The 83,346-nt window shown below is 33.3% G+C and carries 86 protein-coding genes, 4 tRNA genes and 1 riboswitch (1 of these 91 cut by a window edge); of the genes, 36 read left to right on the top strand and 54 right to left on the bottom strand.

The features are described from left to right. From ACWA1F_RS22795 to ACWA1F_RS22805, 3 genes are all read right to left on the bottom strand, one after another. Nucleotides 1–298 carry the beginning of a phospho-sugar mutase gene (locus ACWA1F_RS22795; RefSeq protein WP_456897199.1) on the bottom strand. It extends 1,430 nt beyond the left edge of the window, so 298 of the gene's 1,728 nt are visible here — the first part of the coding sequence; the start codon lies at nt 296–298; the stop codon falls past the left edge of the window. Between the two features lie 124 nt (nt 299–422). Continuing rightward, a complete protein-coding gene (locus ACWA1F_RS22800; protein ID WP_202006064.1) occupies nt 423–1,379 on the bottom strand; it encodes a glycosyltransferase family 2 protein in 957 nt (318 codons plus the stop codon). Between the two features lie 8 nt (nt 1,380–1,387). After that, a complete protein-coding gene (locus tag ACWA1F_RS22805) occupies nt 1,388–1,918 on the bottom strand; it encodes a DUF4199 domain-containing protein (RefSeq protein ID WP_306159056.1) in 531 nt (176 codons plus the stop codon). A gap of 249 nt (nt 1,919–2,167) precedes the next feature. Here ACWA1F_RS22805 and ACWA1F_RS22810 point away from each other — a divergent pair, with 249 nt between their 5' ends. After that, the gene (locus tag ACWA1F_RS22810) at nt 2,168–2,422 is read left to right on the top strand and encodes a type B 50S ribosomal protein L31 (RefSeq protein ID WP_007804523.1); all 255 of its coding nucleotides are present in this window, start codon (nt 2,168–2,170) and stop codon (nt 2,420–2,422) included. A gap of 301 nt (nt 2,423–2,723) precedes the next feature. Next, nucleotides 2,724–3,899, top strand: a complete 1,176-nt coding sequence (locus tag ACWA1F_RS22815) for a GlmU family protein (RefSeq protein WP_456897202.1) — start codon at nt 2,724–2,726, stop codon at nt 3,897–3,899. A 159-nt stretch (nt 3,900–4,058) separates the two neighbouring features. Here ACWA1F_RS22815 and ACWA1F_RS22820 read toward each other — a convergent pair whose 3' ends face one another. Next, nucleotides 4,059–4,502 carry a PepSY-like domain-containing protein gene (locus ACWA1F_RS22820; protein ID WP_456897204.1) on the bottom strand — a complete coding sequence of 148 codons (444 nt, stop codon included), beginning with the start codon at nt 4,500–4,502 and terminating at the stop codon, nt 4,059–4,061. A 244-nt stretch (nt 4,503–4,746) separates the two neighbouring features. Here ACWA1F_RS22820 and ACWA1F_RS22825 point away from each other — a divergent pair, with 244 nt between their 5' ends. Further along, complete coding sequence (locus ACWA1F_RS22825) at nt 4,747–6,381, top strand: ABC-F family ATP-binding cassette domain-containing protein (RefSeq protein ID WP_306159050.1); 1,635 nt, start codon at nt 4,747–4,749, stop codon at nt 6,379–6,381. A 91-nt stretch (nt 6,382–6,472) separates the two neighbouring features. Here the strand turns inward: ACWA1F_RS22825 and ACWA1F_RS22830 are convergent, their stop codons facing one another. Continuing rightward, entirely contained in the window at nt 6,473–6,757 is a 285-nt protein-coding gene (locus ACWA1F_RS22830; protein ID WP_125722681.1) for a GNAT family N-acetyltransferase, read from the bottom strand. A gap of 298 nt (nt 6,758–7,055) precedes the next feature. On the opposite strand from ACWA1F_RS22830, the gene ACWA1F_RS22835 reads away from it, so the two are divergent. Then, nucleotides 7,056–7,715, top strand: coding sequence for an alpha/beta hydrolase family protein (locus ACWA1F_RS22835; protein WP_456897206.1), 660 nt, complete (start codon nt 7,056–7,058; stop codon nt 7,713–7,715). Nucleotides 7,716–8,032: 317 nt separating this feature from the next. On the opposite strand, the gene ACWA1F_RS22840 is transcribed toward ACWA1F_RS22835, so the two are convergent. After that, the gene (locus tag ACWA1F_RS22840) at nt 8,033–8,548 is read right to left on the bottom strand and encodes a DUF2892 domain-containing protein (protein ID WP_276172333.1); all 516 of its coding nucleotides are present in this window, start codon (nt 8,546–8,548) and stop codon (nt 8,033–8,035) included. A 169-nt stretch (nt 8,549–8,717) separates the two neighbouring features. Between ACWA1F_RS22840 and rpmH the strand changes: the two genes are divergently transcribed. Both rpmH and carB read left to right on the top strand, forming a co-directional pair. Then, a complete protein-coding gene (gene rpmH / locus ACWA1F_RS22845) occupies nt 8,718–8,879 on the top strand; it encodes a 50S ribosomal protein L34 (RefSeq protein WP_008464848.1) in 162 nt (53 codons plus the stop codon). 147 nt (nt 8,880–9,026) lie between these two features. Then, nucleotides 9,027–11,882, top strand: coding sequence for a carbamoyl-phosphate synthase large subunit (carB, locus tag ACWA1F_RS22850; RefSeq protein WP_456897212.1), 2,856 nt, complete (start codon nt 9,027–9,029; stop codon nt 11,880–11,882). Nucleotides 11,883–12,292: 410 nt separating this feature from the next. On the opposite strand, the gene ACWA1F_RS22855 is transcribed toward carB, so the two are convergent. The 4 genes from ACWA1F_RS22855 to ACWA1F_RS22870 are packed head-to-tail and all read right to left on the bottom strand — an operon-like array spanning nt 12,293 to nt 14,335. Then, a complete protein-coding gene (locus tag ACWA1F_RS22855) occupies nt 12,293–12,832 on the bottom strand; it encodes a DUF4252 domain-containing protein (RefSeq protein WP_456897214.1) in 540 nt (179 codons plus the stop codon). 2 nt (nt 12,833–12,834) lie between these two features. Further along, nucleotides 12,835–13,362: a DUF4252 domain-containing protein gene (locus ACWA1F_RS22860; RefSeq protein ID WP_306159003.1), complete on the bottom strand. Its 528-nt coding sequence runs from the start codon at nt 13,360–13,362 to the stop codon at nt 12,835–12,837. A 15-nt stretch (nt 13,363–13,377) separates the two neighbouring features. Continuing rightward, entirely contained in the window at nt 13,378–13,839 is a 462-nt protein-coding gene (locus ACWA1F_RS22865; RefSeq protein ID WP_456897216.1) for a hypothetical protein, read from the bottom strand. Continuing rightward, nucleotides 13,826–14,335: an RNA polymerase sigma factor gene (locus ACWA1F_RS22870; RefSeq protein WP_456897218.1), complete on the bottom strand. Its 510-nt coding sequence runs from the start codon at nt 14,333–14,335 to the stop codon at nt 13,826–13,828. The genes ACWA1F_RS22865 and ACWA1F_RS22870 overlap by 14 nt, the downstream gene beginning before the upstream one ends. Before the next feature lie 382 nt (nt 14,336–14,717). Here ACWA1F_RS22870 and ACWA1F_RS22875 point away from each other — a divergent pair, with 382 nt between their 5' ends. Then, complete coding sequence (locus tag ACWA1F_RS22875; RefSeq protein WP_456897220.1) at nt 14,718–16,181, top strand: S41 family peptidase; 1,464 nt, start codon at nt 14,718–14,720, stop codon at nt 16,179–16,181. 149 nt (nt 16,182–16,330) lie between these two features. On the opposite strand, the gene ACWA1F_RS22880 is transcribed toward ACWA1F_RS22875, so the two are convergent. The 7 genes from ACWA1F_RS22880 to ACWA1F_RS22910 all read right to left on the bottom strand — a co-directional run bounded on the left by ACWA1F_RS22880 (nt 16,331) and on the right by ACWA1F_RS22910 (nt 23,726). After that, nucleotides 16,331–17,365, bottom strand: coding sequence for a YncE family protein (locus tag ACWA1F_RS22880; protein WP_456897222.1), 1,035 nt, complete (start codon nt 17,363–17,365; stop codon nt 16,331–16,333). 3 nt (nt 17,366–17,368) lie between these two features. Continuing rightward, nucleotides 17,369–19,222, bottom strand: a complete 1,854-nt coding sequence (locus ACWA1F_RS22885; protein WP_456897224.1) for a TonB-dependent receptor plug domain-containing protein — start codon at nt 19,220–19,222, stop codon at nt 17,369–17,371. A 27-nt stretch (nt 19,223–19,249) separates the two neighbouring features. Further along, nucleotides 19,250–19,453: riboswitch (cobalamin riboswitch) on the bottom strand. A 65-nt stretch (nt 19,454–19,518) separates the two neighbouring features. Continuing rightward, on the bottom strand, nt 19,519–20,052 hold the full coding sequence (cobC, locus tag ACWA1F_RS22890) for an alpha-ribazole phosphatase (RefSeq protein WP_456897226.1): 534 nt from the start codon (nt 20,050–20,052) through the stop codon (nt 19,519–19,521). Beyond that, nucleotides 20,037–20,834: an adenosylcobinamide-GDP ribazoletransferase gene (locus ACWA1F_RS22895; RefSeq protein ID WP_456897228.1), complete on the bottom strand. Its 798-nt coding sequence runs from the start codon at nt 20,832–20,834 to the stop codon at nt 20,037–20,039. The genes cobC and ACWA1F_RS22895 overlap by 16 nt, the downstream gene beginning before the upstream one ends. 161 nt (nt 20,835–20,995) lie before the next feature. Further along, on the bottom strand, nt 20,996–22,675 hold the full coding sequence (gene cobT, locus ACWA1F_RS22900) for a nicotinate-nucleotide--dimethylbenzimidazole phosphoribosyltransferase (RefSeq protein WP_456897230.1): 1,680 nt from the start codon (nt 22,673–22,675) through the stop codon (nt 20,996–20,998). Nucleotides 22,676–22,736: 61 nt separating this feature from the next. Continuing rightward, nucleotides 22,737–23,261, bottom strand: coding sequence for a bifunctional adenosylcobinamide kinase/adenosylcobinamide-phosphate guanylyltransferase (gene cobU, locus ACWA1F_RS22905; RefSeq protein ID WP_456897232.1), 525 nt, complete (start codon nt 23,259–23,261; stop codon nt 22,737–22,739). Nucleotides 23,262–23,360: 99 nt separating this feature from the next. Next, nucleotides 23,361–23,726 (bottom strand): DUF5522 domain-containing protein, encoded by a 366-nt coding sequence (locus ACWA1F_RS22910; protein ID WP_456897234.1) that lies wholly within the window; start codon nt 23,724–23,726, stop codon nt 23,361–23,363. Between the two features lie 94 nt (nt 23,727–23,820). On the opposite strand from ACWA1F_RS22910, the gene ACWA1F_RS22915 reads away from it, so the two are divergent. From ACWA1F_RS22915 to ACWA1F_RS22925, 3 genes are all read left to right on the top strand, one after another. Beyond that, nucleotides 23,821–24,963, top strand: coding sequence for an ABC transporter substrate-binding protein (locus ACWA1F_RS22915; RefSeq protein WP_456897236.1), 1,143 nt, complete (start codon nt 23,821–23,823; stop codon nt 24,961–24,963). A 2-nt stretch (nt 24,964–24,965) separates the two neighbouring features. Then, entirely contained in the window at nt 24,966–25,991 is a 1,026-nt protein-coding gene (locus tag ACWA1F_RS22920; RefSeq protein WP_456897238.1) for an iron chelate uptake ABC transporter family permease subunit, read from the top strand. Between the two features lie 112 nt (nt 25,992–26,103). Beyond that, nucleotides 26,104–26,880, top strand: coding sequence for an ABC transporter ATP-binding protein (locus ACWA1F_RS22925; protein WP_456897239.1), 777 nt, complete (start codon nt 26,104–26,106; stop codon nt 26,878–26,880). 109 nt (nt 26,881–26,989) lie between these two features. Here ACWA1F_RS22925 and ACWA1F_RS22930 read toward each other — a convergent pair whose 3' ends face one another. From ACWA1F_RS22930 to ACWA1F_RS22940, 3 genes are all read right to left on the bottom strand, one after another. After that, nucleotides 26,990–27,445, bottom strand: coding sequence for a tRNA (cytidine(34)-2'-O)-methyltransferase (locus ACWA1F_RS22930; RefSeq protein WP_456897241.1), 456 nt, complete (start codon nt 27,443–27,445; stop codon nt 26,990–26,992). Between the two features lie 75 nt (nt 27,446–27,520). Beyond that, nucleotides 27,521–28,093: a pseudouridine synthase gene (locus ACWA1F_RS22935; protein ID WP_456897243.1), complete on the bottom strand. Its 573-nt coding sequence runs from the start codon at nt 28,091–28,093 to the stop codon at nt 27,521–27,523. A 44-nt stretch (nt 28,094–28,137) separates the two neighbouring features. After that, nucleotides 28,138–28,347: a hypothetical protein gene (locus tag ACWA1F_RS22940; protein WP_456897245.1), complete on the bottom strand. Its 210-nt coding sequence runs from the start codon at nt 28,345–28,347 to the stop codon at nt 28,138–28,140. Nucleotides 28,348–28,499: 152 nt separating this feature from the next. Between ACWA1F_RS22940 and ACWA1F_RS22945 the strand changes: the two genes are divergently transcribed. The 3 genes from ACWA1F_RS22945 (at nt 28,500) to ACWA1F_RS22955 (ending at nt 33,526) form a co-directional block, all read left to right on the top strand. After that, complete coding sequence (locus ACWA1F_RS22945; RefSeq protein WP_456897247.1) at nt 28,500–28,874, top strand: hypothetical protein; 375 nt, start codon at nt 28,500–28,502, stop codon at nt 28,872–28,874. Nucleotides 28,875–29,029: 155 nt separating this feature from the next. Next, nucleotides 29,030–29,782: an SDR family NAD(P)-dependent oxidoreductase gene (locus ACWA1F_RS22950; protein WP_306158966.1), complete on the top strand. Its 753-nt coding sequence runs from the start codon at nt 29,030–29,032 to the stop codon at nt 29,780–29,782. 300 nt (nt 29,783–30,082) lie between these two features. Further along, nucleotides 30,083–33,526: a choice-of-anchor J domain-containing protein gene (locus ACWA1F_RS22955; RefSeq protein WP_456897249.1), complete on the top strand. Its 3,444-nt coding sequence runs from the start codon at nt 30,083–30,085 to the stop codon at nt 33,524–33,526. 48 nt (nt 33,527–33,574) lie between these two features. Here ACWA1F_RS22955 and ACWA1F_RS22960 read toward each other — a convergent pair whose 3' ends face one another. From ACWA1F_RS22960 to ACWA1F_RS22980, 5 genes are read right to left on the bottom strand one after another with little or no spacing between them, the layout of a single operon-like run. Then, nucleotides 33,575–34,084 carry a MepB family protein gene (locus tag ACWA1F_RS22960; protein WP_456897251.1) on the bottom strand — a complete coding sequence of 170 codons (510 nt, stop codon included), beginning with the start codon at nt 34,082–34,084 and terminating at the stop codon, nt 33,575–33,577. Nucleotides 34,085–34,128: 44 nt separating this feature from the next. Further along, nucleotides 34,129–35,838, bottom strand: coding sequence for a hypothetical protein (locus ACWA1F_RS22965; protein WP_456897253.1), 1,710 nt, complete (start codon nt 35,836–35,838; stop codon nt 34,129–34,131). Then, a complete protein-coding gene (locus ACWA1F_RS22970) occupies nt 35,835–36,386 on the bottom strand; it encodes an RNA polymerase sigma factor (RefSeq protein ID WP_095929537.1) in 552 nt (183 codons plus the stop codon). The genes ACWA1F_RS22965 and ACWA1F_RS22970 overlap by 4 nt, the downstream gene beginning before the upstream one ends. A gap of 51 nt (nt 36,387–36,437) precedes the next feature. Further along, the gene (locus tag ACWA1F_RS22975) at nt 36,438–36,839 is read right to left on the bottom strand and encodes a hypothetical protein (protein WP_456897255.1); all 402 of its coding nucleotides are present in this window, start codon (nt 36,837–36,839) and stop codon (nt 36,438–36,440) included. Nucleotides 36,840–36,846: 7 nt separating this feature from the next. Continuing rightward, nucleotides 36,847–37,722, bottom strand: coding sequence for a protease complex subunit PrcB family protein (locus ACWA1F_RS22980; RefSeq protein WP_456897257.1), 876 nt, complete (start codon nt 37,720–37,722; stop codon nt 36,847–36,849). A gap of 187 nt (nt 37,723–37,909) precedes the next feature. Between ACWA1F_RS22980 and ACWA1F_RS22985 the strand changes: the two genes are divergently transcribed. The 5 genes from ACWA1F_RS22985 to ACWA1F_RS23005 all read left to right on the top strand — a co-directional run bounded on the left by ACWA1F_RS22985 (nt 37,910) and on the right by ACWA1F_RS23005 (nt 41,853). After that, nucleotides 37,910–39,283, top strand: coding sequence for a DNA recombination protein RmuC (locus tag ACWA1F_RS22985; protein WP_456897259.1), 1,374 nt, complete (start codon nt 37,910–37,912; stop codon nt 39,281–39,283). 564 nt (nt 39,284–39,847) lie between these two features. Next, nucleotides 39,848–40,396 carry an acyl-CoA thioesterase gene (locus ACWA1F_RS22990; protein WP_456897261.1) on the top strand — a complete coding sequence of 183 codons (549 nt, stop codon included), beginning with the start codon at nt 39,848–39,850 and terminating at the stop codon, nt 40,394–40,396. 40 nt (nt 40,397–40,436) lie between these two features. Further along, complete coding sequence (locus ACWA1F_RS22995; protein ID WP_456897263.1) at nt 40,437–40,832, top strand: VOC family protein; 396 nt, start codon at nt 40,437–40,439, stop codon at nt 40,830–40,832. 7 nt (nt 40,833–40,839) lie between these two features. Further along, entirely contained in the window at nt 40,840–41,049 is a 210-nt protein-coding gene (locus ACWA1F_RS23000) for a hypothetical protein (RefSeq protein WP_456897265.1), read from the top strand. A gap of 237 nt (nt 41,050–41,286) precedes the next feature. Continuing rightward, the gene (locus tag ACWA1F_RS23005) at nt 41,287–41,853 is read left to right on the top strand and encodes a YceI family protein (protein WP_456897267.1); all 567 of its coding nucleotides are present in this window, start codon (nt 41,287–41,289) and stop codon (nt 41,851–41,853) included. A gap of 151 nt (nt 41,854–42,004) precedes the next feature. Here the strand turns inward: ACWA1F_RS23005 and ACWA1F_RS23010 are convergent, their stop codons facing one another. Further along, nucleotides 42,005–42,916: a TIGR01777 family oxidoreductase gene (locus ACWA1F_RS23010; RefSeq protein WP_456897269.1), complete on the bottom strand. Its 912-nt coding sequence runs from the start codon at nt 42,914–42,916 to the stop codon at nt 42,005–42,007. A 98-nt stretch (nt 42,917–43,014) separates the two neighbouring features. On the opposite strand from ACWA1F_RS23010, the gene ACWA1F_RS23015 reads away from it, so the two are divergent. Both ACWA1F_RS23015 and ACWA1F_RS23020 read left to right on the top strand, forming a co-directional pair. Then, the gene (locus ACWA1F_RS23015) at nt 43,015–43,674 is read left to right on the top strand and encodes a TetR family transcriptional regulator C-terminal domain-containing protein (RefSeq protein WP_456897271.1); all 660 of its coding nucleotides are present in this window, start codon (nt 43,015–43,017) and stop codon (nt 43,672–43,674) included. Continuing rightward, entirely contained in the window at nt 43,674–44,978 is a 1,305-nt protein-coding gene (locus ACWA1F_RS23020; RefSeq protein ID WP_456897273.1) for an ABC1 kinase family protein, read from the top strand. Before ACWA1F_RS23015 ends, ACWA1F_RS23020 begins: the two co-directional genes overlap by 1 nt. Nucleotides 44,979–45,207: 229 nt before the next feature. Here the strand turns inward: ACWA1F_RS23020 and ACWA1F_RS23025 are convergent, their stop codons facing one another. The 8 genes from ACWA1F_RS23025 to ACWA1F_RS23060 all read right to left on the bottom strand — a co-directional run bounded on the left by ACWA1F_RS23025 (nt 45,208) and on the right by ACWA1F_RS23060 (nt 52,509). After that, complete coding sequence (locus tag ACWA1F_RS23025; protein ID WP_456897275.1) at nt 45,208–46,503, bottom strand: cryptochrome/photolyase family protein; 1,296 nt, start codon at nt 46,501–46,503, stop codon at nt 45,208–45,210. A 275-nt stretch (nt 46,504–46,778) separates the two neighbouring features. Beyond that, on the bottom strand, nt 46,779–47,252 hold the full coding sequence (locus ACWA1F_RS23030; protein ID WP_456897277.1) for an SRPBCC family protein: 474 nt from the start codon (nt 47,250–47,252) through the stop codon (nt 46,779–46,781). Nucleotides 47,253–47,512: 260 nt separating this feature from the next. Beyond that, complete coding sequence (locus ACWA1F_RS23035) at nt 47,513–47,953, bottom strand: sterol desaturase family protein (RefSeq protein WP_456897279.1); 441 nt, start codon at nt 47,951–47,953, stop codon at nt 47,513–47,515. Nucleotides 47,954–48,282: 329 nt separating this feature from the next. Then, the gene (locus tag ACWA1F_RS23040; protein ID WP_456897281.1) at nt 48,283–49,122 is read right to left on the bottom strand and encodes a phytoene/squalene synthase family protein; all 840 of its coding nucleotides are present in this window, start codon (nt 49,120–49,122) and stop codon (nt 48,283–48,285) included. 3 nt (nt 49,123–49,125) lie between these two features. Continuing rightward, on the bottom strand, nt 49,126–50,592 hold the full coding sequence (locus ACWA1F_RS23045; protein WP_456897283.1) for a phytoene desaturase family protein: 1,467 nt from the start codon (nt 50,590–50,592) through the stop codon (nt 49,126–49,128). Nucleotides 50,593–50,632: 40 nt separating this feature from the next. Then, nucleotides 50,633–51,532 carry a MerR family transcriptional regulator gene (locus ACWA1F_RS23050; protein WP_456897285.1) on the bottom strand — a complete coding sequence of 300 codons (900 nt, stop codon included), beginning with the start codon at nt 51,530–51,532 and terminating at the stop codon, nt 50,633–50,635. A 219-nt stretch (nt 51,533–51,751) separates the two neighbouring features. Continuing rightward, entirely contained in the window at nt 51,752–52,252 is a 501-nt protein-coding gene (locus ACWA1F_RS23055; protein WP_456897287.1) for a tetratricopeptide repeat protein, read from the bottom strand. Nucleotides 52,253–52,436: 184 nt separating this feature from the next. Then, nucleotides 52,437–52,509: transfer RNA gene (locus tag ACWA1F_RS23060), tRNA-Lys, on the bottom strand. 266 nt (nt 52,510–52,775) lie between these two features. On the opposite strand from ACWA1F_RS23060, the gene ACWA1F_RS23065 reads away from it, so the two are divergent. The 4 genes from ACWA1F_RS23065 to ACWA1F_RS23080 all read left to right on the top strand — a co-directional run bounded on the left by ACWA1F_RS23065 (nt 52,776) and on the right by ACWA1F_RS23080 (nt 55,768). After that, entirely contained in the window at nt 52,776–53,147 is a 372-nt protein-coding gene (locus ACWA1F_RS23065) for a hypothetical protein (RefSeq protein ID WP_456897289.1), read from the top strand. A 442-nt stretch (nt 53,148–53,589) separates the two neighbouring features. Next, on the top strand, nt 53,590–53,952 hold the full coding sequence (locus ACWA1F_RS23070) for a hypothetical protein (RefSeq protein WP_456897291.1): 363 nt from the start codon (nt 53,590–53,592) through the stop codon (nt 53,950–53,952). Between the two features lie 125 nt (nt 53,953–54,077). Then, nucleotides 54,078–55,118 (top strand): HTH domain-containing protein, encoded by a 1,041-nt coding sequence (locus tag ACWA1F_RS23075; protein WP_456897293.1) that lies wholly within the window; start codon nt 54,078–54,080, stop codon nt 55,116–55,118. A 143-nt stretch (nt 55,119–55,261) separates the two neighbouring features. Next, nucleotides 55,262–55,768 carry an SMI1/KNR4 family protein gene (locus tag ACWA1F_RS23080; RefSeq protein WP_456897295.1) on the top strand — a complete coding sequence of 169 codons (507 nt, stop codon included), beginning with the start codon at nt 55,262–55,264 and terminating at the stop codon, nt 55,766–55,768. A gap of 226 nt (nt 55,769–55,994) precedes the next feature. Here ACWA1F_RS23080 and ACWA1F_RS23085 read toward each other — a convergent pair. The 3 genes from ACWA1F_RS23085 to ACWA1F_RS23095 form a co-directional block, all read right to left on the bottom strand. Then, a tRNA-Leu gene (locus ACWA1F_RS23085) sits at nt 55,995–56,077 on the bottom strand. A 44-nt stretch (nt 56,078–56,121) separates the two neighbouring features. Next, nucleotides 56,122–56,194, bottom strand: a tRNA-Lys gene (locus tag ACWA1F_RS23090). A gap of 40 nt (nt 56,195–56,234) precedes the next feature. Further along, nucleotides 56,235–56,307, bottom strand: a tRNA-Lys gene (locus tag ACWA1F_RS23095). 126 nt (nt 56,308–56,433) lie between these two features. Between ACWA1F_RS23095 and ACWA1F_RS23100 the strand changes: the two genes are divergently transcribed. Beyond that, nucleotides 56,434–56,952, top strand: coding sequence for a shikimate kinase (locus ACWA1F_RS23100; RefSeq protein ID WP_456897297.1), 519 nt, complete (start codon nt 56,434–56,436; stop codon nt 56,950–56,952). On the opposite strand, the gene ACWA1F_RS23105 is transcribed toward ACWA1F_RS23100, so the two are convergent. Beyond that, entirely contained in the window at nt 56,944–57,444 is a 501-nt protein-coding gene (locus tag ACWA1F_RS23105) for a phosphoribosyltransferase domain-containing protein (RefSeq protein WP_456897299.1), read from the bottom strand. The genes ACWA1F_RS23100 and ACWA1F_RS23105 overlap by 9 nt on opposite strands. 158 nt (nt 57,445–57,602) lie before the next feature. After that, on the bottom strand, nt 57,603–57,995 hold the full coding sequence (locus ACWA1F_RS23110) for an RNA-binding S4 domain-containing protein (RefSeq protein ID WP_306161362.1): 393 nt from the start codon (nt 57,993–57,995) through the stop codon (nt 57,603–57,605). A 79-nt stretch (nt 57,996–58,074) separates the two neighbouring features. Between ACWA1F_RS23110 and ACWA1F_RS23115 the strand changes: the two genes are divergently transcribed. Then, the gene (locus ACWA1F_RS23115; RefSeq protein ID WP_456897302.1) at nt 58,075–59,265 is read left to right on the top strand and encodes an FKBP-type peptidyl-prolyl cis-trans isomerase; all 1,191 of its coding nucleotides are present in this window, start codon (nt 58,075–58,077) and stop codon (nt 59,263–59,265) included. A 198-nt stretch (nt 59,266–59,463) separates the two neighbouring features. On the opposite strand, the gene ACWA1F_RS23120 is transcribed toward ACWA1F_RS23115, so the two are convergent. The 3 genes from ACWA1F_RS23120 to ACWA1F_RS23130 form a co-directional block, all read right to left on the bottom strand. Then, nucleotides 59,464–60,417, bottom strand: a complete 954-nt coding sequence (locus tag ACWA1F_RS23120) for a transketolase family protein (protein ID WP_306161358.1) — start codon at nt 60,415–60,417, stop codon at nt 59,464–59,466. Between the two features lie 87 nt (nt 60,418–60,504). Further along, nucleotides 60,505–61,356: a transketolase gene (locus tag ACWA1F_RS23125; RefSeq protein ID WP_456897304.1), complete on the bottom strand. Its 852-nt coding sequence runs from the start codon at nt 61,354–61,356 to the stop codon at nt 60,505–60,507. Between the two features lie 242 nt (nt 61,357–61,598). After that, a complete protein-coding gene (locus ACWA1F_RS23130; RefSeq protein ID WP_456897306.1) occupies nt 61,599–61,901 on the bottom strand; it encodes a hypothetical protein in 303 nt (100 codons plus the stop codon). 427 nt (nt 61,902–62,328) lie between these two features. On the opposite strand from ACWA1F_RS23130, the gene tgt reads away from it, so the two are divergent. The 10 genes from tgt to ACWA1F_RS23180 all read left to right on the top strand — a co-directional run bounded on the left by tgt (nt 62,329) and on the right by ACWA1F_RS23180 (nt 72,609). After that, nucleotides 62,329–63,459: a tRNA guanosine(34) transglycosylase Tgt gene (gene tgt / locus ACWA1F_RS23135; protein ID WP_026727521.1), complete on the top strand. Its 1,131-nt coding sequence runs from the start codon at nt 62,329–62,331 to the stop codon at nt 63,457–63,459. An 84-nt stretch (nt 63,460–63,543) separates the two neighbouring features. Then, complete coding sequence (locus ACWA1F_RS23140; protein ID WP_456897308.1) at nt 63,544–64,632, top strand: LptF/LptG family permease; 1,089 nt, start codon at nt 63,544–63,546, stop codon at nt 64,630–64,632. Continuing rightward, on the top strand, nt 64,619–65,509 hold the full coding sequence (locus ACWA1F_RS23145; protein WP_456897310.1) for a DMT family transporter: 891 nt from the start codon (nt 64,619–64,621) through the stop codon (nt 65,507–65,509). The genes ACWA1F_RS23140 and ACWA1F_RS23145 overlap by 14 nt, the downstream gene beginning before the upstream one ends. Before the next feature lie 112 nt (nt 65,510–65,621). Then, the gene (locus tag ACWA1F_RS23150) at nt 65,622–66,575 is read left to right on the top strand and encodes an acetyl-CoA carboxylase carboxyltransferase subunit alpha (protein ID WP_306161348.1); all 954 of its coding nucleotides are present in this window, start codon (nt 65,622–65,624) and stop codon (nt 66,573–66,575) included. A gap of 140 nt (nt 66,576–66,715) precedes the next feature. After that, nucleotides 66,716–68,260 (top strand): replicative DNA helicase, encoded by a 1,545-nt coding sequence (gene dnaB / locus ACWA1F_RS23155; protein ID WP_456897313.1) that lies wholly within the window; start codon nt 66,716–66,718, stop codon nt 68,258–68,260. Between the two features lie 134 nt (nt 68,261–68,394). Beyond that, a complete protein-coding gene (locus tag ACWA1F_RS23160) occupies nt 68,395–68,745 on the top strand; it encodes a hypothetical protein (protein ID WP_456897315.1) in 351 nt (116 codons plus the stop codon). Between the two features lie 21 nt (nt 68,746–68,766). Beyond that, nucleotides 68,767–69,405 carry a hypothetical protein gene (locus tag ACWA1F_RS23165; RefSeq protein WP_456897317.1) on the top strand — a complete coding sequence of 213 codons (639 nt, stop codon included), beginning with the start codon at nt 68,767–68,769 and terminating at the stop codon, nt 69,403–69,405. Between the two features lie 80 nt (nt 69,406–69,485). Continuing rightward, the gene (locus tag ACWA1F_RS23170; RefSeq protein ID WP_456897319.1) at nt 69,486–70,220 is read left to right on the top strand and encodes a sensor histidine kinase; all 735 of its coding nucleotides are present in this window, start codon (nt 69,486–69,488) and stop codon (nt 70,218–70,220) included. A gap of 115 nt (nt 70,221–70,335) precedes the next feature. Further along, nucleotides 70,336–71,001 (top strand): response regulator, encoded by a 666-nt coding sequence (locus ACWA1F_RS23175; RefSeq protein ID WP_456897320.1) that lies wholly within the window; start codon nt 70,336–70,338, stop codon nt 70,999–71,001. Nucleotides 71,002–71,349: 348 nt separating this feature from the next. Continuing rightward, entirely contained in the window at nt 71,350–72,609 is a 1,260-nt protein-coding gene (locus ACWA1F_RS23180; protein WP_456897322.1) for an asparagine synthetase B, read from the top strand. Here ACWA1F_RS23180 and ACWA1F_RS23185 read toward each other — a convergent pair whose 3' ends face one another. The 12 genes from ACWA1F_RS23185 to ACWA1F_RS23240 all read right to left on the bottom strand — a co-directional run. Next, entirely contained in the window at nt 72,610–73,413 is an 804-nt protein-coding gene (locus ACWA1F_RS23185) for an endonuclease/exonuclease/phosphatase family protein (RefSeq protein WP_456897324.1), read from the bottom strand. Nucleotides 73,414–73,481: 68 nt separating this feature from the next. Further along, a complete protein-coding gene (locus ACWA1F_RS23190; protein WP_164515346.1) occupies nt 73,482–73,649 on the bottom strand; it encodes a hypothetical protein in 168 nt (55 codons plus the stop codon). A gap of 144 nt (nt 73,650–73,793) precedes the next feature. Then, nucleotides 73,794–74,462, bottom strand: a complete 669-nt coding sequence (locus tag ACWA1F_RS23195; protein WP_456897326.1) for a DNA-binding transcriptional response regulator — start codon at nt 74,460–74,462, stop codon at nt 73,794–73,796. 8 nt (nt 74,463–74,470) lie between these two features. Next, nucleotides 74,471–76,255 (bottom strand): hypothetical protein, encoded by a 1,785-nt coding sequence (locus tag ACWA1F_RS23200; RefSeq protein WP_456897328.1) that lies wholly within the window; start codon nt 76,253–76,255, stop codon nt 74,471–74,473. Then, nucleotides 76,252–78,066, bottom strand: coding sequence for a tetratricopeptide repeat-containing sensor histidine kinase (locus ACWA1F_RS23205; protein ID WP_456897330.1), 1,815 nt, complete (start codon nt 78,064–78,066; stop codon nt 76,252–76,254). The genes ACWA1F_RS23200 and ACWA1F_RS23205 overlap by 4 nt, the downstream gene beginning before the upstream one ends. Before the next feature lie 78 nt (nt 78,067–78,144). After that, nucleotides 78,145–78,579, bottom strand: a complete 435-nt coding sequence (locus tag ACWA1F_RS23210) for a carboxymuconolactone decarboxylase family protein (RefSeq protein WP_456897332.1) — start codon at nt 78,577–78,579, stop codon at nt 78,145–78,147. A gap of 168 nt (nt 78,580–78,747) precedes the next feature. Continuing rightward, the gene (locus ACWA1F_RS23215; RefSeq protein ID WP_456897334.1) at nt 78,748–79,320 is read right to left on the bottom strand and encodes a Crp/Fnr family transcriptional regulator; all 573 of its coding nucleotides are present in this window, start codon (nt 79,318–79,320) and stop codon (nt 78,748–78,750) included. A 135-nt stretch (nt 79,321–79,455) separates the two neighbouring features. Further along, nucleotides 79,456–79,800, bottom strand: a complete 345-nt coding sequence (gene rplT, locus ACWA1F_RS23220) for a 50S ribosomal protein L20 (RefSeq protein WP_035649542.1) — start codon at nt 79,798–79,800, stop codon at nt 79,456–79,458. A gap of 100 nt (nt 79,801–79,900) precedes the next feature. Continuing rightward, nucleotides 79,901–80,098, bottom strand: coding sequence for a 50S ribosomal protein L35 (gene rpmI / locus ACWA1F_RS23225; RefSeq protein WP_026727505.1), 198 nt, complete (start codon nt 80,096–80,098; stop codon nt 79,901–79,903). 100 nt (nt 80,099–80,198) lie between these two features. After that, a complete protein-coding gene (gene infC, locus ACWA1F_RS23230; protein ID WP_111286002.1) occupies nt 80,199–80,753 on the bottom strand; it encodes a translation initiation factor IF-3 in 555 nt (184 codons plus the stop codon). A gap of 16 nt (nt 80,754–80,769) precedes the next feature. Beyond that, nucleotides 80,770–82,716 (bottom strand): threonine--tRNA ligase, encoded by a 1,947-nt coding sequence (gene thrS, locus ACWA1F_RS23235; protein ID WP_306161314.1) that lies wholly within the window; start codon nt 82,714–82,716, stop codon nt 80,770–80,772. A gap of 308 nt (nt 82,717–83,024) precedes the next feature. After that, a partial coding sequence (locus ACWA1F_RS23240; protein WP_456897337.1) for a hypothetical protein occupies nt 83,025–83,346 on the bottom strand: 322 nt, incomplete at its 5' end.

Below are 83,346 nucleotides of genomic sequence, written 5' to 3' on the forward strand. Positions count from 1 at the left end.
TGTGACGGCAATCGTAAGCAATAGCAACTTTTAAAGTTTCGTTTGGAAAAACTTGGTGCAAGTAATCAGATAATCCCTGAGTATTTTTTCCAAGCGTATATTTATTGATTCTGTTGTTTCCAATACCCATAACACCACGCATACCGCCAGTTCCGAATTCTAAGTTTTTGTAAAAACTCTCTTCCAGTTCTTTTGGTGAAGTGGTCATTAATTCCTTAACCGCAGCTTGCGTCTCTTGGTCAAATGTTGGCGTTAGCCATTCGTTTACAGCGTTTAATATATTAGGTGCTATATTCATTTAAATTTCGTTTTATGTTTATTCTAAAAATAATTTTTTATCAAGGACTGCAGGTGCTGTATGCAATAATTTTGTGCCTTAATTAAAAAAATAGAAAAAAATATAATGTTCAGGTTGATGTGTTTTAGAAATTAACCTCTCTCGCTACTTTATAACGTGCTTCGTTGCTTTTGGTTCTTAGAATTATTTCTCCCAAGAAACCGGCTAAAAATAATTGAGTTCCAAGAATCATAGTCGTTAAAGCAATATAAAACCACGGATTGTTGGTAACTAGACTGTATTTCATTCCAGTATACATATGGTACAGTTTAGAAACTCCAATGTATCCTGCAGCCAAAAAACCGATGATAAACATTAAAGAACCCATAGCGCCAAATAAGTGCATCGGCCTTTTTCCGAATCGTGATAAAAACCAGATGGTAATTAAATCAAGGAAACCGTTTATAAAACGTTCCATTCCGAATTTTGTTTCACCATATTTTCTGGCTTGGTGAATTACTACTTTTTCGCCAATTTTTCCGAATCCTGCATTTTTTGCCAAAACAGGAATGTAGCGGTGCATTTCTCCAGAAACTTCGATGTTTTTTACCACCACATTTTTGTATGCTTTTAATCCGCAGTTAAAATCATTTAACTCAACGCCAGAGGTTTTTCTAGCTGCCCAGTTAAATAATTTTGAAGGAAGATTTTTTGCCACCACAGAATCGTAACGTTTCTTTTTCCAGCCCGAAACCAAATCAAATTTCTGAGCTGTAATCATTTCGTACAATTCAGGAATTTCGTCTGGACTGTCTTGTAAGTCAGCATCCATAGTAATGATAACATCACCTTTAGCTTTTGCAAAACCAGCATGTAACGCTTGAGATTTTCCGAAGTTTTTCATAAAACGAATCCCTTTTACATTTGGGTTTTCGTTAGAAAAGCCTTCAATAATCTGCCAAGAATTATCTGTACTACCATCATCTACAAAAATGATTTCATAAGAGTAATTGTTAGACTGCATCACTTTAATGATCCAAGTATAAAGTTCTTTAAGTGATTCCTCCTCGTTTAGAAGCGGTATAAGTATAGATAAATTCATTTATATTTTTATTCTTGTGTAGATTTGCTTTTAAAAAATGCTGCGAAAATTAATCCGAAAATAGCACTGACAACAATTGCGAAAACAGATCCTTTTAGTAATTCGAAAGTAGAATATGGATTGCTTTCTTTCATTTTAGCAATAGTTTCGTTAATTGCTGAGGCTGGTGTGCCAAATTTCTGCAGCATGCCAACAGTATATTTGATCATAATTTCGCTCAAAGTATCTTTTGCGCCTGGATCAATAACATTAAATAATACGATGTTGAAAGTTGTAGATATTAAAATACCAATTACTGCAGCTATAAAATAAGTAGTAAAAGCATCTTTAAAAGGAAAAACGCCGTTTAATTCTTTCTTGGTTTTAGAAAGTAAGATAATACTAATTGTAAGGCTTATTACGATTGTAAGTATTCCCATCCACCAAGCTGTAAATAAGTTTAAATCAACAGCATAGATTGTAGCGGTAACCAAAGCCGATGCAATTCCGATAATTACACCATAAGTAACTCCATTCTTTTTTATAACTTCATTAATCATATTTCGATATGTTTAAAATTAATCCACAAATATAGTAATTCCCACTATAAACGGATATAAAAAAAGCTTTTCGAAATAAACTAAAAAAAAGTAAGCTAACTGTTTGTTTATTAAAAAAGAATTGTAAATTTGCACACTCAAAAATAATTAAATTTTTAAACAAAAAAGAGTAGTGCTTGTTTATACCTTTTTCTAACCATGAAAAAGCTTCAAAATAAAAATGCTCTAAAACAATAAATAAAAGAAAAGATGAAAAAAGGAGTTCACCCAGAAAATTACAGATTAGTTGCATTTAAAGACATGTCTAATGATGACGTTTTTATCACTAAATCTACTGCAGATACAAAAGAAACAATTGAAGTTGACGGAGTTGAGTATCCAGTTGTAAAAATGGAGATTTCTAGAACATCTCACCCTTTTTATACTGGTAAATCTAAACTTATCGATACTGCAGGACGTATTGATAAATTCAAAACTAAATACGCTAAACACGCTAAAAAATAATAGCTGTTTTAAATTATACAGAAAGCCTTCCAATTTGGGAGGCTTTTTTTATTGTTGATTTTAACCGCAAAGAGCACTAAGATTTACGGCAAAGTTCGCAAAGGTTTTTATTATAAGCTTTGCGAACTTTGCGTTTTGCCATTGCGTTCTTTGCGGTTAAATCTTCGTCCAAAGTTATTTTTATATTAAAAATATACTGTTTTTTCAGAATAGGATAATACGCGACAAATACTACAATTAAAATATTTGTAACTTTGACCCTAGGTAACCAAACTAATTTTTAATAAACACTCAATTATTTATGAACTACATTCTTTTCGACGGTCCCGTTCGGAATGCTTTATTACCCTTTACTTTTACTAGACCTGTAGCTGATATTTTAGTCGGAATTATGACCATTCGCCAAAAATGGGAAAAATATTTAGGTTCGACTATAACGACTATCACCGAGGAATATTTGTCGGAAAAATTTCCAATGGTCGAAATGGAAGAAAACGTAATGATCAATGCAGCGTATTTGCCAAATGATACTCTTGCAGAGATGGTTTCTAATTTGACAGAAAATCAGGCAATCTTTAAAGGTGAAGATGTAATTGCTTTTTTTACAAGCGAAAACCAAGAAGAAGTCGATTTTGATTCTTATGAAATTATTCCATACAACGAAGATTGTATAACTATTGAACATACTTGGGACATTTTCTCAAAAAATGATGCTGCTATTCGTCAGGATTTTAAATTTCTTACGGAAGATCGCACATCGCAACCAATTCCTAAAAGCGTTAACGTAATTTCTCCAGAAAACATTTTTATAGAAGAAGGAGCAAAATTAGAGTTTGTAACTTTAAATGCTTCAACTGGGCCTATATATATAGGTAAAAATGCCGAAATTATGGAAGGAACTGCAATTCGAGGACCTTTTGCTCTATGCGAAAATGCTATGGTTAAAATGTCGGCAAAAGTGTATGGTGCAACGACTGTTGGACCTGGTTCTAGAATAGGCGGCGAGGTTAAAAACTCGGTTCTTTTTGCAAATTCAAATAAAGGGCATGAAGGCTTTTTAGGCGATTCTGTTTTGGGTGAATGGTGTAATATTGGAGCAGATTCTAATAACTCAAACCTAAAAAATAATTACGAAGAAGTAAAACTTTGGAGTTATGAAACAGAAGGTTTTGCCAAAACTGGACTTCAGTTTTGCGGTTTAATGATGGGAGATCACAGTAAATGCGGTATTAATACAATGTTTAATACTGGAACTGTAGTAGGAGTAAGCGCTAATATTTTCGGATCTGGTTTTCCGCGTAACTTTGTGCCAAGTTTTTCTTGGGGCGGCGCGGCAGGTTTCACTACTTATGTAACTAAAAAAGCTTTTGAAACAGCGCGTTTGGTTTTGTCAAGACGAAATATAGATTTTGATGCAACAGAACAAGCAATCTTAGAACACGTTTTTGAAGAAACTAAAAAGTGGAGAAAAGATTAATTAGATAATTAGTCAATTTGATAATTAGATAATTTTTCTAAGCATTTTTTGATAGTTAAACCAGACAGGTTTTAAAAACCTGTCTGGTTTTGTTGTGTTTAAAGTTTTGAGGATTTTCCAATTATCTAATTTTCTAATTGTCGCATTTCCTAATTTGCCTTATCTGTCGATTTTAACGAAATTTTCTTTTAAATTGAATTTTAACTCTAAACCATTAGTAAGTTTTGTTTCATAACCAGAACTTCCAATTTCTATTTTAGTTACTTTTTCTTTTGGAAAATTGGTTTTGATGTAAGAAGCGATTTTTTTAGGAACGATAGATTTCGGAATAGTAGAATTTTTGCCATCAACTTCTTTCCAGTTTCCTTTCTTGTCGAATTCGATCTCAATTTCGTTGTTAAATTTAACTTGGTATTCTGTAGAAAGAATTTCTTTGTCTTCTAGAATATAAGTCGGCTTTTTCGAACCAAAATGAGTCTTTAAAAAAGCTTGTGCATTTGCAGGTAAAGCCTCTTTTTTTATTACTGTTTTTTGCGCATTTGCAGAAAGTCCAAATATTAACCCTGCAATCAAGTAAATAGTCAGTTTTAATTTCGTTTTCATATTTTGCTGATTTTTAAAATTATAGTACAAGATAAGGTTAAATTTTTTAAATTTTTCAAAACCATTTGAGTTTCGTTTATTACAATTGAGGCATTATTTAAATTAGCAATTATCTAATTGAGACATTCTCAAAATTATCTAATTATCTCATTGGCACATTCTCTAATTAAATATATCTTTGCAGCACGAAAAAAATGGGTAGTCAGATAAACGATTAACCGATTAAACAAATTAACAAAGACAAATGATTACAGTTAACGATATTTCGGTTCAGTTTGGTGGAACTACACTTTTTAGCGATGTCTCTTTTGCTATTAATGAAAATGATAAAATTGCCCTTATGGGTAAAAATGGTGCAGGAAAATCTACGCTTTTGAAGATAATCGCTGGAGCAAACAAACCTTCTACAGGAAGCATTTCTGCTCCAAAAGAAGCTGTAATTGCATACTTGCCTCAGCATTTGCTTACTGAAGATGGTGCAACTGTAATGGAAGAAGCATCAAAGGCTTTCAGTGAGATTTTTACAATGAAAGCTGAGATTGACCAAATCAATGAGCAACTGACAGTTCGTACCGATTATGAAAGTGACGAATATATGAAGCTGATTGAAAGAGTTTCTGACTTAAGCGAGAAATTCTATGCTATTGAAGAAGTAAATTACGAAGCTGAAGTTGAAAAGATTTTAGTTGGTTTAGGTTTTGAGAGAGAAGATTTTACGCGTCAGACTTCTGAGTTTTCGGGAGGATGGAGAATGCGTATCGAGCTTGCTAAAATCTTATTAAGAAAACCAGATTTAATTTTGCTAGATGAGCCAACCAACCACATGGATATCGAAAGTATTCAATGGCTAGAGGATTTTCTTTTAAATCAAGCAAAAGCAGTTGTGGTAATTTCTCACGATAGAGCGTTTGTAGATAATATTACGAATCGTACAATCGAAGTAACGATGGGAAGAATCTACGATTATAAAGCAAAATATTCTCATTATTTAGAATTAAGAAAAGACCGTAGAATTCATCAGCAGAAAGCATACGACGAACAGCAAAAAATGATCGCTGACAATAGAGCTTTTATCGACCGTTTCAAAGGGACTTTCTCTAAAACAGATGCGGTTCAATCTCGTGTAAAAATGTTGGAAAAATTGGAGATTGTTCAAGTTGATGAAGTAGACACTTCTGCTTTACGATTGAAATTCCCTCCTGCGGCGCGTTCTGGACAATATCCTGTTATTGTAAAGGACATGTCTAAGGCGTACGGAGATCATGTTGTGTTTAAAGACGCAAACATCGTAATCGAGCGAGGACAGAAAGTGGCTTTTGTTGGAAAGAATGGTGAAGGAAAATCGACTATGATTAAAGCGATTATGAAAGAAATCGGCGTGGATTCTGGAAGCGTTGAAATTGGTCATAATGCACAAATTGGATATTTTGCTCAAAATCAAGCTGCATTGCTAGATGAAAATGCAACGATTTTTGAAACAATTGATGGTATTGCAGTTGGAGATATTAGAACGCAAATCAAAAATATCTTAGGAGCTTTCATGTTCCAAGGAGATGATATTACTAAAAAAGTAAAAGTGCTTTCTGGAGGAGAAAAAACGCGTCTAGCGATGATTAAATTATTGCTGGAGCCAGTTAACTTATTGATTCTGGATGAGCCTTCAAATCACCTTGATATGAAGACTAAAGATATTATTAAAGATGCTTTAAGGGATTTTGACGGAACTTTAATTTTGGTTTCTCACGATCGTGATTTCCTTGACGGATTAGCTACTAAAGTTTTCGAATTCGGAAACAAAAGAGTAAAAGAGCATTTTGAAGATGTTGCAGGTTTCTTAGCACATAAAAAAATGGATTCTATGAGAGAGATCGAAAAATAGATCCTAAGTTATATATAGTAAAAGCACAAGAATTACCTTGTGCTTTTTTTATTTCTTAATAATTATTAAGATTCCGTATTATCGGCGATTTTTAGATTCTGATTCCTGGAGGAAGTAATTCTTTGTATCTAGGATTTTTTTTGAAAAAAGAAACAATTTTCGGGTGGATAGGAACTACTCTGTAATTTTTTTCAGAACTTAATTCTAAAATATTTTTTAGCAAAGTGTTGATTGCTTCTTCGTTCTCGTAAGAATCGGGCTTGTTGATTTTGGTTAAAAAGATCTTTTTTTCTTGAAATGAATACTCAACTGCTAACATTCCTTCAGGGATGACAGTTTCGAATTGGCGTGCAAATGTGTTGTCTTTGATTTCCATAGTTACAGATGTTTCCATAGTAATTTCTTGTTAGGTTATTGGTAAATAGTGAATTTGGGATTCAAAACATTTTTTGAAAGAAAACTCTTTATAAGTTTTATAAGCAATAAATATTTCGAAATGCAAAGGTAATCATTTGATTTTCAATATTAAATAAAATTTTAAAGAAGGATTGCGATTCGTTTCTTTTTTTTGAAATCGATTACATAAATTAGGCTTGAATTTTGATTAAGATTACAGTAAAAAAGCTAATTTTAGTTTTGGAAAAATAATTGTAATCGTAATCTCTTTTGGTGCTATGAGTAAAATTCCAGTTTATTTTATGCCAGGTTTGGCGGCAAGTTCATCTATTTTTGAAAGAATAAAATTGGATGAGACTATTTTTGAAATGCATCTTTTAGAATGGGAAATCCCAAAATCAAAAGAATCGCTATCAGATTATGCGCTTAGAATTAGTGCAACCATAAAACACGAAAATCCAGTTTTAATTGGGGTTTCTTTTGGTGGGATTCTGGTTCAGGAAATTTCTAAACATATAAAAACAAGAAAAGTAATTATTATATCGAGTGTTAGAAGTAATCTGGAATTCCCAAGAAGAATGAAAATAGGGAAGAGAACGAAAGCTTATAAACTCATCCCGATGCAGTTAATTCTTAATATTGAGAAGTTAGCTAAGTTTTCTTTTGGCGAAAAAGTCAATAAGAGAATTAAATTATATGAGAAATTTTTATCGGTTCGTGATCTAGGTTATCTGCAATGGGCGGTAGAAAGCGTGATTTTATGGGATAGAGATAAAATTGATGAAAGCGTGATTCACATTCACGGCGATCAAGATGAAGTTTTTCCAATAAAATATATTGATAAATGTATTCTGGTAAAAGGAGGAACGCATATCATGATATTAAATAAGTATAAATGGCTTAATGAGAATTTGCCTTCGATAATCTTAGAAGATTAAAATATGAAAATTCCAATTTTTGAAATTCCAAATTCCAAAGGTTACGCGAAGTTAAACCCGACAGGTTTTTAAAACCTATCGGGTTTCTAATTTAGCTTTGACAACATAAAGTAACCACAAGATTGTCTTCCTGAGCGGAGTCGAAGGGCGCGCAAAGTGGAGACATGCCGAATGGATTCAGCATACGATCCTTCGACTCCGCTCAGGAAGACAAACGTGAAGAATCTAAAATCTAAACTCTACAATCTAAAATAAAAAAATCCCAAATTCACAATTGGAATTTGGGATTTAAAATATTTTGAAATTTTAAAAAATCGTTAGATTTTTTTCATTTGTTCTTTCATCATCGTGATTTGCTCTTTCAGCATTCCTTGTTTGTCTAATTTCTTAGCTTCATTCAATAAATTAGTTGCCTCAAGCTTTCTTCTGCGTGACATTGCAACTCCGGCAAGGTTTAATTTAGCTACAGCTAAATCCATATCCATTGATAGTCCAAGTTCGATTGCTTTTTTGAAATGTTTCTCTGCTTGGTTGATATTGGTTTGAGATAACATGATGCCTTGTAAATAATTTAAGTATCCTTGTTGTTTTCTTACTAATGCACCTTCAGGATTTTTGATATATGATAACCATTTATTAGCGCCTTCAAAGTCTTGTTTTCTTAATTTAAGGAAAGCTAAAAGGATAAATTCGTTTTTAAAATAAAGAAAAATTGGAATCGCAGTCAATAATATAAGAAAAATTCCATTTCCGATATTACTTTCTGTAAATTGCCAAATGCCCGCCACCACTAGAAGTCCGGCCAAAATAAGTTTAATATTTTTGTGAAACATAATTGTTGTAAATTTGTGATTGCAAATATAGTAAAATGAATTAAAAATATTTTTATAAAAGTGCTTGCCAGAAAAAAAAAGCTTTGTATATTTGCACTCGGTTTTTGAATAACGATATCCAAAGCCAAAATAAAGAGTTAATAGATACCATTTTTAAAGATACAAAGCAATGAGCAAAAGAACATTTCAACCATCGAAAAGAAAAAGAAGAAATAAGCACGGATTTATGGACAGAATGGCTTCTGCGAATGGAAGAAAAGTTCTAGCGCGTAGAAGAGCAAAAGGAAGACATAAATTAACTGTTTCTAGCGAGCCTAGACACAAAAAATAATGTTTGTATAAACATACATAAGGCGATTACTTTTTTAGTATCGCCTTTTTTTATACCTTGTCGGTAATAATTTTCCCAACATTCTAGTTTAGAATAGACTACGAATGTTTTTTAGAAGACTTTTTATAACTACACAATACATACAAAATGCCTAAAGACACATCAATTAAATCCGTTTTAATAATAGGTTCAGGACCTATTGTTATTGGTCAAGCTTGCGAATTCGATTATGCAGGATCTCAATCTGCACGTTCGATTCGTGAAGAAGGGATTGAAGTTATCTTGATTAACTCAAATCCAGCGACGATTATGACCGACCCATCTATGGCCGATCATATTTATTTGAAACCATTAACTACAAAATCGATTATTGAAATTCTTAAGGAGCATCCACAAATTGACGCTGTTTTACCAACAATGGGAGGGCAAACGGCTTTAAACTTGTGTTTGGAAGCTGAAGAAAAAGGAATCTGGCAAGATTTCGGAGTAAGATTGATCGGTGTTGATGTTAACGCAATCAATATTACAGAAGACAGAGAGCAGTTTAAACAGCTTTTAGAAAAAATTAAAGTACCAACTGCACCGGCAAAAACAGCTACTTCTTACTTAGAAGGAAAAGAAATCGCTCAAGAATTTGGTTTCCCGCTTGTAATTCGCCCTTCGTTTACACTTGGAGGAACTGGAGCAGCTGTGGTTTACAAAAAAGAAGATTTTGATGAGCTTTTAACAAGAGGTCTTGAAGCTTCTCCAATTCACGAAGTTTTAATTGATAAAGCTTTGATGGGATGGAAAGAATACGAATTAGAGCTTTTAAGAGATAAAAATGACAATGTTGTAATTATCTGTTCTATCGAAAACATGGACCCAATGGGAATCCACACTGGAGATTCGATTACAGTTGCGCCAGCGATGACATTATCAGATACAACTTTCCAAAAATTACGTGACTATGCTATCTTAATGATGAGAAGCATCGGAAACTTTGCGGGAGGATGTAACGTACAATTTGCAGTTTCACCAGACGAAAAAGAAGATATCGTTGCTATCGAAATTAACCCTCGTGTATCTCGTTCTTCTGCTTTAGCATCAAAAGCGACTGGATATCCAATTGCTAAAATCGCTTCGAAATTAGCTTTAGGATATAACTTAGATGAATTGCAAAACCAAATTACAAAATCTACTTCGGCTCTTTTTGAACCGACTCTAGATTATGTAATCGTGAAAATACCACGTTGGAACTTTGATAAATTTGAAGGTTCAGACAGAACTTTAGGTCTTCAGATGAAATCTGTAGGTGAGGTTATGGGAATCGGACGTTCTTTTCAAGAAGCGCTTCATAAAGCAACTCAATCTTTAGAGATTAAGAGAAATGGTTTAGGAGCTGACGGAAAAGGATACAAAGATTACGAATTGATTATCGACAAACTGACTCATGCAAGCTGGGATCGTGTTTTCGTAATCTACGATGCAATCGCAATGGGAATTCCGTTGAGTACTATTAACGAAATTACAAGAATCGATATGTGGTTCTTGAAACAATACGAAGAGCTTTACACTTTAGAAAAAGAAATTTCAAACTATAAAGTTTCTGATCTTCCAAAAGAATTGTTGCTAGAAGCGAAACAAAAAGGTTTTGCTGACAGACAATTGGCGCACATGATGAATTGCTTAGAAAGTGAAGTTCACACTTTACGTATGGAGCAAAAAATTAACCGTGTATTCAAATTGGTTGATACTTGTGCGGCTGAGTTTAAAGCGCAGACTCCTTATTACTACTCTACTTTTGAAGCTGAAATCGAAAAAGCAAACGGAGAGCGTTTTGTAGACAACGAAAGTATCGTTACAGAGAAAAAGAAAGTAATTGTTTTAGGTTCTGGACCAAACAGAATCGGACAAGGAATCGAATTTGATTACTCTTGTGTACACGGAGTTTTGGCTGCAAAAGAATGCGGATATGAAACTATAATGATTAACTGTAATCCTGAAACGGTTTCTACAGACTTTGATACAGCTGATAAATTATACTTCGAACCAGTTTTCTGGGAACACATTTATGATATTATTCAGCACGAAAAACCAGAAGGTGTAATCGTTCAGTTAGGTGGACAGACAGCTTTGAAATTGGCTGATAAATTGTCTAAATACGGAGTAAAAATCATCGGAACTAGTTTTGACGCGCTTGACTTAGCAGAAGACAGAGGACGTTTCTCTGACTTATTGACTGAATTGCACATTCCTTTCCCTAGATTCGGAATCGCTGAAACGGCTGATGAAGCTTCAAAATTAGCAGATACTTTAGATTTCCCACTTTTAATTCGTCCTTCTTATGTACTAGGAGGTCAGGGAATGAAAATTGTAATCAACAAAAAAGAATTAGAAGAGCACGTAATCGACTTGTTGAAAGCTATTCCAGGAAACAAATTATTACTGGATCACTACTTAGCAGGAGCAATCGAAGCAGAAGCTGATGCAATCTGTGATGCTGATGGAAATGTTTACATCATCGGAATTATGGAGCACATCGAACCTTGTGGAGTTCACTCTGGAGATAGTAACGCGACATTGCCTCCTTTCAACTTAGGAGAATTTGTGATGCAGCAAATTAAAGATCATACGCATAAAATTGCAAGAGCTTTAAAAACTGTAGGTTTAATCAATATCCAGTTTGCGATTAAAGATGATACCGTTTACATTATCGAGGCAAATCCAAGAGCTTCTAGAACGGTTCCGTTTATCGCGAAAGCTTACGGAGAGCCTTACGTAAACTACGCTACAAAAGTAATGTTAGGTCATAATAAAGTAACTGACTTTGATTTCAACCCGCAATTAAACGGTTATGCAATCAAACAGCCAGTTTTCTCTTTCAGCAAATTCCCGAACGTAAACAAAGCGTTAGGGCCAGAAATGAAATCGACAGGAGAAAGCATCTTGTTTATTGATGACTTAAAAGACGATCAATTCTACGAATTGTACTCTAGAAGAAAAATGTATTTGAGTAAATAATCTCAGATCCTATTATAAAAGAAAAGCAGCAGTCTAATAGTAGACTGCTCCTTTTCTTTTATACTGTTGTTCCGTAGGAACATTTCATCGGTAGAAAATTATGTTTTATCATTGTTTACGTTCCGTAGGAGCGTTTGATTTAGATATCGTTTTAATAATTGACATACAAACGTTCCTGCGGAACGTAAATGTGTCTGATTTCTATTTTTTTACCAATGAGACATTCCTAATGGAATGATAACGAATTAAAGTTCTTTTCCTGCAAGGTTTCCAAAACCTTGCAGGTATTTATTTTGAGTTTTATATTTTATACGCTGTGTATAATGTAAACCTACAAGGTTTTATAGTTTCATCTGAAAAAGAAAAGCCCCAATAATGGAGCTTTCTTAAATTATAAAAAGTAAGAGTAATTATTTTTTAAGCAGTTGCTCTAAAGGTTTCAACTGCTCCATGTCGATTTTAGATTTCTGTAAAACCGACATTAAAGTCATAATGTTATTCGGGTTCATATCTTGACCTAAAACTCGAACTACAGCAAATCCATTTTCTTTTTTATTGGCAAAAATGATAAACTCTTTAATATTATCGTCGCTTCCAACATAGCTTACAGAAGCACCTTCTTTACCAGAACCAAATTTCATTAATTCCTGATATTTAGGATCTTTTAATATGGCTTTTACTTTATTTCTTTCTGTTTCAAACTCTGTCTGATTAGTTTCATTGGCTTTAAAAGCGATAATATTCATTTTTTCAAAAGAATTAACCGCTTCAGTCTGTTCTGCTGACAGTTTAGTTTTTTCAAGATTTAAAATGCTTGGCGAAATATCTAAAGCAATGAAATCTTTTTTCTCCGAATTCTCAACAAAATACTTTTGCAGTGTTGGTTCAGAATTACAGCTCCCTAAAGTTAGAAGAGCTGTAAGTGCTAGTATGAAGATTTTTGTTTTCATTTTTATTTTTTGCTTTTAGAAGCTTTTTTTAAGTCAGTACCTCCTGGAAGCTGCATTTTATCTGTTAGAACTGAGATTTCGTTTAAATCAAAATTACCAGTTAAAGATAGCAAAACAGTTTCGTCGTTTTTGGCACCGTCAACATACATTAAAAGTTCTCTTATCTGCGTGTCTGTAGCTCCAGATTTAACCATTATTCTAACATTTTTCCCGCTGTCATTTACGCGCATTAACTCTTCTAGACCGGCAGTTTTTACATATTTGTCGGCAGTAGCTTTCATATCGGCTTCGACTTTTGGGTTTTTAGTGGTAAACACTTTTAAGTAATCCAATTTTTTGATTAGAGCAATATATTGCTGTGTTTCTTTATCAGAAGCATCAACTTTTACTTTACTCATTAAATCAAACATTTTTTTGTTTACAATTACTGAGGTTACATCGTCTTGACCATCAAATTTGTCAAAAGCACCTTGTGCGTAAAAAGTTGTGGTAACGAATGCGAATACTAAAGTTATGATGAAATTTTTCATTTTGATTGAATTTAATTACTGTTTGAAAATTTTGTTTTTTGATTGTTCATATTCTTTAATGTACTGTACACTTTCAATACCTACATTAACATTGTTTGATAATAAAGCTAAAGCCTTTTGAGTTGCTTTTAAAGCTTCTTCGGGATTATCGTAAGTTCCTAATTCTGTTTGCGAAGCCACTGCAGTTGTATTGTTTTGTTCGCTCATAAAAAAGTAAGTTCCGATACCCAGTAAAAGAACAGCTGATGCCGCAATCGATAACCACGCTACATTACGTTTCTTAGATTGTAGTGGAATTTCATACGTTGATTTCTGTTCTTTTGCTTGAGAGAAATAGCCAAACATAGGTTTGTACTGCTCCAAATGCTGCGCAACATCTGGCGAAGAAAAATATTTTTTTAATTGATTTTCTTCGGCAATAGAAGTTTCTCCCTGAAAGTATTTTGCTAATAAATCTTCTATTTTATTTAGTTCCATAAAGGTGTGTATTTGTCATTGATTCTCTAATTTTTTTTCTTGCTCTCGAAAGCGCCACTCGTATTGCGGTTTCGTTCATGTTTACGATTTTGGCTATTTCTTCAAATTCATATTGCTCTACATCTCGAAGCTGAATTAATAGTTGCATTTGTTCGGGCATCTCATTTATAATTTTTTCGACCCATTCTAGAGTATTTTCATCTTCTAGTTTTTTATCCAATTGCGGCTGCCGATCGGTAAAGTTGTTATGAACAATTTGCAGGTTACTGGCTCTTTTCGATTTTAACTGATCCAGACAATAATTTTTGGTCATCGTCATGGCTAAAGCTTCGACACTATTATAACTTTCCAGATTATCTTTTTTGTTCCATAATTTTACCATTACTTCCTGAGTGGCATCTTCGGCCTCTTCAGTACTGGTAAGCAATCTTTTTGCCAGACGAAAAACTTTGTCTTTAAAAGGATTTACTAATTCTATAAATACAACTTGGTTCATTAATTGGATGGTTAATCGTTAGCTTATATATTCAAGACGAGGCACAATTATATTTGTTACAACAAAAGCGCAAAGTTTTTTTAAACCATTTAAGTTATATAAGTTCATTTTAGAATAATTAATTTATCTTATATACTTTAATTCTCTTAGCTCAAGACGAGTGGCAATTATATTTGTTACCGCAAATGCGCAAAGTTTTTTTAATCATAGTAAGTTATAAGCTTATTTTTAAAATAGCTTAAATTATCTGATATTACTTATATGGTTTAATTGTCTTAGTGACTCTGCGCTTTTTTATGTAAAAAAAATACTGCTTTAATGATAAAGCTAAAACTAAAGATACTACTTTTACGTTTATTCAGAATATAGAAACCTACACGATATGAAAACAACTTTCAAGAGCATTCTTTTACTCTTTTTGTTCGCTTTTTCTTTGCAGTCTTGTGAAGATCAGGACGATATTGCTGCTCCAGCAGATACACAAATTAATAATTTTATCTGGAGAGGATTAAATGAAGTTTATTTATGGCAGGGCGATGTGCCAAATCTAGCCGATGGACGAAATCTGCAACCCGATTTTAATCAATTTTTAAAGGGGTATTCTAAACCTGAAGACTTGTTTGAAGATTTATTGTACAAGCCAGAAAGTAAATATCCAAATGACGCCATTGACCGTTTCAGCTGGATTGTTGACGATTATACTGTTCTAGAACAGGAATTAAGCGGTGTTACAAAAAATAATGGTGTCGATTTCAGATTGAGCCGTGTTGCTGCAGGTTCAAATGATGTGGTAGGTTATGTGCGCTACATTATACCAAATTCTGATGCTTCTACAAAAGCAATTAAACGTGGAGACTTGTTTACAAGTGTGAATGGCGTAAAATTGACTGTTTCAAATTATCAGGAACTATTATTAAACTCAGATAATTATACGCTAAACTTGGCAGATTATAATGGAAGCGGATACGTTTTGAATGGAAAATCGGTTGCGTTGACTAAAACTGTTTTAGAAGAAAATCCTATTTTGATTAATAAAGTGATTACTTCTGGAAGCCATAAAATTGGTTATTTAATGTATAATGGATTTTACCCAGGTTATGATGATAAATTAAATCAAGCATTTGGTGAGTTGAAAGCTCAGGGTGTAACAGATTTAGTTTTAGATCTTCGATATAATGGAGGAGGAGCTATTACTTCTTCAATTAGGCTTTCTAGTATGATTACTGGTCAGTTTGATGATCAGGTTTTTGCTAAAACGCAGTTTAATACAAAGCTGATGAAAGAATTTACAGCTGAAGATTTAGAAGATTTGAATTATAGATTTGTAAATAATATTGACGGTAAAGCGTTGAACAGTTTAAATTTAAATACAGTTTATATTATTACGACGGAAAGTACTGCTTCTGCGAGCGAATTGGTTATTAACGGATTGAAACCTTATATTAATGTAGTTCAGATTGGAGAAACGACTACAGGTAAAAACGTAGGTTCGTATACCATTTATGATTCTGAGACACTTTTTTCTAAAAAAGGAATCAATCCAAATCATAAGTACGCAATGCAGCCTTTGGTTTTAAAAATTTCTAATTCTGTAGGTTTTGGAGATTATACTCAAGGTTTACAGCCTACATATCAGCAAACAGAATATATAGATACTTTTGGTGTTTTAGGAGAAACCTCTGAACCTTTGCTTAGTCTGGCTATTTCAAAAATTACAGGATCTGCTGCAAAAAGAATTTTTACTTCTGGACCAGAGCTTCCTTATTTAACAGATTCAAAAATCATTAATGGATTAAGACACGGAATGTATTTTCAAACCGCTCCTCCAGTAAAAGGGTTAAAATAAAATTCCAAATTCCAAATTCCAAAAATTGGATGGATTTGAAAATTGGGATTTGGAATTTAAATATTGGAATTTTAAAAAGAAAATAGAAAAGGCTTTCATCACTGAAAGCCTTTTCCATAAAAAAACAAAAACTAATTCTAAGGATAAAATTAATCGTTAAAGTAGAACCCGTTTGCACCTACACCAACAGTTAATTCTTTTTGCAGAACTCCGGATAAGTTGTAGATAAAAGCTTTACTATCTTTATTGAATGCTGCATCAGCAATATAAATGCGGTTGTTTTCTACTGCAAAACCGTAAATATTAGTAGCTGGTGAATTTATAATTGCTGTTGTAGAAGGAGTTGTTGCATTGATGTCCATAGCATATACAGCACTTCCTGCAGTATAATAAATTTTGTTGTTTTCAATATCCATACCGCGCGTTCCAGCTAAACTCTCAGGAAATGGTATTCTAGAGACAGATTTATCTGATATTTTTACTTTTACAATTTCTCCTAATCCAGTGAAAGGAGCTTTTAGAATAAATAATGTGCCGTTTTCTTCTTCGATAGAATCACCACTAAGACCAATTTCTACAGTTTCTATTGCTTTTGTAGCAATATTTACAATTAGCAATTTAGTGCTGCTGTTAGGTTCTGTAATGTATAATTTACCATCTTCTAAGATTAATCTGTTTGCAGTTGCATTTAGTTCAATTTTAGATTCTACGGTATTAGTAGCTAAATTAATTACAGCAACATAGTCATCAGTGTCTCCAGTTTCTGGATTTATATAAGAATATGTGTTTGCATTCGTTACATACGCTTTTCCATCTTTTACAACTCCATATCTTGGATTTGCAAGACCAGAATCAATTTTTGCGATTAATTTAAATGTGTAACGATTTACAACAGTGATTACGTTCGATCCTCCAGCAATAATGTAAGCTCTGTCTCCACTAAAAAAGATATTTTGTACAAATTTTCCAAGTACATCAGATCCGTTTTCTGCTTTATAAGCATCTTTTGTAAAAATACTGAAATCATTACTAGAGAACGATACAGTTCCAGCATCTGTAGATCCTTCATTTAAAATGAAAAAACCATTGTCGTAAGCACCTTTCGGAGAATCGTCATCATCGCTTGAACAAGAAGCGAATAACGAAATGCTTAACGCTATTAAAAGTAATTTACTAAATTTCATATATTAAAATTTTAAGGTTAAATACACATTGAAATTGCGACCTGGCATTGGTCTGTTTTCTAAACTTTCATAATCTTTATTCAAAAGATTTAAAACCTGAAAACCTACTTTAAAAGAATCTAAAAACTTCAGATCATAATCGATTCCGATATTTGAAATCGTATAATCATTAATAATTTCATCAGGATTATTGTCGGCTCTTGTATAAACAAATCCGTTATAAAGAATTTGATAGTAAGCGCTTATTTTATTTCGAGAATAAGATAATGCTCCTGTGGCTTTATGAAACGGAACAAAAAAGATCTGATTTTTTGTCTCCTCATCTTGGGAAACTGTGTAAGCATACGTTGCATTTACGGCAAAAATGTTTTTGCCATAGCTTTTTTTCCATCCCAATAGCGTCTCGGTTCCGTAGCTGTTTACTTTATCTTGATTTTGTGGAGTCCAAATACCGCCTGAACCAGGAACCCATTGCAGCATATCGGTAATTTTCATGTAATAGAAATTCTGTGTCCAAGTCAGATTTTTAAATGTAAAGACATTGCCAATTTCTCCTTGATAAGAACTTTCGGGTTTTAAATCTGGATTTCCTCCTTGATCCCAATACAAATCATTGTAAGTCGGAATTCTGAAATTTCTAGAAATATTTAGTTTTAAATTGTACCAGTTGTTGAATTTATATGAAGAACCAATATTGAATAAAACAGGCGATTTGTAATTGCTAGTAAATTCTTTTCTAACGCCGAATTCGTTCTTCCAGTCAGCACCAATATCTTGTCTGATTAATAAAGCAGCCGAACTTATTTCTCGAATATGGCTTCCAAAACTGGTTCCGTAACCGTTTGTTCTGCTGTAATCAGCAATTGCGTTTATATGTGTTGATTTGAATAAATGATAATCGACATCCAACTTTGTGATCAAGTTTTCAGTTTTTCCGTAGGTAAAATATTTTGAAGCGTTATCTGCAAAATATTGGTAATTTTCGAAAATATAAGCTGTTTTGAAATTGGTTTTCAGTTTTCCGAAATTTCCATCATACTCCAATAAGTTTCGATTGAAACCATTTACATACTTACTTTTTGTTTCAGATTCTGTCACCAAAGAAGTATTACGATCCGTGTTTGAAGTCTGACTGTAAAATTTTAAAATATGATTTTCGTTGAATTTATATCCAGCATTGGCGCTTACTGTAATAATATCATATTGCCCGTTTTGGTTCCAGCGCTGTTCTCCTCTCCAAGTATATCGATTTAAATATTTGTAATCGTTTGTAGAGCTGTTTTTCGAAAGTCCGATTTGAGCACTCCATTTTTTATTAGAAATAGAAGTTTTATAATTAATCCCAATCGTATTAAAACTGCCGTAATCCAGTCTTAAATTATTCTCAAAACGATTAAAAAACAACAAATCATTATTTAAATGCACAGTTCCTCCAACGGCACCGCTTCCGTAAATCACACTTCCGCCACCAGCTTTTACACTTATCGAATTATAATCGGAACCTGAAATCGTATTAAAATCGGTACTTCCGTTCATTTGGGAATTAATATTTATTCCGTTCCAAATGACAGCTGTCTGAGAAGAAGTTGTTCCTCTGAAAGAAACTGTAGAAAGCATTCCGCGTCCGTATTCTTTAAAATATAAAGTCGAATTAAAGTTTAATAAATCGGTTAAAAGCGCTTCATTTTTGTTGATTATAGAATCATTTAATTTTAAAACAGACTGTGAAGCGGAGTAGGTTTTTAAATTTTTGTCTGAAACAAAAACTTCTTTAAGACTGGTAATAGAATCGCTCTGCGCCGAAATAATCTGGCACATTACAAATACACAAAAAGTAAAAAGTCTTTTTAAAGTCATAACTTCTACACTCTTTTTCCCGAGAGCTCGATAATTGTTACAAAGGCAGGTCTCCTGGCTTGCGTCTTGCTGTTTACCTTCCCATTCGCCTCGGCGGACAGTGGTTTGTAGTTAACAGCAAGCATTCGTTTGAACTTAGCTTACAGTTGCGGGTACAGCTCAAGAATTTACTTGATTCCCTTTTAATGTGTTTTTAAAAATTAGAACACAACCTTAATTTGCTGCAAAGATAAAGTTAAAAATATTGATTATTCAAATTTCTTTTGCGTTTCATGAAAAATTATAAATAATTTGCTCTAAAAATCAATTTTTATAACTTCTCCGAAATCCACTTTATTATTAAAGGCCTCTTTTAGCGGAAGCGAAGTTTGATGACATAAAATACTTCTGATGATTCCGGCGTGTGCAACAATGATGACAGGCTGATCTATTTTTGAGATTTTTTCAGATAAAAATTCTCCAACTCTTTTGTGCAATTCAACAAAAGATTCCCCGTTGGAAACTTTGATGTTTACAAAATCTTCCATCCACGGATTGAGTTGTTCGGGCGGAATTTCATTCCAAGTTTTCAATTCCCAATCTCCAAAATTCATTTCTTTTAAACGTTCGTCTTCTTGATAAGAAATGGTTTTAATATTGTTTTGAATGTGTTTAGCTAAAACCACACAACGCTTTAACGGACTAGTAAAAATAGCTGCTTCTGAAGGTAATTCTGAAATAATTCTATTAAAAATCTCATCAAACGGTTCAGCAATATCCACATCAGATTGTCCATAACAAATACCTTTTTCACAAATGGTTTCGGTGTGGCGAACTAAATAAATTTCCATAAAAATAAAATACTTAAGTAAAAGACCACTTCACAAACCTGCTGTGTGGCGCCAAGACAATCTCCAGTATATCCGTCGATCCATTTTTGAAAATATCGTGCAAGAAAATATCTTGTTATAAAAACGGGGATTATGGCTAAAAGGAATTTTAAATTAAAAGTGGAAAACACAATCAGTGGAATTAAACCAAAAAAGAAAGAACCAAAAACTTCTTTCCAAGTATATTGTTTGGCAATGGGTTTGCTTTTGCTCGAAGCATCTTCTCGAGAATATTCATGTGTAAAAATAATACTGATTGCCGCGAGACGACTCAAAGAATGAGCAGAAATAAATAAAAGGAAAATTTTTAAAACTGCTTCAGAATCGTAAACTTGAAATAGCAGAATAGATTCTGAAAGCAATTTGAATTTTAATAAAAAAAGTAAAACCAACCCGATTGCTCCATAAGCGCCAATGGAGCTGTCTTTCATAATAATCAAAATTTTTTCTTTGGTCCATCCTCCTCCAAAACCGTCACAGACATCTGCAAAACCGTCTTCGTGAAAAGCGCCTGTTGTCAGAACAGAAGCAATGATTGCTAATATTACGGCTGTTTCTGTAGAAAGAAAAAAGGCAAATACAGAATAAACAAAAAATGAAATACTACCAACAATCCATCCAATAAAAGGAAAATATCTTGTGGCTTTATTTAAATAATCTGGATGATGTGTAATGTTTTTTGGGCATGGAATTCTGGTGTAAAACATTAAACAGGTAAAGAAAATATGTAGTTCTTTTTTCATTTGATTATGATTAATTTCAATCAGTTTTGTCATTCTGAGGAACGAAGAATCGCACTAGGAACTCCACAAAGTGTAGCTTCAATCTTTGTCGATATGCGCGTGCGATTCTTCGTTCCTCAGAATGACAAAATTGCGAATAAATCTTGTTTAAGGAAAATATTTTATTTCCTACTAATCCCCGCGCTTTCAAAACTAGCCATTTCATTCAAAAAAGCCTCAGCCGATTTCAAAATAGGAAAAGCAACAGCGCATCCTGTGCCTTCTCCCAAACGTAAATCTAAATTTAAAATTGGTTTTGCTTCTAAATAATGTAATAATTGCGAATGTGCTTTTTCGGCAGAGCAGTGGCAAAAAACAGCGTTTTGCCTGATGTTCGGATTCATTTTATAAGCAATTAAATAAGCAACCGTACAAATAAAACCATCAACCAGAATCAACATTTTATTTTCAAAAGCTTCAAGCATACCGCCAGCCATTTGAAGAATTTCAAAACCTCCAAAAAAAGAAAGTTGAGATAGTATTTCGGCTTGACCAGAATAATTATCAATTGCTTTTTTGAGTAAATTTTGTTTCAGAATCAGTTTTTCGTTTTCAACTCCAGTTCCCTTTCCGATGCATTCTTCAATAGGAAAACCAGTTAAAAGGCTCATTAAAACAGAAGCGGTTGAAGTATTTCCAATTCCCATTTCTCCAAAGCCAATACAATTAGAGCCCGATTTTGCAATATTTTCGACAATCGATTTTCCTTTCTCGAAACACAATTGAACTTCAGCTTCGCTCATTGCAGGGACATGCAGAAAAGACTGCGTTCCTTTAGCAATTTTGGCATCGATTAATTTGGCATTTGTTGGGAAATCATAATTCACTCCAGCATCTACAATGGATAATTCGATGTTGTTTTGTTTGCAGAATACGTTTATGGCAGCGCCGCCTTCTAGAAAATTAGTCACCATTTGCCGCGTAACATCTTGTGGGTAGTCGCTTACGCCATGATTTGCAATTCCGTGATCAGCAGCAAAAACGACAATATTTGGCTTGGTAATTTTCGGATTCAAAGTTTCAAAAACCGATGCCATCTGAAAAGCCAAAGATTCTAAAGTGCCCAAAGAACCAACAGGTTTAGTTTTAGAATCTATTTTTTCTTGTAAAAGAGAATGAAAATCAGATTTATTCTGGATTTTGTTTTCTGATTTTAAATCCAAATCCGGAATAGCTATTGAATGAATTTCTTTAATTTCAGAACAAATAGGAGCTTCCGATTTTTGTTTCCAATGCAATTGCTGTAACATTGGTTGATTGTTATAATTAGTAGCTGGTTTTCCAATGCAGAAATAACCAAGCGGTTCTATATTTTCGGGTAAATCGAGGATTTTTTTAAACTGATAATAATTTAAAATCGAAACCCAGCCCATTCCGTAACCTTGTTCTGTAAGCGAAAGCCAGATATTCTGCGCCGCACAAACCGAACTAAATTTCACTGCTTCGTTGCTGCCAATAGTTCCAATTGTAAACTGATTTAAAACAGAACGGTCATAAGCAATTATAAGTCCGATTGGTGCTTCTTCGATTGCTTCTAGTTTCAGCGATCTGTAAAGTTCTTTTTGTTCTGGATTGTCGGTTAGTTCCTCCGCTTTTTTATTGTAATCTAAAAAGAGCTTTTTAATAGACGTTTTAACCTCATCCGATTTGATAAGATAATATCTTGTAGCATCAGTCAGTCCGACCGACGGAGCCCAATGTCCAGCTTGCAGTGCTTTCTGAATTACTTCGTCGGGCACTTCATCGGCAGTAAAATGTCGGGTGTCGCGGCGTGATTTTAAGATATCGTCTAGGTTGCTCATTTTAAATTCCAAAATTAAAAACATTCTAGTAAAGGTAAGGCTTAGCTTTGGAATTTGGAATTTAAAATTTGGAATTTTCTCCCTTTATTTTAACCGGAATTCCGGAAACCATCAACACAACCTGATCGGCGTTTGCGGCAATAAATTGATTCATCCAACCTTGAAGTTCAACAAATTTTCTTCCAATATGAGTTTCTGCATGAACACCCATTCCGATTTCATTTGTTACGATAATGATATTCGCATTTTCGTGTTTAGCAATTTCAAGGAATTCTTTTTTGGCTTCTTCTAAACTTAAAGCCACATCGTTTTTAGTGTCAACAAAAAAATTAGTCAGCCAAAGCGTTACGCAATCAATCAAGGCCGTTTTTCCAGAAAAATCAATTTCGCTTAAAAATTTCTCTTTTTCAATATTAGTCCAATGCTCGTCTCTTTCTTGCTGATGGCGATCAATTCGATTTTGAAAATCAGCGTCCCATTTTCTGGCAGTTGCAACATATAAAGGAGAATTAGAAAGTTCTAAAGCCAGTTTCTGAGCATAACTGCTTTTTCCAGAACGTTCGCCGCCGGTGATTAAGTAAATCATTTTGATTAATTATAAGTTTTGAATTATGAATTATGAGTTCTGCCAAGTTATAAATTAATTATCAAGGCCAACTCATAATTCATAATTTATAATTCATAATTACTTGTAAGGACAATGTCGGCAGTTATTTCCGCAGCAAGTTCCTCTTTTTAGATGAAACCAAGCTTTAAAAACATAATTGCCATTTTCAATATAATAATCGATTCCTTCAATTAAATTATCAGATTTAGGCAAAAACATAGCCTTATTATTAAGAGCCTTTTTGGGAGTTACAGTTTCGACATAAGCATCGATTTTATCTTCGCAAGCTTCCTTAAAGCAGGCGGGACAAAGACAATCGCCTCCGTCTGAAAGATTGAAAATAGGTGGGAAATCATTACACCAGCACTTATTTTCGGGTGAAGTGTCGCCGCAGGAAAAAGCAGTTTCACAACTGGAGCAGATTTTTGTTTTTGGTACATTCATCAAATAAAAGGCTATTTGTTTAAATTTGTAGGAATAAAGGTAAACAAAAAAAATAGAAATTGATTTACCTTTGTGACCACACAAAACATAAAACATGAAATATTTTTTCCATAAATTACAAGTCGTTTTTTTACTTTTTATTGTAATCAGCTGTAAAAAAAATGAAACGCAAGATACTGTAAAATCTATCGCTGCCAAAGAAAGTATCGAATTTGCATCGGGACTTTCCATTGTAAAAAACGAAGGTTATTCGATTGTGAAAGTTAGCAATCCATGGCCAAATGCTAAGGGAAAATTCACTTATATTTTAGAAGAAAAAGAGGCGCAAATTCCAGACAGTTTAAAAAAATATCCTTCTATAAAAGTTCCTCTAGAAACCATTGTGGTAACTTCAACAACCAATATTCCTTTTTTAGAAATGCTGGAAGTGGAGAATAAATTGGTCGGATTTCCGCATACTGATTATATTTCTTCTGAAAAAACCAGAGTATTAATTGATAAAGGTTCTGTGAAAAATGTTGGACAAAATGAAAAATTAAATATTGAACAATTGATAGAATTGTCACCCAATTTGATTGTTACTTTTGGTATTGATAACAATAATCCGATGCTGGATAATCTTAAAAAAAGCGGATTGAATGTGCTAATTCAAGGCGATTGGATGGAACAATCTCCGCTTGGAAAAGCTGAATGGATTAAACTTTACGGCGCTTTGTTTGGAAAAGAAGCTAAAGCGAAAGAGCTGTTTGATAAAATAGTAGACAGTTACAATCAAGCAAAAAAACTGGTTCATGAGAAACCTGCAACTTCAAAAGTTTTATATGGTACGATGTACGAAGATGTATGGTATGTTGCAAAAGGAAACAGCTGGGTTGCGCAGTTTATGAAAGATGCGAAATCTAATTATTTATGGGCTGATCTAGAGGGGACAGGAAGCGAAGGTTTGTCTTTTGAAAAAGTTTTGGACAAAGCAAAAGAGGCCAATGTATGGATTGCTTCGGGCTCTTTTAGAAGTTTGGACGAATTGCAAAAAGCAAATCCGCATTATGCTGAATTTGATGCTTTTAAAAATAAAAGTGTTTACAATTTTGAAGGAAAATTGGGAGCAACTGGAGGAACGGTTTATTATGAATTGGCGCCAAGCCGACCAGATTTGGTTTTGAAAGATTATATTAAGATTTTCCATCCTGATTTATTGACGAGCTACGAATTTACTTTTGCTTCTAAACTGAATTAATTTTGGTAAGTAAAACTCGAAATACCATTTTATTTGCCGTTTTGGCATTAAGTCTTTTAGTAATGTTTTTTGCCAGCATTAGTTTAGGATCGGTTACCATTCCGCTAAAAGATGTTTTTGCTAGTTTAACGGGAGGGCATGCGGCAAAATCAACTTGGGAATATATTATTATCAATTACCGTTTGCCAAAAGCGATCACTGCCGTTTTAGTCGGAACGGGACTTTCAATGAGCGGACTTTTGATGCAGACTTTATTTCGTAATCCGCTTGCGGGGCCTTATGTTTTAGGATTGAGTTCTGGCGCAAGTCTAGGCGTTGCTTTTGTGATTTTAGGAGCAGGATTTCTGCCTTCTTTTTTAAGCGTAATTGCATTGTCTTCTTACGGAATTGTTTTGGCATCAACATTAGGAAGCACATTAGTTCTTTTTCTAGTTTTAGTCGTTTCGCAACGTTTACGCGATACAATGGCAATTTTAATTGTCGGATTGATGTTTGGAAGTTTTACAACCGCCATTGTTAGTGTTTTGACTTATTTTAGCACCGCAGAACAGCTGCAGAAATTTACTTTCTGGTCTATGGGAAATCTCGGAAACCTTTCTTGGACTACTATTATAGTTTTGACATTCTGTGTTGGAATCGGATTGCTATTAAGTGCCAAAAGTATCAAACCTTTAAACGCATTGCTTCTTGGCGAAAACTATGCGAAAAGCATGGGATTAAATTTTAAACAGGCAAGGCTAATAATCATTTTCGCAACCAGCATTTTATCTGGAGCCATTACCGCATTTGCAGGACCAATTGCATTTGTTGGTTTAGCAGTTCCCCATATTGCAAAACTGACTTTTCAGACTAGTAATCATACCATATTATTCTGGAGCACTTTATTTTTCGGATCTATCATAATGCTGTTTTGTGATATTGTTTCGCAAATGCCAGGCTTTGATGTAACACTTCCAATAAATGCGGTCACTTCTATAATTGGCGCACCGGTTGTGGTTTGGCTTTTAGTTAGAAAAAGAAATATTTAATAAATTATTTGCCACAGATTACACAGATTAGCACAGATTTTTTAATCATTTTAATCCTTTAATCTATAGCAGAAGAAAAAACTTAGAACCTCAGTAACTTAGTACCTTAAAAATGAAAAACATCTTAACCACTTCAAATTTAAATATTGGATATAAATCCAAGAAAGGTGTTACGACTATTGCTGAGAATCTAAATCTAAATTTAGCTTCGGGGAAATTAATTACTTTAATAGGAGCAAACGGAATTGGAAAGTCAACGTTGCTGAGAACCATTACGGGAATTCAGAAACCTTTATCGGGAAATGTTTATTTGAATGAAAGAAAGATTTCTGATTATCAGCCTTTAGAATTGGCGCAGAATCTGAGTTTAGTTTTAACTGAAAAACTGCCGCCAAGTAATCTTTCTGTTTTCGAATTGGTCGCTTTAGGCCGCCAGCCGTATACTAATTGGGTAGATAAATTATCTGACGAAGATATTACGAAAGTTCAGGATGCAATGAGGCTAACTCAAATCGAACATTTGGCTTCAAAAAAGCATTTTCAGATTAGTGACGGACAATTACAGAAAGCTCTCATTGCACGAGCTTTGGCACAGGATACGCCATTAATCATTCTAGACGAACCCACAACACATCTTGATTTACTCCATAAAGTTTCGTTATTCAAACTATTGAAGAAACTGACTCAGGAAACACAAAAATGCATTTTATTTTCAACTCACGATATTGATTTAGCCATTCAGTTAAGCGACGAAATGATCATAATGACACCAGAAAATATTGTACAAGATCAACCTTGCAATTTAATTTCGAATGGAAGTTTCAGCAATTTATTCAAAGACGAATATATTTTTTTTGATGCTGAAAAAGGGAAGTTTATTGTGAGTTAGGAATTTTTTGTTGGCCTGCAAGGTTTTCGAAACCTTGTAGGTCTGAATTGCATTTACGAATTTTTAAACACCTACAAGGTTTCTAAAACCTTGCAGGAGTTCGAAACAGTTATTTCTTCAATCCAATTTGTCTTTTCGCTTCACCAATTACAAACGCAACCGAATTGGCAATATTAAAACTGCGAATAAGTTGTGACATCGGAATCGTTAAATGATTTTCGAATCTCTCCATAAACTCCTTGCTCAAGCCCACACTTTCTTTCCCAAAAACCAGCCAGTCGCCGTCTTGAAATTCGTTTTCCAAATAGGACTTTTCAGAGTGCGAACTCATTAAAAATACACGAGAATGATCTGGAATCTGTGCGATCCATTCTTCTACATTTTGATATTCGGTAACATCAAGATGCACCCAATAATCCAATCCCGAACGTTTCAGGTTTTTGTCGTTAATTACAAATCCGAACGGATGGACTAAATGAAGTCGGCTTTCTGTACCAACGCACAATCTTCCGATATTTCCGGTATTATTTGGTATTTCTGGTTCTACAAGAACTACGTTTAACATCTTTTTGAGTTATGAATTATGAATTATGAGTTATGAATTGAAATTATCTAATTATCAAATTGACACATTATCTAATTAATTATCTAATTCAAAATCGGAAACTTCACGCACTTCACCTGCTTTTAGGTTTTGCAAATATACGTTTCCTATTCGAACACGAACGAGACGCAACGTCGGAAAACCAACTGCAGCGGTCATTTTTCGCACTTGGCGAAATTTGCCTTCGCGAACTGTAATAGAAGCCCAAGAAGTCGGTCCGTGACGTTCGTCTCTGATTTTTTTTGCCCTAGGACCAAAATCAGGAATCTCGGTTACCATAGAAGCTTTACAGCGTTTGGTTTTGTATTTTCCGCCGTCAAGGCCAATTTCGACACCATTTTGCAATTTTTCAATGGCTTCGGGAGTAATTATGCCATCAACCTGAACATAATATTCTTTGTCTACTTTTTTGCTGCGAACCAATTCGCTCATATTGCCATCAGTCGTCAGCAAAAGCAAACCTTCAGAATCTTCATCTAAGCGACCGATTGCCATAGTTCCTTCAGGAAAATCATATAGTTCGCCCAAAAGCTTTTTCTTTCTTTTTAATTCATAAATAAATTGGCTTAAATAGCCGTAAGGTTTAAAAAGAATGAAGTGTCGGTGCATTTTTAATTTTTTTGCAAAGATAGTTCCTTTATTAAAATTAAATCCTATTGCGGTGTTTGTGATTTCATTTTTTTCAGCCATTGGTACACAAACCAAATTGCAGTGAAGCCAAATACAATAAATAATATGTTATAATAATCTTGAAAAAAGTCATGGAAATAACTTCCTATAAAAAGATATGCAGAAGCCATACAAAGTTTGATTAAGATAAATTCGGCGTTAGACCAGCTGGTTTTGATCGTAAAGAAATTCATAAGTCAGGATTTAGTTTAATTGTAAAATGTTGTAAATAAAGATAGTAAAATAAAAAGCAGATGGCAATTATAAAAGAAAAGCACTCTTAAGTCATAATTTTTTCAAAGTAAGAATTCGTAATATTATAAATTAAATTTAAAATGAAATTGTTATGGAAACGAATAATTTAGGAACCAAAAAGATAAACGGAACGCAGAAAAATATTGACGAATCTAAAGGAAAAAACGTTTCGCACGATGATGAATTAAAAGATGCAAAATTGAACAGAGAATTGATAACAGATAGAGACGGCGATAAAAAGATTGTCGAAAGAGCTAGAAATGAAAATGAAGATATTCATAAAGCTGTGCATCAAACCAATCCGGATAATCCAAATTCGAATCGTGGAGTAAAAACAGATGAAGAGGCTGAGAAAACCGTAGAGAATAAAGATCGCAACTCTGATATTACTGCAAACCGATATCCAAACTCGCATCCCGATAATCATAAGGATCGCGGGAATATGAAATTGGATGAAGACGAATAAGACAATACGAAATTTTCAGCAAAATCGAGTCAATTTAGTGTCAAATAACATAACATTAGCGGTAAGCGTTAATGTTATTGTAAACTCTTTTTAAAGCTTCGGTATCCCTTGAGTTCTTCGTAAATTAGAGGAATCAATTTAAAATATATAATAAAATGGCACTTTTAGAAAATAAAGTAGCTTTTGTATCTGGTGGAGGTTCAGGAATCGGTCGCGCAGTTGCAGAAGCGTACGCTCGAGAAGGAGCAAAAGTTGTAGTATCTGATATAAATGTAGAGCACGGTGAAGAAACCGTAAATAAAATAAAAGAAAAGGGCGGAGAAGCTTTTTTTGTAAAAGGAGATTCGTCGAGTGCCAGTGACAACAAACATATGGTTGAGGTTACGGTTTCAAAATACGGCCGCTTGGATATTGCCTGCAACAATGCAGGAATGGGAGGACCAGCAAAACCAACTGGAGAATACGAACCAGAAGCTTGGGATAAAGTTATTGCGCTAAACTTAAATGGCGTTTTTTATGCCTGCCGTTACCAATTGGAACAAATGGAGAAAAACGGAGGAGGAAGCATTGTAAATATCGCTTCGATTCACGGACAAGTTGCTGCTCCACTGAGTCCAGCGTATACAGCTTCTAAACATGCTGTTGTTGGTTTAACAAAAAATATAGCAGTAGAATATGCACAGAAAAATATTCGATGCAATGCGGTTGGACCAGGTTATATTGAAACAGCGCTTTTAAAAGATAATTTAAATAAAGAAATGATGCAGGCCGTGGCAGCAAAATCTGCAATGAACCGTTTAGGAACAGCAGAAGAAATTGCTGAATTGGTTACATTTTTAAGTTCTGAAAAATCTTCTTTCACCACAGGAAGTTATATTATAGCCGATGGAGGTTATACAGCAGTTTAGTATTTATTAGAGTAAATAACATAAACAATTGGAAAAGCAGTAAGCGCAAGTTTGCTGCTTTTTTTAGTTTAAAATCCTGCTGTATTTGTAGGAAGTACAGTGTTTGCTAGTGTTTTTTGGTTTTGAATAATGTTTTGTAATAGCTGTTTTTTGTTGATTTTATTTTATTATCTTTAATAATGTGTTAAGCTTTATTGAATTATATTGATAAATAAGTAAACGTTAAATTTATGGTTTTGTAATATTGGCTTAACTTTAAAGACTCTAAATTTGACTTCTAAAAACTCTATTTTTTAACGTATGAAAAAACTTTACCTTTCGCACCATCTTTTGGCTCTTTTATGTTTTTTTAGTTGCATTTCTGGGAATCTTTTTGCTCAGACAATGCCAGCGGCTCAGTCTTTACCTTATAAACAAAAATTTGAAGGATTAGTAGATAATCCTACTACTTATCCTGATGGTATTCAAGGTTGGAATGCTAGTACACCTTCAAGTTCAAGCTTAACAACGCCTTCAAATTTTACCACTACCGTAACATCTGATAAACCATTAACAGCAGGTGGTTCAGCTAGTTCTAATGGAGGAAATATTTATAATTATAATCAAAAAATCGGTTTTTTAAATGCTGGAAGCTTCCTTGATCAAACAATAGCTCTTGCTGTAAATACAAGTGAAAATACAAAAGTGCGAGTACAATATGATGTAATGGTAGTTCGTAATCCATATGTTGCAGGAACTACTACTAACCGTATTAATGAGATGGCTTTGCAATATCGAGTTGGTGAGACAGGGAATTTTATAACCTTGAATGAAACGTTATTTCAAAATAACACAACTACACGTACAAGTGAAACCGCTGGAGTTCCGATGCAAACGAAGCATTTTTCTTTAACATTGCCGACAGAATGTGATGATAAACCTATTGTTCAAATTCGTTGGATAACAAGACAAGTTTCTGGATCAGGCGCTCGTCCAGCTTTTGCGATTGCTGATATTGATGTTAGAAGTGATAATGTTGCTCCAATTTCTGATGCAGGTTATCCTAAAGTGGCTAATATCTTGTCTGCTGGTTTTGATTTTGTTAATAAAATAAATGAAGGAGGAAAAACATATTATGTGTTAGTACCTGTCGGAAGTGCTGAACCAACAATTGCACAAATAAAAGCAGGGCAGGATGCAACAGGAAATGCTGCTTTACAATCTGGTTTTTTCAATATCACAGATCCAGCATTAGAATACTCAAAAAGTTTTACTGCTTTAGATCTAAATACAACGTATTCTGTTTTTTCTATATCAGAAGATCTTTATGATAATACGCAAACAGTTGTAAGTAAAGTTGACGCAACAACTTTAAGTGTTGCAAGTCCAGAAATATCTACAACAATTGCTTCTTTAGATTTAGGAATTGCAGAATTTAATTATGCTTCAAATACTTTAAGTTATCAAGTTCAGGCTTCAAACCTTACTGATAATATGGTTTTAACTTCTTCTGCAAATTTTACTATTTCTAAAGATAATATTGCATTTGCATCTTCAATAACATTTGTTCCTTCAGAATTTGCTTCAAATGCAACTCCAACAGTATATGTAAAATTTACACCAGATGCAGTTTCTGCTTTTAGCGGACAAATAACACATGAAACAAACAGGGCAGTAACAAAAAAAGTTACTTTGACTGGATATGGAATTAATGCTTACGAGCAAGATTTTAATGATCCTAATGTTTTAACTAACAGTGGTTGGAAACAATACGATGAAGCAGGTCCTTTAAATAAATGGGCTTATACTAATGTCGTGAGAAATGTGAATTCTGGAGCTGGAGCAGTTTTAGTTAATGGATATTCAGATGCTGGAGCTAGTAAAGATTGGTTGATTTCGCCTAAATTACGTTTAAATAATTTTGGAGAATTTCCATTATTATCTTTTTATTCTCGCAAATTCTATGCAGGACCATCTCTTAAACTAATGGTTTCTACTAACTATGATGGAGTTAGCGATCCAAATACTGCTATATGGACAGAAATTGATGGTAAATTCCCAACAACTACAGGAACTTATGTACAATCACAATATATAAAATTGACAGACTATAAAACAGATCATACTTATTTGGCTTGGGTTTATGAGACAACAAAAGGAGGTACAAACTTTGCCTCTGAATGGTCGTTTGATGATTTTGTTGTAAAAGACGAGACAGGTTATGTAGATTTAAATCCTGTTTTAGATTTTGGTGTAATTAATGAAAATACACTGTCAGATGCTCAGTCTTTTAATTTTAAAGCAGAAGGTTACGGAGACATTACAATTACAGCTCCAGCATCATACAAAATTTCAGCAGATAATATTTCGTTTACATCAAGTATCGTAATAACTTCTACAGATGCTTCAGCAGGTAAAACACTTTATGCTAAGTTTGCGCCAATTGTAAAACAATTTAAGATATCTGGTTCTTTAACAGTAACGGGAACATCATTAAGCAAACAAGTTGGATTTCTTACAGGTTCTTCTTTGCCAAAATCAGAAACTTTTGATGTTGTTACTTATAATTTAGAGTTTTTTGGTTCTGATAATCCTAGTAATGGACCATCAGATAATGCGTTGCAAATTGAAAACGTTGCAAAAGTGATGAATAAACTAGATGCTGACGTATATGTTGTTCAGGAAGTTTCTAGTGATACAGCAATAGATGATTTAATTCAGAAATTGAATATAAATGGGAAGACGTTCGATAAAACTATTTCGCCAATTTGGTCATATTCATGGGATCCAAATTCAGACCCAAATTTTCCACCTCAAAAGCTAGTAGTTATTTATAATACTCAAACTGCTACAGTGAAAAAAACTCGAGTAATGTTTGACGAATTTTATACTGAATTAGTTGCAGGAACTAAAACTTTAGCCAATTATCCATTACCGGCAAGTAATCCGCCAGTTCACCCGAGTTCAGGATTTTTCTCTTCAGGACGTTTACCTTATATTGTAACTTTAGAAACGAATGTTAATGGAGTTAAAAGTGAAGTTAAGGTTATAGATGTTCATGCTCGTGCAAATAGTGGAACTGATATGACAACATATACAAGACGTAAGTACGATATCGAAGTTTTTAAAGACAGTTTGGATACACATTATCCAAATGATAATTTAATTATCCTGGGGGATTACAACGATGATGTAAAAAAATCTGTTTTCGGAACTAACAATCCTTCAACTTATGAGAACTTTGTTACAGATACTAGCAATTATAAAGCACTGACTTTAGAGATAAGTCAAGCAGGTGCTTTTAGCTTTTTGACTTCGGGTGGATTCTTAGATCATATTATGATTTCTAATGAATTATTTGATCAATATATAAACGAGTCAACAACCGTTTATGATCCAAGAAATGACATTGCAAATTACACGACAACAACATCAGATCATGGACCTGTAATTGCTCGTTTTGACTTAAAGCAAGACGTGCTTTCTACGCCTGATTTTGGAAAAAACAAATATTTCGTAAAAGCATATCCAAATCCTGCTACAGATGTTTTGAATTTTGATATCAAAACAACGCAAGGAAGAGATTTAAAAATTAGATTATACGATTTTAACGGACGTGCGATTGGAAACTCAATTAGCGTTAAAAATGAATCTGAAGTAAGTACAGCCGTTGTTGCGGTTAATAATCTGGTTTCTGGAGTTTATTTCTACACCGTAATCGAAAATAATAAAGTGATTTTTAAAGATAAAGTCATTAAGAAATAAAAGAATTACTATAAAGCACAAAAGGCAGTCATTTTACGACTGCCTTTTTTATGCAAATATTTTTTTGAATTCTTTTAAATCAATATTGCTTTGATCGGTAAAGTTATAGAAATGCTCTAATTGCCATTTCTGCGTTTTCTGTGCCTGTTTGCTTGTAGTTTCATTCCAAGGCGGATAAACTCTTGTAGCTCGAATTCCTTCTTTATTTGGAGTAGAAAAAATGCCTTTTTCTAATAGTATTTTCTTCGGAAAAATAAATTGTCCCCAATTCTCCTCTTTTCGAACATTCACTATTACAAAATCAATATTATCAGTAAAATCAAAAGGTTCAATAATTCCAGTTTTATTTCGTTTCCATAACGTCACAAACTGGCCTGTTTTGGTTGGCGTAATTTTCGCTTCACGATAACAAATATTTTTGCTGTTTAGCACAAAACGAAAAGCGCTGTATTCTTCACTTTCCGATTCTTTTTGCAAAGAAGTAAGCTGTAATTCGACTTTGTCAAAAATGATTTCTTTGCTTAATAATAAATCAGCCGATGCAGTGGTGCTATTCATAAAACGAATTCTAAAGTTTTTCTGAAAAGTACTGCAAATTTATTTTAGAAATTAAAATTCAAACCAAAATTTAATCCCCATTGAAACTGGTTGAAAGACTGGCTGTTTAACGGATTGATATAATAATTTACCGCAGGTTCTACAAACACATTCGTTTTCTTGTACACGCGATACTGAACTGTACTGCTCAAAGTTGAACCGTAAACATAATCGTTGGCATCAATGTTTTGACCAATACTATGTCCGTCTAGGGCAACATTATTAGAAATCAATTTACCGACAAAACCTCCCGTATTCAAATTAATGCTCGCTCTGTTTTTATTAAAAACAGCATAAGAAACCTCCAATGGCATTTCTATATATCTCAAACTTTGATCCAGATTTCCGCTTTGTACATTGTCGCTTTTCAAAGCCTCTTTTGTACTATTCGAAACAAAAAGATATTCTGAACTATTTCCTACCGGAGCAGCATCACTCACCATAGAAGAAGCGCCAGGAACAAAAAGAGCATTGTTTTTGGCATTTACATAAGAAACATTGGCAACGCTTTGACCTAATTCGTTAAATTTCAGCCCCGAGCTTACAGCCCATTTTTTATTAATGTTATATTTTGTTTTAACACCGTAAGTGCTAGATTGTTTAGAATCGTTTACGTTTCCTAAAGTTTTTTCGTTGTTGGTGTTTTCAGAACTAGCGACACCGGCAAAAACAGCAAGATTCCATCTTTCTTTTGGATCAATTTTTTTATCCTTTTTCTCTTTCTTGTCTTTCTCCACTTCTGGAGTTGAAATTCCTTTTTCTAAATTCTGAAGTTCTGCAAGCTGCGCCGAATCAACTTTCGTTAAAGCATTACTGTTAAACTTCGAATTATCTTTAAAGCCGTCGTTCAAGTTATTCTTTAAATTGTTTTTCAAATTATCTTTAGAATCGCCTTTAAATGCTAACTCTGCAGAAGTATTTTCATAGACAGCTTTAGCTTTGGCTGTATTTTGTTTCGAAATATTGGCGTTTACATCTGAAGCTGAAGTATTAAAAGCAACATTTAAGTTGTTTTTAGTATTCAATTTTTCCTCAAAAATGGAGTTCGAAAGCTGTTTTTCTGTTTTCGAATTAAATTGGTTTGTTTTGCCAAATGCTACTCTTTCTTCAGAAACTCCTTTATAAGAAGATCTGTTAGAAGATTTAGCACTGTTTTCTAAAACAGATTTTTTAGAAGATTTCACAGAAGCTTTTTCTTCGGATGAAACAGAATTCTGAAATGCAATAGATTCGTTCGGAACATTAGCAGTACTTGGCGCACTGTATTTAGAATCTTTTTTATTGTTTTTGTTTGTGGAATTGGAATGTGCTACAGAAGTTTCTTCAACTTGGATTCCTGATCCTGTATTGAATTGATTTTTTATAGCAGAATTTTCGTTTAAAGAATCAGCTGTTTTGCTGCTATTTCTATTTTGATCTAGATTTTTGTTGTTAGCATCATCATTTGTCTTTTTGTCAAGAACAACACTATTTGTACTATTCTCTAAACCGCCGTTGTTAAGATTGATATTCTCAGGCGAAGCAGTAAAATGTAAAATTGTAGGCAGAAGCAACCCTAATAATAAGCATGCAGCAGCCGACCACCAAAGAACAACTCTCTTCTTCTTTTTAGGTTTGTCTAGTTTTTCTTCAATCTGACCCCATAATTCCGGTGGCGGAACAGTGGAAAAGTCTTCCATTGATGAAAAAATATCTTCTATTTTATGCTTCTTCATGCTGTTTTAAAATTTTTTATGCTCAAAATTCGCTTTTGTAATATATGTTTGGCGCGATTTAAATTTGATTTTGATGTTCCTTCGGAGATTTTTAATAGTTCGGCGATTTCCCGGTGTTTCATTTTTTCAAATACATACAAGTTAAAAACCGTCCGATATTGATCTGGTAAATCCCGAATGTACTCTAGCAGTTTTTCCTGTTCTATCGGTATCGCTTCGAGTTCCTCTTCTTCGACAAAATCGGTGTCGGGATCAAAAACATCTAAAAAGAAACTCTCTTTTTTCTTTTTATTTAAAGTTTCGATGAGTTTGTTTATAAAAATCCGTTTCAGCCAGCCCTCAAAACTTCCTTCAAACTTATACTGGCTTATTTTCTGAAAGGCAATTACAAAAGCTTCCTGAAAAACATCCTTCGCGTCATCTTCGTTCTTCATATACTTCAAACAGATACCATACAAAACAGGAGAGAACAGCTGATAAATTTTCAGCTGTCCCTCCCTGTCATTTTTCATGCACAGTTTGATGTATTTTTCTAACTCGTCTTTCAAGAAATGGTTCAAATTTGATTTTGCAAAAATAGTTTTAAATAGCTTACAAAACTATCTTTTAAAAATAGTTCGACTACCTTCTTGATTGTTGCTTACAATTGTTAGGTTTTGATTGTCAAGGTTTTCTATCACGTAAGTTTTGCCTTCAAACGTAATTAGGTCATGTTCTGATTGGTCAAAATATCCCTTTCCTTTTTCAATCTGATAAGCGCTATTTCTTATCTCTACATTGTTTTTATAGGTAATAACCCTTCCATTTTCAGTAAAGACAATTTTCTTGGTAAATCCAATTGTTTTTGGCGTTGCCACATAAGGATTAGTAGAACCTCCTATAGATTTTTCCCAAATCCAAGTATTTACTATAGATCCTGCTGCAGCCTCTTTAGAAGTGTTTACAGGCATCATCGATGTTAAAAGAAAACAGACAGTAAAAGACAATAAAAGTTTCTTCATGATGGTATTATTTTAAACTTGTAATTTTTTCCTGAATCGCTTTTTTGAAAAGTTTGATGTCGGCACTTTGATCTTGCGTATCATTATTATCGATAAAAACTTTTGTTACGCTTGCTCCTTGGCGCAGCTCAAAATAAATTCCGCCTTGATCTGCAGCATCTGGAGAACCGTACGTTTTAGTTTGGCCTTTTAAAGCTAAAATTTCAGCAGGAACACTTTTTAGGAATAAAGTATATTCACCTTTTTTAATTGTCGGAGTGTATTTGTACTGATTAAAATCATATTGTCCCGCTGCAACATTTAAGAATTTTAAAGTATTGTAGTCATTAATCTGGAAGAATTTTTGGCAGTCGCCACCAGTACAATTGCTGTTAAAGCTTCCGATAACAATGTTGTCTGAAGTTTCTGTTGTTTTATTAAAAATCATTCCTTTTGATGTTTTCGGAATCAAAACAAAATCATACGGATAAGTAGGAACTTGTGTTACGTTTTCGCCTGTAGCAGGAGCTTTTTCGTGGTAGTTCACTACAATTTCGCAATTGTTTTCTACAATAGAACTAATTACGATATCATAACCGCTTGTAGGTTTAGCGCCAGCAAAAATTCCAACTAAATATTGTTTGGTAAAATCAATGTTAGGATCACTTGCAACAGGACAGCTGTTAGCATGTTTTGAAAAGAACTCATCCATTTTTTCCTGAGAAGCAATAACTGCTACAGCAGGATTATTTGGCATATTTTTTACACTATAGTTACATGCGAAAGGAAAACCAGTAAAATTTACAACAGTATTGGCACCACAATCTACATAGTTATTTCCATCATTAAGAGAACAGGCGCTGAATCCGAAGGCTACAAACAAGCCAAGCATTAATTTTTTCATAATTATTTAAATAGGTTTATATCTTGTAGATAGCCGTTTAAAAGAATGGTTGCGTTGAGGTGCAATTTTTTTTGAAAAAAAATAAAATGTTGGTTTAGTTTGGATTAAAAATGAATTAGTGAAATTTCTGTTTTTAAAACTAAGTACTACGTATTATTGCGTACTTTTACGTAAAATAAACTTAGTTATGTCTGATTATATACCGTTTTTATTAGGTTTTGTTGTAGCGCTTTTTATTGGCATCTACGTAGGCAGAATGCTTTCTAGATCCAAATTTCAGTCTGAAAAAGCCATTTCAGAAGAGCGATTGAATGCGTTAAACGGTCAATTGCAGATGCAGAAAGAGCAGTTTGAAAACGAAAAAAATAATTTGCAAAAACAATTGCAGCTAAATAATGTTGAGAAAGAAAACATTCGAACAGAAAAAGACAGTCTGGCGATTCAGCTTTCTAAAAAAGAAGTTGATTTTGAAAATTTATGGGAACGCCATAAAGAACAGAAAAACGAAATCAGCGAACTTCAAGAAAAATTTACCAAAGAGTTTGAAAATCTGGCCAATAAAATCTTAGAAGAAAAATCGGCTAAGTTTACCGAACAAAATACCGTTAATATGAAAAATATCCTGACGCCTCTGCAGGATAAAATTCTGGTATTTGAACAAAAAGTAGAACAAACTCACAAAGAAAGTATTGATTACCATGCTGCTCTTCGTCAGCAGATTATTGGTTTAAGCGAAATGAACGCGCAAATGAGCAAAGAAACCTTAAACCTGACCAAAGCCTTAAAAGGTGACAGCAAAATGCAGGGAAATTGGGGCGAATTGGTTTTGGAACGTGTTTTAGAAAAATCGGGATTAGAAAAAGGAAGAGAATACGAAGTACAGCAGAGTTTTACCAACGCAGAAGGAAACCGCGTTTTTCCAGACGTTATTATAAATCTTCCAGACGGTAAGAAAATGATTGTCGATTCTAAAGTTTCGCTTGCAGCTTATGAAAAATGGGTCAATGAAGAATCAGAACTTTTAAAAATAGAATTCCTTAAAGAACATGTCATTTCCATCAAAAGACATGTGGACCAATTGGGCAGTAAAAATTATCATGATTTATATCAAATGGAAAGTCCAGATTTTGTCCTGCTTTTCATTCCGATGGAACCCGCTTTTGCCATTGCGTTAAACGAAGATCCGTCCTTATATACAAAAGCCTTTGACCGAAATATTGTGATTGTAACCCCAAGCACGCTTTTAGCAACTTTACGAACAATAGACAGCATGTGGACCAATCAAAAACAGCAGGAAAACGCCTTAGAGATAGCAAGACAAGCAGGCGCGTTATACGATAAATTTGAAGGTTTTGTATCTGATTTAGTTCGAATTGGAAATAAAATAAAAGACACCAAAACAGAATACGAAAGCGCGATGAACAAATTGGTAGAAGGAAAAGGAAACCTGATTTCGAGCGTAGAAAGGCTGAAAAAAATGGGAGCAAAAGCCAAGAAATCACTTCCCGATGCCATTATTGCAAGAGCAGTGAATACAGATGAAAATGAATTGCTGAATTAAAAAAATAAACCATATAAGTCATATAAGTTCATTTAATGCAATGTCTGACTAAGCGACGAAGGGCATATGAGAAGGAGATGCAACAAAGGGCTTCGACTCCGCTCAGCCTGACAGAATTGATTAATGCAATTGTCTCCCTGAGCGGAGTCGAAGGGCATCTCATGTCACTTAAACTGAAAAAAAATTAAATGAATAATTTTAAACACATAGGAACATAGAAATTAAGATTGGTGAAAAAGGCGTTTCACTTGCATAAATACACATAGCGCTGTGTTTAAAAAAATAAACCATATAAGGCATATAAGTTCACTTAATCCAAAACTTACTTTTTCTTATATGACTTATATGGTGAGAATAAACACATAGTTCTATGTGTTAGAAACTAGTTTCTTTCTTTTACTCTTTTCAAAAGAATCAAAATCTATGTTTCTATGTGTTTAAAAAAAATATACAGCTAATCAAAAAACAAAAAAACAAACCATATAAGTTTATTCAGTTCAAAACTTAAAAATATCTTATATAACTTATATGGTTTAAAATAAAAAAAACACCAAAAACAAAAACATGAGTACAGATTTTAAGCCCGTTTCTTCATCAAAAGTGAGCATATCAGAATTAATGCTTCCTTCGCATACTAACTTTAGCGGAAAAATTCACGGAGGATATATTTTACAATTATTAGATCAGATTGCATTTGCATCGGCGTCAAAATTCAGCGGCAATTACTGCGTGACTGCTTCTGTAGATACCGTAAACTTTCTAAAACCCATTGAAGTTGGAGAATTGGTAACCATGAAAGCTTCTGTAAATTATGTCGGAAGAAGTTCTATGGTAGTCGGAATTCGCGTTGAAGCAGAAAATATTCAGACAGGTGTTGTCAAACATTGTAATTCGTCTTATTTTACAATGGTTGCCAAAGACAAAGAAGGAAAAAGCGTTCAAGTTCCAGGATTGATTTTGTCTAATTTGCAAGAAATACGCCGTTTTAGAAAAGCAATAAAACATATCGAAGTTAGAAAAGAAGTCGAAGAACACGAAAAATTGGCCAACATCAATTCGATAGAAGATTTGGCGAGCCTAGAAAAATACAATGTTCTTTTAGAAATCAGCTAAATTTTCTTATATTTATTTCACACATTAAATACTAGAAAATATGGTCAAGTTTGGATATACAATATTATACGTTGAAAATGTTGAAGAATCTATTTCGTTTTATGAAAACGCATTTGGATTTTCGAGAAAATTCGTCTCACCAGAAAATGATTATGGCGAATTAATTACGGGAGAAACAACACTTTCTTTTGCTTCTAAAAAACTAGCGGCAAAAAATCTGCCTGATGGTTTTATCGAAAGTAGTTTAGAAGATAAACCTTTTGCTATAGAAATTGGTTTTATAACAGAAAATGTACCCGAAGTTCTGCAGAAAGCCACTTCTTTTGGTGCCATAATGGTTTCAGAACCGATTGAAAAACCGTGGGGACAGATTGTCGCGTACGCAAGAGATTTAAACGGATTTTTAATTGAGATTTGTACAGAAGTAAAAGGGTAATTTTTGAATGAACTATATAAAAGGAAAACCTTATCTTTTATTTTTAGCGCTAGCTGTCCTTCTGTTGAGTTTTGGCTTTTATAAAGGAGATGAAATCTTAGATATTAATATTCAGGATACTTATTTTATCATTTCGTGGAAACATTTCATGATTCTTGTGTCATTGTTTTTGTTTTTTATCTATGGAATTTACTCTATGGTAAAAAGAAGATTTTAAAAACATTTCACATCTGACAATTCTCATTTTACAAGAGAAAAACATTCACAAATATTTAGCATAAGTTCCAAAACTTTGCGTGCAAAAATTCCGTAACTTTAAGTGTAATTATTGGGTTACGGAATTTTTTCACTGAGTATTGCCGTTCAATTTTTCAGATTAATTTAGAATCTGATTTCCTTTTTTTTTCTTAGTCAGAATAAATTGAATGACATAATTGTTTAAATGCAGACGATTATGAAAACAACTACTTTATTATTTTTACTTTTTACCGCCTTTACTGTCATTGCCCAAGACAAATTTTTTACGAGTACAGGGACAATAAACTTTGAAGCGTCTGTTCCGCTGTACGAAGAAGTGACCGCTGTAAATAGACAAGTTGCCATACTTTTAGAGCCTAAAACCAGTACTTTTATCTGTACTGTTGTAATCAAAGATTTTCGTTTTAAATTGAATCTTATGCAAGAGCATTTCAATGACAATTACATGGAAAGCAATCGTTATCCTAAAGCCGTATTTAAAGGAAAGATTGAAAAATTTGATTTGAAAGATATTAATGAAACCGAAAAGCAATATCAGATAAAAGGAAAATTGAATTTAAGAGGCAAGTCAAAAGAGATTATCGTAAATGCTTTGATTAAAAGAGTTCCAGAAGGCATTCAGGTTATCTCCGATTTTCCTATTGCGGTATCCGATTTTAATATTCGCATTCCGAATTCTATTGCATCAAAAATTGCTCAAACGGCTAATACAGAACTGACGGGAATAGTACGCAGCGATGAAACCATGCTGACTTTAAAATAAATTTATTTTTCGGGTTGCGTAAATGGAACGCAGATGACACGGATTTGCTGCCGCAAAGACGCAGATTTACACTGATTTTATTTTAAAAAAATCCGTTTTTATCCGCGCTTTCGCGATAGCGAATCCGTGTCATCTGCGTTTCATGAAGAAGCTATTTTATACAGCTAATTAAAGTTTTTTCTAAATCGGTAGATTGAAATTCAAAACCTGTTTTCTGAATTTTCTCTGACGAAACACGTTGTCCCGTCAAGACTGCAATACTCATTTCACCAAGTAAAATCTTTAATACAAACGGCGGAACTTTAGGCAGCCATATCGTATAATCGTACAGTTTAGCCATAATTTTAGAAAAGCGGGAATTGGTCGTATTGTCGGTTACACAAGCATTGTAAGCACCTTCTAGTTTGGTATCTACAATGCTTTTTAAATAAATCTGGCACAAATCTTCAATATGGATCCAAGGCAAGTATTGTTTGCCAGAACCCAGAACAGCACCAAAACCAGATTTAAAGGTCGGAATCATTTTTTTTAAGAAACCTTCGTTTTTGCCTAAAACGATACCCGTTCTAACTTTGACCGTTCTAATGTTTAACGAACCAATTTTATCAGTGGCCTCTTCCCATTTTTGGCAAGTTATGCCAAGGAAATCATTTGCTGGAGGCGTATTCTCGGTACAGATTTTATGACTCGTAACTGCGCCATAAATTCCGATTCCAGAAGCAGAAACAAACGCTTCTAGTTTTTTATTATTCATTTCTAAAATCGAATAAATCATTTCTACAGGACGTACACGGCTTTCTATAATGGCTTTTTTACGTCTTTTGGTCCATCTTTTTTCGACAATTCCTTCGCCTGCAAGATGAATAATATAATCGGCATTGAGAATCGCATTTTTGTCAATATAATTTTTCTTTATATCCCATTTATAGTAAGTCACTCTTGGAGTGTCTTCTCTATTAGAACGACTCAAAATCGATACTGAAAACCCAGCTTCGATCAGTACATCTGTCAAATGTTTTCCGATGAAACCGGTGCCGCCTGTTAATAGAACATTTTGAGCCATAATAGTTTATAATATATTTAACAGTATATACTGTTTAAGGATTAGTAAAGGTACTTAAACAATGTTTACCTTTATGGCAAATTCTAAATTTTAATAAAATGGCGACTAAAAAAAAGGTAATTACCAAAGATGATATCGTTTCAAAATATATGGATGAAGTTCTAGAAAAAGGACAAAAACCAAAATCGGTTTATCATTTTGCCAAAGAAAATGATTTTACTGAAGCTGAGTTTTATACTTTCTTCGGAACATTAGAAGGTTTAGAAAAAGAAATATTCCGACTGTTTTTTGAAAACACAGTGAATCTTCTTCATAAAAATGAAGAATATCAGGGATACGATATGAAGAATAAAATGCTAAGTTTTTATTTTACTTTCTTCGAAATCCTGACTGCCAATAGAAGTTATGTTTTGCAATCGCTTAAAATAGATAAAAACCCAATCAAAAATTTAGTTCAGTTAACTACGCTTCGAAATAGTTTTAAAGAGTATGTTGCTGAAATTTTAACCGATGATTACAGATTGGAGCAAGAAAGATTTCAAAAATTTCAAGAAAAAGCCATTCAAGAATCTTCTTGGTTGCAATTAATGCTGACAATTAAATTCTGGATGGAAGACGAATCTTCTGCTTTTGAGAAAACCGATATTTTTATCGAAAAGTCTGTTAATGCTTCATTCGAACTTATGAATGTTGCGCCAATGAATCATCTGATTGATTTTGGAAAATTTTTGTTTAAAGAAAAAGTACACAGCAGATAATGAAAACAATTGATTATATCCCAACTTCAAAAATTGAAAGAGCGGGAAAATTGGTTCAAACTGGAGCTAAAATTGGCGTAAACTATGTAAAGCATTATGCCGAAAAAATAGTTAATCCCGATCTGACACGCGATAAATTAAACGAAAACAACGCCGAAGATATTTACGACGGACTAAAAAGCCTTAAAGGAAGCGCCTTAAAAGTGGCTCAAATGCTGAGCATGGACAAGAACTTTTTGCCTCAGGCTTATGTAGAGAAATTTTCTTTGTCACAATTTTCTGTTCCGCCACTTTCTGCTCCATTGGTTTTAAAAACCTTTAAAAACAATTTTGGAAAAACGCCTTATGAAATTTTTGACGAGTTCAACCCAAATTCGGTAAACGCTGCTAGTATTGGTCAGGTGCATTTGGCAAAGAAAAACGACAAAAAACTGGCCGTTAAAATTCAATATCCTGGCGTTGCTAATAGTATTTCGTCAGATTTGGCTTTGGTAAAACCCATTGCGATTAGAATGTTTAATCTTCAAGGAAAAGATTCTGATAAATATTTTAAAGAAGTTGAAGACAAACTGATTGAGGAAACGAACTATTTGCTGGAATTGAAACAAAGTCAAGAAGTGGTTGATGCTTGCGGTAAAATAGAAAATATTAAATTTCCGAATTACTATCCAGAGTTTTCATCAGAGAAAATCATAACCATGGATTGGATGACGGGAATTCACCTTTCTGAATTCACAGCCCAAAATACCGATCAGGAAGTGGGAGATAAAATAGGGCAGGCGCTTTGGGATTTTTACATGTACCAAATTCATGTTTTACGAAAAGTGCATGCAGATCCGCATCCAGGGAATTTTTTGGTCGACGATCAGAACCAATTGATTGCTTTGGATTTTGGCTGTATGAAACAGATTCCAGAAGATTTTTATGTTCCGTATTTCGAATTAATTAATAAAAATGTAATTACAGACGAAAAACTTTTCAACGAAAAATTATTCGAATTAGAAATTCTGCGTCAAGATGATACGCCTGCAGAAATTGAATATTTTACCGAAATGTTTCATGATTTATTATGGCTTTTCACAAAACCTTTCCAAAACGAAACCTTCGATTTTGCTGATGAAAAATTCTTTAACGCTATTGCCGAATTAGGAAAACGTTTCTCAGAAGATACCAACCTCAAAAAAATGAACGGAAATCGTGGCTCTAAGCACTTTATTTACATGAACCGTACTTTCTTTGGTTTGTATAATTTAATGTTTGATTTGAAGGCGAAGATTGTGGTGGATCATTATTTGAAATACTAAAGTTAGAAAATCCCAATATTAAAAAATCCAAATTCCAATTATACTAGAAATTCGAATTTGGATTTTTTTATTTCATTTCAAATTGCATCTAGCTTGTCTTCCTGAGCGGAGTCGAAGGACGGCATACTGCATCCATTCTGTGTGTCCTCACTTTGCGGTCCTTCGACTCCGCTCAGGAAGACATACGTCGAGCTAAAAAAACTGACAGGTTTCCTTGGAATTTGGAATTTTACTTAACGATTCCCTTCTTATAAGTTGCAATCGCGCGATCTCTGGCAAAAGCATGGTCGACCATTGGTTCGTTGTAACCCAAATCAAACTCTGGAATCCATTTTCGGATGTATTCTCCTTTTTCGTCAAATTTCTTTTGCTGGATTTCGGGATTGAAAACTCTGAAATACGGCGCGGCGTCGCAGCCTGTTCCCGCTGCCCATTGCCAGTTGCCAACGTTGGATGCCAATTCGAAATCTAACAATTTTTCGGCAAAATAAGCTTCGCCCCATTGCCAATTGATGAGTAAATGTTTGCATAAAAAACTTGCGACAACCATGCGAACGCGATTGTGCATATATCCCGTTTCGTTGAGCTGGCGCATTCCGGCATCGACCATTGGGTATCCAGTTGTTCCAGAACACCAGCGTTTGAAATCTTCTTCGTTATTGCGCCATTGGATTCCGTCGTAATTGGATTTAAAATTATGATTAACGCAATTTGGGAAACTAAACAGAATTTGAATAAAGAATTCCCTCCATATTAATTCGCTTAAAAAAGTCTGGTTTTTACGGTTGGCCCAATTTACGAGTTTTCGAATGCTGACCGTTCCAAAACGTAAATGCGCAGAAAGATAAGAAGTGCTGTCTAAGGCAGGAAAATCTCTGGTTTCTTTATAATTTGCAATTTGAGTTAAATTATAAGGCTGTACTTTTATGGTGCTTCTTTCAAAACCAATTGCGTCTAATTTTGGAAATTGGAATTTGTTTTTTGCAAAGTTCGATTGAAATGGAACAGAATCATATTCAGGTGCAGAACCAGAAAGATGGTATTTTTCTAGCCATTTATTTTTATAAGGTGTATAAACGGTATAAGGAAGTCCGTCTGCTTTTGTGATTTCTTTTTCTTCGAAAATTACATGATCTTTATAAGAGTAAGATTCTATATTGTTTTCTTTTAATAAAGCTGTGATTGCAGTATCACGTTTGATGGCAAACGGTTCATAATCTTTGTTGAAGAAAGCCGATTGAATGTCAAATTCTTCAATGAGTGATTTCCAGACTTCTGTTGTTTTTCCTTTTTTGATTAAAATCGAAGAATCTAGTTTTTGTAATTCGGAGTTTATTTTTTCGAGTGTATCGTAAATAAAAGTTACTCTGGCGTCGTTTTTTGGAAGGTGTTCTAAAATTTCATCATCGAAAATGAATAAAGGAATAACAGGAAAATCGGATTGTAAAGCGTGAAATAATCCTGTGTTGTCTTCTAGACGCAAATCACGTCTAAACCAGAAAAGGGTAACTTTTTGTTTTGTCATTGTTTGTTTTTTTTAGCCACGAATTCACGAATTTTTTTTGATATGTTTTGTGTTTTTTTTGCCACGAATTACACGAATTTCGCTAATTTTTTTGATATGCTTTGTGTATTTTTTGCCACAGATTAAAAGGATTAGAAAGGATTTTTTCTTTTTGTTTTTTTTGCCACGAATTCACGAATTTTTCTAATCTAAAGATAAAGAATCAGTGTAATTCGTTTTAAAATACACCCAGCATATCAAAAAAAAATTCGTGAATTCGTGGCTATAAAATTTGGCTAATAAACTTTTTTAGAATTAAATAATTCTTCGATTTTGTTGTGTCTGTATTCGAATATGCTCTTGAGTTTGTTTTGTACGACTAGTTTGTTCATGATTCTGCCTAAAATGCCAAATGGTAAGGCGTAATGAACAATGTCGGTCATTTTGGTTCCGCCGTCTGGAGTGGGTTCAAAAAAGTGTTTGTGATGCCAGAGTTTGTAAGGTCCGAATTGTTGAATGTCTACGAAATACTCATTTTCTTGGCAAGCTGTAATTTCGGTAACCCAAGACATTTTAATTCCGAAAAGCGGTTTTAAAGTGTAGGTAATGATCTGTCCCTGATACATACGCTTACCGTCGTAATCTTGAATTTGGAAATTCATGTTATCCAAAGTGATCGTCTGAAGGTTTTTTGGACTCGAAAAGAAATCCCAACATTCTTCTATGCTGGCGTTTATATGCTGTACAGTTACTATTTTGTATAATTTCATAAACTTTATAAATTCCAAATTTTTAAATCCCAAATCCCAAATTGTTTAGTTTGTCTGGGTCGAATAAAACAAAAAGTTAAACACATAGAACCACGTGTATTTATTCTCACCATATAAGTCATATAAGAAAATCAAGTTTTGAATTAAATGAACTTATATGACTTATATGGTTTTTAAATATAGACTATGCAAGTGAAACGCCTTTTTCGTTATCTTTATTTCTATGTTTCTATGTGTTTAAAAATTGCGCCCAAATAATGCTACATTTTATAATATTTAAAAGGCACGAACAGCATTCCGAAACATTCTCCTTTTTCTTTTTGAAGGTGTTTGTGATGGATTTTGTGTGCTTTTCGGAGTCCGATGAGGTATTTATTTTTGGTGGTTTTAAACCATTTAAAACGCTGATGAATCAAGACATCGTGAATTAGGAAATAACAGGCTCCATAAAGCGTGATTCCACAGGCGACAAAAAACAGATAATTGAATCCGCCTTGAACGCCAAAATAAAACAGCACAATACTCGGAATGGCAAAAATGACAAAGAAAATATCATTACGCTCGAAGGTGTTTTCGTATTTAGGCTGGTGATGATCGGCGTGAAAATACCACATAAAACCATGCATGACGTATTTGTGTGTTAGCCAAGTAACACATTCCATGAAAAGAAAAACGCCTAAAAAGATTAAAAAGGAAATCATTTTTTTATTGTTGATGTTATTATTTTGTTCAATGTTTTTTGTCAATCCGACGAAGGAGGAATCACACTAGTGATTCGACAAAGATTGCGGAGCTTCTTGCGTTCCCTTCGACTCCGCTCAGGGTGACAAAGCTGTATGTTTAATTTTTTTATAAATTTATTTTATTGACTCTTTTCGTGTTTTTTGTCATTTTGACGAAGGAGGAATCGCACTAGTGATTCGACAAAGATTTTTATATTTATTGCGGAGCTTCTAGTGAGATTTCTCCTTTCAGTCGAAATGACAAATAGTCTTTGTGTCTTTGAGCCTTTGTAGCTTTGAACCTCTTTTTAAACCATTTTTAATTTATAAGTTACAAAACTCTGCGCCAAAAGCCCCGCTTTGGTGTAATTAGAAACTCTTATTCTAGAATTTCCAATTTCATAATAAGGCGTGTTTTTTAATTTTGTGAGCAGTTTTCTATAATAAACATACGCTGTGTAAACCCCGAATTTAGCTTCAATCGGAAGTTTTACAATTCCCTGATACGCAATTCTAAAATCTTCTTCGATTTCTTTGATAATCTGGTTTTTAGAATCTTCGTTGAAATTGTTCAGGTTTATGCCAGGGAAATAAGCTCGGTTTAAGATGGTATTGTCGTCTTTTAAATCTCTCAAGAAATTTACTTTCTGAAAAGCAGACCCTAAACGCATGGCTTCGTTTTTTAGTTGTTCGTATTTATGTTCTTTGCCAGAAACAAAAACTTTGAGACACATTAATCCGACAACATCGGCAGAACCGTAGATGTAATCAATATATTCAGTTTGCGTCTGGTAATTTGATTTTATGAGATCCATTTTCATGCTTTTTAGAAATGCTTGAACCAGATCGTCCGTAATATTGTATTCTTTTACGGTATGTTGGAAAGAATTCAAAATTGGATTTAAGCTAATGCCAAGTTCCATGGCTTTATAATATTCTTTTTCGAAATCTTCTATAAGATATTCTTTTTCATAATCGTGAAATGAATCTACGATTTCGTCAGCAAAACGGACAAACCCGTAAATGCTGTAAATGGCATCGCGAATGCTTGGTGAAAGCATTTTGACAGCAAGCGAAAATGAGGTACTGTAATTTTTGGTTACCAGTTTGCTGCATTTGAAAGAAACGGCGTCGAATAGTGATTTCATTTTTTAAGATCTAAAAGATTTTTGAATTAATTCAGCTGCTAGTTTTCCTGAAATTAAAGCAGGCGGAACACCTGGGCCAGGAACAGTTAATTGCCCTGTAAAATATAGATTCTTGACTTTTTTGCTCTTTAATTTTGGTCTTAAAAAAGCCGTTTGCAATAGCGTATTGGCCATTCCGTAAGCATTTCCTTTGTAAGCATTATAATCAGTTACAAAGTCATTTTTACAGAATGATCTCTTAAAGATAATGTTATTTTTTATTTTTTGCTGTGTAAGTTGCTCAAAACGAGCGATTATCTTTTCGAAATAGGCTTCTCTAAGTTCTTCAGTATCTTCAATTCCGGGTGCAAGCGGAATTAAGAAAAACCCAGATTCCATTCCTTCTGGTGCAGCAGTTGCATCTGTTTTGGACGGAAAATTGGCATAAAATAATGGAGCCTCAGGCCATTTTGGATTGTCGTAAATATCGGCAGCATGCTGATTGAAATCGACATCGAAAAATAAGGCATGATGCGAAATGTTTTCGATTTTTTTATTGAAACCAATAAAAAATAGGAGAGAAGAAGGTGCAAAAACTCTGCTTTCCCAATATTTTTGAGAATACATTCGGTGTTCTTTTTCCAATAAACTTTCAGAATGCTGATAGTCGGCACCGCTTAAAACGATATCTGCTTTTATGATTTCGCCATTTATTACAATTCCGGTTGCGGTTTTGTTTTCAACGATTATTTTTTCAATTGGAGAATTGGTTTTGATGGTAACGCCTAATTCTACTGCCAGTTTTTCGATTGCTCGAATGACATCAAACATTCCCGTTTTCGGATGCCAAGTTCCTAAGCCGAAATCGGCATAATTCATGAAATTATAAAAAGAAGGCGTTTTGTCTGGTTTTGCTCCGAGAAATAAAACGGGAAATTCTAGAATTTGAATTAACCTTTCATTCTTAAAATTTTTTCGAATATCAGAGCTGACATTCTTAAAAAACTGATCGAGTTTTAACGCCGTTTCTTTTGTAATCAATTCAAGAGGAGAAATCCCAGGGCGATATACTAAATCTTTGATAGCAATGTCATAATTGCTTTTGGCTTGATCGATAAAGTTTTGCAGTTTTTGACCGCTTCCTTTTTCAATTGCTTCAAAAGTGTATTTTATTTCTTCAAGATTATCAAAAATGCTGACGAAATCATTAATTCCAAAATAAACCCGATAAGCTGGATTTAGTTTTATGAGTTCGTAGTAATCGGAAGGTTTTCTGTTGAAGTCATTAAAAAAACGTTCAAAAACATCAGGCATCCAATACCAGCTTGGTCCCATGTCAAACGTAAAACCGTCTTCTTTAAATTGTCTTGCACGTCCGCCAATGGTGCTGTTTTTTTCGTAAATAGTAACCGTGTTACCTTGCTGGGCAAGGTAACACGCGGCCGCCAAAGAAGAGAAGCCAGAACCAATTATTTGAATAGTTTTTCTCATTTGTTTAACAAATATAAGAAAAACTTAAACAAAAAATAAATTAAAGCATGTTAATAGTTTCTTCCATGGAGTCAAAAACACGGATTCTGTCTGTAAGGACTTTTGGGTCTATAGATTCTGTCATTTTGCCCATAAGCCAGATTTCATTGTTTTGCTGCAATAATTTCTGTCCCATAGATTTAACATATTGATTGATTACACTTCTGTCTGGCTGAACTGTCATAAAAGAAATGAAAACAATGTTTTCAAAATGTTTTGTTAGATCCTGAAGGTTTTCTATAGGCATGCTTTCTCCTAAATAAATGGTTTTGTAGCCTTTATCTAAGATTTCGTATTGCAGGTATAATAATCCAATCTGGTGAATTTCATTTAGCGGAAGCGATAAAACAAAAATACGATCCGTTTTTGTAGGCTTTCTAATTTGCAGGCTTTCTGTGTAAATCAATATTTTCTGTTTGATCAAATGACTCATAAAATGTTCATTTGCAGGAGTGATGGTTTCAGACTGCCATAATAATCCCAGCTCTTTTAAAAGAGGCAAAAAATGATCTTTAAAAACTTCTTTAAACGTTTTTTCTGTAATAAGCCAATCGAACGTATTGAAGAATAATTCTTGGTCAAAATTCATCATTGCCATTTTAAAAGAGGTAATGGCGTAGTTTTGAGAGTTTTTCTTCGAAATTATTTCGCGTACCAGTTGTGGTATTTTTTCTTCAGGATAAGTTGCAATTTTAGAAATCTTATAGCCGTATTCGTGCAGTAACGTAATATTTAAAAGTTTCTGCAGGTTTTGAAGATTGTAAAATCTAATATTAGTATCGGTTCGCATAGGTTCAAGAATATTGTATCTTTTTTCCCAAATGCGTATGGTATGCGCTTTAATTCCAGATAAGTTCTCAAGATCTTTAATACTGAAAACAGTTTTAATATTGTTTATCATTATTCGCGATTAAGTCAACAAATGTAAAATAAAATCTTATATGCGACCTTAAAACTACATTAAAAAGATAGAGAATTAGAGGTTTAGGTATTCAGAATATATTTTTTACCTAAAATCAGGTAATTATTTCTTAAGAAATATATTACTTTGATAAAAAACAAAACAGCCAGCAGATTTAAAATCTAGACTGGCTGTTCTGAAAATGTTCGATTTTTATGTTTATTTGCAGAAAGTGGCTTTGTTTTTTATAGCGCTCTGACTTCCTAATTCGATTGCTTTACTGAAATCTTTACAGCAATTTTTTTTGTCGCCAATTTTATTGTAAGCCAAACCTCTTAAATTATAAGCAATATAATCTTTTGGGTTTAAACCCAGTGAAGCGGTGCAATCGTCAATAGTGCCTTGGTAGTTTTGCAATTTGTAATTAACATTGGCTCTGCCGGTAAAAGCATCGGCATTCATGCTGTCTAATTCAATTGTTTTGCTAAAGTCGGCTTGAGCTCCTTTCAGGTCGTTTAATTTGAGTTTTGCCACACCGCGATTCTGGTACGCTTCGACAAATTTAGAATTCATATTGATCGCTTTGGTGTAATCGGCAATTGCACCTTTGGTGTTTCCAGCTTCGGCTTTTTTCATGGCTTTGTCAAAATAGCCTGTTGCAGATTGTGCCCATGAAGAGCATGCGATCATCATAAATGATGCTAATAGTAGGTTTTTCATAATACTAATTTGGGATTAGTGGTTTAATTATTCGTCTACGAATTTAGGAAAGTTTTTATTTTATGAGGGAATTTTCTTTTTTAAATAATGATTAAAAAGGAAAATACTTAAAAGGTTAGGGGGCAAGATTTGAATTCTCTGTAAAAACAAAAAAGGCCAAGTAAAATAATTACTTGACCTTTTGTGACCCGACTGGGGCTCGAACCCAGGACCCCATCATTAAAAGTGATGTGCTCTACCGACTGAGCTATCGAGTCGTCATTTCTTCAATGAGGGTGCAAATATAAGGACTTATTTTAGGTTCACAAGCCTTTTTTGAAAGGAATTTAAAATTAATTTTTGATAAAGTTGTAAAGTCTTATTTTGCAGTTGAATAGCGTTGCTTTTTTTCTTGAGGTTGACTTTGTAGGATTTGAATCTTTGTAATGATAGATATTTTATATATTAGCCAAGAAATGAATCTGCTTCAAAATATAGAGCAAATATGATCTTTAATGCATTTTTTAAAATATTCTGACCCTTTATGAAAAATATATTTTTAGTTTTCTTTTTTGTTTTCAGTTCACAGTGTTTTTCTCAAGTAAATTCGACAGCCGAAAAACCTTCTCAAGAAGAAATAAAAGATTTTATAATTAAAGAAACTAAAGAAGGAGGGAAGTTAGATTTTTTTTCATCAATCAAAGGGAAAGAGTATAATGCCTCGCAAGTAAAAGCAGGTCTATTTATGACAAATATTGAAATTGCTTTGTATAAATGGGGGAAAGCAAATTTTGATCTTGGTGTTGAAAATGTAGAATCTGCTTTAAAAATTTTTGAAGAGTTTAAAGGAAAGGCTTTAAATATTAGAGAAAAAGATTTGATTCCGATGGGCTACAGAAATGATTTGGCAAAATAAAATCGTCGAACTGAAATTTTTTATAAACAGTAAATTTTTATAAGTAAAAAAAAGAAGCCTGAGAATTATTAAAACTCTCAGGCTTTTTTTTAAGTGACCTTGACGGTGCAGAATTCGAACCATTTAATTGAAGAATTGAAAATTTTAAATGATGTTTAATTTTACTATTTTGAATTTAATATCACTTATTGATTATAATCGCGTGCCTGATTTCATCTAGGAACTGTCCACCAAAAGTCACATTCATGTTAGTACGAAAAGTATTTAATAAATAAAAGCTCGTTGATTGTTTATGAAATAAAAATCCTATTTTTGAGAATAAATAATACTTACAATTTTCAGACATAGCGAACTAATTTAGGTTAGATAAGTCAGACATCGTTAGACATATATTCGAGTTGTGCGCAATGCCCGAGAACACCCAGAGACTTCAATATTTATCATGAGAAAAAAGATAATTAAAATTATAATTGGGCTGTTTATTTTGTCCAGTGCATATTTTACTATGCGGTATTTCCAATTGCAAAAAGCCGAAGAAAAGTTTTCGAAGATTATTGTTGGGACTTTTAAAGCGTCAAATCCAAATTTCATTATTGACTTTTTGGAATATCACCAATTTAGAATTCAAGGAAGGACAGACGAAAAATTCTATGGAGACGGAAATTGGCATGTCAATGGGAACGGAGAATTAGAACTAACTTTTGAGAATGGTGAATCTTTATTTCTGCAAGTTAAAATAAAAGATAGTTCATTAATTGGAATAAATGAAAACAAATCATTCTATAAAATCCGAACAGAGAACTAGCCAATATTATTATCACTTTTTCAATAGCAAAATTAAATGTAAGGCACAGCGCACAACCGCGGGTAAAAGCAATTGCTGAACATTGAAATCAACCGGAACTTTTTCTTCACGAAAAATATCTTAACTTGCCGAAAGAACACAGTTCGCTTTTATCAGCAACTTCTTCTGCCCGCAAAACGTTACCTGCAATTATAAAACACATTATGGCTAAAACAACATTTTGGGACATTATTATTTCTACTTTAGAGAAAGAACAAAAACCATTAAGTCCGAAAGAGATTTGGAAAAAAGCTAATGACCATAAATTATTAGGCGATTTTACAACTACGGGAAAAACTCCTTGGGCGACTATTGGTGCATATTGTTATACTGATATTCAAAGAGCTGGTGAGTCTTCAACAATTATACAGACAAATGAAAGACCTGCAGAATTTTATTTAAGAAGGCATGTTGAAAAACTTGATTTAGATAAAATTTCAAAGGAAAAAGATAAAGAAGAAATAAAAATTGAAAAGGAAATTTCTAAAAAATATAAAGAAAGAGATTTACATTGTCTACTTTCCGCTTTTGCATTTACAAACCAGCATTTTAAAGCAAATACGAAAACAATTTTTCACGAAAACTCAAATAAAGGAGTAAAAGGACAAAATGAATGGTTACATCCAGATATAGTTGGTGTATATTTTCCTTATCAAGACTACAAACCTGAAACATTAGAAATCCAAAATCATCTGAATATTAGTTCAATAAAATTATTTTCTTTTGAACTCAAAATCAATTTAAATTTCAGCAATCTTAGACAGTATTATTTCCAAGCTGTATCTAATTCAAGTTGGGCAAATGAAGGATATTTGGTAATATTAAGTATTGATGATGACCCTGCGTTACTTGATGAAATAAGGCGACTGAATAATGCTTTTGGAATTGGAATTGTTAAGCTTAACGCTGAAAATGTTTATGAAAGTGAAATACTATTCCCTTCGAAAATTAATGATATAATTGATTGGGATACAGTAAATCGTCTTGTAGTTGAAAATAAAAACTTTAGCGATTTTTTAAAATCAATCACTGAAGATTGTAAACTAGGCAAAATTAAAAGTGAGTATGATAAAATTCTCGATATTGATGAATTAGCTAAATTCATTATTGACAAAGGAATATCATAACTGCAGGTAACAGCCGTTTGACGAGATTAGGGTTTTAGGTTTAATAGAAAAGTTGGTTTTGTATTTGGAAAATTTGTGTATAACCCCACAGATATACGAGTTAGCGGTTATTATTTTACTTCAAAACAGAAATAGAAACTAAAATGAAAAAAATATCTAAATTGATTTTAGCTTTGAATAGCTTAAAAAGTAGAAATTATTTTTTTATTAAAGAGGATATACAAAATATAAAGCCTGAAAAAACATTAAATCTGAAATTTCCTAATGATATTAGTGAGTTTTACACAACCTATAATGGAGGTTTTATCCCAGATTCTTTAATATCAGAAAAGAAAATTTATGATGCTAGATTTTATGATCAAATTGAATGGGAAAGCAATTCATTTCTTAGTCTTGAAGATATTGTTTATTACTACAATTTAGATGAAGAAAACTCAATAAACTTTAAACGCCAAGAGAGCTTAAACTCAAAAAGGTTAATCCCTTTTTTTAGAACCAAAGAACAAGAATTTTTAGTTTTTACAGAGAGTTCAGTTATACTTTGGGCTAAAGAAATGGGAAATAATCAAATTTCATGGATTAATGTATACCCAAATTTCGAAAATCTTCTGAATGAATATATTAAAAATGAGGGTAAAATTAATTTATAAAGAAATAAAAACAACTGCTAACAGATTTAGACAATAGGCTGGGATTTAAACCTTGATTTTAGAACACGAAAGAGAATCGTAGAACTTAACAGATCCGTGACGGTGTTCGAACCGAAATCTGCCGTAAACATTGACGTTGCAAAAAAAAAATAAAAATTTGATAATCATTTTCGAACCAAAAAAAGCCTGCAAAATATATACTTTGCAGGCTTTTCAATTTTTAAAGTGACCATGGAGGGATTTGAACCCTCACGCCCTTGCGAGCACCACCCCCTCAAGATGGCGAGTCTACCGTTTCTCCACATGGCCTTAAAAGAAAAAAGGTCGAGTAAAATAAATTACCCGACCTTTTGTGACCCGACTGGGGCTCGAACCCAGGACCCCATCATTAAAAGTGATGTGCTCTACCGACTGAGCTATCGAGTCATTGCTTTCAAGAAATTTAATTTGTTAATCACAAAATTTGTGACCCGACTGGGGCTCGAACCCAGGACCCCATCATTAAAAGTGATGTGCTCTACCGACTGAGCTATCGAGTCATTTAATTTCTTGAATGCGGGTGCAAATATAAGGAGTTTTTTTTGAAGTTTCCAAGCTATTTTATCATAAATTTGTCTTTTTTTTGGAAAAGTTTCCAATTGCTTAGTTTATAAGGTTTTATTAATATGAAAAAAATTGTGTTGTTAGGTTATATGGGCTGCGGAAAGTCGACTATAGCCCAAAATTTGTCAAAAATTACAAATATTCCGTTCTTAGATTTAGATAAATGTATCGAAGAAAGGGCAAATTTATCCATAAATGAGATTTTTGAGAAGCACGGAGAAGTGTATTTTCGAAAATTAGAACACGAAATGTTCGTCGAATTGCTGCAGTCTTCAGAAAATAATATTATCGGTTTAGGCGGAGGAACTCCGTGTTATGCCAATAATCATGAATTGCTAAAAGGCGATGATGTTACATCTATATATTTAAAAGCATCAATTGATACCTTATATGATAGATTGGTGCATAACAAAAGTAAGCGCCCTTTGATTGCCAATATGAATGAGGAAGAAATGAAAGAGTTTATCGCGAAACATTTATTCGACAGAAGTTTTTATTACAATCAGGCAAAACATAAAATTTCGGTTGATGGCCAATCTGTCGAAGAAACGGTTCAGGATATTTTGAAAATCTTAGCTTAAAGAAGCATAATCGCCGTTTTCTGAATTGAAAACTACTTGAACATGCTCTAATAAAGATGTAGAAAGCGAAATGCCTTTGAAATCTGCTTTTACAGGGTATTTTTTATGGTTTCGGTCAACAAGTACTGCTGTTTTGAATTTTTTAAGCGGAACGTCTAAGAAATGACGAACAGCATAGATTAATGTGGTTCCTGAGTTTAAAACATCGTCAACCAGAACCAATCCTTTATTTTTATATTCTTCAGCACTTAATGAAGTGTGTATCGCTTCTTGCGGATTTTGTTTGTTTATTTTGACTTCGCAGATGGAAACCTTTAAGGTAGAAATGCTGCTAAGTGCCGAAGCTATTTTTTCGGCAAAAACAAATCCGTTAGAAGCAATTCCCGCAATAACCACTTCTTCTTCGTCTACAAAAGTCTCGTAAATTTGGTAAGCGATACGTTTTATTTTATGGTCGATTTCTTGATTTGTTAAGATAATATTGCTGCTCATGATTTTATTTTTTGCTAAGATAATTATTTTAAATTCCAAATCTTAAATTCCAAATTCCAATTGCTTGAATTCAAAATTTAGCGATGTAGTTTTGGAATTTGGAATCTATTTTTTAGGTTTTGTGAGTTTTTTGGAATTTGGAATTTAAGATTTGGAATTTAAATCTCATCATCTTCCTCATCAATAAAATCGTCTCCATAATCGTCAATGTCTCTTCGGTCTTTTTTAGTCGGGCGTCCTGCACCAGTTCTTCTAGAATGTTCTTTAGATAGTTTTAACATCTCCAAATGTGCAAAAGCTTCTGGCGGAGTTTCATTTTTTTGATAAATGTCTACCAATTTTGCTCCGACACGATTTTGTGGAATGTCTAAAACCGTTATGATTTGTGTAATTTGATCTTTTCTAAAAGTAATCTTGTCTGTTGGAAATACCTCTTTTGATGGTTTTGCAACTTGCCCATTTACAGTGATCTGGTTCTTTTTACAAGCTTCTGTAACCATGTTTCTAGTCTTGTAATATCGAACGCACCATAAGTATTTATCTATTCTCATAATTTTTCTAAAATAGAAGTTAAATTCTTTACAAAAATAAATCAATATTGTATCTTGCGCACCTAAAAAAATGCTAATAATGAATAAATTTAAATATTATTTTGTTTTGTTACTTGCTGGTCTTGCCATCGTTTCTTGTAATAAAAAGGATGACGATGATCCAGTAGTTGTTCCGCTTAGGGATTATCAAGAGCAATTTAATACTGATAATGCAGATATTGAAGAATATTTGAAAACCAATTATATAACAGTGTCTGCTAATATGGATGTTATTTTTACGAAAATAACAGATCCAGCAACGCAGCCTTCTATAATGTCTTATTTAGATAGTCCTACTTTACCAAGACTGATTTTAAGAGAGGTGCCATACGTACACGGTATAACTTATAAAATGTATTATTTGGTTTTGAGAGAAGGTGTAGGAACTTCTCCTATGAATACAGATGGGGTAGTTACTGCCTACAAAGGGGAGTATTTAAAGCGTGTTGATGCAACTGCTTCAGAACCTACTCATTTAACAACAACACTTTTTGAAGAAGTAATTTATCCTAAGACTTCTTTAGATTTATTTCAGACAATATTAGGTTGGAGCGAATTATTCCCGCAATTTAAAACAGGAACAACTACCTATAATGAAGACGGATCTGCAAATTACCAAGATTTTGGAGCTGGGGTTTTGTTTATTCCTTCTGGTTTAGGGTATTACGCAGGTAGTTCTAGTGGAGGTACAATTCCGGCATATTCTCCTTTAATTTTTACAATCAAATTATACGATTACAAGAGATTGGATCATGAAAATAATGGTTATTCTTCAGCTGGAGAATTAGTTTTGAATCCAGATGGTATTTTTGATTATCAGGAAGATTTGAATGGAGATGGATATGTTCGCGATTACAGAAATACAACATTATATCCTAATCCGCCTGCTAATCCAGACGATTCTGATGGAGATTTAATTCCAGACTTCTTAGATCATGATGATGATGGAGACGGTTATTTAACGCGTTTTGAAATTACAAAACCTACTGGAGCTCCAGTTACAGGAATTAGTTTGTATTATCCTTATGATCCAATTGGAGACAATCCAGCTACACCAAATGTTGATGAAACAGAGACTTGGGGTGTTCCTAGAAGACCAACAGGAGATCTTACAGATCCTACAAAACCGGAGTCTATAACAAATCCTCGCTTGTTTGTTCCTGAGGATTATACAGCGCCAGGGCGTTTAAGAATTCATCTTGATAAAACATATCCTTATCAAAAGAATTAAAAAATAGTTTAATATAGAAAAAGCCTCGAAATTTAGATTTCGAGGCTTTTTTTAGCTGTAATTTTCCATGTTTTAGATCCTGTCTTGCAGTTTTATATTTTAGTCTAAAAGAAAAGATAGGATGTGTAAAAGTCTAAAAAAAGCCATAAAAAACCTCGAAATCTAAATTTCGAGGTTTTATATGAGAAGAAATGAAAATTATTTTCTTTTAATAACTCTTTCTACAGCTTCAACAATTGCTTGATTGTTTAATTTGTATTTTTCCATTAATTGCTCTGGAGTTCCAGATTCTCCAAAACTATCTTTTACAGCCACAAATTCTTGCGGAGTTGGATTGTTTAAAGCTAATACGCCAGAAACACTTTCTCCAAGACCTCCAAGGTAGTTGTGTTCTTCTGCAGTAACTACACATCTTGTTTTTGCAACAGATTTTAAGATAGCTTCTTCATCAAGTGGCTTAATAGTGTGAATGTTGATTACTTCGGCAGAAATTCCTTTTGCTTCAAGAGCTTCAGCAGCAATAAGAGCTTCCCAAACTAAGTGTCCTGTTGCAATGATGGTAACATCTGTTCCTTCATTTAACATAATTGCTTTTCCAATTACGAATGGTTCGTCAGCAGGAGTAAAGTTAGCTACAACTGGACGTCCGAAACGTAAATATGCTGGACCGTGGTGATCTGCTAATGCTAATGTTGCAGCTTTAGTCTGGTTGTAATCGCAAGTATTGATTACAGTCATTCCTGGCAACATTTTCATTAAACCAATATCTTCTAATATTTGGTGTGTAGCTCCGTCTTCTCCTAAAGTTAAACCAGCATGAGAAGCACAGATTTTTACATTTTTATCTGAGTAAGCAACAGATTGACGAATTTGATCGTAAACTCTTCCTGTAGAGAAGTTAGCAAAAGTTCCTGTAAAAGGAATTTTTCCTCCAATTGTTAAACCTGCAGCGATTCCGATCATGTTTGCTTCAGCGATTCCGATTTGGAAAAAACGCTCTGGGTGATTTTTCTTGAATTCATCAAATTTTAATGATCCAATTAAGTCAGCACATAATGCAACAACATTTTCGTTTTTCTGACCTAATTCCGTCATTCCCGCTCCAAAACCAGAACGAGTATCTTTACTTCCTGTATTTGTATATTTTTTCATTGTTTATCTTTTGAGGTTCTAAGTTTTTCAGCTGTTAAGGTTCTACGTTTTTCACTGAACACTTTTTACTGAATACTGAACACTTTTTTAATAGTCTACTTGGTCTTTAGAATAATTTTGAGCTAATGCAGCTGCCAATTGGTCGTCGTTTGGAGCTTTACCGTGCCAAGCGTGTGTGTGCATCATGAAATCTACACCGTTACCCATTTCTGTGTGCAATAAAATACAAACTGGTTTTCCTTTTCCAGTTCTTGATTTTGCATCAGTTAAACCAGCGATAATAGCATCGATATTATTTCCTTCTGTGATTTCTAAAACATCCCAGTCAAAAGCTTCAAATTTTGCGCGAAGGCTTCCCATTGCCAAAACTTCGTCAGTTGTTCCGTCAATTTGTTTTCCGTTTACGTCAACTGTAGCAATAAGGTTGTCTACTTTTTTAGCAGAAGCATACATGATAGCTTCCCAGTTTTGACCTTCTTGCAATTCTCCGTCTCCGTGTAAAGTAAAAACTAAATGTTTGTCTCCGTTTAATTTTTTAGCTTGAGCAGCTCCCAAAGCTACAGATAAACCTTGTCCTAATGAACCAGATGCCATACGAACTCCAGGTAAACCTTCGTGAGTTGTTGGGTGTCCTTGTAAACGAGAATTTAATAATCTAAAAGTAGCCAATTCTGAAATTGGAAAATAACCGCTACGCGCTAGAACGCTATAGAATACTGGAGAAATGTGACCATTTGAAAGGAAAAAGATATCCTCTCCAATTCCGTCCATATCAAAACCTTCTTTGCGGTCCATTATATTTTGATATAGTGTAACCAAAAATTCAGTACAACCTAAAGAACCACCTGGGTGTCCAGAGTTTACAGCATGTACCATTCTAAGAATATCTCTTCTTACTTGGATCGTTAAATCGCTTAATTGTTGTGTGTTAGGCTTCATTTTATATGTAAAAGTTAAACTGAAGCAAAAGTAAACGTTATTTTGTGGGCAGGCAAATGATTTTTTGCTTTAGTTTTACAGCAATTGTTAAAATTTGCTCTTTTTTTTACATTATCTAAAAAAATATAACGACTGTTTTTCTTTTTGATTTTTTATAAGTGTATTTTTTACAATTTTTATTTAATTCATAAAAAAATCTTGCGCTTTGCAAGATTTTAAGTTGGAGAGAAAGCAAAAGATTGTTACTCAGTATCACCTTCGCTATAAAAATTATTTTCTTCATCTTCTGAGCCTATATCTTCCATTTCATCGTCTAGTTCAGCGCCTGGAATATCCAAATCATTTCCGATTTTGTCGCTGTTTTGCTTCCATTCGTGATTGTTCTGATTAATGATACGCTCTCCTGAAATCTCTTCGGCATTGATATCTTCCAGTTTGTTATCTTGATTGTAAATATCTTCGTTTGCTGGATAATCCATGTTCTCAAGATTTTTTTCAATCTGTTCGTCTTTGATTTGGTCTCGTTTTTCTTCAGCATTTATCATGATTTCTAAAATTTTAATTGTTGAATTGTTTATTGTTTTAAAGTTACAAAATCATCGTGTTACGATATTATATTTTAAATGATGGAAATTGCAGTTTTTACATTTAATTGTTACAAAGACGTTTGCGTTAGGGATAGAAGCGGCATCTCCCGATTTAGAAAAACAAGGCTTTTTAGCCGTAGTTTTTGTTAATCGGGAATATAGCGGATAGCCCGACCGAAGGGAACGCCCAAATTCTAGGTTTAAGATTTAAAGTTTGTTTAATCATTATCTAATTTTCTAATTGTCCAATTGTCTAATTTGCCAAATTCCAGGTTTCAGATTTCAAGTTTGTTAATCATTATCTAATTTTCTAATTCACAAATTATCTAATTCTTTAAATTAGATTATCTTTGCCGTCCCGAACAATAGGGAGAAAAACGAATTTATGAAGTTTGATTTATTACAAAAAGATCCGCAGTCTAAAGCTAGAGCGGGTAGTATTACTACAGATCACGGCGTAATTGAAACGCCTATTTTTATGCCTGTTGGAACTGTTGCTTCTGTAAAAGGAGTGCATCAGCGTGAGCTAAAAGAAGAAATCAATCCAGATATTATTCTTGGAAATACCTACCATTTATATTTACGTCCGCAGACCGAAATTCTTGAAAAAGCAGGAGGATTGCACAAATTCATGAATTGGGATCGTAATATTTTGACCGATTCTGGAGGATATCAGGTATATTCTCTTTCGTCAAATAGAAAAATTAAGGAAGAAGGAGTTAAGTTTAAATCTCATATTGACGGTTCTTACCACTTTTTTACACCAGAAAATGTGATGGAAATTCAGCGTACCATTGGTGCCGACATTATCATGGCATTTGATGAGTGTACACCTTATCCTTGCGACTATCGTTATGCACAGCGTTCGATGCACATGACGCACCGCTGGTTAGATCGTTGTATTAATCATTTGGAAAAAGTTCCTTATAAATACGGTTACGAGCAAACGTTTTTCCCGATTGTTCAAGGAAGCACTTATAAAGATTTGCGTCGCCAGTCGGCTGAATATATTGCCAATGCTGGACAGCAAGGAAATGCAATTGGCGGACTTTCTGTTGGTGAACCAGCTGAAGAAATGTATGCTATGACTGAAGTAGTGTGCGAAATTCTTCCAGAAGATAAACCTCGTTACTTAATGGGGGTTGGAACTCCGATAAATATTTTAGAAAATATCGCCTTAGGTATTGATATGTTTGACTGTGTTATGCCAACGCGTAATGCAAGAAACGGAATGCTTTTTACAGCTAACGGAACGATAAATATCAAGAATAAAAAGTGGGAAGCCGATTTTTCTCCAATCGATGAAATGGGACATACTTTTGTAGATACAGAATATTCTAAAGCTTATTTGCGCCATTTGTTTGCTGCTAACGAATATTTGGGAAAACAAATTGCGACGATTCATAATCTTGGTTTTTATATGTGGTTGGTTCGTGAAGCTAGAAAACATATCTTAGCCGGAGATTTTAGACCATGGAAAGAAATGATGGTTAAAAATATGAGCCAACGATTATAAGTTTAAAAGTTTCAAGTTTCAAGTTTCAAGTTCTCTTCTGAACGTGAAACTTGAAACCTGAAACAAAATAAACAACAAAAAAATATGCTGTCGATAATAGATAAATACATTTTAAAAAGATACCTCGGAACTTTTTCTGTGATGCTTCTTTTATTTGCGCCAATCGGAATCGTAATTGACGTTTCTGAGAAGGTAAATAAAATGCTTGAAAATAAAATTCCGTTTCCAGATATTGCGTTCTATTATTACAATTTCACGATTTACTTTATAAACTCATTATTCCCGATATTTTTGTTTTTGTCGGTAATTTGGTTTACTTCAAAACTGGCTAATAATACAGAGATTATTGCGATTTTAAGTTCTGGGATTTCCTATACGCGTTTTTTGCGTCCTTATATTATAGGTGCAACAATCGTTTCTATTTTCGTTTTACTAATGGGATTCTTTATTGTTCCAGCAGCAAGTGAGGGCTACAATAATTTTAGGTATACGTATCTGAAAGGAAATGGTAAACAGCTCATGCGTGGTGAAAACACTAACGTTTTCAGACAGATAAATGATAATGATTTTATTTTCGTAAACAGTTTTAACGAAGAAACTAAAACAGCTTTTAATTTTTCTTTAGAACATTTCGAAAAAGAAAAATTAACCTATAAAATTACAGCAAGTCGCATTAAATGGGATCCGAAAAAGAAGGTTTACGTTTTATACGATTACACTAAAAGAACTGTCGGAGAATTGAATGATGTAATTGAAAAATTTCCGGAGAGAAATGTTGCTTTTAAATTTGAATTGGCCGATTTAACGCCAGTGGTTTATATTGCCGAAACACTGACTTTGGGTAAATTAATTGATTTTATAGAAAAAGAAAGAAAAAGAGGTTCTGGAAATATCAATACCTATCTGGTTGTTCTTTATAAAAAATATAGTATACCAGTTTCTGCCTTTATCTTAACGATTATTGCGGTTTCGGTTTCTTCTATGAAACGCCGAGGCGGAATGGGAATGAACCTTGCGATTGGAATTGCAATTGCATTTTCATTTGTATTCTTCGATAAAATCTTTGGTACACTTGCCGAAAAATCTACATTTTCACCTTTATTAGCTGTCTGGTTCCCAAATATTGTTTTCGGAATTTTAGCAGTTTACTTATTACGCAATGCGAGACGATAATTTAAAAAGTTATTTAAATCTTCACTTAATTGTTTTTATCTGGGGTTTTACGGCTATTCTAGGCGCTTTAATTACTATTGATGCCGATAATTTGGTTTGGTACAGAATGCTGATTGCCATGATTTTTCTTGGCGGATTTATAGCTTTCAAAAAACAGTCTTTTCAGGTTCCTATAAAAGAGTTTTTTAAATTGATTTTTGTTGGATTATTGATTGCGCTTCATTGGATTTTCTTCTTTAAAGCAATTCATGTTTCCAATGTTTCCATTACACTTTCGATATTTTCGTTAGGGGCATTTTTTGCTTCTTTATTAGAACCTTTGTTTTACGGGAGAAAAGTGCTTTGGTACGAAGTTTTCTTCGGACTTATAATTATTGCAGGTTTAGGATTGATTCTGCAGGTAGAAATAAAATATCTGACAGGAGTTTATTATGCTTTGGCAGCAATTATTTTGGGCGTTTTATTTACGTTAATGAACGGGAAATTAATCTCAGACCACGAACCTTCTGTGATTACTTTTTATGAGTTTGGAGCGGGCGTTTTTTTCATCACAATTTATTTTTTATTTCAAGGAAAATTTACAGCCGATTTCTTCGAATTGTCTTTAAATAACTGGATTTTATTATTGGTTTTAGCTTCCATCTGTACAGCTTATGCTTTTACGGCTTCAGTAAAAGTAATGCAGCGATTGACGCCTTATACTGTAATGCTAACCACTAATTTGGAGCCGGTTTACGGAATAGTTTTGGCTTATTTTATCTTGGGAGGAAAAGAAAAAATGAGTGTCGAATTTTACATTGGAGCGGTTATAATTATCATAACTGTTATTCTGAATGGTGTGTTTAAACATTATCAGAACAAGAAAGAAAACTTGTAATAGTTTCCTTATTTTTAAAATGCATTTTTATACTTTAAATAACAATTAACTTCGCCAATGATATAATATTTTTATATTTGCGGTTCGATTTACAAACAAAATTCAAAAATCCATGGAATATTTAGATTTTGAGCTTCCAATTAAAGAACTTGAAGACCAGTTAGAAAAGTGCGTTATTATTGGGAAAGAATCTGACGTTGACGTGACCCCAACGTGCAAGGAAATCAACAAGAAATTAGAACAGACTAAGAAAGATATATATAAAAACCTTACGGCTTGGCAGAGGGTACAATTGTCAAGACACCCAAATAGACCTTATACTTTAGACTATATCAAAGCAATCTGCGGAGAGACTTTCTTAGAACTTCATGGAGACAGAAGTTTTAAAGATGATAAAGCAATGGTTGGTGGTCTTGGTAAAATAAACGGACAGTCGTTTATGATTATCGGTCAGCAAAAAGGTTATAATACAAAAACGCGCCAGTACCGTAACTTTGGTATGGCAAACCCAGAGGGATACCGTAAAGCTTTGCGTTTAATGAAAATGGCAGAAAAATTCGGAATTCCGGTTCTTACTTTAGTAGATACTCCAGGTGCATACCCTGGACTTGAAGCTGAAGAAAGAGGACAAGGAGAAGCAATTGCTAGAAACATTTTTGAAATGGTTCGTCTGCAAGTGCCAATTATTACGATTATCGTAGGTGAAGGTGCTTCTGGTGGAGCTTTAGGAATTGGTGTTGGAGATCGTGTTTATATGTTAGAAAACACTTGGTACTCTGTAATTTCTCCAGAATCTTGCTCTTCTATTTTATGGAAAAGCTGGGAGTATAAAGAGCGTGCAGCAGAAGCTTTAAAATTAACTTCTTCTGACATGAAAAAACAAAAATTAGTTGATGATGTAATCCCAGAACCACTAGGCGGAGCGCACTATGACAGAGAAACTACTTTTAAAACAGTAGCAGAATACATCACTAAAGGATATAATGAATTAAAAGACTTATCAACAGCCGACTTAATTGCCCAGAGAATGGACAAATACAGTAATATGGGCGAGTTTAAAGAGTAAATTCATATCAAATGATTAAAAATCCGAAGCCCTGCGGTTTCGGATTTTTTTTTGGTTATCAACAGGAAAACTTATTTATCAACAAAAAACTAGTTATAACTCGATAGCAGATTTTTTTTAAATTTTGCTACTTTCGCTATATGGAAAATTTCAAGAATTTAAACCCGGTTAAGGTCGACAAAACCACCATTATTAACTTAGAAAAAGGAAAGTTGCCGCCGCAAGCCATTGATTTAGAAGAGGCTGTGTTGGGGGCAATGATGATTGATAAAAAAGGGGTTGACGATGTAATTGATATTTTGCAGCCAGACGCTTTTTACAAAGACGCTCACAAACATATTTTTGAAGCGATTTTACAGCTTTTTACCGAAACGCAGCCAATTGATATCTTAACAGTTTCGACTCAGTTAAAGAAAAATGGAAAGTTGGATATAGCGGGTGGAGATTTTTATTTAATTCAGCTGACTCAGAAAATTGCTTCTTCGGCGCATATCGAATTTCACTCGCGTATCATTCTTCAAAAATTTATTCAAAGAAGTTTGATTCGAATTTCATCTGAAATTATTGAAGAGTCGTATGATGAAAGTGCAGACGTTTTTGATTTATTGGATAAAGCCGAATCTAAATTATACGAAGTTACCCAAGGAAACATCAAACGTAGTTCTGAAACCGCACAAAGTTTGGTTTTACAAGCTAAAAAGAAAATTGAAGAGATTTCTAAAAAAGAAGGATTAAGTGGTGTAGAAACTGGTTTTCATAATCTGGATAAGCTAACATCTGGATGGCAGCCTTCGGATTTAATTATTATTGCGGCAAGACCTGCGATGGGAAAAACGGCATTTGTCCTTTCTATGGCTAGAAATATTGCGATTCAATATGGTCACGGAGTAGCTTTGTTCTCTCTAGAGATGGCATCTGTTCAGTTAATTACAAGGCTTATTTCTTCTGAAACAGGATTGTCATCAGAAAAATTGCGTACAGGTAAATTAGAGGCTCACGAATGGACCATGTTGAGTACTAAAGTAAAAGATTTAGAAAAAGCGCCTTTGTTTATTGATGATACGCCTTCACTTTCTATTTTCGATTTAAGAGCAAAATGCCGTCGTTTGGCGTCGCAGCATGGTATTAAAATTATTATTATCGATTACCTCCAGTTGATGACTGCGGGAGGAAATGCAAAAGGAGGAGGAAATCGTGAGCAGGAGATTTCGACAATTTCCCGAAACTTAAAAGCATTGGCAAAAGAGCTTAACGTTCCGGTTATTGCACTTTCTCAGTTGTCGCGTGCCGTTGAGACGCGTGGATCTAGTAAACGTCCTTTGCTTTCGGATCTTCGTGAATCTGGAGCAATTGAGCAGGATGCCGATATCGTTTCGTTCTTATACCGTCCAGAATATTACAAAATTGAAGAATGGGATGATGAAGAAGCCTCGCCAACTGCGGGTCAGGCTGAAATTATGATTGCAAAACACCGTAACGGTGGTATTGAAAACATTCGTTTGAAATTTTTGGGACACTTAGGGAAATTTGATAATCTTGATGAATTTACAGGAGGTTACGATGACTTGCCATCAAAAATGAATCATGATGATAATCAATATATAACTAAAAATTTGCCATCTGCTAACGAAGCTTTCGGAAGTAATTTAAATGACGATGATGACGATAGCGATGTACCATTCTAAAAAATTAAAAAGCCTTATTATTAAGGCTTTTTTTATGTTTTAACGTTAATCTTCTAATAAAAATCAGTAGTTTAGCTAAACCAATTATAAACTATCAATTTTTTTTAATTATTAACCAATAACAAATTTAAATTATGAATGAAGAAACTTTTCCAGGACCTATTCAGATTCCTGTAGCAACTGCAAATGAGTGGGAAAAAAGATTTCAAGGCGATACCACAATTGAAGATGCAAGTAAAAAAGTAAAAGCTTATTTGATTCCAAGAAAAAGTCTTGAAAAAGTATTAGAGCTTGGTACGGAAGCAGTTTGGGCTTATATCGGTATTAACGATGATAAACAGAAAACGTTACTTTTTAACGGAGCCAAATTTGATGACAAAACTGGTAAATGGGTTAATGTTTACGGTATTGCTGATAAGGACGATAATTGTGAAGGCGGTGAAGAAGTTGTATACGATGGTTCACGTCCAAGTCCTCCTTTTTAATTTTTTAGACAATAAAATAAAATGATTGATTTTTTAATATATTCAGGTTATTTGATTTTATTAATTGATCTAATATTATATTCATTTAGCTTTTTCCGAAAGGAAAAAGCTAATGTTTTTTTAGTTTCTTACTTGGCATTCATTTTTTTTATACAGATTTCAATGGAGATTTTGTATTCTCTTAAAATGAATAATTTGTTTCTGGTCAATAGTTTCTTTATAGGCCAAATGATATTGTTGAGTTTGTTTTATTATTCCATTTTAAATGTTAAAGCTCAAAAGCAATTTGTGAAGATTTGGCTTGTCGTAGCTCTTCTTGCTCTGACAATACAGTTTGTTAATTCGCCAAAAGAGTTTTTAAAATTTAATCTGTTTGAAATTACATTGACCTCTCTGTCGATTGTTGTTTTTGCATTGTTGCATTTCTATAATATGCTTACTGAAAATAAAACGTATTATTATGTAAATATGGGTATAATTCTATATTTATTGTCAAGTACAGTATTGTTTATTATTGGTAATCTGACTTCAGTTTTAAATACCGAAGTGAAATATTTGAGTTGGCAGTTAAATGCATTTTTGAATGTAGTCTATTACCTTTTTATTCTTTATGAATGGAAAGTGAGCTTTTCGAAAAGAAGTTTAAAAACTAGTTTGTAATTATATAACATACATAAAAAGATATGAATGCAAGCCATATTCCTGAGAAAGAGCTCGTGGCCATAATATTATATATTTCTTTGTTTTTTATAATTGTTGCAGTAGCATTAATTATATTCTTTTATTTTTCTAGAAAAAAAATCATTCAGAAGGAACTTGAGAAAATAGATTTAATACTTCGTTATCAAAAAGAGCAATTGCACGCTATTATTGTAACGCAAGAAGAAGAGCGCAAAAGAATAGCGCAAGACCTTCATGATGATATTAGCTCAAAATTAAATATTGTTTCTTTAAACACACATTTGCTTTCAGCACCGAATCTAACAGAAAGTGAAACGGCTGAGATTACTGAAAACATAATCAATTTAACCAACAAAGCATTAGATAATTCTAGAAAAATTGCCCACAATTTGCTACCGCCAGTTTTCGAAAAATTTGGTTTGCATGCAGGCATTGAAGAGCTGTGTGACGAGTTTGAATCTAGTAAATCGGTTAAAACCCATTATAAAAATGAAATTGATTTTGATGATAAAGACATAGATCGTCATTTGCATGTTTTTAGAATTCTCCAAGAACTTATGAATAATTCGCTTCGTCATGGAAAGGCGACACAGATATGGATTTCTTTTGCTAATATAAACGGTATAAATACTTGTGATTACCTGGATAATGGTGTTGGTTTTGATGGTTCTAATGCGGAAAATCAAAAAGGTTTAGGAATGAAAAATATTGATAGCCGTATATCATTTTTGGAAGGAACGATAGAAATTAAGTCTGAAATCAATAACGGAATTGCTGTAAACTTTACATTCTAAGTTAAATTTGTGTGTTTTGGTAGGTTTTTAGGCAATAAAATAAGGTATTTAGACTTTTTCTAAATCATATTTTGTAATTTCGATAAACCAAATTTAACGACCAAAACCAAATAGGATGAATGCTGTTATTAAAATTGCTCTAGTCGATGATGAAATTTTGTTTCGAAAAGGAATTTCTTTTTTATTACAGAGAGAAGAAAATATCGACATTATTTTCGAAGCTTCCAATGGAGATGAACTTATTTCTCTATTAGAAGAAAGAGAAATTAAGCCAGATATTATAATAATGGACCTAAAGATGCCGGTCTTAAATGGTGTCGAGGCCACTAAAATTATAAAAAAGCTATATCCTGATATTAAAATTATTGCACTAACGAGTTACGATACCAAATCGTTTATTGCAAATATGATTCAAGTTGGCGCCGTAGCCTACTTAATTAAAAACACCACTCCAAAAGATTTAATTCATACGATCAACGAAGTAGCTAAAAAAGGATTCTATTATAACGAGAATGTTTTAAAAACAATTCAAGAAACAATAGTTTCTCCTAAAAATGCAAGAGGCGGTTTAGAAACCAATTTCCTTTCGCCTCGTGAGATCGAAATTCTCCAATTAATTTGCCAGCAGAAAACTACCGCAGAAATTGCAGAACATCTTTTCTTAAGTCCGAGAACTATAGAAGGACACCGGAACAACTTATTGCTTAAAACAGAATCGCGAAATATTGCTGGTTTAGTTGTTTATGCTATCCAAAATGAATTGGCAGTTTTGACAATCTAAAAAAAATTAGGCTGTCAAAAACTGAATTGACAAAACATAATATAATATGATTGTTATTACTAGGACACATAAACCTATTTTCTGAATTATATTCAGACCCTTTTGCTGGTTGTTACTTTCATTAAACTTCATAATGGTTATTTTTTACAGCGATTAGTTTTGTGAACCTGGGATAGCAAATGTATAGAGAAAATTCTTCCAAAGTATAGGTGTTTTTACCTGTTTTTCAATTGATGTAAATCTTGTTTTTTCAAGTCTTTTTTATTTAACATTCTATTAGGTCAGAAAAGACATTGAGTGTTCTTTTTTTGTTGCAGCCTTTTATATCTTTACTAAAATAATTTTCTAATGAGTAAGAGTTTATTCTACATTTTTATACTATTAGTTACGTTTAATGCAAAGGCGTCGTTTATCTTACTTCCGATGGACGAAACAACGCAGCAAAATCATTTAAAGGCATACGGAATTACTTATTGGTGTTTGAGCAGAGATTATAAAGCAAGCTGGCTCTTAAACTACCGTGGAGGTTCTTTTTTATTGCCTGATGCTGATGAAATTAGAAAAGAATGTAAAATAAGAGGAGTTAGTTTTGAAGTAATTTCAGATAGTGAACAGGCATCGATTTTAAATGATATTTCGAGTCCTTCTCAAAATATGGAATCGGTTATTTTAGAAAAAGCTCCAAAAATTGCTGTGTATACGCCAAAAGGGAAACAGCCTTGGGACGATGCTGTAACTTTGGTTCTGACTTATGCCGAAATTCCTTTTACTCCAATTTATGATGAAGAAGTTCTGAGCGATCAGTTATTAATGTACGATTGGCTTCACTTGCATCATGAAGATTTTACTGGACAATATGGAAAATTTTACGCCGCTTACAAAAATACACCTTGGTATATTGATCAAAAAAAAGATGCTGAAGCTTTAGCTGCAAAGTTAGGGTATGCAAAAGTGTCTGAAGAAAAAGGTGCGGTAGCAAAAAAAATTAGAGATTTTGTAATTGGTGGCGGTTTTATGTTTGCCATGTGTTCTGCAACTGACAGTTTTGATATTGCACTTGCTGCCGATGGAGTGGATATTTGTGAAACGATGTTTGATGGAGATCCAAGCGAGTCTAATTATCAGTCAAAATTAAATTATAACAATTCTTTTGCCTTTAAAAACTTTACTCTAGAGAGAAGACCTGAAGTTTATGAGTTTTCAGATATTGATATGACCACAAAAAGGCGAATAGTAATGGATAAGGATTATTTTACTTTAATGGAATTTTCTGCAAAATGGGATCCGATTCCGAGTATGTTGTGCCAGAATCATACGCAATTGGTAAAAGGATTTATGGGACAGACAACTTCATTTGATACTTCTTTGATAAAATCGAATATCTTGATTATGGGTACCTGCGAGTTAAACGGAGAATCGAGATATATCCATGGCGAAAAAGGGAAGGGAATGTTTACTTTTTTTGGAGGACATGATCCAGAAGACTTTCAGCATCAAGTTGGTGATCCGCCAACAGTTTTAGATTTGCATCCAAACTCGCCAGGTTACAGATTGATATTAAATAATGTTTTGTTTCCTGCTGCCAGAAAAAAGAAGCTTAAAACGTAATTAGTTTAAAGAAAATTCAAACCAGATCGGAATATGGTCGGATACTTTTCTTGCGTTTTGAAGTGAATCAAAATCTTCATACGTTTTGATAATTCCAGAATTGCTGACTTTTAGTGTGGATGCGTTATAAAAAATATTGTCAAATTCAGATGCCAAGCAAATGTTGTTTTTGCATTTGTGCTTAAGAGTAGTTTTTTGATTTTTTAATACAGGCGAATATCCCATTTTTTTTAACGGATTAAAAACAGTGTGTTTTTCTGGACAGTTAAAATCACCTAAGAAAACGAGATTTAAATCAGGATACTCGTTTGGTAAAAACTTGAAATATTTGATTTCGGTTTCGGGCTGCTTTTTTTGTGTTATCGCATGAAAATTGACAAGTGTGAACGTCTTTTTATTAATTTCAAACGTTGCAAAATAGGGTTCTCGATCAATTTCTAGATTATATTTTTTCTCAAGCCAAGGTTTGTTTTTTAATTTGGCTTTGTGAGTCTTCCAAATAAAAGCATAACGCTCTGTTTTGTAACTGCTACTAGAAGTAGGATTACTTATACTATAATCCCATTTGTTTCCTTTTTGGTTAAGTAAAGTGACAAGTTTAGCAACGGTTTGAGCTCCTCCATTTCCGGCAACAACTTCCTGAATTGCAATTATATCGTAATTAGAAATTGTTTTGGCAATATAGTTTAAATGGAAATCAGATTTTGATTTGCCAAGGTTTTCTATATTCCAAGAGGCAACTTTGGTCTGCGAAAAAGAAAAAAATGTAAATAATAATAAGACGAGGCTAAGAGTATTTTTCATGTAAAATGTAAAGAAACTAAGATATGAATCTTCTCTTCTTGCAATAATTAAGCCTTTCTTAAAATTAATTAATGTTTTTTGTATCGATTTTTTAGCGCAGTTCCGATAATTATAATTTGCAATACTAATAAAGCTGGAATAAAAATTATTTTCCAGTCAATTTCCAGCCAGCCTGTTCTTTCAGAAACAATGGCAAAACTTATCGATAAAAAAAGGCAAAGTAACATTGTTTTCATTATAATTTTATTTTGGGTAGTATTAATTTTAGACAAGATAATACTTGCTTTACTTCTTGGTTTCATTAGTCAGTTAATAGATACTCACAAATTTAGCAGAATCAAAAGTGTAATCCTTACGGAAACCCGTAAAGCCCATAAAAATTACACCAATCCGAAATCTTTTGCAATGGCAATCAAATGCACATTATTGTTTGCTTTAAAGTAAATTTTAAGCTTATTGATTCTTTTTTCGATGCTGCTTGTTCCGTTTGGCGTTATAGATAAATCTTTAAACTCCTTAGAAATACTTTCTAAAATATATCCTTGAGATAAAAGTTTTAAAATAGAAATATCGTACGATTCAATTTCAATAAGCGCTTTATCGTTAAAACTAAAAGACAGATCTGAAGAAAGAATTTTTTCTTCGTTATTAAAGGCGCTTTTAATAGCATTTCTTAACTCAGAAATACTGTTTCTTCCTTTTGTAACATAGGCGTTAATTCCTAAATCGTTAAATAAAGATTTAATTCTGTAGCTTTTGTCTTCTATAGAAAAAACAATTTTTTTAATATTTGGCTGTACTTTATTGATGGCTTCAATAAGTTCGTCGCCGCTATTTAAATTTACTTTTCTATGATCAGACTTAAAAGACAAATCTGTAATCACTAAATCGTAAGGTTCTTTATCAGCCAATGCCTTTTTTACTTTGAGCAAACCCTCGTCACAATATTTTACATGATGAATTACGGGAACTTGTAATTCTTCAAGTACTTGAACAACTGCAATGCTGATACTGTCTAGATCTTCGGCAACTAAAACTTTTTTAAACATATATGGTCTTATATTGGAAATTTGAAACTTATTTTAAAACCGCTCTCGGAATATGTGCCAAAATTAAGTGTTCCTTTTATTGTTTTAATACGGTTTTCCACATTTTGTAGTCTTTTTTCTAAAACAATATGTTTTGAGCTGATTTCGTTGCCATTATCACTATATGTTATCGAGATATTTTTTTCTTCTTTTTTAAATGTTATACTTGCTAACGAAGCATTATTTAGTGTTTTCATCTGGTCAAAAATTTCCTGAAGAACACGATAAACAGTAATTTTTTTCACTCGTTCGATTTTACACCACGAAAAACTATGCAAACCATTTATTATTATGTTTAGGTTTTGGTTGGTATATCCAGAAATCATTTGTTTAAGCGCCTTTTCAAAATTTTCATCGGTAACTATTTCGCTATTTTCTCGAGAAATATTTCTAGTTTTTAAATAGATATTGTTTAAATGAGATAGAAGTTTTTCTTTGTTTTCTTCTTTTTCAAGATTGTAATTTTCTGTAAACAACAAAATTTTATCAATGTCTTTTTCGAGTTCAAACTGCAATTTTTCAGAAATACGAATTTCATTCTTGAAAACTTCATTGTTTCTTTCTTTTTTTCCTTTAATTGTTATGTAAAAAAAGATAAATATTAAGCTTGTAGCACTAATAAAAATTACTACATAAGAGATATAACTTCTGTTTTTTTGTCTTTGTAATTGTAATTCTTCTTCAACTTTTTGATTTTTGAGTTCTAAGTTTTCCTCTTTATCTTTTTTTGAATCGTATATTAAATTAGCAAACTGATTTTCTGTTTTTTTTCTGCCAATAATAAGACTATCAAGTTTTCTTATATAAACTTTCCAGTATTTTTTTGAATTTTCGGCTTTATCTGCTTCAATTAAATTGGCTAACATATTTATCTCATTTGAAGCCGATTTTGCTTTTTTTGCGTGATAATATGCTTTTTCTGCGTTAAGCTTTTTTAGTTTTGGATCGTAATATTTTGAGTAATATAGATAAAAAGCAAAATAGTTGGCAATTAGTTCATAATCATCATTGCAGTGAAGAACTAATTCCAAGCTTTCATTTAAGTATTTGAAGGTTTTTTCTTTATGATTTCCAAGACGTAAATAAGAAAGTCCGAGATGGTAAAAAATGGCAGAACGCACCAGGTTTGTGTTTGCTGGTGTAATTTTATCTTCAATTTTATATCTGGATATAGGCTCTAATAAATTTATTGCCTCTTCATGTTTTCCTTGTTGCATGTAAACAAATGCAATTTCAGATATTATTCTTGATTTTCTAAATGTCGAGATTGCAGCTTTTAATGCTTTTCTATGATAAACTAATGCCTTTTCGTGATCATAAGTATAGGCATAACTGTTAGCCATAAATGTATAAGCATTAATGGCATGTTTTTTATTAGATGTTTTTTCTAAGTAAGGAAATACTTTTGTAAGCATCGATTCTGCTCTGTAATAATCAGCATGTCGTAGCAAGATTTCAACCATATAGATTGTTGCATCAACATAGTCATCTACATGGTCGTCTATAGGATTACATAACAATTGTGTTTTATTAAAATAAAAATAGGCACTGTCACTTTTTTCAGAATTCCAGAGGAAGGTTGCTTTTTCCAATGTTTTTTTTATTTCAGAAGAGCGATAGGCTTGAATGTTATTTTTTTGTTGTTTTTCTGCTTCAGAAAACTGTACAAAAAAAATGGCAGCCAAAATGATACCAAAAATTGACAAAGAAAAAAGAATATTTTTTTTTAAAAAGCCAAGCAAGTTTTTAATCATGATACAGGAAATTTAATTAAAACTTTAAAGCCTTTTCCATATTCGGAATGAATTTGAACGTCACCTTTAATGGCGTGAATTTGATTTTCAATATTATGTAAGCCATTTTTTAAAACCATTTTGTTTGCATCAATCCCTTTTCCATTATCGGTATAATTGATGGTAATATTATTATTCATTTCTTTAAAAGTTATGGCAACTAAAGTGGCATCACTATGTTTTTTCATATTCACAAGCAATTCCTGTATGGACCTGTAAACAGATGTTTTTTTAGTTTTGTCAAGTTGATCCCACGAAATCTCATTTAAACCATTAATCAAAAGGTTTAAAGTAGAAGTATTAAATCCGGAAATCATCTCTTTGAGGGAAAATGTGAATTTTTGGTTGCTTAAAACCGGGTTGTTTTCCTTTGATATATCTCTTGTTCTGGAATATATATCATCCAGTTTTTTAAATAAATGATTTCTATTTTCTCCGATAGAAAGGTTTCTATTCTCAGCAAATACCATTGTATGGTAAATATCATTAGCTAATTCATCATGTAATTTTTTTGAAATTCGAGTTTCGCTTTTATAGGTTGCCTCAATTTTTTGACGATTTGTTTTTGCAATCAAATAGAAATAAACAAATGCAATCAGGCATAATGCAAATAGAATAATAATATACGAAATAATATTTTTGCTTTCCTGTTTCTCTAATTCAAGTTCGTTTTTAATTTTTTGAGTCTTTAACTTTAAATTTTCCTCTTTTTCTGTTTTAGAATCATATTTCATTTTTGCAAACTGATTTTTAGCTTCTTGTCTTTCTATATAAATGCTATCTGCTATATTTATATAACCAAGTGCATTTTTTTTAGATTCAATATCCGAACTATTATTTTCTGTAATAAACTGCAAAGCAAGTAAGCGATCATCTGTATTGCCAGATAATGTATAATTTTTGTAACTTAATTTGGCGTACATCATCGATAGTGCCTTATTGTTACGATAATATTCCGCAAGATTATAATATGTTTTGCCTAAGCCATCTTCATACTTTGCCTCAGTCTTTATTTGTATACTTTTTTTGAAAAAAGCCAAAGCTTTCTCATTCTTGAGTTTGAAATAACAAATGCCAATATAATCCAGTATTTTTGAATAATATATTGGATTTTGCTGTACAATTTTTTCGTTACTTATTGATGAAAATAATTGAAGTGCTTTATTGTACTGATGTTGTTTAATATAAATTGCGGCTATATTATTTTTTGCTTCGAGTTTGTTTATCCTGTCGGTATTTAAAGTAAAAGCTTTAGAATAGTAGTAAATTGCAGTTGGATAATCGTAAGTGTAATAATAGTTTCTACCTAAAACACTATAAATATTCCATACATAATTAGGATCTTTTACTTTATTTAAATATGGAATTGTTTCATTTGCAGTAGCAGTGCTTCCGATATAATCTTGATGGTCTTGTTGAATTTCGGACATATAATACATGCAATAAACATACTTTTTTGCATCTCTGTTCAGATTGCATTTTGTTCTGACTTTATTGTAGAAATAAAATGCGCTATCGAACTCTTTATTCTTGTAGAAAGAATCAGCTGCATGTATCGCCTTTTCAATCTCGGCATTGTCATTTGTAATTTTCGCCGTATTCTTTTTTTTGTTTTCACAGGCAAAAAAAAACATAAAAACTAGAAGTATATATAGTGAAAATTGTATTCTTTTTGGTATCATGCGCCAAAAATAAAAAAACTGAGTTCCTGTGAAAGCGTATAAATACCTGTTTTTTGTAAAAAATATATTTTTTATTTTTTGGTTATTCATTTACAACAATATACAAACAACCCCTCTGGGCGAGGGGATGTTAAAGTTTGAAAATGTTGTAAAGCTTATCCTTATAAATTATTCTGCACGCATACCAGTTGTAATTGCAAGTCTATTCCATGAATTTATAGTGATGATAGCAAGAATGATTTCAGCAAGGTATTTTTCATCAAATAATTGCGCTGCATTTTGGTAAACTTCATCCGAAACATGATTGGCTATAGAAGTAACTTGTTCTGTTAAAGCTAAGATTGCTTTTTCTTCTTCACTGTAGACATCAGCTTCACGCCATGCGCTAATAAGATAAATTCTTTGCTCAGAAATTCCATATTTTCTAGCATCAGCAGTATGCATGTTAATACAGTATGCACAGCCATTAATTTGGGATGCACGTATTTTAATTAGTTCTTTATGTTCAGGAGTTAAAGAGGTTGACGAAATATATTTTTCTAAATTCATTAAAGCCTGATAAGCTTCTGGAGCAACTTGCGGAATAACAATTCTTGATTTCATTTTTATTTGTTTTAAAAGTTCATTACAAAGGTCAGTAATGTATACTTTCAAAAACTTGAACTACTTCAAGAAATTATTTAAGCTGCTAAGTTTATAAGTCTTTCTAAAAAAAAATATAGGTTTCAACAACTTAGTAGCTTAGCGGCTTAGAGCCTTAGTATATTAGAACTAAACTTTCCCAGCTCTAATTTTACTCATAAATTCTGCTGAAAAATCTAAGTAGGAGGCAAGCATATATTGAGGAACGCGCTGTACAAAATCTGGCTGCTGATTTTTGAAATGATAATATCTTTCCTCTGCAGACATGGTAAACAAGAATTTAATCCGCATTTGCGCTGCGCCAAAAGCCTTTTGAGCAACAATTCTAAAATACTTTTCAAGTTTAGGAATTTGAATTAAAACAGAATCTAAAACCGATTTTTCAATAGCAATTACCTCACTGCTCTCAACAGCCTGTATATAAAAATGAGAAGGAATTTGATTAAGGTAGCTTAAATAATCAGTTATCCACCAATTCTCGATTCCAAATTGAAGCGTTTGTTCACCACCTTTAGAGTTGATGATATATTGTCGCATACATCCTTTTACAACAAAATACATTGTATTGCATATTTGTCCTTCTTGTAAAACATGTTCTTTTTTCTTGATTTGTGAAAGACTAAGGCAAGACTCTAAAACGTCAATCTCTGAAGGTTCTAGATTGACGAACTTTTGAATATGATGGATGAGTGCGTTTTGCATTTATTAAAAATTACTTTTAGTAAATTTAATTTATTATTTGCAGACTAAGTTGCAGTAAAAACAAAAACCCATCCGACGCGTCGGATGGGTTTTCTATAATAAGTAAGTAATCTTAAATTGAGTTTATAAAACGTTTTATTTTACTTTATTAAGAATAGCTTTGAAAGCTTCTGGGTGGTTCATAGCTAAATCTGCAAGAACTTTACGGTTCAATTCGATTCCGTTAGCTTTAACTTTCCCCATGAATTGAGAATAAGACATTCCTTCTAATCTAGCTCCAGCGTTGATACGTTGAATCCATAATGAACGGAAATTTCTTTTGTTTTGTTTTCTATCGCGGTAAGCGTAGCACATTGCTTTCTCTACTGCATTCTTAGCAACTGTCCAAACGTTTTTACGTCTTCCAAAGAAACCTTTGGCTTGCTTCATTATTTTTTTTCTTCTTGCTCTTTTAGCAACTGAATTTACCGATCTTGGCATAATTTTAATGTTTTTTTGTAGCAGGCGTCCTGAATTGAATCAAAGGAACTTAAAGCCATACTCCAAGGTTATATAAATAATTTTTTAACCTAAAGAATTATTAGATAATTCTTAATTGTTGTTTGATGCTTTTCATATCTGTTTGGTGAACTAGCGCTGAGTGAGTCAAAGCTAATTTACGTTTTTTAGATTTTTTAGTCAAGATGTGACTTTTAAAAGCATGCTTTCTTTTAATCTTTCCAGAGCCAGTAACTTTAAAACGTTTCTTAGCGCTAGATTTTGTTTTCATTTTAGGCATTTTTCCTAGTGTTTTAATTTATTCTTACTTACTTATATTTTTTTGTTTCAAGTTTAAAGTTTCAGGTTCAGAAGCTGAACACTGAAACTATTAACTGAGACTATTTTTTCTTCTTAGGAGCAATGAACATAATCATTCTCTTTCCTTCTAGAACAGGCATAGCTTCAACTTTACCGTGTTCTTCCAAATCTTGAGCAAGACGTAATAATAGAATCTGACCTTGATCTTTATAAATGATAGAACGTCCTTTAAAGAAAACGAAAGCTTTTAATTTAGCTCCTTCTTTCAAGAATTTTTCAGCATTCTTTCTTTTAAATTCATAATCATGCTCGTCAGTTTGAGGACCAAATCGAATTTCCTTTACAACAACTTGAGAAGATTTAGCTTTTAAAGCCTTATCTCTTTTCTTTTGTTCGTAAACAAATTTCTTGTAGTCCATAATTTTACAAACTGGTGGCTCAGCGTTTGGCGAGATTTCAACCAAATCCAACTCAAGTTGGTCAGCTAAACGTAACGCATCAGCTATTTTAAAAACCCCAGGTTCAATGTTTTCCCCTACAAGACGTACTTCTGGAACACGAATAAGATTGTTTATTCTGTGTGCATCTTTTTTTTCTACTCGAGGTTGAAAACCTCTGTTACTTTTTATTGCTATGACTTTCTAATTTAAGTTAAACTGTAAATACTTTTAATGTCTTTTTTATTTCTTCGTCTACAATCGAAGCAAATTCTTCGATAGAAACTGTGATGTTTCCTTTTCCTTCCTGCCCGTGACGACGAATTGAAATTGTTCCGTTTTTCTCTTCCTCCTCACCAACGATAAGCATAAATGGGATTTTCTGCATTTCTGCATCTCTAATTTTCTTACCGATAGTTTCATTTCGGTTGTCAATTAGGGCGCGAATTTCGTGATTTTCTAGCAAATCTAAAACTTTTTTAGCATAATTTTCGTATTTCTCGCTCAAAGACAAGATAATAGCCTGTTCAGGCATTAGCCAAAGTGGGAAATTTCCTGCTGTATGCTCTAGTAAAATTGCGATAAAACGTTCCATAGATCCAAAAGGAGCTCTGTGAATCATAACAGGTCGATGTAATTCATTATCAGCACCTTTGTAAGTCAATTCAAAACGCTCAGGCAAGTTGTAATCTACCTGAATAGTTCCTAACTGCCATTGTCTTCCCAAAGCATCTTTTACCATGAAATCCAGTTTCGGGCCATAAAAAGCCGCTTCGCCATATTCTACAACAGTGTTAAGACCTTTGTCTCTTGCTGCGTTGATAATAGCATTTTCTGCCTTTTCCCAGTTTTCGTCTGTTCCAATATATTTTTCTCTATCTTCCTGATCTCTTAATGAAATCTGAGCGGTAAAGTTTTCAAAACCTAACGAACCAAATACATATAATACAAGGTCAATTACTTTTTTAAACTCTTCGTCCAATTGTTCAGGAGTACAGAAAATATGCGCATCATCTTGAGTAAACCCTCTAACACGAGTTAAACCATGTAATTCTCCAGACTGCTCATATCTATATACAGTACCAAATTCAGCATAACGTTTAGGTAAATCTTTATATGACCAAGGTCTTACATTGTATATTTCACAGTGGTGAGGGCAATTCATAGGTTTCAATAAAAACTCTTCACCTTCTGCAGGAGTATGAATCGGCTGAAAACTGTCAGCGCCATATTTAGCATAGTGACCAGAAGTGACATAAAGTTCCTTTTGGCCAATATGCGGACTAACAACTTGTTCGTATCCAGCTTTCTTTTGTGCTTTTTTCAAGAATTGCTCCAAACGATCTCTCAAAGCCGCTCCTTTAGGTAACCATAAAGGCAAACCTTGACCCACTTTTTGAGAGAAAGCAAACAATTCAAGCTCTTTTCCTAATTTGCGGTGATCACGACGTTTTGCTTCTTCAAGAAGTTCAAGATATTCAGTTAAATCTTTTTGTTTAGGGAAAGAAGTTCCATAAACACGAGTCAACTGTTTGTTCTTCTCGTCACCTCTCCAGTAAGCGCCCGCAACACTCATGATTTTTACCGCTTTGATAATTCCAGTATTCGGAATATGTCCACCACGGCATAAATCAGTAAAAGTAGCATGATCGCAAAAAGTAATAGTTCCGTCTTCAAGATTCGAAATCAATTCAGTCTTGTAAACGTTATCTTTGTACATCTCTAATGCTTCCGCTTTAGTTACAGGACGCATTTTGAAATCATATTTTCCTCTTGAGATCTCAAGAATACGATCTTCAATCTTTTTGAAATCAGCCTCAGAAATTTTCTGATCTTCAAAATCCACATCATAATAGAAACCATTAGCAATTGCAGGTCCAAGAGTTAATTTAATTCCAGGATACAATTCCTCAAGAGCTTGAGCCATTACGTGCGAAGTCGAGTGCCAGAAAGCTTTTTTACCTTCAGCATCATTCCAAGTATATAAAATAAGATTACCGTCGGTCGTTAATGGAGTCTCGGTTTCAATAGTTGTACCATTAAAAGATGCAGAAATAACATTTCTTGCAAAACCTTCGCTAATGTTTTTAGCGACCTCCATTGGAGTTACGCCCGAAGCGAACTCTCTAATTGACCCATCGGGTAAAGTAATCTTGATCATTGTTTATAATTTTGTGAATGCAAATATACATGATTACAAAAATACATACAATATATATGTAGAACTTTACTCTATTATATATAAGAGTGATTTTTCTAATCCACGAACCAATAGCTTTCCGAAACCTGTCGGGTTTGTTTTTAACATAATACTATATAAGTAGAGAACGCAGGTCAGGAGTAATTTCACGGCTAGATTCTTAAATTATCGGCATCCAACCCGACAGGTTTTTAAAACCTGTCGGGTTTGTTTCTGCATACAATATGTATAGATTCCAATTCTTCTGTAGAGGCGCACCGCAGTGCGTCTCACGCAGCGCTATTCACGCAAACCATAATATTTAAGAACAAATGTCTGGCTGAGCGTAGTTGAAGCCGCCAGGATTGGAATTTGGAATTTTTAAAAATTTGGGATTTAATAAAGATAAGGAGCCATTTCCCGCTATCCGCTGCAATCTTTTTGGGGCGAACCCCGCCCCAAAAAGGATTTCCGCTCCTATCGGGGCTAGGGGAGCCGTTTCCAGAAGAAGATTTCCGTGCATTTGGAAATAAAGAATCCGTCAAAAGCTGAAAAACCGGCAGGAATACAGGCAAAAGTGAAGGCGGAAACATGAAAATCCCAGCAAGACTC

Source organism: Flavobacterium erigeronis, from assembly GCF_054075165.1.

What these genes read in the sequence shown, in the direction of transcription:
- ACWA1F_RS22800 (WP_202006064.1), bottom strand. Translation starts at nt 1,379, where the DNA reads ATGAATTTATCTATACTTATACCGCTTCTAAACGAGGAGGAATCACTT.
- ACWA1F_RS22805 (WP_306159056.1), bottom strand. Translation starts at nt 1,918, where the DNA reads ATGATTAATGAAGTTATAAAAAAGAATGGAGTTACTTATGGTGTAATT.
- ACWA1F_RS22810 (WP_007804523.1), top strand. Translation starts at nt 2,168, where the DNA reads ATGAAAAAAGGAGTTCACCCAGAAAATTACAGATTAGTTGCATTTAAA.
- ACWA1F_RS22815 (WP_456897202.1), top strand. Translation starts at nt 2,724, where the DNA reads ATGAACTACATTCTTTTCGACGGTCCCGTTCGGAATGCTTTATTACCC.
- ACWA1F_RS22820 (WP_456897204.1), bottom strand. Translation starts at nt 4,502, where the DNA reads ATGAAAACGAAATTAAAACTGACTATTTACTTGATTGCAGGGTTAATA.
- ACWA1F_RS22825 (WP_306159050.1), top strand. Translation starts at nt 4,747, where the DNA reads ATGATTACAGTTAACGATATTTCGGTTCAGTTTGGTGGAACTACACTT.
- ACWA1F_RS22830 (WP_125722681.1), bottom strand. Translation starts at nt 6,757, where the DNA reads ATGGAAATCAAAGACAACACATTTGCACGCCAATTCGAAACTGTCATC.
- ACWA1F_RS22835 (WP_456897206.1), top strand. Translation starts at nt 7,056, where the DNA reads ATGAGTAAAATTCCAGTTTATTTTATGCCAGGTTTGGCGGCAAGTTCA.
- ACWA1F_RS22840 (WP_276172333.1), bottom strand. Translation starts at nt 8,548, where the DNA reads ATGTTTCACAAAAATATTAAACTTATTTTGGCCGGACTTCTAGTGGTG.
- rpmH (WP_008464848.1), top strand. Translation starts at nt 8,718, where the DNA reads ATGAGCAAAAGAACATTTCAACCATCGAAAAGAAAAAGAAGAAATAAG.
- carB (WP_456897212.1), top strand. Translation starts at nt 9,027, where the DNA reads ATGCCTAAAGACACATCAATTAAATCCGTTTTAATAATAGGTTCAGGA.
- ACWA1F_RS22855 (WP_456897214.1), bottom strand. Translation starts at nt 12,832, where the DNA reads ATGAAAACAAAAATCTTCATACTAGCACTTACAGCTCTTCTAACTTTA.
- ACWA1F_RS22860 (WP_306159003.1), bottom strand. Translation starts at nt 13,362, where the DNA reads ATGAAAAATTTCATCATAACTTTAGTATTCGCATTCGTTACCACAACT.
- ACWA1F_RS22865 (WP_456897216.1), bottom strand. Translation starts at nt 13,839, where the DNA reads ATGGAACTAAATAAAATAGAAGATTTATTAGCAAAATACTTTCAGGGA.
- ACWA1F_RS22870 (WP_456897218.1), bottom strand. Translation starts at nt 14,335, where the DNA reads ATGAACCAAGTTGTATTTATAGAATTAGTAAATCCTTTTAAAGACAAA.
- ACWA1F_RS22875 (WP_456897220.1), top strand. Translation starts at nt 14,718, where the DNA reads ATGAAAACAACTTTCAAGAGCATTCTTTTACTCTTTTTGTTCGCTTTT.
- ACWA1F_RS22880 (WP_456897222.1), bottom strand. Translation starts at nt 17,365, where the DNA reads ATGAAATTTAGTAAATTACTTTTAATAGCGTTAAGCATTTCGTTATTC.
- ACWA1F_RS22885 (WP_456897224.1), bottom strand. Translation starts at nt 19,222, where the DNA reads ATGACTTTAAAAAGACTTTTTACTTTTTGTGTATTTGTAATGTGCCAG.
- cobC (WP_456897226.1), bottom strand. Translation starts at nt 20,052, where the DNA reads ATGGAAATTTATTTAGTTCGCCACACCGAAACCATTTGTGAAAAAGGT.
- ACWA1F_RS22895 (WP_456897228.1), bottom strand. Translation starts at nt 20,834, where the DNA reads ATGAAAAAAGAACTACATATTTTCTTTACCTGTTTAATGTTTTACACC.
- cobT (WP_456897230.1), bottom strand. Translation starts at nt 22,675, where the DNA reads ATGAGCAACCTAGACGATATCTTAAAATCACGCCGCGACACCCGACAT.
- cobU (WP_456897232.1), bottom strand. Translation starts at nt 23,261, where the DNA reads ATGATTTACTTAATCACCGGCGGCGAACGTTCTGGAAAAAGCAGTTAT.
- ACWA1F_RS22910 (WP_456897234.1), bottom strand. Translation starts at nt 23,726, where the DNA reads ATGAATGTACCAAAAACAAAAATCTGCTCCAGTTGTGAAACTGCTTTT.
- ACWA1F_RS22915 (WP_456897236.1), top strand. Translation starts at nt 23,821, where the DNA reads ATGAAATATTTTTTCCATAAATTACAAGTCGTTTTTTTACTTTTTATT.
- ACWA1F_RS22925 (WP_456897239.1), top strand. Translation starts at nt 26,104, where the DNA reads ATGAAAAACATCTTAACCACTTCAAATTTAAATATTGGATATAAATCC.
- ACWA1F_RS22930 (WP_456897241.1), bottom strand. Translation starts at nt 27,445, where the DNA reads ATGTTAAACGTAGTTCTTGTAGAACCAGAAATACCAAATAATACCGGA.
- ACWA1F_RS22935 (WP_456897243.1), bottom strand. Translation starts at nt 28,093, where the DNA reads ATGCACCGACACTTCATTCTTTTTAAACCTTACGGCTATTTAAGCCAA.
- ACWA1F_RS22940 (WP_456897245.1), bottom strand. Translation starts at nt 28,347, where the DNA reads ATGAATTTCTTTACGATCAAAACCAGCTGGTCTAACGCCGAATTTATC.
- ACWA1F_RS22945 (WP_456897247.1), top strand. Translation starts at nt 28,500, where the DNA reads ATGGAAACGAATAATTTAGGAACCAAAAAGATAAACGGAACGCAGAAA.
- ACWA1F_RS22950 (WP_306158966.1), top strand. Translation starts at nt 29,030, where the DNA reads ATGGCACTTTTAGAAAATAAAGTAGCTTTTGTATCTGGTGGAGGTTCA.
- ACWA1F_RS22955 (WP_456897249.1), top strand. Translation starts at nt 30,083, where the DNA reads ATGAAAAAACTTTACCTTTCGCACCATCTTTTGGCTCTTTTATGTTTT.
- ACWA1F_RS22960 (WP_456897251.1), bottom strand. Translation starts at nt 34,084, where the DNA reads ATGAATAGCACCACTGCATCGGCTGATTTATTATTAAGCAAAGAAATC.
- ACWA1F_RS22965 (WP_456897253.1), bottom strand. Translation starts at nt 35,838, where the DNA reads ATGAAGAAGCATAAAATAGAAGATATTTTTTCATCAATGGAAGACTTT.
- ACWA1F_RS22975 (WP_456897255.1), bottom strand. Translation starts at nt 36,839, where the DNA reads ATGAAGAAACTTTTATTGTCTTTTACTGTCTGTTTTCTTTTAACATCG.
- ACWA1F_RS22980 (WP_456897257.1), bottom strand. Translation starts at nt 37,722, where the DNA reads ATGAAAAAATTAATGCTTGGCTTGTTTGTAGCCTTCGGATTCAGCGCC.
- ACWA1F_RS22985 (WP_456897259.1), top strand. Translation starts at nt 37,910, where the DNA reads ATGTCTGATTATATACCGTTTTTATTAGGTTTTGTTGTAGCGCTTTTT.
- ACWA1F_RS22990 (WP_456897261.1), top strand. Translation starts at nt 39,848, where the DNA reads ATGAGTACAGATTTTAAGCCCGTTTCTTCATCAAAAGTGAGCATATCA.
- ACWA1F_RS22995 (WP_456897263.1), top strand. Translation starts at nt 40,437, where the DNA reads ATGGTCAAGTTTGGATATACAATATTATACGTTGAAAATGTTGAAGAA.
- ACWA1F_RS23000 (WP_456897265.1), top strand. Translation starts at nt 40,840, where the DNA reads ATGAACTATATAAAAGGAAAACCTTATCTTTTATTTTTAGCGCTAGCT.
- ACWA1F_RS23005 (WP_456897267.1), top strand. Translation starts at nt 41,287, where the DNA reads ATGAAAACAACTACTTTATTATTTTTACTTTTTACCGCCTTTACTGTC.
- ACWA1F_RS23010 (WP_456897269.1), bottom strand. Translation starts at nt 42,916, where the DNA reads ATGGCTCAAAATGTTCTATTAACAGGCGGCACCGGTTTCATCGGAAAA.
- ACWA1F_RS23015 (WP_456897271.1), top strand. Translation starts at nt 43,015, where the DNA reads ATGGCGACTAAAAAAAAGGTAATTACCAAAGATGATATCGTTTCAAAA.
- ACWA1F_RS23020 (WP_456897273.1), top strand. Translation starts at nt 43,674, where the DNA reads ATGAAAACAATTGATTATATCCCAACTTCAAAAATTGAAAGAGCGGGA.
- ACWA1F_RS23025 (WP_456897275.1), bottom strand. Translation starts at nt 46,503, where the DNA reads ATGACAAAACAAAAAGTTACCCTTTTCTGGTTTAGACGTGATTTGCGT.
- ACWA1F_RS23030 (WP_456897277.1), bottom strand. Translation starts at nt 47,252, where the DNA reads ATGAAATTATACAAAATAGTAACTGTACAGCATATAAACGCCAGCATA.
- ACWA1F_RS23035 (WP_456897279.1), bottom strand. Translation starts at nt 47,953, where the DNA reads ATGATTTCCTTTTTAATCTTTTTAGGCGTTTTTCTTTTCATGGAATGT.
- ACWA1F_RS23040 (WP_456897281.1), bottom strand. Translation starts at nt 49,122, where the DNA reads ATGAAATCACTATTCGACGCCGTTTCTTTCAAATGCAGCAAACTGGTA.
- ACWA1F_RS23045 (WP_456897283.1), bottom strand. Translation starts at nt 50,592, where the DNA reads ATGAGAAAAACTATTCAAATAATTGGTTCTGGCTTCTCTTCTTTGGCG.
- ACWA1F_RS23050 (WP_456897285.1), bottom strand. Translation starts at nt 51,532, where the DNA reads ATGATAAACAATATTAAAACTGTTTTCAGTATTAAAGATCTTGAGAAC.
- ACWA1F_RS23055 (WP_456897287.1), bottom strand. Translation starts at nt 52,252, where the DNA reads ATGAAAAACCTACTATTAGCATCATTTATGATGATCGCATGCTCTTCA.
- ACWA1F_RS23065 (WP_456897289.1), top strand. Translation starts at nt 52,776, where the DNA reads ATGAAAAATATATTTTTAGTTTTCTTTTTTGTTTTCAGTTCACAGTGT.
- ACWA1F_RS23070 (WP_456897291.1), top strand. Translation starts at nt 53,590, where the DNA reads ATGAGAAAAAAGATAATTAAAATTATAATTGGGCTGTTTATTTTGTCC.
- ACWA1F_RS23080 (WP_456897295.1), top strand. Translation starts at nt 55,262, where the DNA reads ATGAAAAAAATATCTAAATTGATTTTAGCTTTGAATAGCTTAAAAAGT.
- ACWA1F_RS23100 (WP_456897297.1), top strand. Translation starts at nt 56,434, where the DNA reads ATGAAAAAAATTGTGTTGTTAGGTTATATGGGCTGCGGAAAGTCGACT.
- ACWA1F_RS23105 (WP_456897299.1), bottom strand. Translation starts at nt 57,444, where the DNA reads ATGAGCAGCAATATTATCTTAACAAATCAAGAAATCGACCATAAAATA.
- ACWA1F_RS23110 (WP_306161362.1), bottom strand. Translation starts at nt 57,995, where the DNA reads ATGAGAATAGATAAATACTTATGGTGCGTTCGATATTACAAGACTAGA.
- ACWA1F_RS23115 (WP_456897302.1), top strand. Translation starts at nt 58,075, where the DNA reads ATGAATAAATTTAAATATTATTTTGTTTTGTTACTTGCTGGTCTTGCC.
- ACWA1F_RS23120 (WP_306161358.1), bottom strand. Translation starts at nt 60,417, where the DNA reads ATGAAAAAATATACAAATACAGGAAGTAAAGATACTCGTTCTGGTTTT.
- ACWA1F_RS23125 (WP_456897304.1), bottom strand. Translation starts at nt 61,356, where the DNA reads ATGAAGCCTAACACACAACAATTAAGCGATTTAACGATCCAAGTAAGA.
- ACWA1F_RS23130 (WP_456897306.1), bottom strand. Translation starts at nt 61,901, where the DNA reads ATGATAAATGCTGAAGAAAAACGAGACCAAATCAAAGACGAACAGATT.
- tgt (WP_026727521.1), top strand. Translation starts at nt 62,329, where the DNA reads ATGAAGTTTGATTTATTACAAAAAGATCCGCAGTCTAAAGCTAGAGCG.
- ACWA1F_RS23140 (WP_456897308.1), top strand. Translation starts at nt 63,544, where the DNA reads ATGCTGTCGATAATAGATAAATACATTTTAAAAAGATACCTCGGAACT.
- ACWA1F_RS23145 (WP_456897310.1), top strand. Translation starts at nt 64,619, where the DNA reads ATGCGAGACGATAATTTAAAAAGTTATTTAAATCTTCACTTAATTGTT.
- ACWA1F_RS23150 (WP_306161348.1), top strand. Translation starts at nt 65,622, where the DNA reads ATGGAATATTTAGATTTTGAGCTTCCAATTAAAGAACTTGAAGACCAG.
- dnaB (WP_456897313.1), top strand. Translation starts at nt 66,716, where the DNA reads ATGGAAAATTTCAAGAATTTAAACCCGGTTAAGGTCGACAAAACCACC.
- ACWA1F_RS23160 (WP_456897315.1), top strand. Translation starts at nt 68,395, where the DNA reads ATGAATGAAGAAACTTTTCCAGGACCTATTCAGATTCCTGTAGCAACT.
- ACWA1F_RS23165 (WP_456897317.1), top strand. Translation starts at nt 68,767, where the DNA reads ATGATTGATTTTTTAATATATTCAGGTTATTTGATTTTATTAATTGAT.
- ACWA1F_RS23175 (WP_456897320.1), top strand. Translation starts at nt 70,336, where the DNA reads ATGAATGCTGTTATTAAAATTGCTCTAGTCGATGATGAAATTTTGTTT.
- ACWA1F_RS23180 (WP_456897322.1), top strand. Translation starts at nt 71,350, where the DNA reads ATGAGTAAGAGTTTATTCTACATTTTTATACTATTAGTTACGTTTAAT.
- ACWA1F_RS23185 (WP_456897324.1), bottom strand. Translation starts at nt 73,413, where the DNA reads ATGAAAAATACTCTTAGCCTCGTCTTATTATTATTTACATTTTTTTCT.
- ACWA1F_RS23190 (WP_164515346.1), bottom strand. Translation starts at nt 73,649, where the DNA reads ATGAAAACAATGTTACTTTGCCTTTTTTTATCGATAAGTTTTGCCATT.
- ACWA1F_RS23195 (WP_456897326.1), bottom strand. Translation starts at nt 74,462, where the DNA reads ATGTTTAAAAAAGTTTTAGTTGCCGAAGATCTAGACAGTATCAGCATT.
- ACWA1F_RS23200 (WP_456897328.1), bottom strand. Translation starts at nt 76,255, where the DNA reads ATGATTAAAAACTTGCTTGGCTTTTTAAAAAAAAATATTCTTTTTTCT.
- ACWA1F_RS23205 (WP_456897330.1), bottom strand. Translation starts at nt 78,066, where the DNA reads ATGAATAACCAAAAAATAAAAAATATATTTTTTACAAAAAACAGGTAT.
- ACWA1F_RS23210 (WP_456897332.1), bottom strand. Translation starts at nt 78,579, where the DNA reads ATGAAATCAAGAATTGTTATTCCGCAAGTTGCTCCAGAAGCTTATCAG.
- ACWA1F_RS23215 (WP_456897334.1), bottom strand. Translation starts at nt 79,320, where the DNA reads ATGCAAAACGCACTCATCCATCATATTCAAAAGTTCGTCAATCTAGAA.
- rplT (WP_035649542.1), bottom strand. Translation starts at nt 79,800, where the DNA reads ATGCCAAGATCGGTAAATTCAGTTGCTAAAAGAGCAAGAAGAAAAAAA.
- rpmI (WP_026727505.1), bottom strand. Translation starts at nt 80,098, where the DNA reads ATGCCTAAAATGAAAACAAAATCTAGCGCTAAGAAACGTTTTAAAGTT.
- thrS (WP_306161314.1), bottom strand. Translation starts at nt 82,716, where the DNA reads ATGATCAAGATTACTTTACCCGATGGGTCAATTAGAGAGTTCGCTTCG.